Origin of the sequence: Desulfovibrio inopinatus DSM 10711 (assembly GCF_000429305.1) — a bacterium.
Classification (GTDB): Bacteria; Desulfobacterota; Desulfovibrionia; order Desulfovibrionales; family Desulfovibrionaceae; genus Alteridesulfovibrio; species Alteridesulfovibrio inopinatus.
The window spans coordinates 57,672-173,014 of the sequence record NZ_AUBP01000006.1; the positions used below are offsets into that span (position 1 = coordinate 57,672).

Annotated in this window: 109 protein-coding genes, 1 other RNA gene and 2 pseudogenes (1 of these 112 only partly in view); 53 read left to right on the plus strand and 59 right to left on the minus strand. The window is 49.1% G+C overall.

The window, feature by feature from the left end; genetic code table 11:
- On the plus strand, positions 1 to 592 hold the 3' portion of the coding sequence (locus G451_RS0106490; RefSeq protein ID WP_027183601.1) for a MerR family transcriptional regulator. The gene continues 5 nt to the left of window position 1, outside the view; 592 of the gene's 597 nt are visible here — the last part of the coding sequence; the start codon falls outside the window, past its left edge; its stop codon occupies positions 590 to 592.
- 165 nt (positions 593 to 757) lie between these two features.
- On the opposite strand, the gene G451_RS0106495 is transcribed toward G451_RS0106490, so the two are convergent.
- Positions 758 to 1,111, minus strand: a complete 354-nt coding sequence (locus tag G451_RS0106495; RefSeq protein WP_027183602.1) for a DsrE family protein — start codon at positions 1,109 to 1,111, stop codon at positions 758 to 760.
- A gap of 219 nt (positions 1,112 to 1,330) precedes the next feature.
- Here G451_RS0106495 and G451_RS0106500 point away from each other — a divergent pair, with 219 nt between their 5' ends.
- From G451_RS0106500 to G451_RS0106530, 7 genes are all read left to right on the plus strand, one after another.
- Entirely contained in the window at positions 1,331 to 2,302 is a 972-nt protein-coding gene (locus tag G451_RS0106500; protein ID WP_034641152.1) for a chemotaxis protein, read from the plus strand.
- Between the two features lie 149 nt (positions 2,303 to 2,451).
- Positions 2,452 to 2,658 carry a hypothetical protein gene (locus G451_RS0106505; protein ID WP_027183604.1) on the plus strand — a complete coding sequence of 69 codons (207 nt, stop codon included), beginning with the start codon at positions 2,452 to 2,454 and terminating at the stop codon, positions 2,656 to 2,658.
- Between the two features lie 65 nt (positions 2,659 to 2,723).
- On the plus strand, positions 2,724 to 3,956 hold the full coding sequence (locus tag G451_RS0106510; RefSeq protein WP_027183605.1) for an ABC transporter permease: 1,233 nt from the start codon (positions 2,724 to 2,726) through the stop codon (positions 3,954 to 3,956).
- Between the two features lie 74 nt (positions 3,957 to 4,030).
- A complete protein-coding gene (locus G451_RS0106515) occupies positions 4,031 to 4,240 on the plus strand; it encodes an SHOCT domain-containing protein (RefSeq protein ID WP_027183606.1) in 210 nt (69 codons plus the stop codon).
- A gap of 405 nt (positions 4,241 to 4,645) precedes the next feature.
- Entirely contained in the window at positions 4,646 to 5,215 is a 570-nt protein-coding gene (locus G451_RS0106520) for a UbiX family flavin prenyltransferase (protein ID WP_027183607.1), read from the plus strand.
- Between the two features lie 172 nt (positions 5,216 to 5,387).
- Positions 5,388 to 6,557 (plus strand): alcohol dehydrogenase-like regulatory protein ErcA, encoded by a 1,170-nt coding sequence (gene ercA, locus G451_RS0106525; RefSeq protein WP_027183608.1) that lies wholly within the window; start codon positions 5,388 to 5,390, stop codon positions 6,555 to 6,557.
- A gap of 26 nt (positions 6,558 to 6,583) precedes the next feature.
- Positions 6,584 to 7,060, plus strand: a complete 477-nt coding sequence (locus G451_RS0106530) for an EVE domain-containing protein (RefSeq protein ID WP_034641156.1) — start codon at positions 6,584 to 6,586, stop codon at positions 7,058 to 7,060.
- Here G451_RS0106530 and G451_RS0106535 read toward each other — a convergent pair.
- Positions 7,057 to 7,692 carry a LysE family transporter gene (locus G451_RS0106535; RefSeq protein ID WP_156921540.1) on the minus strand — a complete coding sequence of 212 codons (636 nt, stop codon included), beginning with the start codon at positions 7,690 to 7,692 and terminating at the stop codon, positions 7,057 to 7,059. The genes G451_RS0106530 and G451_RS0106535 overlap by 4 nt on opposite strands.
- 119 nt (positions 7,693 to 7,811) lie before the next feature.
- On the opposite strand from G451_RS0106535, the gene G451_RS28065 reads away from it, so the two are divergent.
- The 8 genes from G451_RS28065 to G451_RS0106575 all read left to right on the plus strand — a co-directional run bounded on the left by G451_RS28065 (position 7,812) and on the right by G451_RS0106575 (position 14,810).
- Positions 7,812 to 9,206, plus strand: coding sequence for a mechanosensitive ion channel family protein (locus tag G451_RS28065; RefSeq protein ID WP_051261237.1), 1,395 nt, complete (start codon positions 7,812 to 7,814; stop codon positions 9,204 to 9,206).
- Between the two features lie 11 nt (positions 9,207 to 9,217).
- Positions 9,218 to 10,333 carry a FapA family protein gene (locus G451_RS28070; protein WP_051261238.1) on the plus strand — a complete coding sequence of 372 codons (1,116 nt, stop codon included), beginning with the start codon at positions 9,218 to 9,220 and terminating at the stop codon, positions 10,331 to 10,333.
- Positions 10,334 to 10,511: 178 nt separating this feature from the next.
- Positions 10,512 to 11,267: a motility protein A gene (locus G451_RS0106550; RefSeq protein WP_027183611.1), complete on the plus strand. Its 756-nt coding sequence runs from the start codon at positions 10,512 to 10,514 to the stop codon at positions 11,265 to 11,267.
- 21 nt (positions 11,268 to 11,288) lie between these two features.
- Positions 11,289 to 12,017, plus strand: a complete 729-nt coding sequence (locus tag G451_RS0106555) for an OmpA/MotB family protein (protein WP_027183612.1) — start codon at positions 11,289 to 11,291, stop codon at positions 12,015 to 12,017.
- Between the two features lie 7 nt (positions 12,018 to 12,024).
- Positions 12,025 to 12,798 (plus strand): OmpA/MotB family protein, encoded by a 774-nt coding sequence (locus tag G451_RS0106560; protein WP_027183613.1) that lies wholly within the window; start codon positions 12,025 to 12,027, stop codon positions 12,796 to 12,798.
- Positions 12,799 to 12,963: 165 nt separating this feature from the next.
- Positions 12,964 to 13,497 (plus strand): CBS domain-containing protein, encoded by a 534-nt coding sequence (locus tag G451_RS28075; protein ID WP_051261239.1) that lies wholly within the window; start codon positions 12,964 to 12,966, stop codon positions 13,495 to 13,497.
- Between the two features lie 6 nt (positions 13,498 to 13,503).
- Positions 13,504 to 13,935, plus strand: coding sequence for a C-GCAxxG-C-C family protein (locus tag G451_RS0106570; RefSeq protein ID WP_027183614.1), 432 nt, complete (start codon positions 13,504 to 13,506; stop codon positions 13,933 to 13,935).
- Positions 13,936 to 14,033: 98 nt separating this feature from the next.
- A complete protein-coding gene (locus tag G451_RS0106575; RefSeq protein ID WP_027183615.1) occupies positions 14,034 to 14,810 on the plus strand; it encodes a hypothetical protein in 777 nt (258 codons plus the stop codon).
- Positions 14,811 to 14,988: 178 nt separating this feature from the next.
- Here the strand turns inward: G451_RS0106575 and G451_RS0106580 are convergent, their stop codons facing one another.
- Both G451_RS0106580 and G451_RS0106585 read right to left on the minus strand, forming a co-directional pair.
- Positions 14,989 to 15,207, minus strand: coding sequence for a hypothetical protein (locus tag G451_RS0106580; RefSeq protein ID WP_027183616.1), 219 nt, complete (start codon positions 15,205 to 15,207; stop codon positions 14,989 to 14,991).
- A 46-nt stretch (positions 15,208 to 15,253) separates the two neighbouring features.
- Positions 15,254 to 15,931 carry an NAD(P)-binding domain-containing protein gene (locus G451_RS0106585; RefSeq protein ID WP_027183617.1) on the minus strand — a complete coding sequence of 226 codons (678 nt, stop codon included), beginning with the start codon at positions 15,929 to 15,931 and terminating at the stop codon, positions 15,254 to 15,256.
- 1,148 nt (positions 15,932 to 17,079) lie between these two features.
- On the opposite strand from G451_RS0106585, the gene G451_RS28080 reads away from it, so the two are divergent.
- From G451_RS28080 to G451_RS28085, 6 genes are all read left to right on the plus strand, one after another.
- Positions 17,080 to 18,726: an ABC transporter substrate-binding protein gene (locus tag G451_RS28080; protein ID WP_169727834.1), complete on the plus strand. Its 1,647-nt coding sequence runs from the start codon at positions 17,080 to 17,082 to the stop codon at positions 18,724 to 18,726.
- 134 nt (positions 18,727 to 18,860) lie between these two features.
- Complete coding sequence (locus tag G451_RS0106600) at positions 18,861 to 20,594, plus strand: ATP-binding protein (protein ID WP_051261268.1); 1,734 nt, start codon at positions 18,861 to 18,863, stop codon at positions 20,592 to 20,594.
- Between the two features lie 224 nt (positions 20,595 to 20,818).
- Positions 20,819 to 21,106 carry a DUF2325 domain-containing protein gene (locus tag G451_RS0106605; protein WP_027183619.1) on the plus strand — a complete coding sequence of 96 codons (288 nt, stop codon included), beginning with the start codon at positions 20,819 to 20,821 and terminating at the stop codon, positions 21,104 to 21,106.
- Between the two features lie 300 nt (positions 21,107 to 21,406).
- Positions 21,407 to 21,658: a FeoA family protein gene (locus G451_RS0106610; RefSeq protein ID WP_027183620.1), complete on the plus strand. Its 252-nt coding sequence runs from the start codon at positions 21,407 to 21,409 to the stop codon at positions 21,656 to 21,658.
- The gene (feoB, locus tag G451_RS0106615) at positions 21,658 to 23,826 is read left to right on the plus strand and encodes a ferrous iron transport protein B (RefSeq protein ID WP_027183621.1); all 2,169 of its coding nucleotides are present in this window, start codon (positions 21,658 to 21,660) and stop codon (positions 23,824 to 23,826) included. The genes G451_RS0106610 and feoB overlap by 1 nt, the downstream gene beginning before the upstream one ends.
- Positions 23,827 to 23,969: 143 nt before the next feature.
- Entirely contained in the window at positions 23,970 to 24,761 is a 792-nt protein-coding gene (locus G451_RS28085; protein ID WP_051261241.1) for a substrate-binding periplasmic protein, read from the plus strand.
- Between the two features lie 23 nt (positions 24,762 to 24,784).
- Here the strand turns inward: G451_RS28085 and G451_RS0106625 are convergent, their stop codons facing one another.
- The 7 genes from G451_RS0106625 to G451_RS0106655 all read right to left on the minus strand — a co-directional run bounded on the left by G451_RS0106625 (position 24,785) and on the right by G451_RS0106655 (position 31,298).
- Positions 24,785 to 25,147: a metal-sensitive transcriptional regulator gene (locus tag G451_RS0106625; protein WP_245587782.1), complete on the minus strand. Its 363-nt coding sequence runs from the start codon at positions 25,145 to 25,147 to the stop codon at positions 24,785 to 24,787.
- Positions 25,148 to 25,310: 163 nt separating this feature from the next.
- Complete coding sequence (locus G451_RS0106630; protein ID WP_271121202.1) at positions 25,311 to 25,802, minus strand: rhodanese-like domain-containing protein; 492 nt, start codon at positions 25,800 to 25,802, stop codon at positions 25,311 to 25,313.
- A gap of 62 nt (positions 25,803 to 25,864) precedes the next feature.
- The gene (locus G451_RS0106635; RefSeq protein ID WP_027183624.1) at positions 25,865 to 26,989 is read right to left on the minus strand and encodes a rhodanese-like domain-containing protein; all 1,125 of its coding nucleotides are present in this window, start codon (positions 26,987 to 26,989) and stop codon (positions 25,865 to 25,867) included.
- 215 nt (positions 26,990 to 27,204) lie between these two features.
- A complete protein-coding gene (locus tag G451_RS0106640; protein ID WP_027183625.1) occupies positions 27,205 to 27,912 on the minus strand; it encodes a formate dehydrogenase subunit gamma in 708 nt (235 codons plus the stop codon).
- Positions 27,905 to 28,651, minus strand: a complete 747-nt coding sequence (locus G451_RS0106645) for a 4Fe-4S dicluster domain-containing protein (protein ID WP_027183626.1) — start codon at positions 28,649 to 28,651, stop codon at positions 27,905 to 27,907. Before G451_RS0106645 ends, G451_RS0106640 begins: the two co-directional genes overlap by 8 nt.
- Complete coding sequence (locus tag G451_RS0106650; protein WP_027183627.1) at positions 28,648 to 30,858, minus strand: molybdopterin-containing oxidoreductase family protein; 2,211 nt, start codon at positions 30,856 to 30,858, stop codon at positions 28,648 to 28,650. The genes G451_RS0106645 and G451_RS0106650 overlap by 4 nt, the downstream gene beginning before the upstream one ends.
- A 104-nt stretch (positions 30,859 to 30,962) precedes the next feature.
- Positions 30,963 to 31,298, minus strand: coding sequence for a c-type cytochrome (locus tag G451_RS0106655; RefSeq protein ID WP_027183628.1), 336 nt, complete (start codon positions 31,296 to 31,298; stop codon positions 30,963 to 30,965).
- Positions 31,299 to 31,844: 546 nt separating this feature from the next.
- Here G451_RS0106655 and G451_RS28090 point away from each other — a divergent pair.
- Positions 31,845 to 33,293, plus strand: a complete 1,449-nt coding sequence (locus G451_RS28090) for an NAD(P)/FAD-dependent oxidoreductase (protein WP_051261242.1) — start codon at positions 31,845 to 31,847, stop codon at positions 33,291 to 33,293.
- A 28-nt stretch (positions 33,294 to 33,321) separates the two neighbouring features.
- On the opposite strand, the gene G451_RS0106665 is transcribed toward G451_RS28090, so the two are convergent.
- A complete protein-coding gene (locus G451_RS0106665; protein ID WP_027183629.1) occupies positions 33,322 to 34,623 on the minus strand; it encodes a glycoside hydrolase 5 family protein in 1,302 nt (433 codons plus the stop codon).
- A 687-nt stretch (positions 34,624 to 35,310) separates the two neighbouring features.
- Here G451_RS0106665 and G451_RS0106670 point away from each other — a divergent pair.
- Positions 35,311 to 37,779, plus strand: coding sequence for a M6 family metalloprotease domain-containing protein (locus G451_RS0106670; protein ID WP_027183630.1), 2,469 nt, complete (start codon positions 35,311 to 35,313; stop codon positions 37,777 to 37,779).
- 65 nt (positions 37,780 to 37,844) lie between these two features.
- Here the strand turns inward: G451_RS0106670 and G451_RS0106675 are convergent, their stop codons facing one another.
- Positions 37,845 to 38,414, minus strand: a complete 570-nt coding sequence (locus G451_RS0106675; protein ID WP_156921541.1) for a hypothetical protein — start codon at positions 38,412 to 38,414, stop codon at positions 37,845 to 37,847.
- Here G451_RS0106675 and G451_RS0106680 point away from each other — a divergent pair.
- The gene (locus G451_RS0106680) at positions 38,406 to 38,654 is read left to right on the plus strand and encodes a hypothetical protein (RefSeq protein ID WP_027183632.1); all 249 of its coding nucleotides are present in this window, start codon (positions 38,406 to 38,408) and stop codon (positions 38,652 to 38,654) included. The genes G451_RS0106675 and G451_RS0106680 overlap by 9 nt on opposite strands.
- A gap of 62 nt (positions 38,655 to 38,716) precedes the next feature.
- Here the strand turns inward: G451_RS0106680 and G451_RS28095 are convergent, their stop codons facing one another.
- Complete coding sequence (locus tag G451_RS28095) at positions 38,717 to 39,370, minus strand: tetratricopeptide repeat protein (protein ID WP_051261243.1); 654 nt, start codon at positions 39,368 to 39,370, stop codon at positions 38,717 to 38,719.
- Positions 39,371 to 39,683: 313 nt separating this feature from the next.
- Entirely contained in the window at positions 39,684 to 40,190 is a 507-nt protein-coding gene (locus tag G451_RS0106690; RefSeq protein WP_034641163.1) for a hypothetical protein, read from the minus strand.
- Positions 40,191 to 40,518: 328 nt separating this feature from the next.
- On the opposite strand from G451_RS0106690, the gene G451_RS0106700 reads away from it, so the two are divergent.
- Positions 40,519 to 40,884, plus strand: coding sequence for an Hpt domain-containing protein (locus G451_RS0106700; RefSeq protein WP_027183634.1), 366 nt, complete (start codon positions 40,519 to 40,521; stop codon positions 40,882 to 40,884).
- Positions 40,885 to 40,928: 44 nt separating this feature from the next.
- Here G451_RS0106700 and G451_RS0106705 read toward each other — a convergent pair whose 3' ends face one another.
- Together G451_RS0106705 and G451_RS34055 are read right to left on the minus strand one after the other, a co-directional pair.
- A complete protein-coding gene (locus G451_RS0106705; protein ID WP_027183635.1) occupies positions 40,929 to 42,500 on the minus strand; it encodes a hypothetical protein in 1,572 nt (523 codons plus the stop codon).
- A 181-nt stretch (positions 42,501 to 42,681) separates the two neighbouring features.
- Positions 42,682 to 42,852, minus strand: a complete 171-nt coding sequence (locus G451_RS34055; RefSeq protein ID WP_156921542.1) for a hypothetical protein — start codon at positions 42,850 to 42,852, stop codon at positions 42,682 to 42,684.
- Between the two features lie 170 nt (positions 42,853 to 43,022).
- Here G451_RS34055 and G451_RS0106720 point away from each other — a divergent pair, with 170 nt between their 5' ends.
- Positions 43,023 to 43,880: a YitT family protein gene (locus tag G451_RS0106720; protein WP_027183636.1), complete on the plus strand. Its 858-nt coding sequence runs from the start codon at positions 43,023 to 43,025 to the stop codon at positions 43,878 to 43,880.
- Here G451_RS0106720 and G451_RS0106725 read toward each other — a convergent pair.
- From G451_RS0106725 to G451_RS0106740, 4 genes are all read right to left on the minus strand, one after another.
- The gene (locus G451_RS0106725; protein ID WP_027183637.1) at positions 43,877 to 45,031 is read right to left on the minus strand and encodes a sensor histidine kinase; all 1,155 of its coding nucleotides are present in this window, start codon (positions 45,029 to 45,031) and stop codon (positions 43,877 to 43,879) included. The genes G451_RS0106720 and G451_RS0106725 overlap by 4 nt on opposite strands.
- Positions 45,032 to 45,096: 65 nt before the next feature.
- Complete coding sequence (locus G451_RS0106730) at positions 45,097 to 47,298, minus strand: hypothetical protein (RefSeq protein ID WP_027183638.1); 2,202 nt, start codon at positions 47,296 to 47,298, stop codon at positions 45,097 to 45,099.
- A gap of 10 nt (positions 47,299 to 47,308) precedes the next feature.
- Positions 47,309 to 48,109 (minus strand): class I SAM-dependent methyltransferase, encoded by an 801-nt coding sequence (locus G451_RS0106735; protein ID WP_211236339.1) that lies wholly within the window; start codon positions 48,107 to 48,109, stop codon positions 47,309 to 47,311.
- Positions 48,110 to 48,140: 31 nt separating this feature from the next.
- Positions 48,141 to 49,583: a glycosyltransferase gene (locus G451_RS0106740; RefSeq protein ID WP_027183640.1), complete on the minus strand. Its 1,443-nt coding sequence runs from the start codon at positions 49,581 to 49,583 to the stop codon at positions 48,141 to 48,143.
- 210 nt (positions 49,584 to 49,793) lie between these two features.
- Here G451_RS0106740 and G451_RS0106745 point away from each other — a divergent pair, with 210 nt between their 5' ends.
- The 5 genes from G451_RS0106745 to G451_RS0106765 all read left to right on the plus strand — a co-directional run bounded on the left by G451_RS0106745 (position 49,794) and on the right by G451_RS0106765 (position 52,790).
- On the plus strand, positions 49,794 to 50,117 hold the full coding sequence (locus G451_RS0106745) for a MerR family transcriptional regulator (RefSeq protein ID WP_027183641.1): 324 nt from the start codon (positions 49,794 to 49,796) through the stop codon (positions 50,115 to 50,117).
- Positions 50,118 to 50,588: 471 nt separating this feature from the next.
- A complete protein-coding gene (locus tag G451_RS28100; RefSeq protein ID WP_034641166.1) occupies positions 50,589 to 51,341 on the plus strand; it encodes a tetratricopeptide repeat protein in 753 nt (250 codons plus the stop codon).
- A 20-nt stretch (positions 51,342 to 51,361) separates the two neighbouring features.
- Positions 51,362 to 52,033: a flagellar brake domain-containing protein gene (locus G451_RS32395; RefSeq protein WP_051261244.1), complete on the plus strand. Its 672-nt coding sequence runs from the start codon at positions 51,362 to 51,364 to the stop codon at positions 52,031 to 52,033.
- A gap of 101 nt (positions 52,034 to 52,134) precedes the next feature.
- Positions 52,135 to 52,392, plus strand: a complete 258-nt coding sequence (locus G451_RS0106760) for a hypothetical protein (protein WP_027183642.1) — start codon at positions 52,135 to 52,137, stop codon at positions 52,390 to 52,392.
- A gap of 65 nt (positions 52,393 to 52,457) precedes the next feature.
- Entirely contained in the window at positions 52,458 to 52,790 is a 333-nt protein-coding gene (locus tag G451_RS0106765) for a hypothetical protein (protein WP_027183643.1), read from the plus strand.
- A 23-nt stretch (positions 52,791 to 52,813) separates the two neighbouring features.
- Here the strand turns inward: G451_RS0106765 and G451_RS0106770 are convergent, their stop codons facing one another.
- The 25 genes from G451_RS0106770 to G451_RS0106890 form a co-directional block, all read right to left on the minus strand.
- Complete coding sequence (locus G451_RS0106770; RefSeq protein WP_027183644.1) at positions 52,814 to 53,944, minus strand: sensor histidine kinase; 1,131 nt, start codon at positions 53,942 to 53,944, stop codon at positions 52,814 to 52,816.
- An 81-nt stretch (positions 53,945 to 54,025) separates the two neighbouring features.
- Positions 54,026 to 54,439 (minus strand): rhodanese-like domain-containing protein, encoded by a 414-nt coding sequence (locus G451_RS0106775; RefSeq protein WP_034641169.1) that lies wholly within the window; start codon positions 54,437 to 54,439, stop codon positions 54,026 to 54,028.
- A 2-nt stretch (positions 54,440 to 54,441) separates the two neighbouring features.
- Entirely contained in the window at positions 54,442 to 55,296 is an 855-nt protein-coding gene (locus G451_RS0106780; protein ID WP_027183646.1) for a 4-hydroxybenzoate octaprenyltransferase, read from the minus strand.
- Positions 55,297 to 55,608: 312 nt separating this feature from the next.
- Positions 55,609 to 56,886, minus strand: coding sequence for a tyrosine--tRNA ligase (tyrS, locus tag G451_RS0106785; RefSeq protein WP_027183647.1), 1,278 nt, complete (start codon positions 56,884 to 56,886; stop codon positions 55,609 to 55,611).
- 235 nt (positions 56,887 to 57,121) lie between these two features.
- Positions 57,122 to 57,898, minus strand: a complete 777-nt coding sequence (locus tag G451_RS0106790) for a TIGR00282 family metallophosphoesterase (protein WP_027183648.1) — start codon at positions 57,896 to 57,898, stop codon at positions 57,122 to 57,124.
- Between the two features lie 96 nt (positions 57,899 to 57,994).
- Positions 57,995 to 59,554 (minus strand): ribonuclease Y, encoded by a 1,560-nt coding sequence (gene rny / locus G451_RS0106795; protein ID WP_027183649.1) that lies wholly within the window; start codon positions 59,552 to 59,554, stop codon positions 57,995 to 57,997.
- A gap of 189 nt (positions 59,555 to 59,743) precedes the next feature.
- A non-coding RNA gene (gene ssrS / locus G451_RS33580) (6S RNA) lies at positions 59,744 to 59,925 on the minus strand.
- Positions 59,926 to 59,955: 30 nt separating this feature from the next.
- On the minus strand, positions 59,956 to 60,222 hold the full coding sequence (locus G451_RS0106805) for a cell division protein ZapA (RefSeq protein WP_027183650.1): 267 nt from the start codon (positions 60,220 to 60,222) through the stop codon (positions 59,956 to 59,958).
- Between the two features lie 9 nt (positions 60,223 to 60,231).
- A complete protein-coding gene (locus tag G451_RS34535) occupies positions 60,232 to 60,408 on the minus strand; it encodes a hypothetical protein (RefSeq protein WP_169727835.1) in 177 nt (58 codons plus the stop codon).
- Positions 60,409 to 60,439: 31 nt separating this feature from the next.
- Positions 60,440 to 61,834 (minus strand): bifunctional UDP-N-acetylglucosamine diphosphorylase/glucosamine-1-phosphate N-acetyltransferase GlmU, encoded by a 1,395-nt coding sequence (gene glmU, locus G451_RS0106815; RefSeq protein WP_027183651.1) that lies wholly within the window; start codon positions 61,832 to 61,834, stop codon positions 60,440 to 60,442.
- Positions 61,835 to 61,985: 151 nt separating this feature from the next.
- Positions 61,986 to 62,312 (minus strand): nucleotidyltransferase family protein, encoded by a 327-nt coding sequence (locus G451_RS0106820; RefSeq protein ID WP_027183652.1) that lies wholly within the window; start codon positions 62,310 to 62,312, stop codon positions 61,986 to 61,988.
- Positions 62,312 to 62,737 (minus strand): nucleotidyltransferase substrate binding protein, encoded by a 426-nt coding sequence (locus tag G451_RS0106825; RefSeq protein ID WP_027183653.1) that lies wholly within the window; start codon positions 62,735 to 62,737, stop codon positions 62,312 to 62,314. Before G451_RS0106825 ends, G451_RS0106820 begins: the two co-directional genes overlap by 1 nt.
- A 228-nt stretch (positions 62,738 to 62,965) precedes the next feature.
- Positions 62,966 to 63,394, minus strand: coding sequence for a F0F1 ATP synthase subunit epsilon (locus G451_RS0106830; RefSeq protein ID WP_027183654.1), 429 nt, complete (start codon positions 63,392 to 63,394; stop codon positions 62,966 to 62,968).
- A 5-nt stretch (positions 63,395 to 63,399) separates the two neighbouring features.
- The gene (atpD, locus tag G451_RS0106835) at positions 63,400 to 64,803 is read right to left on the minus strand and encodes a F0F1 ATP synthase subunit beta (protein WP_027183655.1); all 1,404 of its coding nucleotides are present in this window, start codon (positions 64,801 to 64,803) and stop codon (positions 63,400 to 63,402) included.
- Between the two features lie 18 nt (positions 64,804 to 64,821).
- Positions 64,822 to 65,715, minus strand: a complete 894-nt coding sequence (locus G451_RS0106840; protein WP_027183656.1) for a F0F1 ATP synthase subunit gamma — start codon at positions 65,713 to 65,715, stop codon at positions 64,822 to 64,824.
- A gap of 17 nt (positions 65,716 to 65,732) precedes the next feature.
- Positions 65,733 to 67,241 (minus strand): F0F1 ATP synthase subunit alpha, encoded by a 1,509-nt coding sequence (gene atpA / locus G451_RS0106845; RefSeq protein ID WP_027183657.1) that lies wholly within the window; start codon positions 67,239 to 67,241, stop codon positions 65,733 to 65,735.
- Positions 67,242 to 67,245: 4 nt separating this feature from the next.
- Positions 67,246 to 67,842, minus strand: coding sequence for an ATP synthase F1 subunit delta (gene atpH, locus G451_RS0106850; protein WP_027183658.1), 597 nt, complete (start codon positions 67,840 to 67,842; stop codon positions 67,246 to 67,248).
- Positions 67,839 to 68,396: a F0F1 ATP synthase subunit B gene (locus G451_RS0106855; RefSeq protein WP_156921547.1), complete on the minus strand. Its 558-nt coding sequence runs from the start codon at positions 68,394 to 68,396 to the stop codon at positions 67,839 to 67,841. The genes atpH and G451_RS0106855 overlap by 4 nt, the downstream gene beginning before the upstream one ends.
- A 48-nt stretch (positions 68,397 to 68,444) precedes the next feature.
- Positions 68,445 to 68,870, minus strand: coding sequence for a F0F1 ATP synthase subunit B (locus G451_RS0106860; protein ID WP_027183660.1), 426 nt, complete (start codon positions 68,868 to 68,870; stop codon positions 68,445 to 68,447).
- A gap of 155 nt (positions 68,871 to 69,025) precedes the next feature.
- Complete coding sequence (locus tag G451_RS0106865; RefSeq protein WP_027183661.1) at positions 69,026 to 69,388, minus strand: bactofilin family protein; 363 nt, start codon at positions 69,386 to 69,388, stop codon at positions 69,026 to 69,028.
- A gap of 98 nt (positions 69,389 to 69,486) precedes the next feature.
- Positions 69,487 to 70,599: a rod shape-determining protein RodA gene (gene rodA, locus G451_RS0106870; protein WP_027183662.1), complete on the minus strand. Its 1,113-nt coding sequence runs from the start codon at positions 70,597 to 70,599 to the stop codon at positions 69,487 to 69,489.
- Positions 70,600 to 70,706: 107 nt separating this feature from the next.
- Positions 70,707 to 72,521 carry a penicillin-binding protein 2 gene (gene mrdA, locus G451_RS28110; protein WP_034641264.1) on the minus strand — a complete coding sequence of 605 codons (1,815 nt, stop codon included), beginning with the start codon at positions 72,519 to 72,521 and terminating at the stop codon, positions 70,707 to 70,709.
- Entirely contained in the window at positions 72,505 to 72,969 is a 465-nt protein-coding gene (locus G451_RS0106880; protein WP_027183663.1) for a hypothetical protein, read from the minus strand. The genes mrdA and G451_RS0106880 overlap by 17 nt, the downstream gene beginning before the upstream one ends.
- On the minus strand, positions 72,969 to 73,799 hold the full coding sequence (gene mreC, locus G451_RS0106885; protein WP_245587783.1) for a rod shape-determining protein MreC: 831 nt from the start codon (positions 73,797 to 73,799) through the stop codon (positions 72,969 to 72,971). The genes G451_RS0106880 and mreC overlap by 1 nt, the downstream gene beginning before the upstream one ends.
- A 97-nt stretch (positions 73,800 to 73,896) precedes the next feature.
- Positions 73,897 to 74,937: a rod shape-determining protein gene (locus tag G451_RS0106890; protein ID WP_027183665.1), complete on the minus strand. Its 1,041-nt coding sequence runs from the start codon at positions 74,935 to 74,937 to the stop codon at positions 73,897 to 73,899.
- A 199-nt stretch (positions 74,938 to 75,136) separates the two neighbouring features.
- Here G451_RS0106890 and mnmL point away from each other — a divergent pair, with 199 nt between their 5' ends.
- The 5 genes from mnmL (at position 75,137) to G451_RS34060 (ending at position 79,342) form a co-directional block, all read left to right on the plus strand.
- Positions 75,137 to 76,015, plus strand: coding sequence for a tRNA modification radical SAM protein MnmL/YtqA (gene mnmL, locus G451_RS28115; protein ID WP_034641267.1), 879 nt, complete (start codon positions 75,137 to 75,139; stop codon positions 76,013 to 76,015).
- 161 nt (positions 76,016 to 76,176) lie between these two features.
- Positions 76,177 to 76,647, plus strand: coding sequence for a methylated-DNA--[protein]-cysteine S-methyltransferase (locus G451_RS0106900; protein ID WP_027183666.1), 471 nt, complete (start codon positions 76,177 to 76,179; stop codon positions 76,645 to 76,647).
- Between the two features lie 126 nt (positions 76,648 to 76,773).
- On the plus strand, positions 76,774 to 77,307 hold the full coding sequence (locus G451_RS0106905; RefSeq protein ID WP_027183667.1) for a CvpA family protein: 534 nt from the start codon (positions 76,774 to 76,776) through the stop codon (positions 77,305 to 77,307).
- 70 nt (positions 77,308 to 77,377) lie between these two features.
- Positions 77,378 to 78,169: a nucleoside triphosphate pyrophosphohydrolase gene (gene mazG, locus G451_RS0106910; protein WP_027183668.1), complete on the plus strand. Its 792-nt coding sequence runs from the start codon at positions 77,378 to 77,380 to the stop codon at positions 78,167 to 78,169.
- Between the two features lie 270 nt (positions 78,170 to 78,439).
- Positions 78,440 to 79,342, plus strand: a complete 903-nt coding sequence (locus G451_RS34060; RefSeq protein ID WP_156921543.1) for a hypothetical protein — start codon at positions 78,440 to 78,442, stop codon at positions 79,340 to 79,342.
- Positions 79,343 to 79,427: 85 nt separating this feature from the next.
- On the opposite strand, the gene G451_RS0106925 is transcribed toward G451_RS34060, so the two are convergent.
- The 5 genes from G451_RS0106925 to G451_RS0106945 are packed head-to-tail and all read right to left on the minus strand — an operon-like array spanning position 79,428 to position 84,764.
- Positions 79,428 to 81,641, minus strand: a complete 2,214-nt coding sequence (locus tag G451_RS0106925; protein WP_245587784.1) for a chemotaxis protein CheA — start codon at positions 81,639 to 81,641, stop codon at positions 79,428 to 79,430.
- 14 nt (positions 81,642 to 81,655) lie between these two features.
- A complete protein-coding gene (locus G451_RS28120; RefSeq protein WP_034641172.1) occupies positions 81,656 to 82,792 on the minus strand; it encodes an Hpt domain-containing protein in 1,137 nt (378 codons plus the stop codon).
- A 56-nt stretch (positions 82,793 to 82,848) separates the two neighbouring features.
- Complete coding sequence (locus G451_RS0106935) at positions 82,849 to 83,142, minus strand: STAS domain-containing protein (protein ID WP_027183672.1); 294 nt, start codon at positions 83,140 to 83,142, stop codon at positions 82,849 to 82,851.
- Complete coding sequence (locus G451_RS0106940) at positions 83,139 to 83,567, minus strand: ATP-binding protein (protein WP_027183673.1); 429 nt, start codon at positions 83,565 to 83,567, stop codon at positions 83,139 to 83,141. The genes G451_RS0106935 and G451_RS0106940 overlap by 4 nt, the downstream gene beginning before the upstream one ends.
- A gap of 45 nt (positions 83,568 to 83,612) precedes the next feature.
- Positions 83,613 to 84,764: a PP2C family protein-serine/threonine phosphatase gene (locus tag G451_RS0106945; protein WP_245587785.1), complete on the minus strand. Its 1,152-nt coding sequence runs from the start codon at positions 84,762 to 84,764 to the stop codon at positions 83,613 to 83,615.
- A gap of 249 nt (positions 84,765 to 85,013) precedes the next feature.
- Between G451_RS0106945 and G451_RS0106950 the strand changes: the two genes are divergently transcribed.
- Positions 85,014 to 85,403, plus strand: coding sequence for a NifB/NifX family molybdenum-iron cluster-binding protein (locus tag G451_RS0106950; RefSeq protein WP_027183675.1), 390 nt, complete (start codon positions 85,014 to 85,016; stop codon positions 85,401 to 85,403).
- Positions 85,404 to 85,483: 80 nt separating this feature from the next.
- A complete protein-coding gene (locus G451_RS0106955) occupies positions 85,484 to 86,347 on the plus strand; it encodes a LytR/AlgR family response regulator transcription factor (RefSeq protein ID WP_027183676.1) in 864 nt (287 codons plus the stop codon).
- Between the two features lie 80 nt (positions 86,348 to 86,427).
- Here G451_RS0106955 and G451_RS0106960 read toward each other — a convergent pair whose 3' ends face one another.
- The 4 genes from G451_RS0106960 to G451_RS28125 are packed head-to-tail and all read right to left on the minus strand — an operon-like array spanning position 86,428 to position 92,734.
- Positions 86,428 to 87,480: a diguanylate cyclase gene (locus G451_RS0106960; RefSeq protein WP_027183677.1), complete on the minus strand. Its 1,053-nt coding sequence runs from the start codon at positions 87,478 to 87,480 to the stop codon at positions 86,428 to 86,430.
- Positions 87,477 to 88,049 (minus strand): chemotaxis protein CheB, encoded by a 573-nt coding sequence (locus G451_RS0106965; protein WP_051261246.1) that lies wholly within the window; start codon positions 88,047 to 88,049, stop codon positions 87,477 to 87,479. Before G451_RS0106965 ends, G451_RS0106960 begins: the two co-directional genes overlap by 4 nt.
- Positions 88,050 to 88,051: 2 nt before the next feature.
- On the minus strand, positions 88,052 to 88,888 hold the full coding sequence (locus tag G451_RS0106970; RefSeq protein WP_027183679.1) for a CheR family methyltransferase: 837 nt from the start codon (positions 88,886 to 88,888) through the stop codon (positions 88,052 to 88,054).
- A gap of 18 nt (positions 88,889 to 88,906) precedes the next feature.
- Positions 88,907 to 92,734: a response regulator gene (locus tag G451_RS28125; RefSeq protein ID WP_051261248.1), complete on the minus strand. Its 3,828-nt coding sequence runs from the start codon at positions 92,732 to 92,734 to the stop codon at positions 88,907 to 88,909.
- 155 nt (positions 92,735 to 92,889) lie between these two features.
- Between G451_RS28125 and G451_RS0106980 the strand changes: the two genes are divergently transcribed.
- Complete coding sequence (locus G451_RS0106980; RefSeq protein ID WP_027183680.1) at positions 92,890 to 93,669, plus strand: hypothetical protein; 780 nt, start codon at positions 92,890 to 92,892, stop codon at positions 93,667 to 93,669.
- 163 nt (positions 93,670 to 93,832) lie between these two features.
- Here G451_RS0106980 and G451_RS0106985 read toward each other — a convergent pair whose 3' ends face one another.
- On the minus strand, positions 93,833 to 94,726 hold the full coding sequence (locus tag G451_RS0106985; RefSeq protein ID WP_027183681.1) for a hypothetical protein: 894 nt from the start codon (positions 94,724 to 94,726) through the stop codon (positions 93,833 to 93,835).
- Positions 94,727 to 95,153: 427 nt separating this feature from the next.
- Here G451_RS0106985 and G451_RS34540 point away from each other — a divergent pair, with 427 nt between their 5' ends.
- From G451_RS34540 to rpmA, 5 genes and pseudogenes are all read left to right on the plus strand, one after another.
- Positions 95,154 to 95,612, plus strand: coding sequence for a ComF family protein (locus G451_RS34540; RefSeq protein ID WP_051261250.1), 459 nt, complete (start codon positions 95,154 to 95,156; stop codon positions 95,610 to 95,612).
- Positions 95,613 to 95,776: 164 nt separating this feature from the next.
- A complete protein-coding gene (locus G451_RS34980) occupies positions 95,777 to 95,974 on the plus strand; it encodes a hypothetical protein (RefSeq protein ID WP_051261251.1) in 198 nt (65 codons plus the stop codon).
- Between the two features lie 12 nt (positions 95,975 to 95,986).
- A pseudogene (locus G451_RS28130) lies at positions 95,987 to 96,883 on the plus strand (SO_0444 family Cu/Zn efflux transporter); the annotation flags it as partial.
- Positions 96,884 to 96,949: 66 nt separating this feature from the next.
- A complete protein-coding gene (gene rplU / locus G451_RS0107000) occupies positions 96,950 to 97,267 on the plus strand; it encodes a 50S ribosomal protein L21 (protein ID WP_027183683.1) in 318 nt (105 codons plus the stop codon).
- A gap of 12 nt (positions 97,268 to 97,279) precedes the next feature.
- Positions 97,280 to 97,549 (plus strand): 50S ribosomal protein L27, encoded by a 270-nt coding sequence (gene rpmA / locus G451_RS0107005; protein ID WP_027183684.1) that lies wholly within the window; start codon positions 97,280 to 97,282, stop codon positions 97,547 to 97,549.
- 289 nt (positions 97,550 to 97,838) lie between these two features.
- Here rpmA and G451_RS32415 read toward each other — a convergent pair whose 3' ends face one another.
- From G451_RS32415 to G451_RS0107025, 3 genes are all read right to left on the minus strand, one after another.
- Positions 97,839 to 99,041: a tetratricopeptide repeat protein gene (locus G451_RS32415; RefSeq protein WP_084448424.1), complete on the minus strand. Its 1,203-nt coding sequence runs from the start codon at positions 99,039 to 99,041 to the stop codon at positions 97,839 to 97,841.
- A 684-nt stretch (positions 99,042 to 99,725) separates the two neighbouring features.
- Positions 99,726 to 100,775 carry an iron-containing alcohol dehydrogenase family protein gene (locus G451_RS0107020; RefSeq protein ID WP_027183685.1) on the minus strand — a complete coding sequence of 350 codons (1,050 nt, stop codon included), beginning with the start codon at positions 100,773 to 100,775 and terminating at the stop codon, positions 99,726 to 99,728.
- Complete coding sequence (locus G451_RS0107025) at positions 100,772 to 101,434, minus strand: HAD-IB family phosphatase (protein WP_027183686.1); 663 nt, start codon at positions 101,432 to 101,434, stop codon at positions 100,772 to 100,774. Before G451_RS0107025 ends, G451_RS0107020 begins: the two co-directional genes overlap by 4 nt.
- 1,306 nt (positions 101,435 to 102,740) lie before the next feature.
- Between G451_RS0107025 and G451_RS34545 the strand changes: the two are divergent.
- The 8 genes and pseudogenes from G451_RS34545 to G451_RS0107085 form a co-directional block, all read left to right on the plus strand.
- Positions 102,741 to 103,395, plus strand: a pseudogene (locus tag G451_RS34545) (transposase family protein); the annotation flags it as partial.
- A 414-nt stretch (positions 103,396 to 103,809) separates the two neighbouring features.
- The gene (locus G451_RS0107040; protein ID WP_027183688.1) at positions 103,810 to 104,805 is read left to right on the plus strand and encodes a radical SAM protein; all 996 of its coding nucleotides are present in this window, start codon (positions 103,810 to 103,812) and stop codon (positions 104,803 to 104,805) included.
- 861 nt (positions 104,806 to 105,666) lie between these two features.
- Complete coding sequence (locus G451_RS0107055; protein ID WP_027183690.1) at positions 105,667 to 106,827, plus strand: MFS transporter; 1,161 nt, start codon at positions 105,667 to 105,669, stop codon at positions 106,825 to 106,827.
- A gap of 189 nt (positions 106,828 to 107,016) precedes the next feature.
- Complete coding sequence (locus tag G451_RS32420) at positions 107,017 to 108,024, plus strand: AraC family transcriptional regulator (protein ID WP_051261254.1); 1,008 nt, start codon at positions 107,017 to 107,019, stop codon at positions 108,022 to 108,024.
- Between the two features lie 187 nt (positions 108,025 to 108,211).
- Positions 108,212 to 109,006 carry a hypothetical protein gene (locus G451_RS0107065; RefSeq protein WP_027183691.1) on the plus strand — a complete coding sequence of 265 codons (795 nt, stop codon included), beginning with the start codon at positions 108,212 to 108,214 and terminating at the stop codon, positions 109,004 to 109,006.
- A 187-nt stretch (positions 109,007 to 109,193) separates the two neighbouring features.
- The gene (locus G451_RS0107075) at positions 109,194 to 110,444 is read left to right on the plus strand and encodes a hypothetical protein (RefSeq protein WP_027183692.1); all 1,251 of its coding nucleotides are present in this window, start codon (positions 109,194 to 109,196) and stop codon (positions 110,442 to 110,444) included.
- A gap of 35 nt (positions 110,445 to 110,479) precedes the next feature.
- The gene (locus G451_RS0107080; RefSeq protein WP_027183693.1) at positions 110,480 to 112,975 is read left to right on the plus strand and encodes an arylsulfatase; all 2,496 of its coding nucleotides are present in this window, start codon (positions 110,480 to 110,482) and stop codon (positions 112,973 to 112,975) included.
- A gap of 156 nt (positions 112,976 to 113,131) precedes the next feature.
- Complete coding sequence (locus G451_RS0107085; protein ID WP_027183694.1) at positions 113,132 to 115,324, plus strand: tetratricopeptide repeat protein; 2,193 nt, start codon at positions 113,132 to 113,134, stop codon at positions 115,322 to 115,324.
- Positions 115,325 to 115,343: the final 19 nt, after the last annotated feature.

Below are 115,343 nucleotides of genomic sequence, written 5' to 3' on the forward strand. Positions count from 1 at the left end.
CGATGCCAAACTCTACTCTATCGCAGCCATAGCCAGAAAGCTTGATGCCCCAGAATCCACGCTCCACGCCTGGAAAAACCGTTTTGATGAATTCCTTCCCTGCGTCGGTTCCGGCCGCAATCGCCGTTTCCGTGCCGACGCTATCCCGGTCTTCATTGCCATACAAAACCTGCTTGGTGCAGGCTTGTCGACCAACGATATCAAATCGGAATTATCGAAATCATTTCCACGTACCATCGAAACAGATCAATCACCAGCGTCTCAGGTCTCCGTTATGTCACAATCAAGTGTCGATGCTCCAGGAGTCGATAGCCACCTCACGGCCGCTATCGGGGCAGAAATTGCTCGAGCCATAGGCGAAAATTTATCTCGATATTTTTCACAACCTGCCCCATTGCCAGATGAAACCGTCCAACACCTCAAAGCTCAAGCCGAAGAACAACAGCACACGTTGTGCAGTCTCCAAGATGAAAACAAAGCGCTTGTCGACAAGCTCCATGCCCTGGAGAACGAACTTGTACGCCTGCGTAAAGATCGACGAGAAATGGAAAAGTACCTTCTCGGCAAAATCAATACGGCTCAAAAAAAATAATCTTCATTTTGCCAGAGGCATGGGCAGGCTTTCTGGAGCAGAAGCATTGTGAAACGTCTCGCAGTGAAATACGTTATATGAGGTTGCAGAGACCACAGCAGACACGCTTGCCTGCTGTGTCCTCTCCGTTCTTCCCGGAATAGTCCGGACATAGACGTGTTATCTCTAAAATGACATGGTCTTTGACTCTGCAGCCAGATCGATCAGCGTTAATCCAGTCTCAATAACAAATCCTTCAGGCAAATCGTCCTCACCAAGCATACGACTGTGTGCGCATGGTTTGCAGACCATAATACGACCTTTTGCCTGCACAGCTTTAATATAGGGAAGCAATTCATCGCCAGTGGGTGCTTTTATACGCTCACTCAAACCAAGGTTGGCCAGATATACGGCATCGTCCACAAGAAAGACCGTCACGTCATGCCCTTTTTCCACAGCAATCTTGGCAAACTGAAAACACCGAACGACGCGTGTCGGATCTTCCGGACCACGCGATAACACAAATAAAAATTGGCTCATATCACGTCCTTAAAGTTGCATTGTTTGAACAAAATAGAGTCCAAATAAAAAATCGTTCTTGCATATCACGGTTATTAATAGAAAAAAACGAACCGATCTGGTTCTGTCTGTAACGTGCGCAGGACTGTCTTTTTTTGCATTGCAGGAAAGCGATATTCGTTACTATAGAACGGACAAGCGATGTACAGAACGGCTGCCCGCAATCACAAGGAGATCATCATGGCGACACGCAATGAAGAGATATTACTTGAAGCAGGGACAAATGAATTAGAAGTCATTGAATTTTTAATACATGGCAAGGAAGACGGTTGTTTGGTTTCATCGTTCGGTGTGAATGTCGCAAAAGTTCTCGAAATTATGGAAGCCCCTCCGGGACTCCATCCTTCACCGGGTGCCACTCACCCCAGCTTCCTGGGTACCATACCTCTTCGTGAACACATCCTTCCCATTATCGACCTGAGTGTCTGGCTGGAAATAGACAGAACTCCGGCCAAACATGAACTCATTATCGTAACAGAATTCAACCAAACTGTGACAGGATTTCTTGTCTCCGATGTCACGCAAATCTACCGCGTTGCTTGGACGGACGTGTATCCTCCAAGCCAGATTGTTTCCAGCCAACCGACAAATTGCATTACCGGAACCATCCATTTTGATGATCATACCGTGCTCATGATCGACTTTGAGAAAATTATCAGTGAACTCGACAAAACGTTCGAGGGGCCACAAACATTTTCTCAACAGCAAGCATCACAACGATATCACGCAATGATTGTCGATGACTCTGGAACTATTCGAAATGTTATCGAAGACCGCTTTGCGCAAGCTAATTTTGCGGTGACAACCTTTAAAAACGGACGCGATGCATTGAACGCGCTGCTCGATATCAAAGAGGCGAGCTACAGCGGTGGAGTCGCCGTAACAGATGCCGTGAATATTATTATAGCAGATATTGAAATGCCGAGCATGGATGGATATACTTTGACAAAAAACATCAAAACCGACGAAGATTTACAACACATTCCCGTCATCCTTTTTTCTTCGCTTATCAGCGTTGCCAACCGCCGCAAAGGCGAAAGCGTCATGGCCGATGACCAAATCACCAAGCCCGAATTTCCAACTTTAGTTGAACGATCTCTAGCGCTTATCGAAAAATTCAAACAAAAAAGAGAACACCCGTTATCGGCATGATATGAAAGAGGAACACGAACAATTTCCTTGCGAATACATTGACGGAAGGATTTCTTGCTTTATCTGGAAAGCATGGTAGATAATAACAACACACTGATTTTTAGGGACGCCAGACTGGCATCATGACCGCGAACAAGGGTTGGAGCATTATGAAACCTCTCGCTTCGTTATCTAATGGACCGATTGAACCGGTCTCGGGCAGGTTTGTCGAAACGCAACGCATGATCAGCGAATATGTAATGGCGCGTAACAAACAGCGCAACGCAGAAATGCAGCGCATTGTGAACAGCGATAATATTCCAGATATTTTGTTTAAAGAAACGCTCAAGGGCTCCCTCGTTCGTACGACATCCTGATTGATTAGGATCTCGATAACGGCGTGTTGCCTTTTTCACGTCGTTATCGATAATGTCAATCCTGTATGTTCCAGCGATTTTTTACCGGGCTCGTCCTTGCCCGATCCTCATTAGTCACACATAAGCTGCGCACGGTTTTGGCCATGCTCGGTGTCTTCCTTGGAGCTTTTGCTCTCATTGGAGTCCAGCATATTTCTCTCGCCATGATGGCCAAAGCCGAACAGGAAACCGCCAAGCTCGGTGTGAATCTTATGGGGGCTGTCGCCGGCCAAATTCGATTTCGACGCAATGGGAGTGCAACGGGTTCCGGTCGGGATAAAACCTTTACCCTTGCCGATGCTACGGCGCTGAGCAATGGCCTGCCACAAGTGAGCGCGGCCGCTCCGTTTTTCAACAAAACAACCTCGGTTCGATTTGCCGGCATCAAAGTTTCCTGCCTGCTTATTGGGACCAACGCGCAATATCCTGAAGTACGAAATGCCCAGCCGGAATTCGGCCGCTTCTTCAGCCCCATGGAATACAATAGAAAATCCATGGTCTGTGTGCTGGGACGTACCATCGCCAACAAACTCTTTGGATCGCCCCGTGCCGCTTTGGGACAACGCATTTTTCTCTATCGCGCCGGACTCCGTGTTATCGGAGTTATGGAAGAAAAGGGATCGGATTTTACAGGTTCGGATCAAGATGAACAGATTTTCGTCCCTCTGACGACCTATATGCGCCGCTTGGCCAACGTCGACTTCATCACCGGGGTCTACCTTCAACTTCGAGATAGCGCGTCGTTTGCTCAAGCAAAACAAGATGCTGAAAAAATTTTACGCGTACGGCACCAAATCCCTCTCAACGGAAAGGATGACTTTTCGGTCTTGACGGCCCAAGACGCCATCCGTGTTCAAACGGAAGCGCTCGGCTTGGTAGAGACTCTCGGCGTCATCAGCTCAAGCCTCTCATTTGCCGTTGGAGGCCTCGGAATTCTCTCCATCATGATCCTCCTTGTGCGCAGCCGACGTCTTGAAATCGGTGTTCGCCGGGCCGTTGGAGCCAGGCGCCGCGACATAATACGACAATTTCTGCTCGAATCCGGCATCATGGCTGTTTTCGGCGGAGCGGCGGGTGTATTGGCCGCTTTGGTTTTACTTTCTATCGTCTATCCCTTGGCTGGATTTCCTCCAGTATATCAAATAGATCAAATTCTTGGTGCTCTCGTCGGCTCTGCCGCTTTGGGCCTGGTTGCCGGCGCGTACCCAGCATGGGTGGCTGCTCGTGTCGAAATTCTCGATGTTCTCCGTAACGGATAAGGCTTTTTCTTGCCTCCGTGCAGGATTTACGGCATCACCATCACACATGAGATTGAGACCTATAAGGAGCGACGATGCAAAAGATACTGGCAGTCCTTATTCCGGCTTTGGTACTGACCTCCATGCTCACCGCCTGCGGTGGAGGAGGAGCAAAAAGCAGACAAGAAGTTCGTACAACCACGGTTGGTCGCGAACTCATGGACCTTGAACAAGCTAAAAATCAAGGCGCCATCACACAAGACGAATATGAGAAGCTGAAGAAAAAAATTATCAAAGGTAATTAAGGCACGCTTCTGTATTGAGTCTGCTTCTCTGTAGGCATTGACGACGCCATACCAAGCTCGGAAATGCAAACTTTGGACCCTATACTGTTATGAGACCGACGATGCACGTTGTCTCTGCCTCTCGATATCCAAGCCTTTCGTCGGGAGACATTTTCATTGTGCGCTGAAATACTATCGGTATGCAATACACATTGAGTTATCGAATGCTCAAGAGATCCTTCGGACAAAATTTAACGTTCATACCGTAACACAGCTCTTTGCCGAAGAGTATTCCTTCAGGAACATGTGTGCGCCGCATTCCGCAGTGAAAAATCTTCAGACCATGCAGATAGTATACCGCCGTATCCTCTCGTTTAGAGTGGCCTTTATCTCAACAACTCGGTGTCACACAATCGGGAGTCCCTCATGAACCGTCTCATTATTGGTATTTCCGGAGCAAGCGGCGTTATTTATGGCGTCCGTATCCTCGAAGTATTGCGCCATATCCCCACCGTGGAAACACACCTCGTTATCAGCCACGGAGCAGCCGTGACGTTGAGCCTTGAGACCGATCGTAATATTGAGGATGTGCAAGCCCTGGCCGATGTCGTCTACGACAACGCCAATTTGGCCGCCGCTATTTCAAGCGGATCATTTCGCATGCTCGGCATGACCGTCATGCCCTGTTCCATGAAAAGTCTGGCGCAGATTGCGTTGTCACTCAATGACAACCTCTTGACCAGAGCGGCTGATGTGACACTGAAAGAAAGGCGTAAACTTGTCCTTGTTCCCCGTGAAACACCGTTACATCTTGGCCACTTACGCCATATGACTGCCGTCACAGAAATGGGAGCGGTCATTTTGCCACCTGTTCCTTCCTTTTACCATGGGCCACAAACACTCATGGACGTCGTGGACCAGACCGTCGGGAAAGTGCTCGATCAATTCGGTATCGAACATAATCTTTTTCAACGTTGGGGTGGGCCGAGCGCGTAATGCCCCATATTTTTTATACTCCCTCTGGACAGGCTTTGCCAACCATGTGATTATGGTTCGGTGTACTCATTTCTTCTTCTCAGTCACACGCACGGGACAACGATGCCGAATCGAAATGGGGAACAGATGCCTCCCAGTATCGAAGCCCCTCAAACGCATTGTGGGTGAAGCGATGAATCAGCCATTAGTCCTTGAATTACGACGTTTTATGGCTCCAGAATTTATTTTTGGCGCTGGCGCTTTGGATCTGGCAGGACGTCATGCCGCCCGGTTGGGAGCACAACGTGTCTTTGTCGTGACAGATCCAGGCGTGATCTCCTCGGGATGGGCCGGCCGTGTGGTCACAAGTCTTGAAGATGAAGGTCTTGAATCAGTCATTTTCGACAACGTCAGTCCCAACCCCCGTGACGAGCAAGTTATGGAGGCGGTCGCTGAATATAAGGAAGCCGAATGCGATGCCATTGTCGCCGTGGGGGGCGGATCTCCCATGGATTTGGGGAAAGGTGTCGGCGTCGTTATTGCTGGAGGAAAACACATCCTCACGTATGAGGGAGTCGACAAAATTACTTCCTCAGGCCCCCCCCTGATATGTATTCCAACCACGGCTGGCACATCGGCTGATGTCTCCCAGTTCACAATCATCACCGATACAAGCCGTAATCTCAAAGTCGCAATCGTCAGCAAAACTTTGATACCTAACGTGGCGCTCATCGATCCCGTTCCGACGACGAGCCTGCCGCAGCACCTCACCGCGCATACCGGGCTTGATGCCTTAACCCACGCCATTGAAGCATATGTATCCACAGCGCATTCCCCGACGACCGATCTATTTGCCATTGAGTCCATAAAATATATCAAAGCCAACCTCATTTCGGCGATGACACATCCCATGGATCTCGACCTGCGTGGGGGAATGGTCCTCGGCAGTCTGTATGCCGGTCTCGCTTTTTCCAACGCAATTTTGGGCGCGGTGCACGCCATGGCACATAGTCTGGGGGGACTGCTCGACCTTCCCCATGGTCAGTGCAATGCCATTTTACTTGATCATGTCATCCGCAACAACTTTGAAGCCTGCCCGAGTCGCTACATAGATATCGCGCGCGCTTTGGGAACCGAAATTCCGAGCGACCTCTCCCTCAATGAACAAAAAACACGTGTCGTCGATCTTGTCCGTGAGTTCAAATATGCGGCTGGGGTCAAAGACCACTTAGGGAATCTCGGTGTCACCGAAAACGAATTGCCCGCCTTGGCAAAAAGCGCACTGCGCGACCCATGCATGGCCACGAACCCTCGTCCTCTGACTGAGGACGACATCGTTACCATATTTAGACAGGCGCTCTAGACGACATATCACGAGCAAGGAGCATCATGACGAGGTATTGGCTCATAAAAACGGAACCGGGCTGTTATTCCATACAAGATTTTGCCCGTGACCGAATAACATCATGGGATGGTGTGCGGAATTACCAAGCTCGAAACTTCATGAAGGATGACATGCGCCACGGCGACATGGTGCTTTTTTATCACAGCGTTACCAACCCCTCTGTTGTCGGATTAGCGCGTGTGGTGAAAGAAGCCTACCCAGATCATACAGCGTTTGACCCAGAAGACCGACACTTCGATCCTCGTTCGACACCGGAAAAACCACGCTGGTTCATGGTGGATATCGAATTCGTCTCCCAATTCCCCCGTCCAATTCCTCTCAAGGAACTCCGTCGGACACCGGGCTTAGAGGACATGGAACTCTTGCGCAAAGGCTCACGTCTATCCGTCATGCCGGTCAGTGAAGAAGCATTTTCCATCATCATTGAACTGGCCAAGGAAAACGACAACGCCAAAGATTAAAAATCGACACCGAAAGCTTTGAGGCCGTCCCGCGCAAAAAGAAAGGCAAACACGAACAAGGATACACCAAGTACCCGCATCACAAGGAGATATCCCGAACTTCTCAATACATGCTTGAAACGAGCGGCAATACACGCCAGACCGGATTTTGCAAGGACAATGCACGTGTAGAAAGCCACGAGAAAGGCAATAGGCCCGGCGAATCCGTGTTCTGCACTTTTGACAAGCATGGGGGCACCGACCAGTGCCCAAAACATATAGGGATGCGGATTTAATAGATTGACGATAATAGCTTTTTTTAATGAACCGGGCGTAGCCTGCGGCGTTTCGGCATCAACGCCAGCAAAACGAAGACAGTCAAGACCATAATGGACAAGCATGGCTGCACCAGCAAGACTGATGGCTCCAAGCAGCGTGGGATGCTCCGCAATCGCCGTCATAAAACAAAGGCTCAACACAATAATCGGGCCATCAGTTAAAAGCGGTGCCACTGCGACTTTAAGACCTTCACGCAGATTATGCGCCAATGTCTGCGCCAAGACGAGAGAAAACATCGGACCAGGCGCAATCCCTGCGGACAGCCCCAGGGCTGCACCGGCGACAACGGCCGTAGAGACGATCGAAAACATCATAATATTTGCGTGGGCTGGAGTTTTGTAAAGCAAACACAGTGCCTTATTGCTGGATTGCATAAAAACATCTATAGTTACACCGTATTCCGTGCCAATATTCCAGGATAGGATAAAAAACAATGGCGAACCCCAGCTATCGGGAGACGATTGTTATCTATGCGACACAGGTCAAAGCGTTTTTGGCCAATTCCGTTTTGACCGATGCGCTCACCGAACAAATCGTTATTGGTGCGATCGCTCTTGGCATTGGTTGGGGGATTGGTCATCTCGTTCGCCTACGTCTCCAACGCATTCACAAGACTCATACCAGCGAAGCATTCCGCGCGATTGCCAAGGTCGGTACAACGGCCATCTGTCCTGTTTTTGCAGCGCTCACACTCCAAATCGTAACACATATAGCCAGAACCAAAGGACTTGATGTCCTCTTCTTAGAAGGGTTGAAGAGTCTATGCTGGGCGTTCGTACTTGTACGAACGGTCGGAGCAATTTTTTGGGCAGAGCCGTGGGTACGACAACTCGCATTGGTGGCCTGGTTTATTGCGGCATTGCATATTGGCGGCTTGCTTCACCCCATGCTGGCTGTCCTCGACAGCATTGCTTTGCCCTTTAATAACATGCGTATCTCACTGCTCGAGGTCATCAAGACCGGCCTTCTGCTTGTGTTCCTTATTCCACTTTCGAATATTCTCTCTCAATTTTTTTCAAAAAAAATTGATCGGATGACGGAATTTTCCCCGTCTATGCGTGTGCTTTTCGGCAAACTGTTCCATGTGAGTCTTTATACGGTCTCCATTCTGCTCGCCCTCAACATGGTAGGGCTCAATATGCGCTTGTTGACCATGTTTGGAGGAGCTCTCGGTCTTGGAGTCGGTTTCGGTCTGCAACGTGTAGTGTCCAACTTGGTGAGCGGCTTGATTCTTCTCCTCGACAACTCCATCAAACCCGGCGATGTCATTGAGGTCGAAGGGGTCTACGGCTGGATAGAATCGCTGAATGCCCGCTACGCCTCGGTAGTGACCCGAGACGGAACGTCTTATCTCATCCCGAACGATGAACTCATCACGAACAAGGTGATTAACTGGACGTACAGCGGAGCCGGTTTACGTATCAAAATCCCGCTTGGTGTCGCCTATGAAGCCGATGTCCCGAAAGCGATGGCACTTATGGAAGAATGTGCTCTGAAATATGATCGCGTTCTCAAGACCCCACGGCCGGCAACTCGGCTCAAGGCGTTCGGGACGAGTGCGGTGGAATTGGAACTGCGAATGTGGATTCGGGATCCACAAAACGGAATCGCTAACATTAAAAGCACGGTCCAACTCGCCATTTGGGATGCTTTTCATGAAAACAATATCACGCTTCCCTTCGCGCAACGTGATGTTCACATCAAAAACGGCTCAGAATTGTCGGTCAGGGTTGTTGCAGAAAATGCACAAAAAGGCCAAGAAAAAGAGCACCCGGAAACAATACAGACACAATCCAATGCTATTTTTGACACAGCCAACCAGACATGAAGCGAAGCAACATGCCCTACTATCTTAAACATTTCTTTGAACCGAACGCTGGCGGGGGCCATATCAAACCAAAAGAACTCGCCAATGGTAGAGTGGATTTGTTTGATTTAGGATATGTTCAAAATGTTATCGTAGATCAACTGCTTATTGAGATACAGCCATTGGAAAAGGTCGATAAAGCGACCGTCGATAAACGCTTCATAACCCCCAAAAAAGCCTTTCCCCCTCATGTGAATTGCAAGGTCAATCCTCAAAATCCGAACCAACTTCTCGCGGCCATTAATGGTCACATTTATTACGATGACAAAACTTTGACTGTTAAGGATGGCGTTCACGTCAAGGGTGACGTGGATTTTCATGTCGGAAATATCCTTTTTGTTGGTGATGTTGTCATTGATGGGAATGTTCTCAGCGGATTTACGGTCAAAGCACGCAATATCCGCGTCAAAGGCTGCATTTCCGGGGCGACGATTTCGGCCATGGGCTACATTGTTACGGATTGCGGGATAAAAGGAGCCGGGAACGGAGAGCTTGAAGCACACGGTAATATTCGCGCTCCATATGCTGAAAACGTTCTCCTTTCTGCCGGAGAAAATATCCTGCTTGATGGATCCAGTATGCATTCGGATCTGTACGCTGGCAAAAAAATTGCAATAAAAGGTCGTTTAGTAGGAGGGGACATTTACTGCAAGGATTCGGTTTATATCGGAGAGCGCCTCGGAGGAGGCATCGGCACAACGACGACCATCATTTTAGGCTATGATCCCCTGTTGTTGCGCAAGGCGATGACTCTTCAATATAAAATCGATTCTTTACGTGAACGGTACGAATATTTTTTCAAGCAAACACAAAAGAATGAAGAAGCAGCCGTTGACTTCGAGAACAAATTGTCGGGTATGAAGCGAAAATTGCGTGCATTGCAAGGTCAACAGGAAAAACTTTGGAAACAAATTGTTCCCTCTAGTGACCTTTCTTCATGTCGATTAATTATTCACGGCACACTGCACCCCGGTGTCGAAGTGAGTATTGGGTCCGCATACATGAAAGTGGATGACTTTTTCGAAAATGTTGTCCTTCGCCTTGCCGGGAAGGATATCGTCATAGAACCGCACCAAAGTGCCAAATGAGCAGTTTTCAAGAGCGCGGCATTCATGTAGGAGCATGAAGTCATGCATTGAGGGCTGTATTTTAACCCAATTTGTCAAACGGAAGCTGGCTGTGTCACACTGCCAGCAAGAATTTTCAACACTGCGGACTCTTACAACATGGTTGTGTATCCGCAGAAAAGGGGTCTGCGAGTAACGTATGGATATCGGAACCGTAATCGGTATCGTCCTGGCTATGGGCCTCATTATCGGGGCCATCATGCTTGGCGGCTCGATAGGCGCCTTCATCGACATCCCTTCCATTCTCATCGTTGTCGGTGGCGTTTTTGCCTGTGCCTTCATCATGTTTCCTATAAAGGCCGTTATCGGGTCCATCAAAGTCCTTATGAAGACTATCTTCGCCAAAAGCCCCGACCCGAGTGAACAAATACGTAAAGTCGTGCAGCTCGCTGATATCGCACGCAGACAAGGCCTCGTCGAACTCGAAAAAGCTCCGGTTGATGATGCGTTTCTCAAAAAAGGCGTTATGCTTGTCTCCGGGGGCACCGAAGAACGTTTGGTCCACTCCATTCTCGATAATGAAATCAGCTATATGCGCCAGCGCCACCTCAAAAACCAGGGTGTTTTCAAGAAAATGGGTGAAATGGCTCCGGCGTTCGGGATGATCGGCACACTTATCGGTCTCGTTCAGATGTTGCAGAACCTCAACGACCCTTCGGCCATTGGCCCTGCTATGGCCGTTGCTTTGTTGACGACATTTTACGGATCAGTCCTGGCCAACGTTATTTTTCTTCCTCTTGCCAAAAAACTTGAAGAACGGTCCGAAGAAGAAATTTTGTATCTTGAAATTCTCATGGAAGGCGTTCTTTCCATACTCAACGGCGACCACCCGACCATCATCAAGGAAAAGCTTGAAGCTTTCCTGGCCCCTATGATGCGTGAGAACCAAGAATAACGTCAGCGAGGCGAAGACGTTATGGGAAAGAAAAAAGATGCACCCGCAGAAGAAGGGTTACCCCTGTGGATGGCCACATTTGCCGATATGGTCACCCTCCTGCTCACTTTTTTTGTTCTGCTGTTGTCTTTTGCCAACCAGGACATTGTCATGTTCAAAGATATTATGGGGTCCATTCAAAATGCGCTGGGTGTGCGCGTTGAGCGCCAACAAGCGGAATACCTTTTAGAATCGCCTTCATACACGCCACAGGAAGGAAAAAAGACGATTGTTCAAGAACAGCGTATGTTGAAAGCCATGGCTGTTCGCATCAAAGATTCTCTTCAGGAAGACAGCAAACTACGCCGTTCGACGGGTGTTGTGGCCGATCGAAATGGAGTCCTTGTCCAAATAGACAGCAACGCGGTGTTCGATCCCAACTCAACGGAATTGACCTCGACCGGCAAAGTTTTTCTCGATAAAATGTATGCTGTATTTCGGGAATACAACTACAACCTTGTTGTACGCGGCCATACAGACAACTCCCAATCAAAATCCTCGGTCTATCCCTCCAATTGGGAACTCTCTGCTGCCCGTGCCTCAGCCGCTGTACGTTTTCTTCTCGACAAAGGCGGCATCAGTCCTTCACGAGTGAAAGCCGTCGGATATGCCGATACCCGCCCTATTGCTCCTAATGACTCTCCCCAAAATAGAGCGAAAAACAACCGCGTAGAATTTTACATGTATCGGCCAACGGAAAAAGCCTGGTAGCAAACGTATGGCAGCGAAAAAAAATAAAGAAGAAGACAAAGAACCCGTCGTTATCGTTAAAGAGAAAGCGGGACCGCCCCCTGCTGAAGGCCTTCCTCTGTGGATGGCAACGTACTCGGATATGGTCACACTCCTGTTGACCTTTTTTGTTTTGCTCTTGACTTTTGCCAACATGGATGCGGAGAAATTCAAGGCGTCAATGGGGTCAATCCAAAAAGCGCTCGGCATCCAAACCAAAGATGTCATGGCGTTGGAAGTCCCATACTCATCCGTTAAATATGAACGGAAAGACATTGAGCTGACGAAAAAAGAACGGAAAATTCTCGATCTCATGCTTGGTGTCAAAGCGCTTATTGAGGAAGAACTGGAGAATGACCAAAGTACGACCGTCTCGCATGATCCCGACGGCGTGATGCAACGTGTGGATGGCGAGGCGATGTTTGCTCCAGGCTCGGCAACCCTCAAACCGCAGTCCAAACGCTTGCTTGATGTCGTCGCGAAAGTCATGAAAAAGACGAACGTCAACCTGATTATCAGCGGGCATACCGATGATCGCCCTCTGAAATCCGCAAAATTTCCTTCCAATTGGGAATTGTCTGCCGCTCGAGCTGCGGCGGCGCTTCGCTATCTCACCGAAGTACAGCACATCGATCCAGGAAGAATGAAGGCCGTCGGCTATGCCGGGACACGCCCTCTCGTGCCTAACGATTCCGAACAGAACCGCGAACGGAATAACCGCGTCGACTTCCATTATCAGCGTCCTGACCTCGGCAACTGGTAATCGTATTTACAAATCCCGCCAAGAGGATTTAGTAAAGAGGCCAAGACGGTTTTGCCCGAATGGTCGTGGCTTCGCAGGCCCACGGCAGTGTCCTCTGCTGTGCTGGCTTGCCCGTCGCCTGTTGCTCAATGTCATGAAGACGCTCTCCGCGCCCTGGAGTCTCTAATGAAAGCGAAAGTAATGATGACCACCGTGGTTGCCGTGGTAGATCCTGATGAAAACTTGGAACACATTCTGTGCCGCTGCTCTCATCTCCATCCCAGTGAACTGTATGTCCTCGACAATGAGCAACGACTGTTGGGTGTCATCTCTCCATTCGATATTTTGAAAACAATGGCTCCATTTTATCTTAATAGCCATTTGTCCCAAGCTTTGCCCGACGATATTACCGCCGTCAAACACCGCTTCGAAAATGTCAAAGGCCAATGCGCCCGTGATATCATGACCACAGATGTTGCCACATGTCATCCCGACGACCACGGTTTTACCGTTTATCTTAAACTCGTCGAAGAACGTGTACACGTCATCCCTGTCGTACGGCGCAACGGTGTTATGGTTGGAAAAATCAGCCGACTGAATCTCATCGAATACTTATCCAAAACCGTGAACTGTAGCTGCCCTTTTTCACACGCTCGCATCGACCTGAAAACACTCGGCCAAGACAACGACACACTGCCTCCTCCCCAAAACGGAGCTTGATAGGACATGGACAGAACTGCCCAGGCCATTGCATGTTACAAAGACGGATTTCATTGTTCCCAAGCCGTCTTATCAGCGTTTGCCGATGTTGTCGGCCTTGACGACAAAACAGCACTCAAACTGTCGGCTGGATTTGCCGGAGGATGCGGTCGAGCAGAAATGTGCGGCGCGGTTGCGGCCGCCTTAATCGTCATCAGTCTCAAGTACGGAAAGGATACACCGAAAGATCGCCTTGCCGATCGCAGAACTTTTGAGCGGGTGCGCGCATTTTCCGAAAAGTTTGAAGCAAAAAACGGCACCCTCAAATGTAAAAACCTTCTCGGATTCGATATTTCAACACGAGAAGGTCGTAAAGAAGCAGCCAAAGGAAAGGTCTTCTCCACACGATGTCCCGGTTTTGTTGCCGATGCCGTGGAGATCCTGCAAGAAATTCTTTAAGAGACAACCTGAAGGGCAAAATCACGTCGACATCGAAAAGCCGGTGTCGACGTTTTTCTCAGTCAACGGGTATGCACCGACAAAAAGGAGATACCTTCATGTCTAAAGCCTGGATTCGTGAAAAGCGTCCTCAATTCGTCCGCGATATGCTCCGCGACTTTTGCTTATCCGTGGAAATCCTGGAAGGTCAGTTCGAACGTTTCGACAATGAAGGCGTCGTCCAATTCGATGTGTTGCGACAACTTCTCGGCGTCGGCATGAACAAAGGCCTGCTATGGAGACTCAAAGACACCTGTCACCACCTCTTTCAGGAAGATCCGGATGGTACTACAGTAGGCCGCTTCCTTGACTGGTGTATTGGTTACATATTCCATGAAAGTATGAAGCTGAAGGAAGATGCCTATCAACAACAGAATTACGGCCCTCGTCTCCGCAAACTCATGGCCACCGCGCCGGATACCAACCACATTGAACATATCATCAGCATGGAATTGTTCGAAGTGCTTGATCAAACCAAAGAAAGCATCAGCCGTGAAATTCGACGTATTCGATTCATGATTGCCGAATGCCGTAAGATGTTACCGCTGTTTCTAGAAGGGCACGAGTCCAACATCCTTCTCGCCCGTTTTCTCTTCGATCAAAATACCCTCGTTCATAAGATTCTTGGAGATGCGTATCACGAGGTCATCCGAGCGGTTTATAAAGAAACCCCGGAAATGCTCTATGTGCGCGCATCGCAAAGCCTGCGCACAGGCGGATGGATGGAACATGCCGCCGAGGCCGTGGATGAAGCCTACAATCTGGCGCCGAATAATCCCTTGGTGACACGAGAAAAACATATTCTCGATATCTGGATAAGCCGACTCAATACATAATCGACCAGCATTTGTTCGTCCCTTTAAACGAAAAGTGTATGAGAAAGGAAGCTCCGCTTTTATCTGTGTTTTGCACATAAAAAAAGAGAGGCACACGAGTACCTCTCTCTCGAATTTGCCTAGGAGAAACGAACATATCCTCTCAACACGTTCTGGAGAAACATCATTCCATTTCTGTCTAGACAAGTAATTCTTCGGGAACGCCTTTGTTCAAAAAAGCCCGTCGTAATGTATTGGATTTACTTTTCCCGCTGATGAATCGCGACACCATGGACGGGGTAATATTCAGATCCTGTGCGATCTTCTTTTTTTCAATTCCATGATATACCATCCAGCACTGCAGTGCCGTATTGCGATCCACCTTATCGAGATCAAGCTCCATAAGTTTGGGGGCCATGAATATCTTCTCCCTTATCTCCCTTAAATAGCCAGCTAGTACAAAACTAATAAACACCAGCAAACTGCGATGTAGACGAATGCGGACCGGCCAACGTATCAAAATACGCGGAAAAAATGCCAAGTAAATTGTCTGCATCGACAGTCTCAGCAAAAGGGGATGCTGAAATTTTTTCTTTTCCTTCAAGATACGTTTGTCGAACCCTGGTCTCCAAGAACTCGCATATCTGAACAGCAAAATGGGAAGAGCCAACCGGTCCCAAGTGCAGCACCGGACAAAATCGACGTAGGCAGAGGAAAAAACTTTTCAGTCTACTCATGGCATTCTCGCTTCCTCCAACGAGATACACGCTATGTGAAGCGTTGGTGCCGATGTCGAAATAATCAGTCCCAACAGACTCAACATCACGAGCCCGCCGCTGACTTTGGGCCGGTTCCGAGTGGCTGCTATCAAGCACGACATCCCCGACCCGAAGAATTGGTTTAAGAAATGGCAAATACACGTCCACAATACGGCTCTGTGGCAACATAAACCAGAAGACACGCGGTTCATCTTCCTCCATCTCATCAAGCTGAGACGGAGAAATAACCGTTGCATCAGTCAGGTTTGTCGCTACGTCGCCGTATGCCGACACATCACAAATAACGACATCCACCTCAGCTTGGGCAAGCCGCTTCCAGGTCAACAGGTCGTGTCGGGTATTGGCAAACAAAATGATTTTCATGAAAGAACCGCTTTTCTTGGGTTGAGGGAAGAGAAAACAACCGCAGGCTCACATGACCATATGGGTTGTGTGGAAGCCGGTCGAAAATCATATCGACGAAAAGCAAAATCAGTGCCTGAGGGCACTATTCTGGGCACTGAACGTGTGGGTGGGCATCCATGAAATCACTTGATGAGATATTTTTTTAAAAAAAATGAAATAAATATATTGAGTTGACGTTGTGACATTCCAATCCCTCCTCACCTACAAACATCACGATAACCGCTCCAGATACTCGTTATTTTCTCTCAAAAAAACGCTTAGCCGTTTTTCCCGCACACGATCATGTGCGACCGCATCAATCTGTGGTCACCCCACATAACACTCTGTTTTTATATTTTTTTTTAACAAGCCACCAAGATTCTGCACATACCTTTGTGCAGAGTCTTAATTATTACAGTCTTCCGTCCTCCTGACGCTCACTGTGAACATCGATAGATCGATTTTCGCATTCAGATCATCCGTCAATAACTCCAATGAAAGCATGCACACACCTCAGTGCATTGGCACACGTATCAGTGCAACTCCTCAACTCTGTGTCTTTATTGAATAAGGAGACATATCTAAGCAAGCATAAGCACATGTACATGTGCCTATACAATCTTCATTATTACGCACTGACTTCATATAAAACAATCATATCATTAAATAACAACACCTTACAGACAAACAAAACAAATACAAATTCATGGCATAACCGTTGCTATACCCTGAAATAACGACAGAGATAAATCATTATCTCTATAATACAACCTTCAGGAGATAGTTAACATGAAAAAAGTTAAGACTGCTCTGTTTCTCGCTGGAATGTTTGTTATGTGTTACGTCCTTCCTGTTCTTGCCAATGAAGGTGGCGGACCGTAGTAAATCAAGCTAAAGCGATTCACTGGAGATATTCTCCACATATCTCCAGTGAAACAAACTTAGTTTGTCATTATTAAAATCGTTATTTATCCGTTATAAAAAAAATTCAACAGCGCACGACTTTATAAAATCAAACAATAATACCGACACACCATCCAGCATCAACAAAATCAAACAATTGTCAGCTTGATTTTTTCTTTAAAAACACTCATCCTTGAGCACCTATGCCAAGGAGAATGTTTGTCGTGCTGTATTCCCGCTCCCTCTCGATCTTCCTGATCAATCTGTTCTTTGCCGTTATCATTCTTTGCGCTGGCTGTTCGGCCCCCCCGGAAGAAACAGGTGATCATGCGGATACAAACGCCACCCCCATCGCAGGGGGAACATACACCGCTCCCCTCCCACAAGACCAAGCGACACTTGACCCTGCGAGGGTCACCGAGCACCATGGTGTCGGTGTGGTCAACCAGCTCTTCGACGGCCTTGTCCTCCTCAACGCCAATATGCTTGTCCACCCGGCACTGGCCACTTCCTGGACCGTATCGGAAGAGGGTACGGTATATACGTTCCAACTTTCTCCCCATGCAATTTTTCATGATGGAGCTCCAGTTCGGGCTTCCGATGTCGTCTTCACGTTAGAACGCTTACTCCGCCTTGATCCTCCCACAATCATTCAGCCGCTGTTGTTGCTCCTCCAGGGAGCCGAAGCCTATCGTGACGGCGAAACGGAACACGTCGCCGGCCTCATTGCCAAAGACGACACCACAGTGCTGATGAAACTCACTCGACCGGATGCTCGGTTTCTTGTCGCTCTCAGTATGTACCAGGCGAAAATTGTTCCCGAGCATGTCGTACGTGGCAATGAGGCTGCTTTCGGCAAAGCCCCCATAGGTACAGGACCATTTTATCTTGATTCATGGCTGCCCGATAAATCCATTACATTAAAGCGCTTTGATGGATACTATAGTCGCCCGGCCTGGCTGGATGAGGTTGTTTATCGAATCTACCCCGGCGGAAACAATGCACAAATGCTGGCAGACTTTACTGCTGGTCTCCTTGATGAAATGCCGGTCTATGGGGATGCCAAGACCACTCTGGCCGAGATTCCAAATCTGAACTGGGTCCGGCGAACATCATTGAGTGTCCTGTTTTATGGTATTCGTACCGATCACCCGGGACTACGAGATGTCCGCGTCCGCCATGCATTATCTCTTGCGATCAATCGAGAAAAGCTCATCCAGGATATCTACGGGGGAAAATTCCAACCTGCTTTCAGCATCATTCCACCCGGCATGCCCGGACACCTGCCTGTCAAACGGGATTTCGCTCAAGATATGCAGACAGCGAAAGCTCTCATCAATCAAGCAACGCATGGAAATCCAACATCCATCGGCCCGATTGAACTTGTCAGTTCCGTCCAGTCGCAATTTTCCACCAAAGAACTGGCATTCATTCAATCGAGCTGGGAAGCACTCGGTGTGAAAGTACGCATTAAATATATCACATCAGGCTGGAACGACTTTAAAGCGTATCTCAAAACGGATCAGACGGCAGTCCACCGACGTGTTTTATTTGCTGACCTTCCAGATCCCGACAGCTTTCTCACGCCTCTGATCGCCTCGGATGGATTGTTTAACGAGTTTCATTATGTCAACCCACAAGTTGACCGGCTTTTAGCCGAAGCCGGCCAAACACAAGACCCGCGCGAGCGCGCCAGTCGTTACCAGGATATCGAAAAACTTCTCGCTCAGGATATACCACTTATCCCACTTTTTTATCTGAGCGTGGAGCGTGTATACAAACCACGAGTCCGTGGAATCAATGTAAACGCTCTTGACCAGGCGTATGTTCTTCTGGCCGATTTTTGGTTGTCTTCTCCAACAGCCAACTAATTTTCTTGCCAATGATGACATTCTGCGCTTTTGCCCATCAAGCCGAAAAGGGTCGGTTCTTTCCCCTTTGGTTACGTTTTTTTGTCACAAGCTCCATACTTCTGGCTCTTGTTCTCGGCGCATTAGCAACAGCTATGACTATTCAGCAGTCACGCTTTTTTGAAGAAGAAGCCCGACAACGCGGCTTGGCCATTGCCAAAAGCCTGGAAGCCGCTTGTCTGGAAGATCTTCTCACCTACAACCACACTGCACTGGAACAAAAAGCAAACCAAGCCGCTGCCGACGATGGACTTGCCTACATTATTATTCACAATAAAGAGGGGGTGATCGCTGGATACTCGAACCGCCCCGATCTGAGTCACAAGACGCTTAGCGATGCGATAAGTCAGCGTGCTTTAACGTCGGCAGTTCCACTTTTTCAGCAAACCGAAACTCGGAATCAGCCTGTGCTCGATGTGTCTGAGCCCGTTCGGTTGCCAGATTCTCCCGAACGCTGGGGAACCATACGCGTCGGGGTTTCTCTTTCGGCGATGCATGCACAGATTTTCAACACACGAATGACCATTGCCGGTCTTGGGTTCGCTGCGTTGGGACTTGGAGCGTTGGCTTCCATTATTTTAGCCAGACGTGTCACACGCCCTCTCTCAAGTCTTGTTGAAGCTACTGCCAACGCTGCGAAGGGAAAACTCGACACCAACCGCATTGTTGCTTCCCACGATGAAATAGGCCAACTCGCGTCCCGTTTTCTCGCCACTGTCAATGAGATTGTTGCCAAAAAAGAAGCCTTGGCCGAAAGCCTTGAAGAAATAAAAACACTGGAACGCTATAGAGAAAACCTCCTGCGCGTCATGAGTGAAGGCCTCGTGTCTGTGTCAACAACCGGAGAAATTGTTCACCTGAATCCTGCGGCCCAAGATCTTTTCTCAAAATCCGGCCACCCCCTTGAACCCGGGATGAAGATCGGGCGCCCCACATCCTCCAATGCCCTCATTGCACACATTGCCGGCCTCATCGCCGGAAAAAACGTGGTCGGGCCTCGAGAAGTCATCATGACTCATGCAACAGGCGACATGCATATTCTTGTCAGCTATGCCGTACTTCTTGACGAAGCCTTTGCATTGCCTCGAGAATTCATTGTCAGCTTAAGTGACATCACGGCATTACGTCGACTTGAGGCAGATATTCGCCAAGCAAAGCGTCTCTCCGAACTCGGTACAATCGCCGCAAGTATTGTTCATGAAATCCGCAATCCACTCACGGTCATTGATTCATTTGTACAACTTTTACCCAACAAAATTGATAAACCCAAATTCCGCGAAAAGCTCTTCACGATACTCCCACAACATATCAAGCGTATTGTTGGATTAATGGAAGACCTTCTCCAACTCTCACGCCCTGTTGTCCTTACACCTTCACCGATTGCCCCAGGTAAGTTTGTCACAGCGCAGCTGAATGAAATACAACCCTATTTCGAGAAACACCATATAACCCAACAACTCAGCACCGACAGCATAGATGAGCTTCCTGAAGTTTTTATCGACAGTGACCACCTGAGCCGCGCTCTGGTGAATATTTTCAAAAATGCTGCCGAGGCCATGCCCACAGGAGGCCATCTCGACATCGTGGTTCAAAACAGGCCTGAAGACCAGAACGTTCGTATTGTTATACGGGACAATGGCCCAGGCATTCCGGAAAACATTCTTCCCGAGATTTTTACCCCATTCAAAACCGGAAAAGCCACAGGAACCGGACTGGGTCTTGCTTTGACACACAAAATCATCACCGAGCACCGCGGGACAATAAAAGCTGAAAATATCCCTAACCATGGTGCGCAATTTACCATCTCACTGCCTGTCGTGGTGGGATAAACTCCTCTTTCACTTTTTTTCTTTCTTATTTCGGGCGCAATCTCATGGGGATGAATATCACCCCAACAAGAGCTTAGTCTCTTCCTCGCTCAACAAGCTAATACCATTAGAGAAACATATTAAATACCGTTCATTCAAAACAGATTGCCACTTATTAATTGACATTGATTATCAATATCATTAGACATGAACTGAATCAGACACGTCGAAGCCAAGGAGAAACTATGAGTGCAATCCTTATTGGCGGTTTAGATCGCCTGAAACGTAAATACGAAGCTGAAGCAGCCAAACGCGGCGTTAATCTCAAAGTATTCACCGGAAAGGAAAATGCCGTTGCCAAACATCTTGGAAAAACCGACATGGTCATTTTATTCACAGATAAAGTCTCGCACAAGGCTCGCAGGCAGGCTGCAAGTCTGGCGAAATCTCGAAACATCCCTCTGGCACAAACCCACAGCAGCTCCGTGTCTTCTCTCGGACGAGTTCTTGCCGACTGCAGGATTTCCCCCTAGTTGTTCTCTCACTCCAGCGATCGGCAAGGACTAACCTTCCCCCAAGACCTTGCCGGTCACCTTGCTTTCCTCAATGAGATGACAACTTAATTCATCATGCTTTCTTAGATAAGAATTCTTAATAATCATTTTATTACAAATTATACTTGACCTCTCCAGTTGAAAATGACACTCAATCCCAACGACATGATAATGAGAATCAAATCCATCAGTCGGTCACGACGATATCAAAAGACTCCACGTCCAAATTACTCGTCAATCGACAGAAGATATCCATTCGAGACACAAGGAGATGTTTCAATGACAACCAGGCCGCTTCGTACCCTGAATGTAGGTGACAGTGTGACGATCGATACCATTACAGCCACCGGTGAACTTGGTCGTCGAATTCGCGATATGGGACTTATCCCCGGTTGCCCTCTGACCGTCGTCGGAAGAGCCCCTTTACGAGATCCGGTTGCACTTCGCCTGCGTGACACAACGTTAGCTCTTCGAAACCAAGAAGCCGACTATATCACGGTCCGAGAAATCATGGTTGGTAAGGAGATATAATGAATACACACTCGTTAACGTTCGCACTGGCAGGCAACCCTAACTGTGGCAAAACAACAATGTTCAATGCGCTGACAGGCTCGCGGCAGCATGTCGGCAACTTCCCTGGTGTCACCGTAGAAAAAAAAGTCGGTGTTGTTCGCCACAATGGTGAAAGTGTTTCCGTTGTCGACTTACCCGGGGCATATTCTCTGACCGCCTACAGCCAGGAAGAGGTTGTAGCACGCAATTATCTCGTCAATGAAAAGCCTGATGTCGTGGTCGATGTTATGGATGCATCTGCATTGGAACGCAGTCTGTATCTTGCAGTCCAGTTTATGGAGCTTGGTGTGCCGCTTGTTTTGGCACTCAACATGATGGACGAAGTCAAAAAATCTGGTCGTACAATCAACACCAGCCTGTTGGCGCAACGCCTTGGCGTACCGGTTGTCGAAACCGTTGCCAGAGCCGGTCAGGGTAAGGGAGAACTTCTCCGTGAAGCCATTACGTTGGCAGCATCTACCCAACCCCCCAAGCCATTGGTTCTGAGTTATGGGCAAGACCTTGATGAAGCTATTTTAAAAATGGTCAACATCATTGAACAGGCAGATTTCCTCACACAGATTTATCCACCGCGATGGCTCGCTGTAAAATATCTTGAAGGCGACGAAGAAGTCATACGTCAAGGTCGTCAATCCGGCCCTGTACATAAAGAGCTTGAAGCTATTGCCGAAAAAACAAGCGCCCACTGCCGGACAACACTGAATGTCTACCCTGAAGCTCTTGTGGCTGATGCTCGATACGGCTTCATCAATTCTCTGCTGCGCAATGGCGTGGTGAAACGAAACGATAACACGGCCCGACGCCGCGCCAGTGAAAGCATTGATGCGATTGCGACCAACACATTTGCTGGTCCCCTTATCATGCTGGGTATACTCTATCTCGTCTATGAAATCACGTTTCAGCTCGGAGAAACCCCAATGGGGTGGGTTGAGGCGTTATTCGGCTGGATGTCTGCCACGGCTGAAGCCAGTTTACCGGAAGGATTTTTCCGATCCCTTATTGTTTCCGGGGTCATTGATGGAGTCGGCGGCGTCATGGGATTTGTTCCCCTCATCGCCATCATGTTTATCATGATTTCCATCCTTGAAGACTCGGGATACATGGCGCGCATGGCCTACATGCTCGACCGCGTTTTCCGTATCTTTGGCCTGCATGGCTCCTCGGTTATGCCGTTTATCGTTTCCGGTGGCATTGCAGGCGGTTGCGCCGTGCCTGGTGTCATGGCGGCCCGTACATTACGCAGTGAGAAAGAGCGCCTTGCGACCATTCTGACAGCTCCATTTATGAATTGCGGTGCGAAAATTCCCGTCTTTCTCTTGTTAACTGCTGCTTTTTTTCCCAAGTCGGGAACAAATGTCATGTTTCTCATCACGCTGGCCGCATGGGGTGTGGCGCTTCTGGCTGCCCGTATCTTACGGAGTACGGTAATCCGCGGGGACTCCACACCGTTTCTCATGGAATTGCCACCATATCGCTTGCCGACCGTTCGTGGAGTTTTACTCCACTCCTTGGAACGTACCTGGATGTATATCAAAAAAGCAGGAACCATTATTCTGGCTATTTCCATTCTGTTGTGGGCTGCCATGACATTTCCGGGACTTCCTGAACATCAGGCAGAACAATTTGAATTGCATCGTCAAGCCGTCGCCGCTCAAATCGAAGCCGGTAGCCTGACAGAAGACCAAGCCGAAGCTGAATTGTTCACCGTTGACAACGCCGAAGCACAAGCCGGATTGCGATACTCCCTGGCAGGGCGCGTTGGTACATTCTTAGAAACCATCACACGAGCAGCCGGATTCGATTGGCGTGTCAACATCGCCTTACTCGGTGGTGTTGCGGCAAAAGAAGTTATTGTTTCCACGTTGGGCACGGCCTATTCCATGGGAGACGTCGACCCTGAAGATACGAGTAGCCTGTCTGAACGATTGGCCTCAGACCCTATATGGACGACGCCGGCAGCATTGGCATTAATTGTCTTCGTCATGCTGTACGCCCCCTGCTTTGTAACCGTCGTCGCCATAGCCCGTGAAGTCGGTTGGGGCTGGGCGGCCTTCTCTGTCGGGTTCAACACCGTGCTCGCCATGGCCGCGGCGATCGGTGTCTACCAAATAGGAACGCTGCTGTAGTTCCTACCCCTCCTTTCTCATCAAGAAAAAAGGCGTCAATGACGCCTTTTTTCTTGATGAGTACAGCCCTCGACAAAATCATACTTGACTTGCATGGACAATAACGAAAGAGAATAGTGTACTCTCAGAGAGGTTCTTCCCCCATGCAACGTATCAATTCGTTTGTCCTTCCCCGTACACATCTTTTGCAATACTCCAGAACGATTGGCGTTTTATTCCTATTGCTCTGCTTTCTTCCGCAAACAGGATTGGCCTTACGCCTCTATGCCGAAGACTCTCCTCCAGGGAGTTTCATAAAGAATGGAAAGGTGACCGGAATAAGTACTGAAATTGTACGTGCCATTCAAAAAAGCATCGGCGATCAGTCGCCGATTTCCATTGTACCCTGGGCACGAGGCTATAAATATTTGCTCAATGAGCCTGATGTCGGTCTGTTTTCCACAACGTATACTATTGAGCGCGCACCTTTATTCCATTGGATTGGCCCGCTTCTCCGCGTCAAATGGTGCTTATATGCCCGAAAAAATGCAAAAATAGTCATCAACAAGCTTGAAGACGCTAAAAAAGTCAATCGAATCGGAACCTATAAACATGATGCTCGAGAGCATTTCCTCATGAAGCACGGATTTACAAACCTCGAACGAAGTAACAGTAATATGCTCAATTTCAAGAAACTCGACCGAGGCCATGTTGACTTGGTTCTCGGTACCAATCTTGGGATGCGTGGTATTATGGAGAGTGGAGAATTCAAAGATAATGCGTTCAAAGAAATTTTGACGATCAAACAGGTCGATCTCTATCTCGCTTTGTCCTTCGATACGGACCCCGATGTAGTGAAAGCTTGGCAAAACGGCTTTGAAAGAATTGTTCAACAGGGTGAATTCGATGCCATTTATTCACTCTGGCTTCCAGGTCAAACTCCACCGGTACAATAATTTCCCAATGGGTTTCGTTGCATTCATCCTTCTATGAAATGGGTCAGCACCTTTACCGTTTCTTCCAATTGCTTATATGCCATTTCGGAATCAGCCGATTCCATGGCTTTGGTGTGACACACTTTCAGGTAGCGCTTGAGAATTTGGCGAGAAGTGGATTTCAGCGCTGAACTGACCGCTTTGACCTGAATTAAAATATCTTCACATTCCTTGCCTTGTAGCACCATTCCTTGAATGCCTCGTATCTGGCCTTCAATGCGCCGTAATCTGGCAAGAACATTTTTTTGTAGGTCATCGAGTTGTTCCTGACCTGACGAGGTCGCGTCCTTGGTCTTACGACGGGCCTTACCCTGCATCTCTTGGGAATCGCCTGACAGAGAATTCATTTCCGCGTACCTCTTGTGCTTGTTGTTTTGTGGCATGAACTTCAATGCCACATGGGGAAAGAAATGTTCAGAGCCGAGTTCTCGACCAATTCGGTCGGGACGTGCTCTCTACACTGTTTTCCCCTGTTCTTCAAAATGTTATCTACTCCCGTATCTCCTCATATCATCTCGTAGCCTTCGCTTTATTATCCGACGTTTCCACAGGGAGCCCAGCATCACGCCACCCGAAAAAGCCCTCTGGATACCGGAACACGTTGCTATAGCCAATGCGTGCTGACCAGCGCGCTGCCATAGGGCCGCGCAGTCAACGAACATCCCGGCAGTAAATAATGACGAGCCGCTCGGTATCTTCCCCAAACAACGCCTTGAGAGCCTTTTTCTTTTGTGCCGAAAGCCGTTGTTGATCGCCAAGATCAAACTCCAAGTTCAATGCTCCCGGAATGTGACCTTGCCGAAACTCATAATCCGGACGGGCATCAAGAACAACGGCATCATGTTGCGATTCAAGCAATGCCTGGAGCTGTGCAGTCTCAACGATTTGATAGCCATTATGATTTGCCTCACGCACCGCCGATTCCAGCCATACCGGAGCAGCGGTTGCTATTCCCGTCAACACCGTCAGCCAGACGATTCCCATTACAACGATGCGTCGCATAGATCTCTCCCCCGAAACAATCAGGCCGAAGAGGTGCACCTCTTCGGCCTGATGCGATGCTCTTATTTATTCGGTGTAATCTTTGCGGTTCCGTCCTTGTGAAAGTCTACCGTAGCTTCCAAGTAATAGACATCCTTGAGGTCCGGGCGCTTGTCGAGAAACATATAAAATGCTTCACCGCTTCGTGCGCCTGTTGAGCAAACAAAGATAATGGGCTTGTCCGCTGTGAATTCAGCAATTTTCTTTTCCACTTCGTCAACAGGCATATTGATTGCCGTCGGGAAATGACCGGCCTTGAATTCATCGGCATCCCGCACATCCACAAGCATAATGCTGTCGGGATTGTCTTTGAGGATGGCTTCAAACTTGGTCACATCAATGGCGCCGTCCTTGACATCGGCAGAAATGGACGCAGCCTGGCTGCCTCCGAATTTTTCTTTCCATCCAGGATAGCCGGATTCGTTCACGACGACGTTGGTGTATCCCAGCTTCTTCGCTTTGTCCGCCGACTTGTGCGAAAGCTTACACTTGAAACCACCACAATAGTACACAAGCTGGGTGCTTTTGTCGCTGGGCAGAACGCCTTTGAACTCATCAAATTTGCTATCCGGAATGCTGACGGAACCGGGAATTGCCCCCTCCAAGAACTTATTTAAAGGCCGAGCGTCGATAAGCAGATATGGTTTCTTTCCTTCAGCCAGCAAATTCTTCACATATTCCGACTCAACAGCCACGTCATACCCATGTCGTTTCCAATCCGGAAACCCAGCGGCATAGACCTTTATATTCTTATAGCCCAATTTCTCAGCAACCTTCGCTGCCTTGTGGGATAATTTACAGTGGTATCCACCGCAATAAAAAATAAGCAATGCATCCTTATTCTTGGGCAACAGCGAGGCCATTTCATCGTTCTTCGTCTGCGGAATATTGACCGCCGTCGGGATGTAGCCCAGAGCGTACTTCGTCATATATGGCCGCGCATCAATGATCATGACATCGTCAGTGCGGGGAATGGTGATGTGCTCTTTCACAAAGTCCGCATCAACCAAATCTTTATAAAACCATTCCGGTTTGACCTTGGGCGGTTCATTGGAATGCTCTTCTTCGGCTGCCATTGCCAATCCAGCCGTAAACATAAGCGCCAAGAGCATCGCCAACACGCTGATCATGGTTTGAGTTCGCTTCATCTCGTAATCCTCCGTAAGAATGTAAAAAAATGAGTTCCTTCGGCGATACTGCACACACTTTTTTCACAACTCCTCAAAAAGTACGCACAGAATATCTTTAAAATACCTAACAGTTTCAACACGATCAGGTTTGACGCCCACCTCCGCACTGTCTCTCATACTCCAGCCGCTAAAAAGGTATGGGGAAGAGAGGAGAGAGGGAGGGCGGCCCCCAGCTACTTGCCCGAGACCTCCTCATACCAGAGCTTGTGATGGTGTTTCGCGTAGTCTTCAGGAACGCTGCCTGTGAACATAGACATGAATGCCGGGCGCTCTTCCGGAGCTATGGCGGCCATATAGATATGAACCAATAATCCGGCGAACACGACCAGGGCACACACATAATGAATGAGGATCGACCACTGTGTCAGTGGTAAGGCTGCCATACCGGACGACGTTTGCGACAAAATCATCACAAGACCGGTGGCAATGAGTCCAATGCTGCCGAGCACTGCGGCAATGGCAAAGGCTTTTTGCCCCATGTTATAGAAGCCTTGAGGCGGTAAGCCCGGCGTCATGCCGAAACGCTTGAGGCCTTCGTCGCCCATGGTCATATGAATGGGCTTCTTCATCATCCAGACGATGTCCCGTTTGAGATCGATGAGAAACGTCTGTGAGAGGAAAAAGATCGCTCCTTTTCCGTTGACGAGAAGATACAGACAAAATCCGAAAACCCAGAGAATCCCGACGATTTCATGGGCAAGCAAAAGACCGCCCGTCCCGAAGATGGTACGCAGAAGGTCCGGCCACCACGCGCCCACAAGATTGATCTGATCGTTTTTGACAAGGCCGAGACCTGTCGCAAACAGGAATATCCAACAAAAGAAATTGAACCAGTGAATCCCGATATCCCATCGGTTATGCCGCACAAATTGCCTAGTCATGACCGCCCTCCTTCCCATTTTCCGGCTTTTTGCGATCAATGAGATATTGCTTGATACCGAGACCAATAACCCCGATGCCAGCTGCGGCGACAGCTGCCTTAAGCAACGGCGCTATGCCTATCATAGCTCGCATGGGAGCTGGCGCTTCGGCTTTGACGGGCCATGCCTTGGGGCCGGGATTCCCCAAATAGTACATATTGGGTTTGGTGTCGGTTTCCGCATTGACGAGTCGGACGACACGACTCTTGTCTTCGGCAAGAAGCACATGCGCCTCGGATTCAGGATCGTTGATATCGCCAAATACACGGGCTTTTGTCGGACAAGTGTCGACACAGGCCGGTAACAAGCCAGCAGCTCGACGTTCCGGACAGTAATTGCACTTATCGGCAACATGCGTGACAGGATTGCGGAATCGAGCCCCATACGGACAAGCGGGAATACAATTTCCGCATCCAATGCACAGGGATGCATCAATCTTGACGGTCCCATCGGTCTTGTCTTTGAACGTTGCTCCCGTAGGGCAGGCGGACACGCACGTTGGATTGTCGCAATGCATGCATGCGCCGGGTTGAAAGGCAAATCCTGCGCGCGGTCCCGGCGTAAAGTCGGGAGCTGACGGCTTAATCCAATTCCGCCAATACCCGTCAGGAACATGATTGGCGATTTTACACGCAGCCATACAGGCCTTGCAGTCGATACACTTGGTGGCATCAATCACCATGGCGAGTTGAGTGCTCATGCTGCCTCCTTCCTCGTGACGGAGACAAATGTCGTATGCATAGCCGCATTGCCGCTTATGGTGTCGTATTGACTTTCCACAAGTTCGGACAGGCTCGCGCCATTATCGTGAACAAGTGAAAGCCCTGCGGACAATGCACCAAAACCGGTGAGCGTATAGACCGTGTCCGGACGAATGGCTGGCGTTACAGTAAGCGATAACTCCGCTTTCCCAACCGGACTGGAGACAACGACCATTTCACCATCATTCAAGCCAAGCCGCTTGGCTGATTCGGGATGCATCCACAATGTATTCGTCGAGATGAATTGGTGAAGAACCGGATTGTCCTGGGTACTCGAATGCGTGTAGACAGCACTCCGCCCGATTACCATGCGGAAACGATCCGCAGACGGTTCGGAAGGCGAAGCATAGACAGGTAACGGGTCCAGCCCCATATCCTTATAGCGTATGTTGTACAGTTCGATTTTTTTGGACAGCGTCTTGTAGATTTTGCCCTCGTAGATGCCATAGACCTTGCTCGGATTATAATACACTCCGTCACGTTCAAGGGCATGAGCCGCATCGGGCAATCCAGCGAGTTGCGCCTTGCGATATTCCTCAATGGTAAAGTCGAAGTGTTCCCCAATATCCAGCCGATTGGCGATCTCCTTGCATATCTCAAAGACGGGCTTTGTGTCATACAGTGGAGGAATAACAGGATCACGTTGCACAACACAGGCACAAGCACTCGACCCCTGTAACGCCGAAGCCGGGTCTTGCCGTTCAAGATAGGTCGGAGCAGGCAGGACAAGATCCGCCATCAGCGCGGTGTCACTCATGAGGATGTCGGTAACGACGACAAATTCCATGGCTTCCATCATCGCTTTCGTCTTTTTGCGATCGGGAGCGGTCCCCATGGGATTGGTTTTATACACAAACCACCCTTTGATCGGGTACGGCTTCTCGGACAAGACCGCATCGCGCATGAGGACAAACGATCCTTCTTCCACAAACATCATCGGAGCAATACCGGCATCAGCGCGTTCGTCCGGGTTGTCGTCATACCATGGAGCTTCCGATGGAATCCCCTTTTGCAGACCGACCTGTCGTGCTCCGAGTAGGCCGCCGGGGGTATCCCAGTTGCCGAGCAACGCATTGACAATGGCGAAACTCCGACGAATCTGTGTAGAATTCTCATAGTCGGAGCTGCGGCGCCCTGGATAGATCATGGCCTGCGGCGCAGCTTCGGCGATTTCGTGAGCAATACGCCGGATAACCGCGGCATCGATACCGGTCTCTTTCGCTGCCCACTCCGGAGTAAGCTGACGCACATGGTCGCGCAATTCGTCCAGACCAGACAGTTTTTCCTCAACCCACCTTGGATCGTACAACTTGTCGAAAATAATGACGTGAGCAAGCGCCAACATGAACGCCATGTCGGTTCCCGGCTTGATGGGATACCATTCATTCGCAAGTGCTGCGGTTTTGGTATATCGCGGATCGAGCACAACAAGCTTGCAACCGTTTTGCATGGCCGTCACCATATCCATGGAATCTGGGGTCACGAGCGCTTCAAATCGGTTGGCGCCGGCCATGATGACGTATTTTGAGTTGATGACGTCGGCAAACGGGACTTCACCGAACGTGTCGAGATATGCGCGGTTGTTACTAACGAGGCACAAGGATTCATGACTGGTGACATTATATGAGCCATAGGCTTCAGCGAGACGATGGACAAATGTCGACTGCATATCCGAACCGGCTGTAAATAATGTTCCGCATCGGGTATACTTCTCGCCCAACTCCTTCAGCTTGCTTGCAGCCAGGTCAAACGCTTCCTTCCAGGAAATAGCTTCCCACTTCCCTTCACCTCTGGCTCCAACCCTCTTCAACGGTGTCTTAAGACGATCAGGATTGTACAACTGTGCTAAACCGGCATTCCCGCGAGCGCACAACATACCACGTGATTTGAGAAATTTTGGATTGGGATCAAGTTTCACCACACGGCCATCCTTGACCCGAGCGATCAACCCACACTTGTTGAAACACATATCACATACGCTAAAGCGTGATTCCCAGCCAGGATCATCAACTGTTTCTGCCTGTGCTGCGTGTGTGGCACGCACACCACCCGCTACAGCACCGCCGGCAGCAACCGAAACCACACTGGCACCGGCAGCCTTGAGAAATCCACGCCGCGACAGCGACTTCTTCCGATTCTCTTCCATATCCGTCTCCGTTTCCAGAAGGGACCAGGCAGCGCTTCAGCCACCCCAAAGCCGCCTATCCCAGGAAGGAAAGCATACTTCCCGGGATACCGCGGGCGTTCACACTAACTGCACTTCGCAGGACTTGGAGAATCCTTTGCAAAATCATGCATATAGGTGAAAATATCGAGCTGATCTGACTCGGACAATCCCTTCCAATCGGCATGACACGGTATCGCGCTCGCATCCTTGAACAGGGCTGTCCATTCCGCTTGTGTTTTGTCTGCTGGACTCAGATCTTTGGCCGCAGCCCCCTCGGCATGGCAGGAACGACAGTTCTTTCGAAAAAGGTATTTACCCTTACGAAAGTTGCCACCAGGTGATTCCGCAGCAAGAGCAACGGCTACAAGCGAAACAACAAACACACTCAGGGACAACAGCGCGAACAGCTTACGTGACATGGGTATTCCTCCTCTGTGTTGAACACGTCGGGCATCGCCCGAACGCATAGTGAACAAACTGACAACAGCGTTTTTCACACACGCCTCAACACTCAAATACCCATGCGGGGTATGGGTGTCAAGAGTATGATATTGATCTCTCCATCAACATGAAGACTATTGTGTTTCAATTTTTAATAATACATTGAAAAAACAGGATGCTACGAAACAACAAAACATACAGCGTGTTCCATTCAATCTTTGCGCATTCTTCAAATCTTTTTTCATCATGCTATACCCCGGTATATCATGGGTATAGCGATGACGAGTTCATAACGCATGATAGTGTCCTATCTTTGCCCAAGGCGTCGCGTTCCAACCTTGAATCCTCCGTTCTCACAGTCATGAAACCCCATCTTATTAACATCACGGTTGCGCACAGTTTTTCGCGGAGAATATACCCTCCCCCCGCATAAGAAGTCGTCGTTTATAGCTTGCTCTCCCTCTTTTGATGTGATTATACTAAAAGTTCCGGTCTTGTGCCCGAGATTGCTTTCGGAGGTTGCTATGAATACCCCAACTCCAGACTCATGCGATGTCATCATCATTGGCGGTGGTCCTGCCGGTTTGTTTGCCGCATACCAGCTTGTCGAAACATCCAATTTACGTGTTTTGCTCATCGACAAAGGCAAAGGACCGCTTAAGCGGACTTGTCCGATTAGCAAGCGAGAATACACAGACTGTATCAAATGCAAGCCGTGTCATATTCTGGCAGGAATTGGCGGTGCGGGACTTTTTTCCGACGGTAAGCTCAATTTTATTCATATCTTAGGGAAAACCGACCTCACGCAGTTTCTTCCCAAAACAGAAGCAATGGCGCTTATTGACGAGACTGAAACGGTTTTTAACCGCTTTGGCATGGATGGGCCGATCTATCCCACCAACATGGAACAAGCCCGCGAAATTCGAAAACAATCCAAAAAACATGGTATTGACCTGCTTCTTATCAAGCAGAAACACCTAGGGTCCGACCATCTCCCCGGCCACATTGCTTCCATGTATGACTATCTGCGCGAAAAAGGTGTCACCATCCATACGTCGGAAGAAGTTCATGACATCCTGGTCGAAGATGGACACATTGTCGGGGTTGCGACCAACCGAAAGACATACGCTTGTCAATATGTCGTACTTGCTCCGGGACGGGTTGGCGCCGATTGGGTTGGGAAAATCGCAGGAACACACAACCTGGGTCTCTCTCAGCGTGGCATTGAAGTCGGCGTACGCGTTGAGGTCCATAATGACATCATGGATGATCTTACCGATATTATTTACGACCCGACGTTCTTCATCCAGACGCGAAAATACGATGATCAGACCCGAACGTTCTGTACGAACAAGGGTGGCTTCGTCTCATTGGAAAACTATCAAAACTTCGTCTGCGTCAATGGTCACGCCTACCGGGACAACAAGTCGGAAAACACCAACTTTGCATTCCTCTCCAAGGTGGTGCTCAATGATCCAGTGACGGACAATCAGTCGTATGGTGAGTCTATTGGCAAATTGGCCAGCCTCATCGGAGGGGGAAAACCGATTCTGCAACGGTTCGGAGACCTCATTCGCGGACGTCGGTCCACCTGGTCTCGCATCAAAAAAGGCTACATCGAACCGACATTAACCGATGTTGTCTGCGGAGACCTCGCTATGGCTTTGCCGGAACGCATTCTGACGAACCTTGTCGAAGGCTTAACCAAGCTCAACAATGTTGTCCCAGGTGTCACCAATAACGAAACGCTACTCTATGCTCCGGAAATCAAATTTTTTGCGACACAAATAGACACCGGGCCAAATCTTGAAACAGCTATTCACGGCATGTTTGTCGCAGGAGATGGCCCTGGAGTGGCGGGAAACATTGTTTCAGCCGCCGCAACAGGTATCCTTGCCGCCAAAGGCATCATGAAAAAAGAACATGATGAGAGCGTGGAAAAACGCGAACTGAACACTCCATCACGAGATTAGCCGTTGTTCAACAGAAGACAACTCTGCATCACTCATTCAAAAGAAGCAGAGTTGTCGCTATATTAAGTGTCGGGACAAAAGAAAGACTCTTCACGGTAAAATCTCCGAACAATACGATAGGCGAGTCGCTTACAGGCACTTGGATTCGCGATTTGAGACGCCGAGAAGCAATATCATGCCCATAAATGTCGGTTATACAGCCCACATCTCCGTCCAGATCGATCTCAACCGTGCCAGACATAACCCCGCGAAATCGCCACAGCGTCAAAACAGTCTGTTCGTTTTGCGTCCATACATAAGCACGCCCATTTTCACCGAAATCAGGAGCGTATGCAAACATGGCGTTCTCAAGGGCTTCTGCGAGATACGACAGCGCGTCAAAGGCAGATCGTGGAGTCTGACTGGTTTCCAAAATGAGCCCAAATGTGGAATTATTCTCCAAATCTGTATATAAATCATACCAATAAACGGCGTTCACTCCCAAGGCAAAAAGTCCTAAATAGGCTCGGGCCAGCATGACAGCCTGCCTATCTTCAGAGACCCCATTGTCTGCAGGATAAACCGGCCAACCGATTTCCGTTGCCCAGATACGAGGTGACACACCAAGGTCATCCAACCATTTATACAGATTTTTTATCTCAAATTCCTCAATACTATTCTCAAAAATTTTTGAAATCTCATATGGATATGGATGAATACTCAGTATATCAAGAAAAGCGACACCACCTGCTGCTAAGAACGCTTGTAAATATACATCGTCAACTCCAGCACAAGTCGGCCCAACAACCAAAGTCTGAGGAGCAACGGCCTTCATGGCGTAATAGCTGGCAGCGAGCAGCGCGGTGTAATCATACGCATTCGGTTTGGGTTTCCAATATTCACTACTGTTCGGTTCATTCCAGATTTCCCAGGCATCGACCTGCCCCTGGTAGCGTGCGGCCAAGAAGGCAGCGAAATCGGCAAACCGTTTCCGCTCGTCGTCTGTAGCGGGAGCCGCATTGACTGCATTCCAATCATCACTGGGTACAATTAACCCAAGTACATGGTTATTACGCTCTTGAGCTCCCGATACAACCCGGTCCATGTACGCCAATGCTTCCTCATTATATACTCCAGGCTCAAGTTCGAGGAGATCCCAAGTAAACTCTTCCCGAACCCAACTCACCTTCGCTTTCTCAACCCAATTCTCTGCGGTAGGTAAATCCTGTGGTGTCCAATAGAATCGGTTGAGTACACTCACCAATCCCCACGAAACTTCAGCCGACGTCGCCGTCATGGGAGAACAAACAAGAGTCATCAGAGAAAGACAGAGAAAATATATGTGGATCATTGGCTTTCTCCTTGCAACATAGCGATGTTTATCAAATGCACATAGAAACATTGTAACGATAATATTTGGACTACAAAAGTGATGCCAACAATCGACGTCTTCATAAGGAGCATTCTCAGTATCGTGCCTTACCGGCTCTCACCAGAGCAACATCGCATTGTCCACGTTCAAAATGCCATTCTCGCGCCATGTGGTGATACCAACCTCCATCGCAAAACGACATTATAAGAGATATTTGTTGCCTGAAAAACCAAAAGAGAGCTGAAAACATCGCCCCATCCAATAGGCATCTTTATTGCAAAGAACACTAAGAAGAATAACGACACCCAGAATTTATACAGCTGTTTTTAAAGAATATTTTCGAAAAACATGCACCACCTGCAATAAATGACGTCAAATAACAATGGATTGAAGCCGCCTCCCCATCTTTGACGAATGAATGGTAGCGAGCTGAGCATCATATATTCTGTAAACGGTATTACGATATTTCATGAAAAAACCATTGTTCTCATTTTTGTTCCTTATTGGTACAAGAGCAAATCCAAGGCAGGATGAATACCATATACGCATACACTCCTGTCTAAGACCTTTTCTGTTGTTTCGACCACGTTCCTCAAAACGGGAATTGCAAACCCTGTATTTGGTCTTACTTTTATCGAAACGGAATAGATGCATAAGGAGTCTGCTGTGCCGCATGAGGTTTACTGTACGACGCGACGGCAACGTTGTTTTCTTTTCAACATTCCAGCCCTCACGCTGTGGATAGTATGTCTCGCCTTGATAAGCGGGAGCAACGCATTTGCCGTACCGGCAAGCCCCAAGCTTTTCACATTGACCCAACCTGACGGCGAGACATTCACGGCCCGATTGCGAGGAGATGAACACAACCGCTGGACCGAAACCCGCAAGGGCTATTCCGTCATTCAGGATAAGTCCACGGGGATTTGGGAATACGCCCAAAAGGCTCAAGGACGACTCACCCTCTCCGGACATCGTGTGATGCCTGGCAAAGCGGTTCCACAAGGCATGCTCAAACATCTCCGACCGGACATCAGAAAGAATGTTTCCGCAACGCCGATATTGTCTTCTCGGGCCTCGTCGCTGGATGTCGCAATCACCAACACATGGACCGCGACACCTGTTTCCGGTTCAAAAGGCCTGCTCATTCTTTTAGTCCAATTCACCAACAAATCACTCTCAACGACCAGCTCAGAGTGGTACAATGTCATCTTCAATACATCGAACTCCAAATCAGCCGCATCGTATTATCGCGACAATTCTTTGGGGAAAATGTATCTTACCGCCATTCCACATTCCGTGCCTTCTGCTCCCACAGGAGTCATAGGAGTAACGGTCAACGTGTCGCATCCCAATGACGGCCTTTCGTCGTCTTCCAATTACGACTTGGAGAAAACATGGCTTCAGGCGGTGCTGATTGCCGTGAACCCCTATGTCAATTTCGATGCATACGACGACGACCACGATGGCAAACTTGAACCGGAAGAAATGGTTATTCATTGCATTCTTGCCGGATACGAAGCATCAGGCAGTTACAAAACACCAAGCGTTTGGGCGCATGCGTGGAACAGTACGGAAAACAACCCTGTATTGGCAGGCTCAAAAGTCTTAACGAGCTGGTCTGTCAGTGGCGAACTCGACGATTCGAGTCAACGCCATCCTATCGGCGTCATCGTTCATGAACTCGGACATTCCATGTGTGGTTTACCGGACCTGTACGACACAAGCGGCACCAATCAAGGCATGGGGATTTTCTCCTTGATGGCTTCCGGCTCGTGGGGCGCAAATAGCGGCGAAAGCGAGGGAACAACTCCGGTAATGCTCGATGCGTGGTCGCGGCAATATCTCGGATGGGTGACACCGCAAACGCCAACCGGCGGAGAAACATTATCGTTTCCGACCCCGTTGACGACGGCCTCTTCCGTGGCAAAATTACGCAACACGCAGGGCTCGACAACTGAATATTTTCTTGCCGAAAATCGCTATCCAACATCATGGGATCTCGGCATGCGGAAGAAGCTTGGATCAAGCTGGTCCGGCGGCCTGCTTATTCAACATATCGATGACACTGTAGGTTCACTCGACAACAATGATATCAATATGTACCGTTCGACAGGCCACCAAGGTGTTGTTCCGGAGCAAGCGAGTACACAGAGCTGCGACATGCTCCGTTATGGCTCCTCCTGTGAAGGTTCTGTCGGAACATTATTCTACACGGGCAACAATAATCTTTTCACCAACGACACCTCCCCGTCATCCGCTAATTATAACGGCACGGATTCAGGCATCAAACTGAAACAGATTTCGTCCCCGAGTTCTTCTATGTCGGCCTCACTCGGGCCGATCGGAAGCTGCTCCTATACGCTTACACCGACAGCATCGGAAATCTCGGCGGAGAGCCGTGTTCACGGCCTTTCGCTCTATACCAGCGGCGGTTGCGAATGGACCGCGCGAAGCAATGCGCCTTGGATGACTATTACAAGCGCTTCCTCCGGCACCGGGACCGCCACAATCCTCTTCTATGTGGACGAAAATACAAGCACCACCCCTCGTTCCGGAACGTTGACGATTGCGGACATGACCTACACATTGACCCAGCAGGGCGTCTCCTGTGAGTACACGATATCACCAACCGCATCTGAAATTTCAGCGGAATACCGTGTGCAGGGTCTTTCCCTCTACACCAATGACGCCTGTTCTTGGACCGCACAAAGCAATGACTCCTGGATGACCATCACAAGTGCTACATCCGGGACTGGGACCAGCACCATTCTCTTCCATGTCGATCAAAACACGAGCCCCGATCCGCGGTCCGGCACATTGACGATCCAGGGAATACAATACACGCTGACCCAGGAAGGTGCTCCGACATATACCATCACCGCGTCGGCTGGCTCCGGCGGCTCCATCAGCCCGAACGGGAAGGTGGCAGTCATTCAGAGCACCGACCAAACCTTCACCATCACACCGGACAACGGTATGCTCATCCGGGATGTGCTTGTTGATTCCCAGTCCGTTGGTGACCTTTCCAGCTATACGTTCACCGGTGTCACTGCCGACCACAGCATTGAAGCTCTTTTTGAACAGGAGCTTAATGTCGGGGTACTCATATCGATTCTTGATCTCGTCATACAATAAAAAACGCTTATGCCGGCCGCTCCCCAACGGGAGCGGCCGGCATTTTCATTTTTCCCACCACCGACTCATTTTATGACGGCACCACTCGTATCGAGAACATGAAATGAATTCATAATACGCTCAGCCACCATGAGATCCTGGGCCAGCACTTTGACAACATACAGATCCAAGCCAACAGGTTTGGTTTTCAGGACCAGCATGGCCGGAAACCCAAGATGATTCACGGCCACAGCCATTTCAAGTCCGAGACCTCCTTCCGCGGCCGGAGCGCGCTGATACGACACCTGCGGAGCAGACCCACCCAACGCCGAGGTTTCCCTGGCCAGCTCCTCGTGATAACGATGCAAGGCGTCGTATGTAGGTGCTTCGGCAAATCGATACCGCCGAACAACCACAATCACTTCGGTATCGTCGCTTTCTCCTTCGACTTTATCGACAACGGCACCCATGCCGGCGAGTGTGGTCTGTTTTGTTGAGAATTCAACACGTTCTTCGGGAAATCGCATGGCAAAGCCAAGATCTCGAAACGTGTGCGATGTCAATGTCGGACCTTGAGCCATGCCCCAAGTGGGAACAAGCCAACACGCAATGCCGATCAAACACACTGACCACATATGGAGCACGTTATGACGCATGTCCAATCTCTCCTTGGTATTCTCTTTGTGCCCATCATCCTCATTGGTCTCGCTGGCTGCGGTGATGTGACATTGACCAACGATGTGGCCGGAGATGAACAAGCCCGAAGTGATTATGCCGAATGTCAATACTTGGCCACCATAGCCGCGGCCAGACTCGGTCCGGATGAAGATGGTATAAAAGGAAAGGAACGCCTTGTGGATGAATGCATGCAAAAGAAGGGATATATCGTCAAGTAGAAGTACAAAACGGACTCCATGGTGGAGTCCGTTTTGTTAAGGAAGGGACAGGGTATGAGGAACTATTGGAGAGAAGCGTATTCGTTGGCCCACCAAGTCGATGCTGCCGTTTCGGCGTTCTTGATACCAGCAGACGACACATGCGGAGCCAATTCTTCCAATACTTGATAACACGCGGTCAGATGTTCGAACGAAACATCCTTGGCTGCCGAAGCCAAACTAACCCAGTAATACGCCTTTTCATAATCTTGCGGAACGCCCTGGCCGATGGCGTATAACAGGCCAAGGTTGAACTGCGCATCGACAACACCGGCGTCGGCAGCTGCTCTGTACCACTTTGCAGCTTCTGCGAAATCTTGTTCTACGCCGTATCCCTCGTCATACATGGCACCCAGATTGAATGCGGCACCAGGCACGCCGTTTTCAGCGGCTTGTTGATACCATTTGGCCGCCTCGAGAGCGTTTTGTTCAACACCGAGTCCTTCATCGTATAATACACCAAGATTATGTTGAGCCCGAGAATTCCCGGCTTGTGCCGCCACACGCCATTCGGCTGCAGCATCAGCATACCGTTGTTCTTCAAAAGCACGAAGTCCTGTCTCAAAGTCAGCGGAAGCGATCGAAGATAAACAAAAAATGGCAGCCGCTGTCAGAGCGGTTACGGTCATCGTCTTCCAAAAAAGATGTTCTCTTGTAGTCAGTGTCAAAGTCTTCATGATGATGCTCCATTTGCCGTCATCAGCTAACCGTCGTTTGTAAAAGGAAATGTGTAACGCCTCTCTAGCATAGTGTGTGCCAACAAAAGGGTAAACGGTTTCACTTTTTCTTTTAAACAACGCATTCCGCGAACACGGCCTTTTTGAGTCTTGTTTTTAAAATACATCATATGCAAAGCGATGCAATATTTTTTTGAAAAAAAATAAAATTCACGACATTTCACCATACATATTCAGCATACCAAACGAAAAAAGCCCGGCCGTCGCTCATGGCGCCGGCCGGGCTTTTCAATGGACGACAACAAAAACCGGATTATTCAAAGATAAACATGGCATTGGCCACGAAATCTCGGAATCCTTCCATACGCTCAATAATCGTATCCATATTTTTATGCTCGTCGGGCGTCATGCCTTGCTTATCAAAAACACCTTCGGAATCCTTCATATTCATGATTATTTTATCCAACGAATTTAAAATAGTATTGATGCGGCGAGTGATATAGCGCCGCTCATCCACGGTGAAACAATATTCTGCTTTTTCATATATATAAAAAAGATCGTGCAGATTCAGCGCGATATATACAGTTTTCTCAAGCTGCCCAGACAAAAAGTCCAAGTAATGAAACATCATAGACTCGGGTTGAAACTCATGAATACGTTCTTGAGCTTTACCGAATTGAACCAATGATTCGTTCGCGTAAACAATAAACTCAGCTAAACTTTCCTTTATTCCCGGTCGGGAAGTTTGGGCAACAGCAGACTGTCCAGCCATGACCAGAAAAACGAACATCATCGTACATCCGAACACCTTGCGCATCATATCCCATGTCCTCTTCGCATCATTGCCCATATACGTCTCGCGGAAAACCTATTTTGACGCCCATGCGCCTCCTCCTCAATTTGCCGAAATTCCATGATCGATAATTTTACCCGGCCTTTCGTAGACAAGACATACCTGTCCGCGTATCTTTCTTGAGAAATGCACAAGGAACATTCTCCAAGGAAAAAGCACTTGGCATGAATGCATCGTTCAACCGCCCTCTCCTGAACGGTCAGATTGTTTTCGTGGGACACCTCTCGGTTTCCGAGGGAACATCAATACATCATACCGCGTATTATATTCCGTTTCAATACAACTGGAATCCAAAATGAAGACAACTTTGCTTGATACGAAAACAGCCCTTCAGTATTTGGGAAACGATGCAAACATTCTCCGTCAAGTCCGTTTAGTCTTCCAAAACGCTCTTCCCGCTCAGTTTAAAAAGCTTCAACAAGCCTGTGTAAACAACGACGTATACCAGGTGGAAGGGATTGCTCACTCCATAAAAAGCGCTGCGGCATCGTGTGGAGCACAGGCCATTAGGGAATTGGCTCTACGCATTGAGCACACTGCCGGGGAGGGAGCCCTCCAAGAATTGCCGCATATGATTGAAGCTCTTGCGACGTCCATGACGGAAACATTTCAGGCCATGCAGCGGGAAAACCATCTTCTCGAAAATATTGATGGAGAGTAGCCTTTCTCCCCACGTATCGCTTCTTTGTCTCCAATACGATAATGCTATCCTGTCTGCGGACGGACACCGTACGCATTCATGATTTCAGCGAGGCGTTTGGGCAGGTTTGTCGTACCGCGCGCAACAAGTGGAACATTGATGACAACAAGAATTTCAACTTTGAAATCAGCCTGTTCCCACGCTTTGATCATTAACACCTGCAGCGGTCTCTCGATTTGAAGGAGCTGCAACTGCTCCTTAAATTCCTGAGGAGTCTGCTGTTTAAAAAGGATTATTGTCTCACTTTCCTTTTCAAAAAAACGATGGCTTCTGATGCGATTGAGCCCATTTTGAGCCAGTCCATCGAGCATCGCACTCGAAATACAACGTGAACGCATCGCGCGCACCTGGATTTTCGGCCCCTCCTCGCGTCCTTTCTCGCGTAATATCTCGGTAAAGCTGAACTCAAGCATTTGTCGCAACGCACGTCCCAAGCCTTCCCGACGGAAAGAACCAATCAATTTCAAAATAACCTGACGTTCTTTCCTCTCAAAATTCGCTAATGCCTTATCACAATCCTTATGAGCCAAGGCTAAGACAATCCCCGCACCTGCAGCAGATGCAATGACCTGTTCACGCAAAAAAGATCGTTGCGCTTCACGTGTTTGTTCGTCCTCTTCTTCAGAAACAGCGCTTTCTGGCGAAGACGCGGTCTCCTCTGTATTCGCATCCGTTCGTGCAGTCCCTTCCGTTTCATCGAGACCCAAAGCATTCAATAATTCCCGACTGGCAGGATCAATACTCGCCATACGAACAATAAAATCAGTTTCCGTCTCCGAAAAATGTCCGAAATCAATGGCTGCATCGCCTTCAAACAAATTATGGTAAATAAAATTCTTGATCCTCTTGGATTCGGTATCGGTGGCTGTATCGTCAAACGCTTGTTGAATGCGGGTTGCTTCAATCTTTTTCTCCGTTCCCTGAAGCTTGGCCAACACTTCTTCAAAAGGAAAATGGAGAAGCAGATAATTCCCCCGTTTTGACACCTGGATTTTACTGTTGGCGACAATATCTTCGTATGCTCGGCTCACCAAGGTAAAAACGAAAAAATCAAAATATACATTCCAATATGAAGCATCAAATGTAACACTTTCAGTGAATTCATCGATTTTGGAAAGAGCTCCCTCACCATAATGCCGTATAATAACATCATTAAAATTATCTTTAATAAGAGCAGAAGTATATACCGCAGCTTGGATACATTTCAGGAGTATTGTTTCAAGATTAAAAATTTGAGTGCGTTGAATCTTTTGTTCGACTTCATCATCACTCATAACGGCAGAACGGTATTTGCTCAGATTGAGCATAAACCGTGTGACCCAGTCGCGGAGCTGCTCTATGCCTGCAGCTTCTTCCATTCGCGAACACACCATGGACAGGATACTCTGCTGTTCAACGGCTAGCATAGGAAACTCGTCGATGCGCTCCTTGTTTGCCATAATGAACTCCATCAGAATATCACGTTCTGCGAGTTCCTTGATCGTATTCGTCTCTTTGAGCTGGTTAAGTCGTTTCAGATAGGCGTTGAGGCGCTGTTCACTTTTTTCATTGCGTGCCGTTGCAATCTCATCCGTCATATTGTGCTCCAAGACAAAAATTCGCCAATGAATCGAGGGAGACCAAACCAGCCTTACTCAATAATCGTAACGACCACCGATTGCAATAAAACGCAAGTGGCAAAAGACGAAAAGCCATAGAAAGTGCAATGCAGCAGAGAATGACAACACTGAAGACAGACGAGATCGGGAAAGAGTGTCTTTACTGGACAATATTATGGTAATGACCGCTTCTTTGAATTTCCTGTGTTTTGTACTGGTCAAAATCGACATTGTTGACTCGGAGTTCGCGCTGGCGTGACTGACCCAGCAGAATAAAAACCCCGACAAGCGCAAAGACGCCTATAAGGATGGCTCCCCCAATAAGATACATGCAGTTCTCCTTTGGTCAAAAGGTCGGGAAACTCCGAACCGATGTCCAATCCGTTTCAGAGGTATTGCACAAACTCGTCCTTGTCAAAGTGTAGGGTTTCTGCTTGACCAGAGCGATGCAGAAGAGTAGGAGCCCGTTTTTTTTAAAACAGAAAGCGGGAAGGAAAGGACATGTCGAGATTTCAGTTCACCGACTCGATTATCTATAATATCACCATGATCACGGCGGGAGCGTTCTTGTTCGCCCTCGGCGTCAAAGCCATCGCATCACATCATCAGTTTATCGTTGGTGGCCTCTTTGGAACAGCATTGCTCATCAAATATGCCACGAACACGCTCAACCCTGGTGTATGGTTCTTTATTCTCAATATTCCGATATTTCTGCTGGCGCGTTTTTTTGTCAGTGGCCGTTTTTTTTGGTTGAGCCTCTATGCTATGATCATTTCATCACTCGCATATGAGCTGGTCAATGTCGACTTCGGCATTACCAACCAACTCTATGCGGCGATTGCTGCTGGCGTCATTTGTGGAGCAGGATCAGGATTGATTCTGCGAACCTTTGGCTCTGGGGGAGGGCTCGACGTTATCGCCATCATCTTGTTTCAGCGGTATAATATCGGTGTTGGACGATTCTATCTCATCTTCAATGCGGTGCTCTTTATTTTCGGATCACTGAAGCTCGGACCAGACCTTCTCATCGCATCGCTCATCATGGTCTTTACGTCTTCCGATGTGATGGACAAAGTCATGACACTCTACAGCCAACGCAAAATGGCCTTCATCATCTCACCACATGTGGAACAGATTTGTACACGCATTCAGTCCCAGCTCAAACAAGGTTCGACCTATCTCATGGGCGAAGGTGCCTACAATCGGACACCCACCAAGGTTCTCATGACCGTGACCAACAACATTCAGCTCAAAAAGCTTGAAGAAATTGTCTTTACGACAGACGAACGCGCCCTTTTCATTGTGGAAAACACGCAAAATGTCATCGGGTCTTCCTTCTCCAAACGAAAACTGTATTAATCCGCCAGTTCCGCGGGATCACGATAACGCTTCGGCAAACGAATATAAAACGTGGTCCCGCCAGCCTCTTCAGACGACGTGAACCATACCTCTCCACCGAGATAACGTTCCCCAAGCAGCTTAATGCTGTATGTCCCCAAGCCGCGGCCAGCTCCCTTTGTTGAAAAAGACCGTTTGAACACCTGCAAACGAACATCTTCCGACATAACAAGCCGGTTTCGAACCCAGAAGACAATATTATCATCTTCTGCGAAACAGCCCAACGTCACCGTATCTTCGGGCACTGAGGCTTCCAATGCATTTTTCACCATATTGCCTAAAATACGCCGAATCAGTGTATAGTCCGTCACCAATTCCAAATCGCACGACGCTTCGTCCACAGAAATCCGCTTGTCCTCAGCGACAAAATACCCGGCGTATGTCGCTGCAACCAATCGAACCACTTCAAGAGAACGTAACGTCATCGGATCAACGCTAAGTTCCCGGCTTTCTGCGGCAAGGAGCTCTTTTTGCGAAACAATTTCATCAACAAGCTGACTCAATGTCGCATGAACGAGCTCGGTATCGTCACGTAATTCATCGGGTACCTGATCCCTCAGAAAGTCGATCAGCCCTCGAGCTCCACCAGCTGTATTGAGGATGTCGTGAAAAAAAATACGCTCCAGAGCTCGGCGTCGTTTTTCATGGCTGATGTCGGTAATCGTGAAGATGACATAATTCTCCCCCTCCACAATAAACGGAGAAGAACTCACAAGCAATTCCAAAGCGTCAGCATCGTGGTCCCGCAACATGCTACATTCCTGCACCGAAGCGATACCGCCCAAGGCGGAAAGAATGGAGCGCACCGCACCGCACTTGCGGCAAAATTCCGTGGTTCCACAACCACCATCGTTTTGTTGCGCATACACACAACCGAACACTTCGCCCGGACGTTTTCCTAAAAATGGTTTGATGTCCGTAGCTCCAAGCAGCTTCAGAAACGCATCGTTCGCAAAGACAAGCTGACGCTGTGCATTGAGTACTAAAACGACCATGGGAATGGCGTTCATAGAGGCAAGACACGCATCGGCCTGAAGCTTTTCATTCTCTTGCTGTATGGCCGGTGCTCCGGCTCGCTCTGCAGGTGCAAATTTAGTAGGTAGTGTGGCCAAATCTCAAAACCTCCATACGTCCCGAAAGAGATACCGCATTGGGGAACCGTGTTTGCGCTACAACACTAGTGCGGCATCTGACGCTCAAAGACCCACGAATAAAAGTTTGGCGTCTGCGCCTTTTCAGTAACAAGAAAAAAAACGTCTTGATGAAGTAACGCTACCGGAATCTCTGTATACGCCTGAACACATCGACTTGTATACTCGACTTGCCCAGTTCCCGTTCGAACAGTCATACTCGGCCCAGCTTCACTCGACAAGCCGGACATCTCGTCGAAATCATGAATTCTGTCCATTCTCGATAGCAAATATACTCGCCTGTCCGGACGTGGCACAACAACAACCGAGACAGGGTCTCCCTTCTGACGGGCATGCTGTTGATAAAAAGCCCATCCTTCAAAAGCAAACTGAAAACGAAAGCGAGGCCCACCATGAACAGGGAGTCCTGTTGGATCGAAAATTAATGCTCCGGTCAATTCCGATGAAAGCGTGTCGATACGAACAGTCGGGTCATTGTACGCAAGACGACCGCCTGGAACCGCGATACCCAAGCGCTCCGGTGAAACCGACAAGGTAGGGAATAAAAAGCGCACGTCCTTCCAATCCCGGGCCACCGTCGCCGCACGTTCAACGACAGGAACAGTATCGGCAGCAAGATATCGCTCTCTCATGATACGCTCGAATTGCTTGTGATTTCCATCGTAGCCACGCCGAAAAAAACGTTCTAACCGAAAGCCGTAATCGCTTTGCTCAGCATAGACGCGCTCTACCATATTGCGTCCGGAAAAAAGATTAACGGCAATCACTGCACAGAAAGCCAGAGCCCCAAGCCATCGACCAGCAGATGATGAGCTTGCTATGCCTCGAGCACCAAAATACACAAGAAGCAGCAGGAAACCGGTCTCGGCCCAGATATAATCGCGTAACATGAGATCACCACGAAGACTACGCACAGCAAGCATAGCGGAAACAAAAAACACCCCTCCAATACAGGCTGACACGACCAGGCCCCGCCACGTCCGCCCGCCTCCCGGGCGACGAGAAAGGCTCCAGGCAACAAGGATCGCCGCACTACCGTAAGCAAAGGGTATGGCAGACACCTTAAATTTCTCGGCAAAAGTAAACAAAAACAACGCTTCAAATTGCGAACGATGGACAAACAACGTTGAAAAATCGGCAAGAAGATAGGCCCACGCTGTCGCCGGATTTGTATAGAGGAAAAAATGCAATCCAAAAGCGGCAGTAAAGCCTGCAGGAAGAAGCACCAATGCCGCGACGCACCGTTTATCCAAAAGAAAGGCAAACGTTCCTTCAGTGGAAAAAAACACTCGTTCGAGAAATGGACTTCGTCGAACGAGCCAATGTACCGCACCCGAAGCAAGAAGAAGTCCAGAAATCGTAATGAAGATGAAAAGCAAAAACGGAGGCGTCACCAGGGCTGGTGCGGCAAAATTGACGACATTCTCAGGCATTTGGGTCATCGCCCCAATACCCCACAACGTCACGAACACGATAAGATGAATCAGCCCACAAACAAACAGACCGGGTGAAAAATCAGATGGTTCGGCACGGTCGGTGCGCTCGACGTCATCGGACATACCGTCACAAAACAATGCATAAAACAATATCATCGAGAGAATATAAAACAAACACTGAATCTTCGTCAGATAGGCGAGGCCGGCACATCCTCCCGCCCCCAAAAGCCATACATAACGCCATCGACGATGACAAACCGCTGCCTGCGCAAGGGCCAAGAAACCGGCAGCAAACCAGAGCAACGCAAAAAGCTCTGAGCGTAGCATCGAAGCCTGAACAACCAATCCGGGCATCGTTCCGATACAGACACTTGCCAGCGCCAACACACCAGGACCGGCTCTCGCTCCGATACTCAGGCCACTTGCAAGCAATATAACGACCATCGTTGCAAGAAAGGGCAACAACGAACGCCAAAAATCGACCGTCACCAAGACGACAACAATCGGATCTAAAGCCTGCGCCACCACATGCATTGTTGGACGAACAATATCACAGATATATGCCCAGACAGTTGTTGATCCGTAGAGGCCGAGATTCAGCCCAAATCCGGGGTGGACAAGGTGATCGGGAAGTTGACCATCAAAAATAAGCGCCATGTCCTGAAAGACATAGTTGTCCATATCCCAAGTGAAATATGCGGGAAATTGACGATTCACCCCTTCAAAACGCGCCAACAGCACCATGGCGACAACACATGCGGCAAGACAGGCCAAGATGCCTGATTTTTTCATGAACGGAGCCTCACTCTCGTAGGCTTGTCCCGAATTCAGTACGGGTGATCACGATATGTGCAAACATGGCAAAACGCTCCATATATGGCGTTAGAAACCGTTCAAGCCAGACAAAGGGTTGATAGGCGAGATTGGGTGCGAGACTACGCAAAGAAACGCCACCGGAAAAAAGATATCGAAATGGCATGAATGGTTCTACTCGCTCAATACACCATTCGGGGAAATCGGTTTCAAAACTGGAGCGATCGCGCTCGAATATGATCCACGGTAAAGCGCCATTGGCTCCGGACAATGGCCCACAGGAAGGAAACTCCCAGTCGACGGCATCAGGACGAAACGGCTCGTGGTGCAGCCGGCCGTAGACATAACGCGACCATGCCGAGACCCACGGCTCGATCATGATGATACGGCCTCCCGGTGCGACACATCGACTCGCTTCCGCTAAAAAATCACGCACCGCACAGATGTGATGCAGAACATCAACCATAACAAGTGCCCGCAAACTGGCAGACTGAAACGGCAACGCCGTTGCATCGAGTACAGCGCGAACCGAGGGCAGAAAAAAAATCTCGGACGTCACCGTCTCGGGCTTTATCTGATCGAAAAAGCCCCCTCCGGAACCAATCTCAACAAGGGCTCCAGACGGTCCAGAGGCGTCAGGCAAACTGGTGACGACACGAGTATACCAATCCTCATACACCCGCTTTAAAAACGGTTTACTGAGGATGATCTCTCGCCGTCGTGCAGTTGTTTTCGGGTCATTAATATCCAATCCCTGCGTCAGGGGATGTGCCAAAAGCCTTTTCAACACGAAGGTATTCCCCCATCATATTCACAGGTATCTAAATAAACTTAATCCGCTTGGCAGCAAACATCACCATGCGAAGGAGTATCATGCCATGCTTCCATCGGCTGATATTGGTGTCACCATATGTGCGTTCCATATATCGAATGGGAAGGTCGACGATCTTCAAATTTTGCTTGGCTGCCCCGAAGAGAAGGTCAAAATCGCCAAAAGGATCGAAGTCACCGAAATACGCCCTATTCGCGGCAATCAACATGTAGTCTTCACGCCATAATACTTTGGTGCCACACAAACTATCTTTGATGGGCTGATTCAGTAACCATGAAAATGCCATACTGAAAAACTTGTTCCCGAGCAAATTAAAGAAGCGCATAGCCCGTTTTTCCATCGGATACACCAGGCGCACGCCATTGACGAATTCCCCTTTACCCGACGTAAGCACCTCGACAAAACGAGGCAGCATTTCTGGCGGAACGGTGAGGTCTGCATCGAGGATCATGAGGATATCACCCGTCGCTTTTGCATATCCAAGCCTGACGGCATCGCCTTTCCCTTTCCCCGTCTGTTGATACACAGAGGCATCCACGTCCGGGTATCGAGGAAGAGCCTGCTGTATCGCTTCGTACGTATTGTCTTGCGATCCTCCTTCGACGAAAATAACTTCCGTGTGTGCGCCCATTGCAGGGATATCCGAAAAGATACGGTCGACATTCCCTTCTTCATTACGAGCGGGAACAATAACCGACACCCGAGGCGAAGGCCGAAGACCACTTGCGCGTGTCGAACGAGCCATCATGAAATTTGACAGCGCCCCATGTAAAAACGGCCATATTTTAACAAGATATCGATTGCAGAACGACTCAACCCCAGGCACAGGCAACGGCATCAATATTTCTTGCCAATGCTTGAAAACCTCGAACCCCGCCAACTGAAACAAACTGCTCACGTCGCTTGGTGTAAGCCAGTTTTGCGGCAACACCGGTCTCTTCCACCCCAAACGTTGTGCGGCACGAAGCGGTGTTTGCCAAAGAAAGCTGTAATAATTCACCACAACCCGAGTTCGGTCGTGACAGAAGCGATGCAGGTTCGCGAAGGCATCTTGCACATCGAACAGATCGTTTATCAGATCGGAAAGGATAATGATGTCAAATTGGCCTGAAAAATCAGTCTGATCCAAATCATGGATATCCGCGGAGACAAATGTCATTTCAGGATGACGCTTCGATGCCAATTGTACCATAGAGTTTGAGAAATCTATCCCCACTTTTTCCTGTCCAGGTACAGCTGCCAACAAATCTCCTGGACCACACCCAATCTCCAATACGCGGCTTTGAGGTGGCATTATTGATGCGTACACAGCTTCTAAGCGTTTGTGGTAGGCGTTCCCCGTAGAGTTAAACGTATCCCAACGTGATGCGAGATCGTCCCAATGAGCTTGGCGCTCTTTTGTATACCGGTCTTTTTTTTCTTGAAATTTCAAAGCCTACTCCTGGTGTATATCCTTATGCAGAGAGTTTTTCTCGTCATTAAAATTCGATCACATTATAACGTAGGCTTGGGTTTCTACTGGTCTCAAACAGGAAAATCAACTCCATCCCTCATTCTTGACTTGATTTCCCGCCATGGTGGTGTTGTATTCAACCAATACAATGTATTAATGGATATATGATCCGCAGCCATTTCGACGTATATGACGCAAAGCACTTCATCTCAACGCACATACAAAATTGGTCAGGTCGCTAAGCAGACCGGACTCAAGACATTCGTTCTTCGCTTCTGGGAAACCGAATTTCCACAACTCGTTCCCATCCGCACAAAAAAAGGCCAACGACTCTATTCCGACGACCATATCCAACTCATAGAGCGCATCAAAGACCTTTTATACAATCAAGGGATGACCATTGAAGGAGCCCGTAAAAGACTCGGAGAAAACGCAAACCAGGCACACCATGAACGTGTTCTGCGAGAAATTGAAGCTGAACTCATCGCTATACGCAAACTCTTGTCACCCTAACATCATCACGCCACGATACGGTTCACCGTCTTTTCTATTGAGCGCGACACGAGCTGTACTGTTTCAGATGTACATAGAGCTCTCTATTTGAGGATATGTTGGGTGGAGTCGGCAGCTCTCTTCATCGAATCTGCCATAATCTTCCTGAAGACATTACACTGTTCAATGCATGCGACACAAAATACATTCATCCTAGTTAATTTATTAACTTATTCCCATCTGATATCGACTTTAATGCTAAACATGATACACTCGTGCCTGTGGCTCTCTTCCTTTCATTACAAGTGATGAACGATTTGCAAAACAACATATTTTTTTTACAAATTCAGATGATTCCTGACACAAAACCCAGGATTTCTCCTATTTCACCTTCTTACGAAGTGCTGTATGCAACTATGAAAGGATTCGTTGAACAATCCCCCCAAAGCCCAGCACACTGTTCTCTTAACATGCCAAGGAGATAATGACGTTATGTTCGTACTTGGGGTATACTCCAAAAAGACCTCCAGCACGGCCGGAACGGGAGAATCCTTTTCACGCTACGCTCAAAAGACCTATTGGTTCATTCGGCGACGGAAAGATGATGAATACGAAGTGCAACCACTCAATGATCATGCACTACCTTCTGGCATTGTTACTGTTATCAGTAAGGGACAATTCATCAAACAATTTGCGCCAGAGCCTGAATACTTCGAAAGAAAAACCGGCCCACTTTTAAAACGTCTACAAAAAAAACTGGACTTGGGAGAAAAGTATTTCACCAAAGAAAATTTCGACCAAGCAGAACAAGAGTTTCTCAAGGCCATATCCCTTGACGATACCAATGCTAAAGCCAACCTCCGGCTCGGGTCCATTTACTGTCGCAAAGGTCAGCATGAACATGTCAGAGCGACCATCAAAAGAATTTTGAGCAATGATGCTGCATTCCGTGAAGATGAACGCCATCTTTTCAACGAATTCGGTATCGATCTTCGCAAGGCAAAACATTATAAAGAATCCGTTGCATATTATAATAAAGCAATTGCGCTCAACAACAAGGACGAGCATCTCCATTTCAATATCGCCCGAGCGTTTTTCGAATCCGGACAATTAGAGGCTTGCGAAGAGCATTTAAAAAAAGCCTTAGACCTCAATGCCGCATTCAATGAAGCCGCCCGTTTTCTCCAGTACATTGACCAAAAAACCAATGGTGACCGGCAAAACACACCTGAAAACCAGAGCTAGATCTCTTGTGAGCACGCGCCATGACCCCCAATCCACATCCAAAACTTCATGTTGAAGTCGGTACGACACTCAATCTCCAAATCCACGGTCTCGACTTTAAATTGAAAACACCGCTTGTTGGTCATTTGCGACCTAAGTTTTTTCTCACGACGATTCCATCTTCCCCCGAAATTGAGCGTGCACTCCTTGTACGCCATCTCTATGTCGGGAATCCGGTTATCATCAGATTTCTTCAATCCGGTTCCATCATGGGGTTCAAAACACAGATCCTCAACGTGAGTTACTCCCCTTATCCTTTGCTTTTTCTCGATTATCCAACAAAAACCGAAACGTTCAGTCTTCGCAAACATCGACGCATTGATTGCTTGTTTCCTGTCGCTGTCGCAATGGGGAAAAGAACATGTACGGGGATGCTGACGAATCTGAGTGCAGGGGGATGCTGTCTGAAATTCCAACGGCAAGACTACCCAAGCCTGACAACGGAAATCGATGAAATCATCACCATTGAATGTCAATCACTGTTCGGTTCCTGGAAGAAACCGGTTCGCTGCAAGGTCATGCGTGTCAAAGATGTCAACGGGGCACTCGAAGTTGGAGTTGCTTTCTACAAAGCCGATCCCTACATTAGTCAATGTATAGAGAATTATTTAAAACATGCCGCTTGTTTTCTCGAAGAAAATGAACTCAGTTGACTTGTGGCGCGCTCTTCTGAAGACGTCGTATGCGGGTTCTTGCCCACTGCTCCGCTTTAGTATAGGCTCCGTCGCCCAACAGACGAAAAGGAGCATTTCCCATGAAAGACCAGCGCGGCCATTATTATTACCCCGCCCCGCAAAACCGGAAAGTGAAGATGTACGTCAGACGTCAGTTCGATCAGATTGAATTCCGGTTGCACAATGACGATTATCCTGAAGTATGGGAGAAGCACAATTGGGTGCCCTACGATGAGATCAAATCAGCCGCTGAAAAATATAAAGAGCGCGGTCGCAACGCCGACCCTCTCCAACTTTACGACCTTGACGTTGCCAGCCGCTTGCTGAACGATGCGTAACAAACGGTAGCATTGGCATTTCTGTCATTGACTCCGCGACCACACTATGAGCCCCGCCTGAAATTATGCGTTACGATTCTCATTGCCGCATTTATGGCCAATTTTTCGGTGTCACCCCCGAGCAGTTCAAAGCGCACGGGACACCGTTGCCGTATGATTGTGTTGCCTTTCTTGGTGGAGCGACGGACATTGAGCACGAAGGTCATCTCATTGATGTGACACCACTCGTTGAAGCTGCCGTTGCATTGCTTCCCGAAAACCGTGAAGGCCATCTTGATGTCATCGACCACCGTGCGTGGAGTATCACGCGATATTTCATCAAGAATAAAACGGTGAAAGAAGAGACGTTTGATCTTGACAATATCCTGGAACATACGAAAAACGACGGCAACTGGTAGATTCGCCGAGGTATCGATAGGTTCTACGCCTCTACAGGGCGGCGAGGTTCTTCATCACCTCGTTTACTCTGGCGTTGGGGAAGATATAAACATACCCGCGTCCAGTTATGCGGTTCGCTCTCTACGGCAATCTCCCCTTGATTTTCCGTCAGGGCACGCTTCGCCCGTGTCAACCCCATCCCTACGCCTTGCGGTTTGGTTGAGAAGAAAGGATCAAAAACATAGGGCATGTCCGTCGGTAAAATCCCTTGTCCGGCATCAATAAACGAGAGAGACCACCCGGCACTATCGGGACAAACTTCAAGACGCAAGTCTACGTGCTCAGCGGTGGCAAAGTCCACAGCGTTTTGGATAACCTCGTCAACAGCGGCCATAATCAATGCAGGCTCTCCCCAAAATCCCGCTTCCTTCCCCTTTGACATCACCTGAAATGTCGAAGAGATCCCAGCCACCCTCGCCTTTTCACGCACCAAGAGTTCGGATTGCGAAACAATATGCTCTGTCGAAATATGCTCACGGATACCGTGTTGGAGCGAAGCATATCCGGACATGGCGCGTACAATGGTTTCAAGTCTTGCCGATTCTTCAAAAATGGCTCGTAACCGTTCCCGGTCCTTATCACTTATCTGCTTATTCTCCATCAAAAGACGCGAAAATCCGGCAATCGCCATGATCGGATTGCGGACTTGATGCGATACGGATCGTGCAAGCTGAATAAGGGATTCCGAACGTTCTTTTTGCAAACGATGCATTGAACTCAATATCGCCCGTTCACGATCATGCTGACGATAAAACTCCGTGATATCTTCAGCTGTAAAAATGATGAACGTGCTTTCGAAAGAATAGAACTCAACAGAATTGAAGAGGATATAATTCTTTTCGTCAAACTGCGAACCGCTCAGAGGATCAGGTTGATGCATGTAGATAAACGATCGGCTCCGATCAGTGCTAACAGCAATGCTGACAATAATATTCCACAGATCGGGGACGCGCTCCTGAAGCTCGCCTGACAAAGCTTGTTTTGCCGCCATATGAAGGCCGAGACGCTTTGCCATAGCATCATTGATAGTGTGTACACCGCCATCCGTACACATGACGATAATGCCGATGGGAATTTTATCGAAAACGGTATGAATCAGCGTATCGTAGGTCATAGGGGCAACCGTAGCTCAGGTTATTCACTTTGCCTTCAGTTTACCCACAATACCAATCTGGTCAAAGAAAAAAAAACGTTGTTAACCTTCCACGTCTTGTCCTTTCACAACAGGCCCCCGTGCACGCAACCAATTGAGCATTCCCCATTTCAGGTGTGAGACTTTGGTAAAACCGAGGCTTTGCAATTTTTTGGCTACAATGGGGGATCGGTGCCCGGTCATGCAAATGACGACAATATCACGGTCTCTGGGCAAGTCGGCTTTATCGGCATCGAACAACAGATCGGGCTTATGCAGTGCCCCCGGAATGTGAAACCAGCCATATTCTATCCGTGTGCGAATATCGACAAGCAAGGGAGGTATTCCATCTTTCCCGAGGAGCCGCGGCATCAATTCCTTTGGACGAATCGACGGCACTCCCAAAGTGCGCCACAATCCATCCCAAAAGAGCAATACAATCGCAATCGCAATAAGAAGTAAGAATGGTCGCGGCATAATTACCTCCACATGACATCAAGAGCCACGCCAACAAACAACAACATGGCAATGATGCCGTTCAATGTGAAAAAGGCCAGATTGACCCGGCTCATATCATCTTCAGACAACAATCGATGTTCCCAATACAAAACGGCCGACACGACGGCCCAGGCAACATAATATATCCCCCCAAGGCCAGCGGACCAACCAGCAAGTGCAAAAAACAACGATGCATTGACGTGTGATGCTGACGACAACAACAACGCCCCGCCTACTCCGTATCGTGCCGGACAGGAGCAGAGCCCCAGTCCTCGATCGAAGTCAGCGTCTTGGCAAGCATAGAGCAGATCAAAACCAGCAACCCAAAACAGCACTCCCAAGCCCATCAATACCGGCCCCATCGTAAATTGGGGAGTAACAGCAAGATATCCGGCCACCGGAGCCAATCCGAGCACCGACCCCAAAAAGAAATGGCACATCCAGGTAAATCGCTTTGTATAGCTATAAAACCCGGCCCAAACCAAAACAATGGGAGAAAGCGCCAAGCACAGAGTATTGAGGGCTGCGCACGCCGCAACGAAAACGAACGCGCAAACGCCCAGGAATATCCAGACTTCACATGCTGTCACCTCGCCCGTCACGAGTTCTCGCATCTGCGTCCGTGGGTTTTGCCGATCAAACTTGACATCGACCAAACGATTGACAGCCATGGCAAACGACCGAATAGCCACCATTGCAACGGTCAAGCCTAAAAATGCTCTCCACCCGGCAAAGCCCTGCCCTGCCAGCACAAAACCCATGTACGCAAACGGCAAAGCAAAAATGGAATGCTCAACCTTGACCAACCGCGCCATTTTGGAAAGATATTTTGTCATATGGACAAATGCCTCCGGCAATTCTGCACTGACGTTGTAAAAAGGCCTATCGGTACGTGCACGCAGAGAATCTTCAAAAAGTATCACCACTTCAAGCCAAATACATCTTCAACTAGCGCAATATTCTTTTACTTAAACACCATATGCATCACCCTCTTCATGAGCCTCTTCTGTATGACCCATTAAGAAGGTTCAAGGAAGGGAGTGATGAGGGGAGGGAAAGAGGGCCCGTGGAGAGGGAAGGCACAAAGGAGAAAAGCCCATTCCTCTCCTCCCTCTCCACTTGCCGCCGAAGGCAAACAATGGTGTTTATTATTCACCTAAAAAGACAACGCCGTAGTTCTTCTTCCCTTTGCGCACGAGCAGAATGCGTTCTCCGATGAAGTCGGTGATTGCAGGAGTATACGTCTCATCTTGAAGACGTTCATTATTGATATAAATGCCCCCTGCCTTAATATCTTTCCGGGCCTGAGACTTAGACGAGCAGAGTTCGAGATCAACCAACAGCCCTGGCAAATCAGGCAGCGCACCAAGCGTCGCGTAGCCTTTTCCCGGAGCCGATTCCAGCGCTTGCCCCAAGGTTTTGGCATTAACGGCTTTGATGTCCCCTTTCCCGAAGAGGGCTTCGGTCACGGCCTGCACGTTTTCGAGCTCAGCCTTTCCGTGAATCATGGTTGTTGTCTCTGCGGCAAGACGTCGCTGGGCAGCTCGTTCGTGAGGACGCTCGGCAAGCTCGGTCTCCAGGGCGGCAATTTCACTCTGGTCAAGGAGCGTAAAATATCGCAAATAATTGATGACATCACGGTCGTCGGCATTCATCCAATACTGATAAAACGCATACGGCGAGGTCATTTCCGGATCAAGATAGATAGCGCCTTTCTCCGACTTTCCAAATTTAGCCCCTGTAGCCGTCGTGATGAGCGGAAAAGTGAGCGCAAAACACTCTTTTCCAGACTTTTTGCGAATCAGCTCCAGACCGGCGGTGATGTTGCCGAATTGGTCGGAACCGCCAATCTGCAAGGTAAGGTCATGATGCTCGGATAAATAATAATAGTCATACGACTGGAGAATCATGTAGCTGAACTCGGTGAAGGATATGCCTGTATCTTCGCGACCAATCCGGTTCTTTACGGAATCTTTGGCCATCATATAGTTGACCGTAAAATATTTTCCCACGTCGCGCAGAAACTCAATTGTAGACAGAGAATTGGTCCAATCATAGTTGTTGACGACACGAAGATTTTCGACACAATCAAGATTGGTGAAAAGCGACTCCACTTGCTTTCTGATATTATCTGCAGACGCAAACAGCGTTTCCTTGTCGATCATTTGTCGTTCTTTATCTTTACCCGACGGGTCACCGATAAGACCGGTCGCACCACCCATCAAGGCATAGGCAACATGGCCAGCTCGAGCAAAACGCGCAAGGGCCAACAAGGGAACAAGATTGCCAATATGCAGACTTCTGGCCGTAGGGTCGAACCCGCAATACATTTTGCGGCCCGGTGTCTTGAGGTGAAACCGAAGGTTTTCATCATCCGAGGTCTGGTTGATGAGACCGCGCCAGAAGAATTCATCAAATACGTTCATGTGCTATCCTTTATCCGGAACAGACGTCCCATGGTGATCGTTATGCGGGGAGAGGCTGTGGTATGGTTTTTTTGCGGCACACGTCAATAGTCGACAGCGGGTTGTCTCGCCCTCGTATTAACACGTACCTGTCAACAATACAGCGGTCTTACAGAATTGATGAATCTTTGGGCAACCGGCGAGAGTCGCATAGAGAGACGAGCCTTATGAGTTCTCCACCAGAAGAGCCAAGACATCACGCAACAAAAGCTTCGATGGATCTTGCAAAACCACTGGCATCATCCACATCAAGGCTGCATCCCTCAAGTCGGGCCGGATTGCGGGCCACAACAAACCGATGTGGCCGACCCGTAAGAAATCGCTGAACAATAGGATCGACGGACATACCGAGAATAGAATCCTTTGGGCCACACATGCCCAAGTCCGTCATATAGGCCGTTCCCTGAGGAAGAATCTGGGCGTCGTTTGTCTGAACATGGGTGTGGGTGCCGAGAACGGCCGTCACGCGACCATCAAGTACAAATCCCATTGCCCGTTTTTCCGATGTGGCTTCGGCATGAAAGTCGACCAATCGAACAAGAACATCTCCGGGCACCGTGGCAAGCAAGCTCATCGCGGATTGAAATGGACAATCGACAGCGTCCATATAGGTACGCCCGAGAAGGTTGATAATCGCATAAGGCATGCCGGACTCGGTTTGATAAATGCCGAGACCGGCTCCTGGAGCGCCTTCGGGATAGTTTGCGGGACGGAGGACGCGATCGTTCTCCTGAAAGAAAGAGATGAGATCTTTGTGTTTCCAGATGTGATTTCCACTCGTTAGGACATCGAGCCCTGCAGCTGCAAGAAGTTGGCGTGCCGATTTCGAGGTAAGCCCAAGCCCACCCGACGCATTTTCAGCATTGGCCAAAACGAGATCAAAGGCGTGCTCACGGCGCAACCGTGAAGTCCGTTCAATAATAGCGGTACGTCCAGGACGTCCAACGATGTCACCAAAGAAACAAATCCGCAACGGTGGCTCTCCCTGAGCTCAGGTCGGAACACTCGTGTAAAAACGTGTTCAACACAGGCAAATGCGATGCATCGTATTTGCCTGTGATAAATCCTACTATTTCGCATACCCTACGGCGCGTCGCTCACGGATGACCGTGACGCGAATTTGCCCCGGATAGGTCAGATTCTCTTCGATCTTGTGAGCAATGTCTTTACACAAAACAAACGTCTTATCATCATCGATATTGTCGGAATCGACCATGACGCGGATCTCACGACCGGCCTGAATGGCATAGGCTTTAGAGACGCCTTCGAACTCGGTAGCCAGACATTCCAACTCTTCAAGCCGTTTCACGTAGCTTTCGAGCAGTTCTTTCCGGGCGCCGGGGCGAGCACCGGACAAGCTGTCCGCAGCTTGAACAAGCGTAGCGAGAATGGTCTTCGGCGGAACATCTTCGTGGTGCGCCTGAATGGCGTGCATGATTTCTTTGGATTCACCGTATTTCTTGGCGAGATCGTAACCAATGACGGCATGCGGACCTTCGATTTCATGGTCCACGGCTTTCCCAATGTCGTGCAGTAAACCGGCGCGTTTGGCTTTCTTAACATCATGCCCAAGTTCGGCAGCCATAATCCCGCACAAAGATGCCACTTCGAGCGAATGTCGAAGTACATTCTGCGAGTAACTTGTCCGGTATTGCAAATGACCAAGCAAACGAACGAGTTCTGGATGAATACCATGAACGCCGACATCGAATGTCGCTTGTTCGCCGAGTTCACGTAATTTGATTTCAAACTCCTGCTCGACTTTTTTGACAATATCTTCAATCCGAGCGGGGTGAATGCGTCCATCGGTAATAAGTCGTTCCAAAGCAAGCTTGGCAACTTGTCGACGAATCGGAGAAAAAGCAGAGAGAATAACCGTCTCGGGAGTGTCATCAATAATAAGGTCAACACCGGTAGCCGCTTCCAAGGCACGAATATTACGTCCCTCACGGCCAATAATTCGCCCCTTCATCTCTTCACTAGGCAAGGTCACGGCTGTCACGCTTTCTTCAGCGACAAAATCACCGGCATAGCGTTGTACGGCCAACGAAAGGATTTCTTTCGCTTTTTTGTCAGCAGTTTCCTTCGCTTCCATCTCAATTTGACGAATCATCTTAGCTGTTTCATGACGCGTCCGACTCTCAATCTCCTGAATAAGCCGTTCTTTCGCTTCTTCGACAGTCAGCCCGGAGATTTCCTGCAATTTGATTTGATGTTCGTCGGAAATTCGCTCCAGTTGTTCTTCTTTGGTTGCTAAAGCGCGTTCCTGTGCAGTTAACCGCTTTTCCGTTGCCAGGATATCGGATTCTTTCTGCGTCAGCTTTTCCTGTTTCGCTTCAAGCCGCTCCTGCTTCTCGACGATCCGGGACTCTTTATGCTTCAACGTGACTTCGCGTTCTTTGAAATCATGCTCCATTTCGCGCTTTTGATTATAAAGATCGTCTTGCGCCTGCAAAACAACTTCTTTCTTATGCGCTTGCGCTTCTTTGCGAGCCTCATCGAGAATACGCTGAGCCAGAGATTTGGACTCGTTGAGGGTTTTATCGGATATCCATTTATTGAAGAAGTACCCGCCGACAGAACCGCCGACGAGACCGAGAAGAATTGTAAAAACGTAACCGAAATCCATGGTCTCTCCTTATGGGGTCATATAGGTCGTCCTGAGAGGGCGGGACGACGACGCCCATGCGCTGCGGGCGTATATTCAAGGGAGAAACCGATCGTGTTGCCTTGTGGCTGATGAGAAAAGAGCTTGTTCACATTCGGCGGAATGCCGAACGGAGAAAGATCTGTTTAGAGTTTTGGCGTGGATATAATATGCGTCCCCGGAGGTGCCGTGTCGACTAATCCTTTTGAACCTTGCTTGACAAGGTGGGCGCCGCTGTCAGACCTTCAGGCTCCCCGATTGCTCGGGTATGCTCACCAGCCCTCATGAGTGGCTCCCTATTTTTGAGTATCGGCTCAAAAATAGACCAGCAATCACAAACACTCCAGGGAATCGCAAATTTTGGAGTTCACAGATGAACACCCCTATTCATCCGTCGAATTTATTTTCATCAGGAGACGGTCGAGTTTCTCTCGCAACTCGTCGAGTTCCTGCTTTGATTCGAGCAAATCGTCCGCCAAACCCAAGGCAACAAACGACAGCAGTTTCTCCTTACTGAGATTTCTTCCGCTCGGTACAAGCCCGTTATAGCGCTCTTCAACCAATTCTAGCGCATTCTCAACGCGGTCCGCTTCCGCGTCCGTCTTAAAGGACAATTCCAGTCCCACGAGGGACAGGTTATAGCTAGGCATTGGGATATTTTAGTTAAACTCTTCTTGAATTTTTTTCAAGAGTTGGTCTATGCGGGACGTGACCTCATCTTTACTGCCGCGTTCATTGGCAAGCTGTTCGCGCAAAGCCGCGTTCTCCTGTTCCAGGTGACGTAGCCGGCCAAGTATGCCGTCAATCCGTTCTTCCAGCTTGTCGATGATTTCCATATAACGCTTCTAGCCGGTTCCACCGGCGAAATCAAGACGGGCCCGACTCGTCATTGCATTTTCTGCGCTTCAAATTCACTTGACGACTGCGACCCACCGCTAAAGCATGTGCATCAACATCCTTAGTAATCACGCTTCCCGCACCGACAAGAGTCTGATCACCAATTTTTACAGGAGCAACAAATGCTGTATTACTGCCAATAAAAGCTTCTTTACCAATTATTGTTTTATGCTTGTTCTTCCCGTCGTAATTGCATGTAATCGTTCCTGCACCGATATTGGTGTTTTCACCAATATCAGCATCTCCCAAATATGTAAGATGTCCCGCTTTAACGCCTTTTGCAAGAACCGATTTCTTCACTTCAACAAAATTACCGACGCGGACATTCTCTTTGAGCACTGCACCAGGTCGCAAACGTGCAAATGGACCGGCAACAGCAGATTCTCCAAGAACAGCTTTCTCCAAATGAGAAAAAGAACGAACATGACTGCGCTTATCCAAAAGACTGTCAAGAATAACAACATTCGACTCAACAATGGCACCTTGTCGAATTTCTGTCGTTCCATAAATTTCACAAGGACCTGTGATGTCTACACCTGGTGCAACAATAACATCGGGACCGATACGTACCTGGCCAGGGTTACGGAGAATAACCCCTTTATCGACCAACGTTTCATTGATGAATTGCTGAAGCACCAACTCCGCTTCAAGCAACTCGCGGGGGCTGTTCACTCCGAGCAAGAACTCATCGCTCCCACAAGCGATACCGTCCACACGTAAACCGTGTTTGACGCCAAGACCGATCAAGTCCGTGATATAGTATTCACCACTTTTGTTTTCATTCGACAATTCTTTCAACAAAGGCGCAACAGCATCAAGGCGCAGCAGATAGATGCCGGAATTAATCTCTCCTGTCTCGGGCCCGTGAACGTGAACATCGTAGTCTTTCAGCTCGATAATTGCCTGAACACTATCGTTCTTCCCACGAATAACACGACCATACGCTCCCGGATCGTCTAAGGTTAGACTGAGAAATGCAATATCGGCCTGACTTGCCATTGTGTCATCAAGAAAATCTTCCAGGGTCTCAGTGAGAGCAAGCGGAGTATCCCCATTCATGACAAGGCAGTATTCAGCTCCAGTAGCCTTAAGTGCGTCGAACGAGCAGGAAAACGCATGCCCTGTACCAAGCTGCTTTTCCTGCATGACAAAACGATCGATTTTCTCAGGAAACGCTTTCTCCATACGTTCACGACCAAATCCGACAACCGTAAGGATGTCTTCTCCAAAAATAGGCTCCAAAGCCCGGTAGACATAATACAGCATGGGATGCCCCAACAAAGGGCGCAAGACTTTCGGGTCTTCCGAGTACATCCGGGTTCCCTTTCCAGCTGCTAGAATAAGACACGCTATGTTCTCAAACATGGGAGATCCTCTGTTTGTATCATGATGATTGCGGAAACGTACTTTCGTCCCGCCCTGTGTAAGAGGATTATGCTCACGATGCAAGATGAGAATGCGGTAAGGCCACTTCTACGAAACCATTGGAAATTTCAGCGTACGATTTTGAATTCTTCTAACGCGCCCCTAAAGGTGTGCCTAATCGTTGATACAATACGATGCCGACACGTTCTATAAGCTCTCGCAATGCAGCATGGGAAAGGGAATCAAACACTGCGATATCAATAATATAAGGCAAATCAAGTTCATCAAGATCAATAGCGATAAGATTTTTTTCCATCGTTGTAATATTCTTGCCGTAAAGGCAGATATCAATGTCCGACCCTGGTTTAAAACATCCCTTCGCTCGTGATCCATAGAGGACAACTCTCTCGATATGGGGATATTTTTTAAATACAGCAACCATATCATGAAGAATGGATTCACGCAGTCCATAACGCATCAATCGGTCTCGAATCCTTCATCAATTGCACGAAATGTTTTTTCCATCTTCAAAAAAGCAGGATAATGCAGATACAAAATTCTTTCGACAATTTCTTCAGCTAACTCTACGTTATACGTATGAGAGGAATGATTTCTGTCTTGAATCATCAGCATCCATGTTTCTCCGTCTTCAATAAGACCATTTCTAAATGCTTCGCGCACGGCACCACGAGAACCAACCACCCCTTTAATACCTTGATACTCAAGGTAATCCTTCAAAACATTCCAAGCAAGTTCATGTGTAAATTCAAAAGATTGAATGACCCCCTGCTCTTCCAGATCGGACAGTGTACGCTGCTCGGCCAAATCAACCGCCTCCGTAAGCGTTTGAAGTGCCCTTAAATAATTAGAAAATCGTTGCCGCCAACGAACATCGTCCAACATCACGCAACCTCCTTGAAAAAATAGCCCCAAAATACTTACTTCGGAATCACTGTTGTGCAGAGCAGACTAGACCGTTACTCCCTTCAGCTACTTTGAGGTGGTATAATACACGCTTTCTTCGATCAATATCATTTCTACAGCGCACCAAATACAATTTTCTTCAAAGAAAAACGGGTGACCCTCTGAAAGAGAGCCACCCGTGTTTGAAGTCGGTATATTTCGAGAAAGCTACAAGGAGCAGGTACCAGCGCTGCTCGCCGTAGAGCGACAGGTCATGCGCTGCATGGCCCGTTGCAAAGCGGCTTGAGCGCGAGCTTGCGCAATGTTGTCTTCGGCCTTCTGCATACGTTCACGAGCGCGCTGTTCAGCGCGACGAGCACGTTCAAGGTCGATATCTTCGGCTTTCTCGGCGATCTCAGCCAAGATCGTGACTTTATTACTCGACACTTCGGCGAATCCGCCAGCAACGAAGACATAGTAGTACTTTCCATCAAGCTTGTAATACAAGCTCCCCACGCCAAGCGCGGACAGGAAAGGTATGTGATTCGGCATGATACCGAATTCACCTTCGATGCCGGGCGCGCCAACGTATTCCACTTCCTGAGACAGGACGAGGCGGTCGGGCGTCACGACTTCCAATCGAAGATCTTTAGCCATAAGGACTAACCTCTCTTGGCGTTTTCAAGAGCCTCTTCAATGTCGCCGACCATATAGAAAGCACCTTCAGCGATATCGTCGTGCTGTCCGTCGATAATGGCCTTGAAGCCTTTGATCGTGTCTTCCAGCTTGACGTAGCGGCCTTCTTTACCGGTGAACTGCGCGGCAACGAAGAACGGCTGCGACAAGAAACGCTGGATTTTACGAGCACGAGCAACGGTCAATTTGTCTTCATCAGACAGTTCGTCCATACCCAGAATGGCGATGATGTCCTGAAGGTCTTTGTACTTCTGGAGGATCATCTGGACTTCACGGGCAACACCGTAGTGTTCGTCACCCAGAACGTTGGGGTCGAGGATGCGCGACGTGGAGTCGAGCGGGTCAACCGCGGGGTAGATGCCGAGCTCGGCGATCTGACGCGAAAGAACGAGCGTGCCGTCCAAGTGCGAGAACGTCGTAGCAGGTGCGGGGTCAGTCAAGTCGTCAGCAGGGACGTAAACGGCCTGAACCGACGTAATCGAACCCTTGGTGGTGGAGGTAATGCGTTCTTGCAGAGCACCGAGGTCAGTACCCAGAGTAGGCTGGTAACCAACCGCCGAAGGCATACGACCGAGAAGAGCGGACACTTCGGAACCGGCCTGCGTGAAGCGGAAGATGTTGTCAACGAAGAGAAGCACGTCCTGGCCTTCTTCATCACGGAAGTATTCAGCCATGGTCAGAGCGGTCAGAGCAACACGGGCACGGGCTCCCGGAGGCTCGTTCATCTGACCGTACACAAGAGCGGCTTTCTCGAGAACGCCAGCGTCTTTCATTTCATGGTACAAGTCGTTGCCTTCACGGGTACGTTCACCGACGCCCGCGAAGACCGAAATACCGCCGTGCTGTTTGGCGATATTGTTGATCATTTCCATGAGAATAACGGTCTTACCAACACCGGCGCCGCCGAACAGGCCCATTTTCCCACCCTTGGGGAAGGGGATGAGCAAGTCAACAACCTTGATGCCGGTTTCGAGCAGTTCGACCTTGGTCGACTGTTCTACGAAGGACGGAGCTTCGCGGTGGATGGGGAGGTATTTGTCCGTATCGATGGGGCCGAGTTCGTCCACGGGACGACCAACGACGTTGACGATGCGGCCAAGAGAGCCTTTCCCAACCGGAGCAGTAATAGCCGTACCGGTATCGGTGCCTTCCATACCGCGGACGAGACCATCGGTCGCGTCCATAGCGATACAGCGGACAACGTTGTTACCAAGATGCTGGGCGACTTCGACGACGAGGTCGGGGGCGTCCTGGTTATTTTCGTTTTTGATCTCGATAGCGTTCAAGATCGCGGGCAGTTGCCCTTCGGGGAATTCCATGTCAACGACAGCGCCGATGACCTGAACGATTTTACCGACAGAATTGCTCATTGTATTAAGCTCCCTTGATTAACCTTTGAGTGCCTCGCTACCGCCGACAATGTCCATCAGCTCAGTGGTGATGGCGGCCTGACGAGCCTTGTTGTAAACAAGCGTCAGGGAACCGACCATCTCGTCGCAGTTCTTGGTCGCATTGTCCATGGAGCGCATGCGGGCAGCATGTTCGCTGGCAGACGTATCGAGCAAACCGCGGTAGATCTGAACATTAACGAAACGGGGCAAGAGTTCGGCCAGCAGGCCTTCAACCGAAGGCTCGTAGATGTACTCCATCTTCGTGGTCGAGGCGGCTTCAGTTTCTTCGCCTTCGGCAGCTTCAGAAGCGGCCGACATGGGCAGGAGGGTCAAATTGACCGATTCCTGCCTGGCGAGGCTCACAAATTCGCCGTAAACCAGATCGATTTGATCGTACATTCCCGAGATGTAGCCGTCGATGACTTCAGCTCCGAGCTTGGCGCCCAGGGTGAAATCAAAGGAGTTCATTTCGTCAACATATGCATTGACGATTTCGCGCTCGGCACGGCGAATGACATCGCGTCCTCTTTTACCGACGGTGATGAATTTGACGGCTTTGCCTTCAGCCTCGTATTTCAGAGCCATTTTTTGAGCCCTGTTCACGAGCGAAGCGTTGAAACTGCCACACAGTCCACGGTCGGAAGTCACCAAAACGATCAGAACCGTTTTGATTTCTTCGCGTTTCTCAAGAAGCGGGTGAACCGAAGAATCGGCGCCCTGCGACAAATCTGCGAGCATGTCGTAAAATTTGTCGGCATAGGGCCGAAAGCGTTCGATCCGGGCCTGCGCATTACGAAGCTTTGCCGAAGCGACCATGTTCATGGCCTTGGTGATCTGCTTCGTCTTCTTGACCGCGGAGATCTTGACTTGTACGTCCTTTAACGAAGGCATCGGTTATCCTCCTAGCCTTACGCCTGAAAGCCTTTTTTGAATTCCTCAATGGCGGCCGTCAACTTGGATGTGAGATCGTCGTCCAGCGCTTTCTTTTCCTTGATGCCGTTCAGAATTTCAGGCTTGGAATTCCGCAGGAAGTCGAGCATTTCGCTTTCGAACTTACGGATAGCGTCAACAGGAACGTCGTCCATGAAGCCGCGAGTACCGGCAAACAGAGAAGCAACTTGCTCTTCCATGGAGAACGGCTGGTACTGGGGCTGCTTGAGCAGTTCAACCATGCGCATACCACGATTGAGTTTGGCCTGGGTGGCTTTGTCGAGGTCGGAGCCGAACTGAGCAAAAGCGGCCAATTCGCGGTACTGAGCGAGGTCAAGACGCATGGTACCGGCAACCTGCTTCATAGCTTTGGTCTGGGCAGCACCACCGACGCGGGAGACCGACAGACCGACGTTAATGGCGGGACGGATACCAGCGTTGAACAGGTTAGGTTCGAGGTAAACCTGGCCGTCTGTAATGGAGATAACGTTCGTCGGAATGTAGGCGGAAACGTCACCGGCCTGGGTTTCAATGATGGGCAGAGCCGTCAAGGAACCAGCACCGAGGCTATCGTTCACTTTCGCAGAGCGTTCGAGCAAGCGCGAGTGGAGGTAGAAAACGTCGCCGGGGAAAGCTTCACGTCCTGGGGGGCGGCGAAGAAGCAGAGACATCTGGCGATAGGAGACAGCCTGCTTGGAAAGGTCATCGTAAATGATCAGAGCGTGTTTGCCCGAATCGCGGTAGTATTCCGCCATGGTGCAACCAACGTAGGCAGCGATGAACTGGAGCGAAGCCGGTTCAGAAGCGGTGGCCGAAATAATGGTGGTGTACTTCATGGCGCCGTGCTTTTCGAGCGTGTCGGCAACCAGGGCAACCGTGGATTTCTTCTGACCGATGGCGACGTAGAAGCAGTAGACGTCCGTGTCGCGCTGAGCAAGAATGGCGTCAAGGCAAACAGCTGTTTTCCCAACCTGACGGTCACCGATGATGAGTTCGCGCTGTCCACGACCGATCGGGGTCATGGCGTCGACGGCTTTGAGGCCAGTCATCATGGGTTCGTGAACCGACTTACGGGCGATGATACCGGGGGCCTTGATTTCAACGACACGGGAAATATCGGTGTCGACAGGTCCCTTTCCGTCGATGGGCTCACCCAGAGCGTTCAAGACGCGGCCGGCAACAGCTTCACCAGCAGGCACCGAGAAGATCTGTCCGGTACGTTTAACGGTGTCGCCTTCTTTAATGTGGGTGTCTTCGCCGAGAAGGGCCACACCAACGTTGTCTTCTTCCAAGTTCAGAACGAGGCCTTTAACGCCACCGGGGAACTCCAGGAGCTCCATGGCCATGGCGTTTTCAACGCCATGAACGCGGGCGATCTGGTCACCCACCGACAGAACGGTGCCGGTCTCGCTCATTTCGACCCGAGACTCGTAGTTCTGGATCTGCGATTCAATGATTTGGCTAATCTCTTCCGCTTTGATTTGCATGGCCCTACTCACCCCTCTTTATTTTTTCTTTCAGCATTTGCAGCTGTGCGCGAAGGCTCGCATCCAAAACTTTGTCACCGACTTTGAGCACAACGCCACCGAGGATATCCTCGTTCACGTCGAAATCGAGCATCAGCGTTTTGGCAAGCTGCTTTTCGAGTTTTTTCTTGATGGCCGTCTGTTTGGCCTTGGAAAGCGCCAGCGCCGTCACCAATTCGCCACGAACAATTCCTTTATCCGCGTCGAGGAGCACGCCGTAGTAGGCGGCGATTTCCGGAAGATAGACGAGACGACCTTTGTCAGCGAGCAATCCGACGAAATTAACAATCATCGGGTGCGGCGACAGCTTTTCCATCACCTTGCCAAGCACCGCTCTCTTTTCCTCCGCAGAGAAGATGGGGTTGGCCATGACTCTGAGCAACTCGGGCGACGCTTCAAGCGTCTCGGCCAGAGTATTCAGGTCAGTGCCAAACTTCTCGCGAGGCGGCTCTTCAGGTGCCTTTTTCTTGCCGCGAGCCTTTCCTTTCGGCTCTCCGTCAATTTTGGCCCCCAAGGAGAAAAGCGCCTTGGCGTACCTGCGGGCTATGATGTTCTCGGTCAATTGAGCACCACCTTTGCTAAGTATTCATCCACTAACTTTTCGTGGTCCTTCTCCGACAGCTTATCCTTGATCGATTTCTCGGCAGCGGCCGTCACAAGGTCGGCCAGCTCGGCGCGCATTTCAACAACCGCCTGCTTCATTTCATTCTCGGCGGTACGGGAGGCCTGCTCCTTGATCTGCACGGCGGCCTGCTCGGCGGCTTCGATAATGGCAGCCTTGAGCTTTTCGCCTTGAGCCTTGTAATCGGCAAGGATGCTCTGTTTTTCTTCTTCCAGGTTGGAGATGCTGGCTTCGATTTCTTTCAGGCGTTTTTCAGCGTCGACCTTACGGGTATCGAGATCTGCCAGTTCATTTTCGATCTGGATGCTGCGGCCCTTGAAAAACTGTTTCATCTTTCCGCCAGCCAACCAGATGATGACTCCGGCAACCAACCCGAAGTTGATCAGCCTGTAGATGAAATCCATCCAGTTAAGACCGTGTTCGCCACCATGCTCGGATGCGAACGCCACGGCGCTGACCGCAAGCAGGAGCGTTGTTGCCCCGGCGACTTTCATCACGCGCTTCAAAATGTTCCCTCCTTTCCCTGTCGTGACCCCATCACGTTAACCGGCCTGACCGAGAACCTTCTCGACCGCTTTGCCGGCCATAACGTCTACCTTGACCTTCAGATCGTCCATGGCCTTCGCGGCCTGGGCCCCAATTTCGGACCGGGCTTCCGCCAATTTGGCAGAAACTTCGGCGCCGGCTTTTTCCATAATGTCTTTCTCAACAGCGGCACCTTCGTCACGAAGCGCGTTCCGGATGTCAGTAGCGCCTTTGCGAGCCGTGGCGAGCGTCTCTTCATAATTTTTCAATTTACTGTCAGCTGTGTCCGTAAATGCCTGAATGGCATCAGCCTGGGACGCCATGTATTCACGGCGTTTTTCCAGGACGGATCGGATCGGCCTGATCAGCACAACATTGAGTGCGATCAGGATGACGACGAAGTTGACGAGTTGAATAAAAAAAGTGCTGTCTAAATCAATCATCGCGGCCCCCGTTGAGGTTGTGAATTTTTTTTCAAAGTCGGTCCGCCATTAGCCGATTTCAACACTTGTGTAAAGCCTTTTTCGGCATGAAAAAGGGCTCCGAAGAGCCCTAAAGCCTTGTCTGGCGGTGCTTGTTACCTTTTTCACGCTTTCTTTCAATCTTCGACTTCAGCCGGCAAAGAAGCCTGTGATGTGAAGTCCATTGTCACTTTTCCTTCAAGCACAGCTCCATCTTCAACGACCAGCGCAGGGGTCACAAGATTGCCGTAAAACACGGCGGTCTTGTGCATGGTTACCTTCTTTTGTGCCGTGACATCCCCTTCAAGCCGACCGCTCAATACGAGTTGTCCCACCTTGACTTGACCGATGATCGTAGCGTCTTTCCCAACAACAAGGGTTCCCGAAGATTCGACTTCTCCCTGAAAATTGCCATCGATCCGGACCGACCCTTCGAAGTCAAGACGCCCCTGATAGGTCGTCCCGGCCCCGAGAAAGGCATTGATTTCGTCTCTGGCCACAGTAGCGCTCCTTTTCCCGAATAAACCCATAATAGCTGCAACGCGTCGCTACCGGCGCGATTTTTGTTGAATTGCTTGGACGCGAGGCTGGTATTTCATCATTTTTTGAACATGAACCGGCGCATGGAGACATTGAGCACCAGGCCGATCAGACAAAAATTTACAATGGTGGCCGATCCACCATAACTGACAAAAGGCAGCGGGATGCCGACAACCGGCATAATGCCGACGACCATCCCCATATTGATCAGTATTTGCCAAAAGAAGTAAAAAAAGACACCGGCAGCAAGAAAACTCCCGAAGCGGTCTTTTGCTCCTCGTGCCGTGACGAATATCAAGTAGAGGAAGACACAAAAAAGCGCAACTAATGCAATGGAGCCTACAAACCCCCATTCCTCGGCAAATACGGCTACGGCAAAATCGGTATGTTTTTCCGGCAAAAAACGCAACTGACTTTGTGTCCCTTCAAGAAACCCTTTTCCCCACAGTTGCCCAGAACCAATAGCAATGCGGGATTGTATGATGTGATACCCTGTCCCAAGTGGGTCTTTACTCGGATCGATCAACGTCAAAATACGTTGTTTCTGGTACGGCTTGAGAAAAAACCAGCCCATTGGAACCGTCAGCGGTAACGCAATCAATAACGTTTTCAGAACACCGCCGGTCAGTCCTTGATAGAGAATTAATCCTCCAAGAAGCAACAACACGTTGAGACCGCTCCCCAAATCGGGTTCAACAACGATGAGGCCGGCCGGAACCAATCCGACAAGTAACACTTGGAACAAACCAAGCCATCCGAGTCGAGTCTGCTTTTTGGATAAAAGGAGCGCTCCCAATATGAGCACGGAAAACTTTGCAAGTTCGCTTGGTTGGAAATTGAACCCCCCAAAGGTCAACCAGCGTTGGGCTCCATATACCGTCTTCCCAACGACAAGAACCAACGCAAGAAGAACCACTGTGGCAAACATCAGTGGCCAGGCAATATGGGCAAGATACCGATAATCAAACAGCATGAAGGCCACAAGGCACCCCATACCAACGAGTCCCCAAATGAACTGCTTGTGATAATATGGCATAAGCGACACTTCATCGCCCATACGATATCCACTTGCTGAATACAGGTTCAGTACCCCAAGCCCGAAAAGCAGGAAGGTAAAACCGAGCAGGGGCCAGTTGAGATGAAGAAGTAATCGTCTGTCAATGGGAGACATGAAACCGGTCCGTCAGGTTGGAGTGTTCCGATTTGCTGGCTGAAACCGATGCAACGGGGACATAGTAGGATATATTGCGGTTCATTCCAGCGTCTACTGATTGGTCTTTACGGCGAGGCGGCAGCCACTTTTTTCTTACCGCTCTCCGGTGGAAAAAGCTTTTCATAAACGGCGCGCACCATCGGCCCACCCGTGCTGCCTCCATGCCCGCCATGCTCGACCATGCAAACGACAACATAGGACTTACCATCTCTCTGGCCAAATGAAGCCAACCAGGCATGGTCACGGTATTGATACGGCATTTCATGCGTCTTTCGTCGTCTTGACGCATTAAGCAGTTTAACGACTTGTGCCGTCCCGGTTTTGCCGCCAATACGGGCATCAGACCGTTTCAAACTTCGAGCCGTTCCTCGGTTAACCGTTTCCACCATGGCATTGAGAATAAATTCTCTATCCTGGTCCGACAATGGTATCTCACTTTGGACAACAGGCGGATCCGTGGCCACCAAAGAGGGTTTCATGAGTTTCCCCCCATTGACAAGGGAGGAGATAAACCGCGCAATTTGCATAGGCGAGGCAAGAACCTGGCCCTGACCAATGGAGACGTTGAGAGTCTCCCCTTTGGTCCAGGCTTCTCCACGTCGTTTGCGCTTCCATTCTCTGCTCGGCACAAGGCCGGCGCGCTCATGCGGCAAATCAATGCCGGTTTTCGATCCAAACCCAAATTCCGTAGCACACTGGTGGATACGGTCAATTCCCATTCGTTCACCGAGCTGATAAAAATATACGTCGCACGAACTGACTAATGCCTGTTTGAGATCAATTGTTCCGTGGCCACTGTGCTTCCAGCAGTGAAAAACACGTTGGCCAAGTCGATATCCACCGGAGCAATAGGCCGTATCGGAATACTTAAGAAACCCCTTGGAGAGGCCGCAGGCCGTCATAAAAAGCTTAAAAACCGACCCTGGAGGATACACACTTTGCGTCGTTCTGTTCTGAATAGGATGTCGTGGATCGTCGCGGAGTTCTTTCCAGATAGAATGGGGCACGCCCAGGACGAATAAATTGTTATCATAGCTCGGCTGACTCACCAGAGCGAGGATCTGACCGGAAAACGGTTCCATGACAACGATGGTTCCGGCTTGCCCTTCAAGTTGTTTGGCAACGTGGGCTTGCAGGTCGAGATCAATGGTCAGCTTGATGTTGTTGCCAGCGTGCGGATCAAGCAATACTTGCTGATTGTGTTCACGCCCCAATGCGTCGACTTCAATTTGCTTCAGACCTTTCTTGCCTCGAAGCGTTTGTTCGAGAACATATTCCAGGCCCTGCTTCCCGACGGAATCACCCAGCGCCAAACCATCGTCTTTTTCGAGCTCTTCTTCGTTGGCTTCGGCAACATAACCAAGGACATGCGAGACAAGTTCACCATACGGATAAAATCGCTTGTGACGAACGACGATTTTGAGTCCGGGATAAAAAACGGCATTGGCCTCAATTTTCGCCAAAACCTCAAAAGTCAAATCCGTAGCGAGGATTAACGGTTCAAACGATTTAACGCGTTTTTTCCCTCGTTTGTATGCTTCCTGCAATTGTTCGATAGGGACATTGGTCCATTCGGAGACTTTATCCAACGTCGCGTCGACATCTTCACAGTCTTCTCGAATGAGCCCTAACGCAAAGGATGGTTCATTGACAGCGAGTTGTTTCCCATTGCGATCCCAAATAACACCACGCGCTGAAGGGATAGAGGCCTGGCGTAATTGATTTTCCCGAGCTTGCTCAGCAAAATACTCACCCTTATGGACCTGCAGATACCAAAAGCGCACGGTAAAAAGGCAAAACAACCCGAAAATAAGGACTTGAAGAAGTATCAAGCCATGTCGTGGTGCGTGTGAAGCATCCGAATCAAATTTGGTATTCATGGCGTGGCACGTGGTGATATAAAACATAGACAAGCCCCCATTCCATCGGGAAGAGGGTAGCCTGCAACAGACTTTCAACCACAATTCTGTCGGATACGATCAGCCAATCCTGTAAAACAGCCATCGTATGGGTCAAAACGAAATGCATCATCCCGAGGCACACCCCGAGGATAATCATAAAAATAAAATTTTTCGCTTCAAAAAACCAATGTCCCAGATAAAAGACGGCCGCCAAAAAGCCGTACCATAAAATCCCTGTTCCAAAGGCCAGACTGCCCGATCCTTCTTGAACGAACAACCATGCCAATGCAAGCCAGATGGAAACCGTAGGCTTTTCTTCCTGCAGACTCAAAATAAACCCCGCAGCAAAAAAGTCTACTCCGGGGAGCAACGTTTGTAGCCAGACAGCCCCAATTGTAAACCCTATCCACCATACAATCTGCCACATTATTTATCTCCACCCGAATGTTTCTTTGCATCGTCTTCAAGGCGAGATTCGTTCTTGTCGAGTTTGGGGATACGGGCGGCCATTCCAGTGCCGGCTTCAATTTCCACTTCTTCATCAAATGGAATCAAGAGGCCAACCTCTTCCAGTCCATCTTTTTGAAACAGCGGGGCTGCATGGACGTTTTGAAACAGTCTTGAGCCGGTGGGCTCAACACGAGTGACACGCGCAACGGGCAATCCTTTGGGAAAAAAAGCTTCCACGCCCGAAGTCACCAGGAGTTCCCCCGGTTGAATTTCTGCCTGTTGCGAGACATATTCAACACTCATTTCTTCATGCGGCCCACGGCCGATAAGAATCCCTTGAGCACGAGATGTCTGCCCGACAACCGGAATACGGCTATTCGGATCTGTCACCAAAAGCACTGTGGATGCATTCGGGCTGATGCGAAGAATGCGACCAACAACACCATCAGGGCTTACCACCGGAACATTGATGGAAAGACCGTGATGAAGCCCTTTGTCGAGTAAGATAGTTTCCAAAGCAGCATTGGGACCAAGCCGATGCGCAAGTATTCGAGCCCCCTCCATGCGCCGCCCAATAGGCGGAACCATGTCGAGGAGAGCCCGCAATCGCTTGACTTCAGCGCGCTGTTCACGCAGCTCAGCCAGCTCGGCTTCGGCCGCACCAAGCCGCTCCTTGAGCTGTTCGTTCTCTTCTCGCACGCCGACAAAATAGACGTAACGATCCCAGAACCCGCCGACCCGTTCAGATACCCACTTGCCGGGGGAAAGCACCCACCGTACAAACTCGAGACCGGTGTAGCTGGACAAGGCATCAACATAACCGGTACGGATATTCCAGGTAAACAGGCCCAGATACAAAAACAGTAGGAGTAGCAGGCCGAAAGTGATCTTTTGGGGAGTGGGCTTAATCTATCGTGACCTCCTTGAGCACGTGGAGATTGTCCAGAGCCTTGCCCGAACCAAGAACTACGGTGGACAACGGATCGTCGACCACAGTGATGGGCAGCGAGGTCTCCTCTCGCAGAAGTTGATCAAGCCCGCGCAGCAACGCGCCCCCACCTGTCAAAACAATACCCCGGTCGACAATATCGGCTGCCAACTCTGGCGGCGTCTGCTCCAAGGCAATACGAACAGCCTGGACAATGCTTTCCACCTGTTCGGCAATGGCTTTTTGTACTTCCTCGGAAGTAATGACAATATTCTGCGGAATGCCCGTGACAAGGTCACGGCCTTTGACCTCCATCTCTCCTGTACTCGTGGAGGGGTGAGCCGATGCAATCTGAATTTTGATTTGTTCAGCTGTCGATTCACCAATAAGCATATTATATTTGCGCTTAACGTATTGCATGATGGCTTCGTCCATCTTGTCACCGCCCACGCGCACCGATTTCGAATACACAATGCCGGACAAAGAAATAACGGCAACTTCGGTCGTGCCCCCACCGATATCGACAACCATGTTGGAAGTCGGCTCGGTAATGGGAAGATTCGCACCGATAGCCGCGGCCATGGGCTCTTCGATCAAATAGACTTCGCGTGCACCGGCACTTTGCGCCGATTCTTTCACCGCCCTCTTTTCCACCTGCGTAATTCCAGTGGGCACACAAATGATGATGCGCGGACGTACCAACCGCCGCGAGTTGTGCACCTTGGAAATAAAATGACGCAGCATGGCTTCCGTCACTTCGAAGTCGGCGATAACCCCGTCCTTCATGGGCCGAATAGCGACAATATTGCCCGGTGTCCGACCGAGCATTTTTTTGGCTTCGGCACCAACGGACAAAACTTTGTTCACGCCTCGCGAATCTTTTTTTACGGCAACAACCGACGGTTCGTTCAGCACAATACCTTTGCCCTTGACGTAAACACAGGTGTTTGCCGTCCCCAGATCGATCGCCAGGTCGTTGGAAAATACGCCCAGGGCGAAATCCAGTGCTTTTTTCATAGTTCCTCGCTTGACTCCCCTTCTTTCGGGACCGATAATAACCGCAACCGGTTGCGCGTTCCCAAAACGCCATGACGTGCCTGAAGGCGTGTTCAGTCGGCGTGATGTTCGATTCGAGCCCACTTGTCAATGTTTTTCCCCGAACTCCGTCAAAAACGGCTTCGGGTCAATATGCACCGCCAATCCCCAATAGCCCCACATGCATGAACTTCCCTACTTAAGCCTGTCAGCCTACCTCAGGCAACGATTCGGAAAGCGAGTTCAAAAGATTCCACTCGATGCCGGCATGACATGCCCCAATCGAGACGGAACCATTTCACGACACGGCTGCGCGTTTTGCAACCCCAAAGGCTCGGGCACCGGGCTGTACCATACGGGAGAACCCCTTGCTGTGCAATGGTCCCACTGGAAAGAACGGCTCGGCAAAAAATACAAAACAGACCTTTTTCTTGGATACCTTCAATCCTACACGAACACCTATGGTCCGCTCGAACGTATACAAGCCCTCCTTGACGAAATCGTGCCGCTTCCCGGACTGGTCGGAATCTGTCTCGGTACACGCCCCGACTGCATTGATCCGGACAAGGCCGCGTTGCTTGCCAATGCACCGGTCGAGGAATTCTGGGTTGACCTCGGTCTCCAGTCTTCAAACAACGCCACGCTGGAGCGTATCGGACGTGGCCATAGCGCGGCGTGCTTCGCGCAAGCCTGTCGCCTTTTGGCCGACAACGGCCTTCTCGTCTGCGCTCATGTCATGGCCGGTTTGCCCGGAGAAACCGATGCGGATTTCCTTGAGACTGTTCGCTTTGCGGCAGCTCAACCTATTGCCGGTATAAAGTTTCACAATCTCTATGTCGCACAAGATACTCGTATTGCGACCTGGTATCACCATGGTCTCTATACACCGTTAACTCGTGAAGCGTATATTGATATGCTTGTCAAGGCTCTTTGTCTTCTTCCAGCTCATATTGTCGTGCATCGCCTTACTGGCGATCCGGCCCCGGGAGAACTCGTGGCTCCTGAATGGGCTCGTCAGAAACAGGGCCTCCTTGACGAAATACGTTTTCGCCTGCTTTAACAGGGGAAACAATTCACAATGGGATGCAGGGCCTCTAAACAAACGCCCCATAAACAAAAAAAAACGTATAGTTACGAGGTCAGGTATTGGTCAGGGCGTTCTTCGCCCTTTGTATAATCAGTTTTAAGATGTCTTTGAAGTCATCGGACAGGGAGGGATGTATGAGAGATAGCGAAACCATAACGGCTGCACCGCTTGGATTGACCATCGAGTGGCATAAAGACAAAATCGTTCATATCGAGTTGCACTACGACGATTTGCCACCGGAAAAATATTCAACAGCCGAAGCGTACGCCCTTCGCAAAGCCTTGATCGCCTATGTAGAAGGAAAACTTGATCAATGGCCCGATCTTCCTTTTGACTTCAGCATTGTTCCTCCTTTTCAGACGAAAGCACTCAAGCAACTCTGTAAAGTCAAACCCGGTACAACCGTGACCTATGGCGAACTGGCTTCCATGTGTGGAAAACCCAAAGGTGCACGCGCTGTTGGGCGTGCTATGGCGACCAATCCATTTCCTTTAGTCTACCCATGCCATCGCGTCGTTGGAGCCAATGATGATCTTGTCGGCTTCGGTGGCGGTATTAATTTAAAAAAATATCTTTTGGATCATGAGGGGGCATTGGAATCGTAACATCCTCGTCCAGCAAGCATACTGCCCACGCCTTCCAGGCTCGGTCCGCTTTTCATTTCTGAGACACTTTGATAGGGCAAGTAACGCTCTCTTTGGGCGCGTACTTCATTACGAGGATGGAACATCATGTCTGTAACTGACATTGTTGTCATCGTTATTTGGCTTTTTTTTGCCATTCGAGGTTTTCTACGAGGATTAGTCAGTGAAGCAGCCATGATTGTATCGCTTCTCGCCGGCTTCTATGGTGCCAATTCCATTTACCACTTGCTCATTCCGTACACTTCGAAAGCACTGGACTCGGCCGGCTCGGGAATGACCACGTATACAGGCGTCATTTCATACGCTCTGGCATTTCTGGGAATTTTACTTGTCGCGCTTATCATTACAGCGGCTATTTCCAGAGTCATCCATCTGTCCATTTTCCACATGGCTGATTCCGTGCTCGGTGCTCTGGCTGGACTCATCAAAGGAGCAATCCTCACCTCGGTATTGTTTATACTGGTCACAACCCTTCTTCCCGACAACCCGTTGTTGACATCGTCGCGACTGTTGTCGTTTCAACAACCGATAACACAACTTATTCAACAGGCTATCCCACAGAATATGCTCGATCACCTTCATTCACTGCTTCCGAAGTCTGAAGCTGCGCAAACCCCATAATTCTACGCGATGCTTACGACGCTCTTCTTTTCCTGACTCGAGCTCTATTTTTTGCAATAAGGAACACAAAATGAGTGCAAAAGACGCCCACGCCCTCGAACACCTCTCGCAAGTGCTTGATACCTTGCTCAGCCCGGAAGGTTGTCCCTGGGATAAAGCACAAACCCCCAAAAGTCTCTGCGATTATATAATCGAAGAGTCCTTCGAACTTGTCGACGCCATTCGTAGCGAAGACGATGCCGCTGCGCTCGAAGAAGTCGGCGATGTATTGTTTCTTCTGCTCTTCGTGACAAAACTCTATCAACGTGACGGCAAATTCACTCTGGCACAATCCATTGATGCAGAGTCAGCAAAAATGATCCGCCGCCACCCCCATGTTTTCGATGATCTTGAAATCGCGAATAGGGAAGAACTCATGCGCAACTGGGAGCGTATCAAGCGCATGGAGAAAAAAGAAGGCACCAGCATTTTCGATAGCCTTCCTTCGGGGCTGCCCCCTCTGCTCAAAGCCTACCGCATCCATTCGAAAGCCGCCCGTGTTGGCTTCACATGGGAAAACGATACCGATGTCAAAAACGCTCTCGATGCAGAGTGGGAAGAACTTGCCAAAGCGCAGGAATCCGGCAACCTCCAAGCTATTCAAGAGGAATTCGGCGACTATCTCTTTACGCTCACGGAATACGGCCGACGCTTAGGGGTTAAAGCCAACACATGCCTTGATCATGCGAATAAAAAATTCCTCGACCGATTTGCCAAACTCGAAGTACTGGCCAAACGTGACGGGAAAGATATTGCCGACATGACGCTTGCTGAACTCGATGCTCTCTGGGACAAAGTCAAACTGGATCCAGAGAATGATTAGCAGGTAACGATTTCACGACGGGAGAAGGAGCGACATACTCATATGACGCTCCTTCTCCTCGATTATCCCAGTTCCTCCCGCGTCGCTCCCGCGACCGGTTCTCTTTCCATCTCCCAGACCGCAATCACTGCGTCTGTTTCTCTCAAGAGTTCTTGTCCCAAGCCGTACTCTGTATTATTATATATATTGAATTCCACGGTCCGGCATTGTCCGTTTTCATCCCTCTGATACCGCAATCGGCATGCTGGGCATACTACGCGGGGGTGTATCATGCGCCGTATTTTATTGTCCCTCGTTGTGTCTCTGCTTACCATTTTCACAGCGATTTCAGCCACAGCACAACCATGGTCGGCTGCGCAAATACTTTACGCCAATTACAGCCGGGCTGTCTGGACGAATTATTACCAAACACTCTGGGACCCGGGCCGTCCTGGACACGGCTATATCGGATGGTCCAATCCATATTTTTACAACAGACCATTCTATTCCTCGCCGTTTGTCTATTCTCCCTATGCTCCATATTGGTATTCAAACGGATTCTATAATGGATACTGGACCGGATTTCTGCGGCCGAACAGGCCACCGTTCCCGCCTCCCGGCTACTACGGCAACACGAGCTCCAATATATATCGAGCAGCGGCCTCTCCGCGTCCGTATGCTCCGCCCGTTACCGCAACGAATACAGTCCATCGACCTGTCACAAATCCTCCTGTGTACAACCGATATCGAGCTGCAACGCATACCCAAAACACCAGGGCCGCTGTTGCCTCGAACCCGGCGTGGCGGCAACGCACGCGATCGATATCGCCTTCGGGGTATACGAGCCCACGTGACACGTCTGCCGCGCTCGTCAATACGCCTCGCGCTGCTCCAGCCTCTGCAGCATACAATCGATATCGTGCAGTGACTCAAGTCAACGCAAGACGAGCAACGATCTCTCCAAGTGCCTATGGACAACGATTCCGACAGGCGCCGTCTTCAGCGTTTCGTACTTCGCATTCCGTTTCCGGAACACGGCCCAGCTTCACGCCTCCTCGGTCGTCCGGTCGTATCGTCCCTCGTGCATTCCAAGCACCGTCCCGAAACTTCTCCCGAACAGGATTTCAAGCGGGTCCCCGAAGTCGTAGCGGTTTTCGTTCCAGACCTATGAGGCCAATAGGCATACGCCGTTAACAACAGTAACGCCAAAAAACGCGGGAGAGGAGTCACACCTCGTCTCCCGCGGCCTTTCCATACGTTCTTTTATCGGCCTCTCGACCTAGCGTGTTGACGCAATTAATGTCTGAATATCGAGAATGAGAGACATGGAGCCGTCGCCGTTGACCGTTGCCCCGGATATACCCTCAACATTACCAATTGCTCGACCGAGGCTTTTGATGACGGTTTGTTGTTGTCCTAGAACTTCATCAACGGCAATACCAACCCGTTTTTGCCCGTTCCATGTAATAACAATCTGCTCAAGAGGAGGAGGTGGTCCGGCAAGGGCAAAGGTTTCGCGCAGACGTAGATAGGGAACAAGCTCACCACGCAGATGCAATGTTCGATTCCGCACATTGCTATCTCTTTCCGCTGCAGACAGTTCAACACACTCTTCAACTGCGGCAAGAGGGATGATATACATTTCATTCGACGCACGAACCTGCAAACCGTCAATAATCGCCAACGTCAGCGGAAGTTTGATAGTCAGCGTGGTCCCCACGCCGTATTCACTTTGAATATCAATTTTACCGCGCAGAGCGTCCATACTTCGTTTGACCACATCCATGCCGACACCACGGCCCGAAACACTCGTCACTCGCTCGGCCGTGGAAAAGCCAGGTTGAAAAATCAAAGCAAATGTTTCGGTATCACTCAAGCGGACATCGGGGCTGAGCAACCCCTTTTCTATGGCTTTGTCCCGAATGACTTTCGGATCAATCCCCTTCCCGTCATCGACAATACGGACAACAACTTCACCACCAACATGTTCAGCAGAAAGAACGATACGTCCCTGAGGCGGCTTCCCAACTGCTACGCGCTGTTCGGGAGGCTCGATACCGTGATCAATACTGTTACGTAAAAGATGCACTAACGGGTCATTGAGTTGCTCAATAACGGTTTTATCCAGCTCTGTTTCTCCCCCCTCGGTCACCAGTTCGATTTCTTTATGCAACTCTGCCGAAAGATCACGAACCAAGCGCCGAAAACGACTGAATGTCGTCCCAATAGGGAGCATACGCACACTTAACGTATTATCACGCAAGTCATTACTCAAATGCTCGATTTCTTCCGCCACACTCGTCAGTTCAAGATGCCCAATTGATGCCGCAATCTGCGTCAGTCGAGCTTGAGCAATAACAAGTTCCCCGACAAGATTGACCAGGTTGTCCAACTTGACGGCTTCAACACGAATACTTTGCGCTGATTGTGGCCGGGGGGTTGATGCAGATGTTGAAGGAGAGCTGGGTGTCGCCACGCTGTCCGTCGAGGCTGATTTGCGAGGCTCTTCTGTCGCTTGCACGGGCTTGAAATCCGCCGGTGCAACAGGAGATGGCTCTGATACGAAGGGTATCGTCTCGGACTCTGGAGGAAAAGATAAAATGATCGGTGTTGGTTCAGCCTCCAACAAGGCTGCATAGTCTTCCTCTGACACCCTCCCGTGTTCCATGCATGCAGCAAGCACGTTGCTGTATTGAGACTCCTCAGGCAACCGGCCTTGTGTATCGATACATTGTATGGTCGATTGATTCTCATTCACAAAAAAGAGAACATCTTCAATTAAATCTTGCTTTTTCGGTGTGGAGATAAAAACATGCCATACAAGATGCCCGTCATGAATATCCAAATCATCCAGGAGAGGCAGCTTGGAATCGTCACACATGACAACAACGTCTCCTAGGTTCCGCAATTCATCAAGAATGCTCTGAGGGTCCGTTTGCTCAAGCACACCCGGCCCGACAAGATTGAGCCGAACATGATACGTACACAGTGTATCATTCGATGTCGCTGACACGGGAGAGGGTGTTGTATCAAGGGGCTCGTTGGATGCATGATTTTCTTCGCCAGAGGTTTCAGTGCTGTCGTCCTCTGTCGTTTCGGCATGAACTGCCATAACGGGAGCCTCTCCGGTATCCAGTAGCGCTTGAACTCCAGTCAACAGTTCCAGCGTTTTTTCTTCGTCCACATCGCCATCTTGCTTTTCCAACATCACGGCCATTTGATCTTGAACGGCAAAGGTCAGATCGATAAGCTCTTTTGTGACATGGAGCTCCCCTTTGCGGACTTTGTCATAAACGGTTTCCACATCATGGGCCAAAGAGACAACGCCTTCCACGCCGAACATGCTGCAGGCCCCTTTTATGGTATGGATAGCGCGAAAAATGCGATCAACTCGTGATTTGTCGCCGTGATCGGCGTCCAACTCAAACAGAGCGGCTCCAAGCTCTTGAAGTTGCTCACGAACTTCTTCGAGAAACAGCGACTGCATATCCATATTTGACCTTTCCATTAAGCAAAAAAAGTTTCGGTGCGTACGCCGGCTCGTTTTGCCAGATCAGCCAACACCTGTGGAAGACCATCTTTATACGTAAAATGCATGTTGCGCCCTCGAAACGTCTTTCCTGCCGACATCAGAAGTTGCAGGCACATCGAATCACATTCTGCCACCTGTGTCAGGTCACAATGTGCATCCAGATTCTTTTCCAAAATAAACAGCAAAGCCTGTTGCATGGTCGCCGCTCCAGCCCTCGTCAATGCGCCGTGTGCCGTCAACAGACAAATTCGATCATAACAGTTCACATGAACGTCCCCAAAACATACATGCTCCTGTATCGGAGAATTCAATAAATCTGCATCGGGCTGCCCATAATCTATTGGAGTCGAAGCAGGGAGTCTCCCCGGATCGATACGCGTGATATGATCATTCCCAACAGAAAACAGGTGCCCAATTAAATCCGGCTCAATGATCGTTGCGAACAGAACAATAAAGGGGATGGAATTCACGATTTCATCACAGAGCACACCCACAGCGTCAAAATCAATCTTGCAGTCGAGGATAAGACCGGCTGATTCCATTCCCGATATGATTTCAAGAGGTGTTTTCCCTTTTGCCTGGACATCATGAATTAAATCATATTCAACAATGTATAAATATTTTCCACCCTTCAATGCTTGATTCAAATCAAGTTCAGTCACCTGAAAGACAAAGGGAGATCCAGGAGAACCGACATTTTTACAGGTATCCATGCCCACACGTTCGGATTCCGGCAACAGTTGCAAAGTAAGCTTCTTCAAAACATCCAATGCATCCTGAATATCTTCCTCGTCACTCGCCTCGACATGTTCACACAACGATACCAATCGATCGAAGCCACCAAGCAGCGCTGTAATGATTTGATTGTTCGGCACAAGCTCCCGGTTGCGGATCATATGAAGGATGCTTTCCAATTTGTGCGAGAGTTCACGGATATTGCGCAGGTTCAAAAAGCCAGCTCCACCTTTAATGGAATGCGCTGCGCGAAACACCTTGTTCACAATCTCTTCATCAATGCTGACTCCAGCCTGCTCCATGTCCATGAGATTCGACTCAATATTGGCAAGATGCTCTTTCGTGTCCTCAACGAACATGTGCAGGATTTCATCCATGTTATCCTCCGGAATAAATAACTGTAGCTGATAGGGTGATCGCGAAGTATGCGTATTTACATAGTGAAGTGACGGTCTAAACGCATAATGTTAAAAAGTCTCATAATATCTGATGAAACATTCTTCAACGCAAGATTTCCATCATTCTTTTTCAAAGTATTATGCGTTGCAACCAACAATCCAATACCTATTGAATCGATGGAGGTAACATGAACCATATCTATGGTCAGCGATGAATCGTCTTGCACTAAAAGTTCTTCAATACATTTTCTCAACGCATCAACATGAGAGGCGATAATATCAAAATCTGGAATAAAAACTGACTTTTCTCCTTCACTACGTTGCGTCATGGCGCCTTCACTCCAGTTATATGTTTCACAATATCAAGTGTTTTACTTGACTCATCGTATGTCAATACATCAGCATAATGCTTCATAATTGTAATGCCTCGTCCACTCGTCCCGACAACATCGACAGACTTTTCATACTGCGACTGCAGATCAAAACCGCGCCCCTGATCTGTTATACGAAGGGCAATACGGTCCGGGAAAAGACGAAATTGAAGATTAACACTTTTCTCTTGTCTTTGTTGATTCCCATGGATGATAGCATTAAGAAGTGCCTCCCGCAAAAGTAAAAGTAAATCAAAAATGAGAGACTGCAGTTCATTCTGTTTTAAGAACTCTTCAACGTACGATGCGACTTCGTCAACACTACACAATGCCGATGAAAGACTTATATCAAAACCATCAGGGCATGTTTTTACATGCAACATAACCCCTCCATCGCTTCACAACAATACAAACTTCACTATCCCAAATTAGATTTCGATACCTAACAACACAACGTCATCGTCTGGAGATGTGTTCTCCGGAAACATGTGCATCATGATATGGTCCAAGGCCTTTTCCAAAGTCATTGACGACACCTCTTCTGCCAAGGCCATCAGTTTGACATCTCCCTGTGTACGCCCCCTGTCCGGACCAGTCTGTCGTTCTACCAAGCCATCGGTATATAAATACAAGCGATCACCGGAATTGACCCGTAATGTCAGAGTATCAAACTGAACACTTTCAAAGACACCGAGAATATCCCCTTTCGCCTCAAGCATGATCGGCGTTTCCCCACGAGGCACATATACCGGTGGCGGGTGCCCGGCTCCAGCCAACGTGAGTTGGGACATATTTCTGTTGAGGCAGACATAGCACCCCGTAAGATGCTTCCCATCTCGTAAAAGATGAAGCAGCACCGCATTCATCGTCCTGAGCGTTTCTTCAACGGAAAAAAGTGGCCCGGTGTTTTGATGAATCAACGCTTTGAGCGATGACGTCACAAAGGAGGCACCAAGATCATGCCCAGAAATATCCGCCACAAAATATCCAGTAATATGCTCACTCACCGGAAAAACATCATAATAATCCCCACCCGCTTCAAGGATGGGAAGATACCGAATAGCGAATTGCGCCTCGGGCATATCCTCAGGCCGAACCAGGATAGCCTGTTGTGCATCACGAATCTGTGCAAGCTTGGCCGCCTGTTCCTGAATGGCTGCACGATAGGCCTGCCGTAATTTAATATGAATTTTGACTCGAGCAAGTACTTCGAGCTTGGCAAACGGCTTCGTGATATAATCGACCGCACCCATACTCAATCCCCGAACCTTGAAATCGACCTCCTGCAATCCGGAGATGAAAATAATTGGGATTTCCGTTGTTCGAGGATCGCTTTTGAGCGCTTCACACGTCTCAAAACCGGATTCTCCAGGCATCATAACGTCGAGAAGAATAAGATCTGGCTGAAATTCGTTAGCAAGATACCGGCCACGCTTGCCGTCACGAGCCAAATGAACACGAAACCCGGAACCTTCAAGGATGCGTTGAAGTGCTTTCAGATTGATGATCTCGTCATCGATGACAAGAATAGTGGGAATTTTTTCCATGGCTCCGACCGCTTTCATCACGATGCCATTCACTGCATTGTCCCAAGAATACAACGATACAAAAATACGATGATCATAAGGCTACAGCCTTCGCATAATATAATGCCCTCCTGAAATCCAGCACATCATATGGTCGATGTATCCTCTCCTTGAAATTGGGAATGGATTGAAGAAAAAACACTTCCACAAACACAGCCTTGCGTGCTATAAAAAAAAGACCATCTTTTTTTCAATAAAACAGAGTGGCAAGAACTGACTACTCACATATGAGGGGAGGAGAGAATGTTTATTGCAATCAGCGTCAATGGGGAGACGTTTGACAGCACTGTAGCCGACTGGCCGCAGACAGCTCCGGGATTTGTCGTGATCGATGAAGCAAGCCATCATTATGGCTACATCGACAATGATCCTGCAACAACACATCTTGTTGATGCGCTTCTTGAAATGAAAACAGCGGTACTCATTACAGGTCGCATTGCAAAAGCAACCGCCAATGCAGTACAATCGGCTGGCATTGATATCTTTCTAGCTGCGGGTATGACCTTGCTTGAAGCTCTGAATGCATATAAGTCGAGAAGACTTGAAGAACTTTCCGACATGATGCCGACAGAGTCCCTGTCGCAAACGATAACAGGGCCAGCTCCTGAACCATTCCCTCTGGCTGTCACCTAGACAAAAATCCCCTTGTCTCACATCCAATGGCGAGATACGAAACGAATGCGGGAGAGGACGATACCACCTACTGATATATCATGTCTCATATAACAACCTTGCTGCTTCACTCAGACCCGAATGCGAGAGCCTCGTTGCGAAAATTATTGCACGAGGTTGATTTCATTCGGGTTGTCGGCGAGGCTGTGAGCGCAGCCGAGGCATTAGAACTCCTTGAAGGTATCTCATACGGGCTTTTTTTTGTTGGTGTCGAACTTGATGGCGGCGTGAGCGGGATTGAACTTGCGCAAATGCTCGCCGGCCGCAAAAAACGTCCCGGCCTTGTTTTCTTGGCAGAAAATGAATCCTTGGCCTTCACGGCTTTTGAACTTGGCGCTGTGGATTACCTGTTGTTGCCCATTGCCTCTGAACGCTTCCACCAAACAGTGGAACGCCTTTCCAGAATGCGTTCCGCGTTCAAGGACATTCCGACTCCATCATGGCGTGATGATGACGGAGAAGAAGACAGGGAACAGACGGTTCAACTTCCTTTAGGTGAGGAAGAGGAAGGACAATTCATTTCAGCCTTACGGCAGGCATGGGATCCCAAAAGCTTGGCCCGTCCTCTGGACATTGAAAAGCTTCCCATCTCCATGGATGGGAGAACTATTTTACTCCCGTATGACCAGATCATTTTCGTGGAAGCCTACGAAGACTATTCGTTTGTCCACACTGCCTCGAAAAAAATTCTGACTTCATTTCGTCTGAAGAATCTCGAAGAACGCCTCAAACCCTTCCGCTTTTTTCGCGTTCATCGAAAATATCTTGTCAATCTCGATATGGTGACCGAAATCGCTTCATTGCCTGGAGGCAACTTTATGCTTCGGACGATGGGAAAAACCCGGATCGAACTCCCTATCAGTCGCCGACGCATTCCCGAACTCAAGCAGATCTTAGGCTTGTAATGCGCCCCTCTCGCGCAATGAAGGAAATGGCGCCACGCAAAAGGTACTTCGTCGGCACATCATCAGTCGGCACAACACGTCTACACCTCTTCCATTCGACTATCTAAGATGACCACGCGGTTGCGTCCATTTTCTTTTGCCTGATACAATGCCGAATCCGCAGTTGCCACAAAGCGAGCAGGAGCTTGTCCCACATAGGTTGCATCCGCACTGGCGATGGAAAGGGATTGTGGCCTAATCGTTGTCAATCCGATACTGACCGTGACAACATCGGCGATAAGCGACATGCGATGGACCAACCCCATATCTTCCACTTGGAAACGTAACGCTTCACCAATGGCACGTGCGCCTTCTCGATCCGTCAATGGCATGATGGCGACAAATTCTTCTCCACCATATCGGGCAAGCAAATCCGTACTTCGTTTAAGCGCATTTTCAAGTGCGCGTGCTACCCGACGCAGGCAGACATCGCCTTGTTGATGCCCATACGCATCATTATAAAGCTTAAAATAGTCAATATCGATCATCGCCAAGCTCAATTCGGAGCCATCACGAATGGCACGTGTCCACTCACCGGATAACACCTGATCAAAACGGCGACGATTGGCCAACCCCGTCAACCCATCACGCAATGCCATATCTGCAAGCTGCCTATTGGCAACGCGCAATGCATCTCGTGTCTCGGTTAATTCACCAACAATTTTGTCCAGTTCACGATTCTTTGCGGCAAGCTGCCGATTTTTCTCTGCCAACTGAAGAAAAACATTTGCTTTGGAACGAACAATGATTGGTTCAAGTGGTTTGAAAAGATAATCGACCGCCCCGGTTTCATAGCCACGAAAAACATATTTTTGCTCGGTATTAAGAGCAGTCACAAAAATAATCGGAATATCGCGGGTTTTCATACTCCCACGCATCAGTTCGGCGACTTCAAAACCATCCATCTCCGGCATCTGAACATCAAGAAAAACCAAAGCGTATTCCGCACGCAACAGCTTGGCTAACGCTTCAGGTCCAGAGCGTGCTGTATCGACTTCTACTTGAAGAGGCTTGAGGATCCCTGCCAACGATGTAAGGTTCGCGGTCTGATCATCGACCAATAAAATTCGAGCTGTTGTCGTTTCGATATTCATCGCTCACCCCACCTTCTCAAGTACGAAACCATATCCTGCGGCGAAAGCACAGCATCGGCTCCAGCGCGCGACAGTGCAGCTGCGGGCATATATGGAAATGCTGCCATATCCGGCTTCTGAACAATGCCCACACCACCCCGTCTCCGTATAGCTTGCAGTCCGGCTGCACCATCATCATTCGCGCCTGTTAATATCATCCCAAGAACATTTTCACCAAACGCATCGGCAGCCGATTCGAACAAAACATCAATCGAAGGCCGAGCATGGGAAACAGCCGGCTCCTTCGTCAAGGTAAAACTCCCTTCCGACTCGATAAGAACATGGTACCCAGCTGGAGCAAAATAAATACACCCCGTTTTGATCATTTCATGTGGACCAGCTTGAGTCACTTTGAGACGACATCGTTTCTCCAATGCATCGACAAGAAAATCCACGGTCTCAGTGTCCCCATGTTGTACGACCACCACAGGGACATGGAAATCAACGGGAAGTTCCGGAAGAATCCGTAAAAGCATATCAATTCCTCCGGCTGATGCTCCCATGACAACAAGTCGAGAAGTACCTTCCATGGTCAATGTGCTTTTCGATAAATACGCTGTCCGGCATCAACGACATCAAATCGCCTGTCCAATGTCGTTCCTTGGAGTCCTTCTTTGGGGCCGAGACAGAAAAAACCTCCAGGAACAAGACTTTTATCAAACATTTCCAAAGTCTTTTCCTTTCTCGATTTTTTAAAATAAATCATCACATTGCGGCAAGCGATACAATGCATTTCCCCAAAAAGGGTATCCGTTATAAGATTATGCTCGGCAAAAACAATTCGCTTCCGCAATACCGGGTTCATCACCATGGCTCCCTGCGTGATGTGATAATAATCCACAGCGTCATGCTGTCCGCCACCGAGTAGGTAATTTTTTGAAAAGACACGTGCATCTTTGACATCATACCATCCCAAACGCGCTTTCGCCAGCGCATTGCTATCAAAGTCCGTCGCATAAATTCGACAACGGTCAATCAACCCTTCTTCAGTCAAAACGATCGCCATGGAGTATGCCTCTTCACCAGTTGCGCATCCTGCCAACCATACCTTGAGGTACGCATAGGAACGTAACCAAGGCACAACCTTATTCCTGAAAACCGCGTAAAACATGGGATCACGGAACAACTCTGTTACGTTGACCGAAAAACGAGCAAGAAAAGAACGAAAAAGGTTCGCGTCATCAAGCAACCGCGCCAACATGCTTGCACCAGAGTTGAAATCGGTTTCGGAGAGGAAAAACCGCAATCGGCGACGCACATGAGCCCGGCTATATTCTCGCAAATCATACTCGTAAACACGAGCAATTGCAGCAAGTGCACCGTCGAGTTCCTCATCGGACAAACCAATATCAACCTCATTCTTCTCCATGTTCACACGTGTGCTCCTTTACTTGGCAGAAATCCAGACACGCATGAGACTGAGTAATTTTTCGCTCTCAATTGGTTTCGATAAGTAGTCGCTTGCACCGACCTCAAGACATTTCGCTTTATCATCTTTCATGGCTTTCGCCGTGAGCGCAATAATCGGTACGCTTTTGTATGCCTCCTGTTTCCGAATAGCCTCAATGGTCTCATATCCATCCATCTCCGGCATCATGATATCCATGAGTATAATGTCAACATCAGAGGTCTCATGAAGTCGATTTATCGCTTCGTGACCATTTGATGCGTTGACCACCCGCATACCGCGACTTTCAAGGATTTGAGTCAAAGCAAAAATATTCCGCACGTCATCATCGACAATGAGTACTGTATGCCCGTTCAGGGACGAAAAACCTCCAACTCCATTATTATCGTCGCGCGAAACCTCAACATCTAAGCACGTGATTTCATTTTCGGTTTTCTCAACTTTAGAAAGGAACAACGCCATCTCCTGTAACAACCGTTCAGATGATTGTTCACTGGAAACAATTATGCTTTTGCAATATGGAGACATCGCTTCGGCCATACGTGGATCAATACCGCTTTCTGCAAAGGCAATAATCGGAATTCCCCCCGCTTCATCAATATCATGGAGCTGGCGCAATCCATCAAAGGTTTCTTGTTCAGACGTACCAAAAACAACGAGCACAAAATCACATGATCGTTCTTTGAGACGAGCAATGCCAGCTTCTATTGAGGACAACGTTTCTACATTGAATCCTTTCTCTTCCAAAAAAGTCCCCACAGCTCCCGGAGCAATAGAGTCGATTTCCAGGATAACAACATCGGAAATCGAAGACGGCTTATCCAAAGCCATTTCGCCAACAACTTCATCGAGTCGATTGATGTCCACAGGCTTTGATAAATAGCCAGAGGCTCCACGACCAAGCGATGCAACGATATCTTCTCGTCCAGATATGACATGAACTGGAATAGATGCGGTCACGGGATCGGCTTTGAGTTGTTCGAGAACGGCCCACCCATCCATGTCCGGCAGACTCAAATCGAGAACAATACCATGGGGGAGAAGTGTACGCGCCTGCTCCAATCCAGACTTTCCATGCGGAACCACAACAGCTTTCAAACCTTGATCTTTGATGAAGCGACTGACCAAGCTGGAAAACGCGATATCATCTTCAATAACAAGGACGGTTTTGGCACCATTGTCTTCATTGGGGGCTTCATCCCCAGCCTCTGAAGACGATTCAACCGTACGCGGCATACGCAACGGAAGATACAATGTAAAAACACTCCCTTCTCCTGCCTTGCTTTCGACTGTAATGGAGCCGTGCAAGAGTCTGGCTAACTCCATGGATATGGATAATCCAAGTCCCGTGCCTCCGTATTTGCGACTGATTGCACCATCGGCCTGAGTAAAGGCCTGAAAAATTTGATCGTACTTCTCGTCGGGAATACCGATTCCTGTATCGCGTACCGAAAATGCAAGCACTGACTCGTGATGCCCTCCGGGTATGTCACATTCGTCTGGATTAACCGGGCGTATGAGGAGTTCTACATGCCCGTGTTCCGTAAACTTTATGGCATTGGACAACAGATTACTCAAAATTTGCCGTAATCTCTGCTCATCCGTGTATATGGTTTCGGGCGTATCTGGAGCGACTTCCACTCTTAGGCCAAGGCGTTTGCTTTCGGCGTGCTGTTCAAATACGGACTTCATTGTTTCCGCGACAAAAGCAACAGACACTTCTTCATATTGCGCTTCCATATGTCCGGCTTCAATTTTGGATAGATCGAGAATGTCACTAATCAGTGTCAATAAATCCGTTCCGGAATCATGTATGGTTCGCGTGAACTCCAACTGTTGTTCATTGAGATTTCCATCCATATTCTCTGTCAACAACTGGGATAAAATGAGGATACTATTGAGTGGAGTTCTCAATTCATGCGACATATTCGCCAAAAATTCGGATTTATATCGACTGGCCTGCTCGACCTCAGCCTTCACCTGAAGTACTTCAGCATTGGTTTTGCGCAAGTCGTCCCGTTGTTTTTCCATGGCTTCGGCACGTTCTTCCAACTCTTCATTGACCGCACGAAGCTCTTCTCGTTGCTCTTCCAGTGTACGTTGCGTATGGCGTAACGCTTCGGCCTGTTCCACAAGCTCTTCGTTTGTCGCCCGTAATTCTTCTCGTTGTTCTTGCAATTGAATCGCCGACTGTTGCGCTTCCACCAAGAGCGTTTCTACGCGAAAACGAGAAGACAATTCGGCCAATACCGGCCCCAAGCTCCCAACCGCCACTTCTATAAAATCACGCTCGTGTGGCTCAAAGGGCGACAAGGAACCCAAAAGCATAACGGCGACAACGCGATCTTCTTTCAGAAGTGGCACAACAATAACTGCATTGACGTGTCGTTCATCAATACCGGTATGAAAAACTGGCGCGTGTTCAAGAAGTGGGCCCTGAAAAACAATCGTCTCTTTCTCAAGGGCGCATTGCCCAACGAGTCCTTCACCAAGAGCTATTTCATTAAAATTGCCTTTTCGGTCCGAAAACGCATGACTGACCGTCAAACGTAGATTTTCGTTATTTCGTTCAAAATAGGCGCCGAGAACTGCTGGTGTACGCTTGATCAGAAGTTCCAAAACATAGCGCACGGTCTCTTCTTTAGCCTGGACAAGACGCAACACAGCATCAAGTTCGTTTTGTCCATCCTTAATCCACATGGAAATCCGAAGTTTGTCGGCCATGGCATTAAGCGCCTGACCAAGAATTGCAAACTCGTCTTTATTCCCCTTTGCCACATCCAGGCGACTCGTCAAGCGCCCATCGGCAATATCATTGGCAAAAGCAACATAGGCAAAGATAGGACGTACAATGCGAGGAAACAAGACAAACAAAGCAACAAGACCAATCACAAATGAAAATGTCCCCACGACCAGAAGTATAGCAAGTGTCCTTGTATTTTGTGCCTGCAATACAGGACCAAGATAATCTTGTTCTTTTTTCATTTCTTTAGCAATTGAATCAAAATGGCTTGTTACTTCTGTCTCGAGACGCGTCATTTTGTCAAAAACAAGTGAATCACGTTGCAATATATCATCAGAAATTGATCGAAATGCGTCGGAGTAGTTATCAACCATCGTCATTGCTGAGCGCTGTAGAATCAACACTTTCCGGCTATTATCAATTTGTTCAAGTGCATGAAGATGCGTCTTTAATTGATTAATAAAATCTCTACATTGCGCAGCTTTGCTTCGTGACGGTGATCGCATGAATTCAACTACGCATAAACGACTTTTCATTAACGAAGTAAATGACTGCTCAATTCTCCATGAAACTTGATCCTGTGCAGCAGAATCTTCGAGAAATTCTTCAAACATCGTCTCAAGAAGCGAACCTTGGTGATGCAATACATTGTCGAATTGCTCTGTTACAATGCCATCAAGTCGGACAACGCGTTCAAACGTCATATTAAATTCTGAAAGAGCTGCATATCCTTTCTCTATCTCTTCCAAACGAGACTTGTCTTCAAAATGCTCTCTCGTATATGAAATATCTTCGTTGACCCGCTTCCAGAGCGTTGAGTACAGTTCAACATCTTTTTTCCCTCTATCTGCAAGGTACGCATTTGCATAAGAGCGTAAGCGGAGAATATCTGAGCGCACGGTCGATGATGCATTTGCATCCAGTGCCCATTGCCTGTATTGTTCGAATCCCTGAGAAGATGCACTCAGCGCAATGAAAGAAAGGACGAACATAATAGCCAACAAAACAAGGAGAAGCCCAAAAATAAAAGATAATTTCATTCGAATACCAAGAGAGGACAACATATTGACTCCCTGCTATTGTTTGGGACAAAATCATTCTTCACTTTGAAGTCGATTTTTATTTTCTTGTTCGCTCTTTACGTTTATATGAAAAAAGAAATGGTTTCTATCAAGAAATAGCAAAATTGTATAACACATCAAAAAACAAAGGAGCCTGCATGCGTATACGCACCGTTGCTTGCTTTGCGTTGTGCCTGACTACTATGCTGGTCGGCTGTCAGACTTCATCCCGTAAAGCCAACGAAATTGCTGACCAACAAATGGTACAACGAGTTTCGTACTCGTCTACCCCTGGTCCGACAGTGGTCGTTATCCCCGGAGAAATCAAAAGTGCAAACGCAACGTATGCGCAAAAAATTTCATCAAACAATATTGCTGATTTTGCCGAAATCGAATTGGGGAGAGCGAACTTTAAAGTGCTCGACCGTGCCGACCTCGGAGCCATCCAGCAGGAATTCGCCACAGCCGCAACCATGGGAGATCCCAGGGCTCTTTCCAAACTCAAGCGAGGCAAGTTCAAAACAACAAATGAAATTATCCGATTCGACATTCTCAAAGCTGAACCTGTCGCCAACGTCAAAACCGAATTCGATGGAACGTGGCTCGGCATTGGAACCGGCGCTCTGGTTGGTGGTCTGACGGGCAGTGTCGCGGCAGGAATCGGCTCCGGTGCCGTTGTCGGATCAGCCCAAGCCCATGACGAAACAGGAATTTGGATCGTGGGATTGCGGTATAAAGTTATCGACGCCAACACCGGTGAGCAGGTCGCTTCAGACTACTTTGAAGACAAAATGGAAATCAACTCTTCCGGTGGTGGATTTCTTGGCGTTTCGCAATCCGAAAGTTCCGGAACCAGCCTTGATTCAATGACCCAGCGGCTTATTCAACGTGCAGTACAAGACCTCGACAAACGTTTGAAACCAGCTTTCCCCAACTAACATCAATTGACGCCAACCATTTCAAGAGGAGGAGCTGATTCCCGTTCAGGCATTCAAAGCAACCAAGTCTCTCCAAGAGAGGGTTGCAACCTGAGTGCCTCAGTGGAACCAGCATCCTCCCTTATGAAAGGCCCCATAGGTTTCCCACGTCATATTCCCTTTTTCAATTTCTCTCTTTCCCAGGTTCTGCACCTTCTTGAGATCGCGCCCAAAGTCGATACGCTTGTTGTCGCATCCACTTGATCCACCCTCCAGCAAATGCCTCCAAGGCCTGGCATTCACTGGCGCTGATATCTCTCCCCCGATCAAGTCCAACATCCTTTCGTTCGTGGGAAAGCGGCGTTGTAACAACAAGCACGAGTCGACGATCCGGCGCAAGAGGCAGATACGCTCCAACGCCCCCAACGAGTACGCTCTCACGCACAGCATAAAAAACAGTCCAACGCGGTTCCGGAGTATCTTCCGAGACGAAAGCCCAAAGAACTCGAGTCAATTCTGGTGTTACAAAGACGACATCGAACCGATCTTCCCATGGATCATTTGGCTCTCGTGCCTCTGTATACCGCCAAAATCCAGAGGGAACCGGAAAATTCTCCGAACCGAACTCGGCAAGAGGGTTTTGCTGCCAGACGACTGCCAACACCGTATCATGCGGCCCGCCATATACATGCGACGACATGACCCCCAACCCATTGGCAATATCCGGCTCTGTATCGAGTTCGTTAAAGCCCGGCGGGATATCAAGCCGGGGAAATAACGGAACTCTTGACGCACGGTCGCCAGGCTTCGTCCGGTCAGAACCCGACAATGGAGTCTCCTCAACTGTCCAGCCCTTGGCACTCATGCATTCCATCAAGGCCGCATCTTCTACGCGAACAATGGGACGACGACCAAACTGAGAAGCATCCAAGCCAGCTGTTTCCGCGACATGTCGACAGTCGGCCAGAGCAGTATCCAAACCGGCTCGACTTCCGTCAAAACGAACAAATTGCGGAGGATGCGATGCACATGCTGTAAGGCCAAGCAGAAGAGCGCTAAGCCAACGTCTCCAGTACATCCCCCTCTCCCGTGCTGCATGATATTGACGCTTCATCATGATTCCATCACAATGAATAGGAAAGACTTTATCAAGAACACACTTCATCGAAAAGACGATGCCTCACAACATTTTCACCCCATCTCCTCCTGTTTCCTCCGTCTGGAAAACGCGTATTAGGCATTTGGCACGCCATATTTTTCAATCACGTTGCCACAGTTGTGGCATCCCCATGGAACACGATGCTACGCACATTCCTTTCTCTTCAAAACTCCAGTTGTGCCCAGCCTGCCACAAACGCCTTGCTCCTCGTCGAAATGGATTTTGCCCAATTTGTGGCCACATGGAGCCGGACGAAATACCCTCACCTGCCACCTTTTGTACCGCCTGCCGGGAACACCGTCCCGCCTGCGCCAACGTGGTGTTTTATGGGTGTTACGAGGATTTGATGCGAGATCATATTCTTCGTTTCAAATTTGCAGGCGATTTCGCTTCCGGACGGCTCTTGGCACACTGCATGATAAACGCTTGGCTAACCCGTAAACTGCCCGAAAAACCGAACGTACTGGTTCCGATTCCGCTCCATCCAACCCGATTACGACAACGCGGCTTCAACCAAAGCTTGGAACTTTGCCGCCACCTGCGCTCAGCACTTCAACTGCCTATCAGCTCATCCGCTATTCGTCGTATCCGTCAAACCACACCACAATCGCAACTCTCCGCATCGCAACGCCATACAAATCTTATCAATGCCTTTCAAACAAATCCCAATCGTGTTGTTCGGAAAATCGTTTTACTCATCGACGACGTTGCAACAACCAACTCGACCTTGGAGGAAGCAGCTCAAGCTCTTCTCCGCGCTGGTGCGACTCGGGTTTTGGCGTTAGTTGCAGCCAAAGCACAATAGTAAAATGACTGGACTTTCCTTTTTGCAATGATTATGAAATTCAAAATCATGTTTTTCATACCAAAAAACGATAAAATCAAGCTCCCCTTTCTTTCCGCGTATCGCATTGCCTTCAAGCTACTGAAGACGTATGATTGGGAGCCCTCATGGAAGGAGTTGCCCCAATGGAATTGTTTCTTTCGTTTTTGAGTGCATCTTGGAGTATCCTTACGGAATCGGCCTTCTATATATTTTTGGGTTGTTTCGCCGCAGGGATGCTCAAAGCATTTTTACCACGTGATTTCGTGTCCTCGCACCTTGGAAAGCCCGGCCCGGCATCGGTAATCAAAGCAGCCATTCTTGGCGTGCCGTTACCGCTCTGAAGCTGTGGCGTTGTCCCGGCGGCTGCCGGGATTCGAGATCAAGGTGCCGGTAAAGGCGCCGTCGCGTCATTTCTCGTCGCCACACCGGAAACCGGTGTGGACTCGATCGCTGTGACCTATGCACTACTGGACCCGCTCATGACGATTCTCCGACCCATTACAGCGGTTATCACAGCCATTGTAGCCGGTCTGGGCGTCGAAGCATTGGATAAACACGCGACGAACACATCATCGCCCACACCAACACCTCCCCCTCTGGGAGGACTTCATGCCTCTCAGGATTTATTGAGTCCATTCGATCCATCGCAAGCAGCTCGCCTCGATGAACTCCCTCCTCCACCGACAAAACCGACAATTGTACAGCGCCTCCATACCGCAATGGACTATGGATTCGTTGAACTCCTCGGTGATATCGGTTCCTGGTTTCTCATTGGCGTCGCATTGGCCGGTGCGGTCTCGGCATTTATGCCTGACGACCTTATCGCATCGGTGCTCGGACGAGGCTTTATGCCCATGTTGGCGACTTTAGCATTGTCATTGCCGCTATACATCTGCGCAACGGCCTCGACACCGGTTGCTGCGGCACTGGCAGCTAAAGGTCTCACACCAGGAGCAGCGATGGTTTTCCTTGTGGCCGGACCGGCAACAAACATCGCGGCCCTGACTGTCACGGGGAAGCTGTTGGGGAAAAAGGCTTTGGCAGTATACCTTGCCGCCATTGTCATCTGTACGTTGCTCATGGGAAGCCTTGTCAATTTCATCTATGATCTTCTCGGCATCGACATCACCACCTGGCTTGCCGGAAACGAAGCTCACGGCCCGAGCCTCCTGGAGCATATCGCGGCCGTTGCACTTCTCGGATTGATCGCCTACGGTGGGTATCGCGAGCGCAGAAAAAAAGCTGCCTAGCCTCTTGACGGATTGCAATTTCATCATGTACAAGTCCTTTCCCCATTTTGCGGAGGTAATATACAAATGTACGCGATTATCGAAACGGGCGGAAAACAGTTTCGGGTTGAAGAAGGCCTGAAAATTGATGTGGAAAAGCTCGCTGCTGAGCCCGGCGGCGAAATCGTTCTGGATAAGGTCCTGTTCCTCGACAAAGACGGTGGCCCGCTGGTTGGCGAACCGTATCTCGAAGGCGCCAAGGTGACCTGTGAAGTTGTCGAGCACGGTCGTGGTAAGAAGATCATCGTCTTCCACAAACGCCGCCGTCAGGATTCCCATAAAAAGCAAGGCCATCGTCAGGATTACACCACGCTGCTGGTGAAATCCATCGAGGCCAACGCCTAAAGGAGATTCGTCATGGCTCATAAAAAAGCAGGCGGGAGTTCTCGCAACGGACGCGACAGCGCCGGACAACGGCGGGGAGTCAAACGCTTCGGCGGCCAGCAGGTTCTCGCTGGTAACATCCTCGTTCGTCAGCTCGGCACCAAATTTCATCCTGGTGAAAACGTCGGCATGGGTCGGGATTACACCCTGTTCGCTATGGCCGACGGTGTCGTTAAATTCGAAAAATATACCCGCAAGAAAAAAGTCAAGACGCGCATCAGCATCGTTCCGGCCAACGCCTAACGAGCATTCCGTCTGTTTCTTTTTTTTCTTCTTCGGGGAGAAGGTCTCTGAACCTTCTCCCCTTTTCCTGTTTCTTCAGAAAACTGGAAGAAAAGCGTAAAAAATGGGACAAGCGAATTCTGTCGTAGACATGCTTCGTCATTTCCCGTCTGGGGTATTGTATGGGAAACAGCCTCACTCCCCAGTTTGTCAGACTTCAGAAACGGCGATAGGCAAGCGATGAGGTTCGACGCGCGTGAACACCACGATATATGTTAGCTGCTGTTCAGTTAAAGCCGCGGTATCGTTGTTACATCTTCGGCTTCCACTGTGTCACCATGGCTTGCGCCTGTGCTATTTGTTCTGGAGTCATCTTCGATGTCACAAGCTTGAGAAACTTTATCGATTGTTCATCCCCTGAAGACGCCGCAAGATTTAAATATGCATGTGCCATGATATAGTTTTGCGTCACGCCATTTTGACCAAAAAAATAGGAACCTCCCAAAACATACTGGGCAGGAACATATCCAGCATTGGCTGACAACTGGAGAAAACGTAGGCCACTCTTTAAATCTTTAGCAACCCCCTCTCCATTGCAAAGCATTCTTCCTACAAAAAACTGCGTCATCGCATCGTCTTGAGCGGCTGCTTGCAAGGACCAATAGAATGCTTTTTCTAAATTTTTATGTACACCCAAGCCATCATGAAGCATCACTCCGACAAGAAGTTGGGCGTGTGCATCTCCTTGTTTGGCAACTTTTTGCCCCCAGAAGAAAGCCTTTTCATAATCCTGAACGACGCCGTCCCCCAAATAGTATTTTTCTGTGATTATCGATTGAGCCACTGCCTCTCCATTCTCCGCTCTCCCAAGCAAATCTTGAAATGCGGCATTTCCCTGATGAGATTCAAGAGGCTCCTTTTGCGTTTGGGTTTGATTCGTGGAGTTGCCAAGCCTTTGAGGAGTCTGCTTCTTCTCTTCTTTGTCCTCAATCTTGTATTTTGCCCTCATTGAATTGCGCAAGAAGGTAGCGTCAAAAGCCCGTGGCACTACGTTTTTGTCATTGAATGCAACGATCGTGAGGACAGCTTTAGGCTTGTCTATATTGTTCACAATCGTTGGCGTTGTATAGGTGTTCAGGCTGCCAGTCGTCTTTGCTGTGATCTTGTTGCTTGATGTAACACGAGCTGTTGTTGTCCCAGAATACGAGCCGTACGTCTGGCCAGGAACAACAATCGTGCTGTGTTTGGAATATGAGTTGTCTTCGTCGATGGCGAAATACTTAAACCCATGGTCCAAGCAAACCTCAGCGCAGCGCAATAAGGCATAGTCTTTTGCCCGTTCCCGTGATGTGAAACCATTTCCTTGAAATGTGACCTTAAAAACATTTGGAGCAAGAACAGTTTCATCAAACCCGCCAATAACAGACTCTTTCTGATATGGCGTTGCACATCCCCACAAGATAAAAATCACTGCCATAACCAAGAATATTCTTTTCATTTCCACACTCTCCATTACAAAATATTCTCATTACTATGCCACAGAAAGATGGATTAATCCATTTAAGTCAATCGTTTGCCATATCTCCCATTACGGAGCCGATAGAATCGGCACTCGCCTTGGCTCAAAAGAAATCACCGTTTCATGAACAAACATCATACTCAGTCTTCCAGCCCTGCTACTTGGAAAAACGCGTTCAGATGAATTCAAGTTTGGTTGCGGTCGAAGTATACAACCTCGCGCTCTCGTCGTACCTGCCAGATACGCCAAACGAAATTCCGGCTTAGCCTGATGGCGATTGATCCGTGCTGTCGGCGTCGAGCTCTAGAGATGTGCGCGGAAGAGACCATGCGATCAGGTTGCAAGCACTGACCTGCAGCCAAAGGTGCCGGTCTATCCACGCTAAGTCGTCCTGCTACTGTAGGCTGGAATGGACGCAGCAGACATTGAGTTCGTTAAATATCCAAAAATGATATAATTTATATTACCCACCGAAACTTTTCCCAAAAGAATACAGTACTTCAATGTATCTATGGGAAGCCTCCTCTGCGTCTGTGCAGCGTATCTCCTTTTCGATTTATTCCACACAGCAATGTAAAACATCTGGCGATGCGCTTCGCTTCTCCCAAGTATATATTTTTAAATAGCGTCACAAAAAAATACCACAAAGAGAAAGAGACAGGAGAAGAATGGATTTTATTACCTGAAGCACCCTTGCAACACAGGATCGGTGTCGATGAGGACACGTACTTCGGGTAGACAATCGCGCAAAGAAAGAACCGTAAAGAAATCCTCTTTCATGCTTGGCGCGAGACGAACGGCCTCAAGCCATTCTTCTCGCGAAAAGGGGTCAGCTCGGATTGCATCCCAAAAGCCGGTTTCTTTGAAAAGATGATCTACCGTGTACGGGTCCTGTCCTTGAAGCCGATTCATAAGATAGGTTGCTACACCCACCTGCAAACCATGAAGACGCGGCCGAGCCGACATAGAGTCAAGGGCATGGGAAATCAGGTGTTCGCTCCCACTCGCCGGTCGTGATGAGCCGCAGATTTCCATAGCTATACCATTCAGCATCAGCGCCGTACCCAGCAGGCTCATTCCCTGGGCATTGAATTGGGGGCGGGCGAGAAACTGCAGAACCGTTGCATCGGATAAAAGAGCCGACAGATCGTTGACGTGTTCACCGGTATTGTGGAAGGCGAGTTTCCAGTCGTATACGGCTGACAATTTCGAGACAAGATCTCCCACCCCAGACAGCCAGAGAATACGCGGCGCTGCAAGGCAAATGTCGATATCAATCACCACTCCACACGGTAGAGTTGAGCGAAGAGAGCGTCGTTTTCCTTGAATCGTCAGACTCGACTGTGGACTACAAAAGCCGTCATTCGATAGGGATGTGGGGACGGCGATGTACGGAAGTTGGGCCAAAAACGCCATGTATTTAGCCATATCCAATGCTTTGCCTCCACCAAGCCCGACAATAGCATCAAGCTTCTTGGGGAGTTGCGCAAATCCGGTGACCGCTTCCTCAAATGCATTCTCAGTGATGTCATTCCAAGAGACGATGTCAATATGTTCCTGATCCAGACCTGATTGTGCAGTCTTCACAATGGATTCCGGGAGTCCCTGGCTTGCGAGTACCAGCACGTGATGGTGACCACCGCGGTGTAAATAGATTCCCAGGCGAGCAAGTGCTCCGGCTTTGATGCGAACCAACCCCGGTACGGAAATATACGTTGCGTCGTTCATGGATATTCTCCTTCTGTGAGTATGCCTTCGGCAACATCGCTCCACACTGTAAAAGGACGGTACGATTCCCCTTGTTTTTCCAGGGCCTCAACAAGCGCATTTCGCGCAAACCGCATTGATTCCGGCACCTCCAATGCTGCTGGCAAATCAGGGTATCCGTCTCCGGCAAACGCCACAGTCGCCCCTTGCTCACGATAGAAGCGAACGAGAGCAGCCTTATCCACGCCAGTTTCAGCACACGTAAAGGGAGAGTCTGGAGGCATTCTCATACGTAACGACCCATTGGACGGATCATACACGCCGGGATTTGAGTAGACTTTCAATGTAACTCCAATCATTTTCAGAATACGCCGAATATACCAATCGCATCCAGCCGATGCGACGACGACCTCCCAGCCCGCCCGATGAAGCCGTTGCAACGCGTCAGCCAAGCCAGGATCGGGTTGCATATCACGCGCTAAGGCTTCAAGTTCTTCTTCTGAAGTTCGAATACGGCCAAAAATACGCTGGAGTGCCGTAAAATGAGTTATTTTTCCAGCCCGATAGTCTTCCCACGGGGTCAGTGCATCTGCTGGCAATACCCGTTCGGCAACGAGAAGATAAAACTCATTGGCGGTCATGGTACCATCGAAATCGCTAACCAAAACATTTTGTGACATATAACCCCCTCATTCCCTTCTCCACAAATCATTCGCTGTGATTTTCCGCCATGCAATGCAAGAAAAGAATATGGCGGCTCGATTGGTTCCGCTGGATATGATAAATAGAAATGGCCGGTCAGCCGTAAACTGCAGTAAATCGACATCTCATGGCTCGCTTATGCCAAATCTAACATATATCGTCCAGACGCAATTCTCTCTTCTACTCGAGAAATACTTCTCGGACTTGACCTGTCTATATCTTCACAGTGCATCATTATCCAACCAGGTCGTAGCCCACCTTCCTCAACAGGTTTGATGAGGTGGAATTCTTGAAACGTCGAAGCGGTGAACGCCAACAGGCGTTCTGCTCATTACAGCCACAAGATGAACCAGAACACTCTCTCCAAGGAGCAAACGATGAAAAGGCAGACACAGCGTATCACCAAAGTTTACACTGACAACATGACACTCCCGTTTTCAGCCGAGTCAATTTTTTCTTTATTCGTCCGTCTCATGGGTTGAAACCCTACTATTTCTATTGGTTATCGGCCATGTTGCAATTGCTGTCTCTCAAGGAACTTTTCCGGTCATAGCGGCAAAACAGAAAGAGCTCTTTCAATTGAGCTATCTTCAGGTCGGCCTCATAATGGCGGCCTTCATTATTACTTCTTTCGTCATTCAACCGGCTTTCGGGCATATAGCCGATCGATTTCGAATCCTGGAACGGCTAGGGACTGTAGACCAAAGCCTTAGACATACCCCCACTCTTGGCAACGATGCGCATGATTTTCCCGCCGCAAAAGCCAAGAAGCAATCTTGATGTTGAAGATGGAAACAGACAATCGCTCGTTGTCAGGCGTAGTGACACCACGCCATTCTTTTGAGCTGGTGTTAAACCCACGTTATCTTTCTCACATCCTCGGTTCCACTGCCTCACCATGGTTTGGGCCTGAGCTATTTGCTCAGGAGTTATCTTCAATCTAACGAGCTTGAGAAACCTTATCGATTGTCCCCCCTGAAGAAGTCACAAGATTTAAATATACGCACTCCATGACCGGGGCTTAGGCCACACGTATTTTACCCATCAAATTTCCTAGTGAATACGGCATGATTTCATAATCTCAATCTACAAATACATATAATAATCATGAATTTTAAATATATAAGCTACCATTTGACATCACATAATAATAAAACTACAAATAAGGACAGCTACAGAAACAAACATATTATAAATACAAAAAATCAGTAAATTAAATTAAAAATTTGCAATAATAGCTAAGGAAGCACTGATACAAGTTTAATTAAAAAATTAACGTATCTTATACTTCACTTAACAAGCAAAACGAACGAGGTCGCCACGCTAACGCCAGACAGACGATACGATATCCATGACCAAGTTTGGGAGAAACTCGACCCCATTCGCCAGGGAAAAATGGGCATGAGGTAGCATAGCAGAAGACAATCGGCAATTTATCAATGCTGTATCTGGGGTCATCCGCACTGGAGTTCCTTCGCGAGATATTCCACCGGATTTGAGTGACCTATGTTTGATGCAAACCACTGAAGGGTTCATCCGCATGCAGCAGGAACCAAAGAAATAACCAAGACATAAAACGCACGAAGGGGGCAACACAAAATTACATTTGGACTTGGACGCGAACGGTATGCCGGTCCGGGCTATTACTGCACCAGTAGATTGTAAAAAAGCAATCGCGCTGACTGTTGGCCTCAGCACACAATCTCATGTGCCTGACCGAGCATATGATACTGACGCTATTATTGAATAGTTCCAAAAACAGGGAACGGAACGAGGTATTCCCTCAAAGAAAAGCAGAAAAGGATCTCGAAAATGTGCCAAAGATTTATATAAATCCAGGCACATGGTGAAACAGGCATTTCTCCATCTCAAACGTTAGCGGTGTATAGCAACCCGATATACCAAGAATACAGCGTCACCTCTTGCAGTAATTTACATCCTGCGTATTGGCTTTTTGGTTAAAACCTCATCGCGACATCATCTAGCTATTGAAGAAAATACAGAAATAATTCGTCGTTATCATATCTGTATTGACTTTCAGCATTCGCGCCTTGCTACAGACACAAGCATGGCCGTGTGTACGAAAAAGTTTATATTCACAGCCTTAAATACCATATTCACCAACCTAACAGAGGATGAATTGATGATTATGGAACAGCGTACACGACTCGACGCTGGGTTGTAGAAAAGAAAATTTGCTTGGTTAAAGGGATTTGAGGATGTGCGCCCCAGGGATTGCAGTCGGTAGAGCAAGACCTCTGAACTTATAAAATTGGCATGCGTAATTATCATTATTTCCAGAGAAACCAAAAAGCAACTTACGTGCTGAACCAGCTCTAAAACGGAGGAAACAATGAAAGACAAAGCATTTCACGAATATTTCAACATCGACAAAATTAGGGATCTTGCAAAACACAACCAAATCGCAACATACGAAAATCGACCTGAAGATTTAAAATTCCACCAAGTTTCTATAGAGCTAGAAAGGAAATGTAACCTTGCCTGCCAAGGGTGCTTTGCACACATGGACAGAGATAATACGTACCAAAAACTTGATTTTGACGAGATTATTCAAACGATTGATTTCGCTAAAAACAGGGGGGCAACTCTACTCGTTCTTGCTGGTGCAGGAGAGCCTACTCTCGACAACAATTTCAAAGAAATTGTCCAATATACATACAATAAATCAATGTCGACTATTCTGTTCACCAACGGAACGACATTAGACGAAAGTCTTGCACATTTTATTTTTGACCATGATGTAAGTGTCGTCGTTAAAAAATACGCTGTTGACGACAAAAAGCATGACTTTCTTATTGGAAAAGAAGGCCTAAGTATTAAGATGCAACAAGGATTTGACACATTACTCAATGTAAAACAAGAAAGAAAACAGATTGGAGAAAAAGTTTCAGGTGTAGCAATCGATTGTTACATATCAAAAAACAACATAGACGATGTAAAAGAAGTTCTAAGATTTTCAAGAATTAACAAAGTAGACCCTCATATTGATGCATTTATAACATCAAATAACGACGACTTATCATCATTATCTCTAAATCAGAATGAGCTGAATGACCTACTTGAAGAACTCAAAGAAATCGACTCTTTGGAATATGGTATAGATACGACATTGCATCCTGGATCAAGAGTATACGGAGTGCATCCGTGTATGAAGAACAAAGTCAACTTTTCAGTCCTCACCAATGGCGATGTCCGTGATTGCGTATGTGGCGACCATTTACTCGGGAATATACGAGAGAATAGCCTCGATGAAATATTCAACACAGTAAACGCTGAACTCCACAACACGACATGTTGTTGTTCACTAAATTACCAGCCCAATATATAGAGTTATGCTCCAAAGTGATGTTTGAAGAGCGGACGAACCCTGTCGGGGGAGAATCCGCTATGAAAACCGACAAACAGGAAGTACGCCTCCCATGAACCAAGGTAATATTCTGAAACTTGAGTGTCTCCCTCACCACCCGACAAGTCTGACAAATAATCATGGAGTACTTGAGAAAGAAGTTCTAACTCATACAGGTGGGGAGGGGGACAATGAGAATATCGAAAGGAAACGTCTCTCATGTCGCCAAAGCCACTGAAATCGACATGTCGGCTCGTGAAACAGACTTGCGAAAAACGCGAATTGAGGAATTGGCACATTGAGCTACAAGTACGTTAATTACACGCTCTGTGAATATTATGTTGGCAGTAGATCGTTTTTAGGGAATGGCAGCACTTATCGAGTGGTGCCAGGAGGGCGGTTGAGGATATCGCATTCGTTTAAATGACAACAACATTCTTCACTATGAAGGCGGCCTGATCACGACGGAAGCAGCGCGAGATGGAAGAACAAACCTTCAGAATGCACGCTTCAACGAAAAAAATAATGTCACAACACATATTGGTATTTTGCACGAAGAAGGACACAAAGATCTATTGAGCGTCTCACTTTAGCCATGATATCCGGGTTCCACTGGGCGGTTTCAGCAAGTATACAATCTTCTGCTGCGCTTCGCATTCCCCCAAACGAAACCCGAAGTTTGATGTCTCGTTTCAAGTACGGATTATTTTTCCTTCTCAATGCTACCTTACCCTTTAATTCGATTCTTTTCTTATGGGCATATTTTGAATTTGGTGGATGATGAACTTCATGTCTTTGATCCATTGACTCCACAGAACCCTCAGATACTTTTCAAGATTTGTTATGAATAAAACACTACTATTTCTATTGTTTATCGGGCATGTTGCAATTGATGTCTCTCAAGGAGCTTTTCCGGTCATAGCGGCAAAACAGAAAGAGCTCTTTCAATTGAGCTATTTTCAGGTTGGCCTCATGATGACGGCTCTCAATATCACCTCTTCTGTCATTCAACCGGCTTTCGGGCATATAGCCGATCGATTTCGAACGCAGTGGTTCATTCCCGGAGGAATCTTATGGACAATGGTGGCCATGGGACTCCTTGGATGGGCTCCGAATTATATTTCGGCAATACTCTTGGTTGGATTCGCAGGACTCGGGTCTGCCGCGTTTCACCCCACCGCCATGATGGCTGCATTTCTGGCAAGTGGCGCAAAACGAGGATTCGGAGCTGCCCTGTTTTCCACAGCAGGCAGCCTGGGATACGCGTTAGGCCCCATGCTGGGGAGCTTTCTCGTCCTGGGGTTCGGGCTCCATGCCACATCAGGCCTTATCCCGATTGGTGTTGTGCTGTTTATCGCCCTGGTCTTTTACCAGTATCATGCTGCACGAAACGATCGGCCGAAAAAGAGTCATCCATCTCATACCCCACAGCAATCAACAGCAGCTATTCCGTGGTTCTCGGTCAGTTGCGTATGTTGTATCGTGATATTACGATCATGGGTCTATGTGAGCGTCATTACCTACTTACCCCTCCTGCTCCAAACACAAAATATTCAACTCGAAATCGGAAGTATTATATTAACGATATTTCTAACCAGCGGCGTCGTCGCCAGCCTCTATGGCGGATACCTCTCTGATAGAATAGGACGTCCGAAAGTCATCATCTGTTCTTTGCTTCTCTTTACAGTCTTTTCATCCCTGATGCTGATGTCTAAGGGGCCATGGCTTTGGATTTTAGCCGGTGCATCTGGAGGTGCTCTTTTTGCATCTTTATCCGTTACCATTGTCCTAACCCAAGAATTGCTCCCCAATAACCTTGGACTGGCGTCCGGCCTGGTTCTGGGATTGAGCTTCGGAATTGGCGCATCAGGAACGGCCATTACCGGATTTCTTGCCGATCATTTCGGATTGTCCACCACGTTCTGGATACTCGCGTTTGCACCAATCCTTGCCGCAGGCCTAGTGGCCTTCGTCAAAGTACCAGCAAAGCACCGCGCAAAATAGAACAGAATTTTATTTTTACTCCTTATGTACTGTCATCAAATTACTTAAAACGATGACAAATAATTTCTACGATCATGAGAATAATTTCCCCATTAATTTGAATCACACCTGTACAAACAATATTCACCATGATACTTACAATAAAGCTAAATTTTAAAATAAATTATCAAATTACAACGTTGGAAAGCAATGAACACGGCAGAAAACTTTCTCAATCTTGATCGTATTTATATACCACTTTCCAGGCATGCATACTTTAATACAAACAGCCCTGACGACGTCAATGCTGCTCTCTATAATAATTTTCACAATGGGCATATTGATGTTTTCAACAAGAATAAGTTCAAAATGGTTTATAATTTCATAAATATTGGAAACATATCGCTTAATGCTGCCGCATCATCATCTGGATTTCATATCCATGCCGATAGCGATATAAACAGTTTTGTTCTGATCATTGTATCACATGGAGAACTGCAAGTACGAGCAAAAAACACATCGTTATATAGTGTCCCCAACGAGCGAGCCTGTCTCCTCGACTTCGAACAGCCTTGCGTTATTGCAGTCAATACTTTTTACAACAATATGACCGTGCGCTTTAACCGCCTCGCCACCGAACATATGCTGGAAAAACTCACCGGCAAGCCATTGCGCACACGACTCCGTTTCACCAATCAAATTGATTTGTCACAACCCGGCCCCAAACGGCTTTTAACTCTCATCAACCAGATAACAACGTTCTTTGAGCAAGATGAAGAACTCATCCAGGAGCATTTGCTCGTTGCTCAATACGAACAGCTCCTTTTCACCGCCTTCTTGACCTGCCTGGAACATAATGCACACAGTTCTCTCTACGCGGCGCAGCCATCAGCCCCACCCAAAGTGGTCGGTCTGGTCGAAAACTTCATTGAAGCCAACGCCGACAAACCGCTCAATCTTGGCGACCTGGCCGACCTCACAGGAATGAGTGCCCGTTCTATCCAGTTAGCTTTCAAAAAGCATCGTGGCTACTCTCCCTCACAATTTCTCCGACAATGTCGCTTGACTCGGGCTCGGGATATGTTGCGCAACGCCACACCAGGTACAACGGTACTCTCCGTGTCCCTCGCCTGCGGCTTCGGCTCACAAAGTTTTTTTTGTCGCCTTTACCGAGAACGTTTTGGAGAAAAACCATCTGAAACCGCCGCCAAATCCTAACTCCCTCAACGAATTTTTCCCATCTCATCCCCCTCGAATGAGCACCGTTTCGTTTTCCTATCAAGTTTTGCGCTATCGCGTCAGACAGTAACGCCCTGAGCTGCTATGTACAGCAAATGGCAAGATCCGTTCGTCGACGTAGCATCACGAAAATGGTTCCTTGCCAGGTACTATTTTGGAGCAAGCCATGCACTACAAGACCATATCTATTGTCTGTGTTGTTCTCATATGTATTTTGATCAACCCAGTTTTTTCTCTGGCGCAAACGCCTGACTCGGAGACACAAGATACATTCCACTGGTCCGTGGTCCCGTATGCGTGGCTGACCGGCTTAAACGGAACTATTGGGGCACGAGGCTACAATACCTCCATCTCTGCTCCTTTTGTCGATCTCGCCAATTACTTGAAATTTGGTGCCATGATACATCTCGAAGGCAACTATGCGGACCGCATAGGGGTGTTTACCGACTTCAATTACTCCCTCCTCGGTGACGAAGCATCAGGCAAACGCATCTCGCTGGACGGTAAAACAAGTCTCCTTCTCACCGATATTGCTGCCTTTTACAGGCTCGGGTCGTTTCCTTTGAGCCAAGCGAACAAGGCTTCCGTATCCTTCGATGTACTTGCCGGGGTGCGTATTTGGAGCCTGTCCCTCCTCCTCGACGGAGATCGGGCCAGAGGCGGACGTGATATTTTCGAAAATCGTAGCTGGGTCGATCCTCTCATCGGGGCCAGAGCCGAATTTCACTTCGCGAAGGATTGGCTCCTGAACATGCGTGGTGGAGTGGGCGGGTTCTCCATCAGTTCAGCACTCACCTGGGATGCCATGGCCACCATTGGCTACACCTTTTGGGAACACGGCACATTGCTCCTCGGCTACCGAGCCGTCGGAGTCAACCATACCGAAGGGAGTGGACAAAGCGCTTTCACGTTCGATGTCACTTTAAGCGGTCCGATACTGGGGTTGGCTTTCACATTCTAACCACTGAATTGTTCACCGCGATTCGCATCGAACGAGCGGTTCGCACCATTTGGAGTCGTCTTGAGCACGAAACCCTCATGACTCCATGGACAATACAGACCAATCAGTAATTCCCAAATACTTTTGAGGGGGGCCGTCCTTAGAATCAGTGACTTCATAGGACATTCCTCCCGATCGGAGACCCAATATGAAGAATTGCTTGCTGTTCCTCTGTATGCTGACTCTCTCGCTGCTTGTTGTCGGGCGGAGTTCTGTTACCCTCGCCGCAGAACCCTTCGAAAAACCATCGGCTCCTCCCGCGGCATCGATCCTGCCACAACAGATGTTGTCTGGCCCGGACTTCACCGTGGAACCGTCCGTGTCTACCGATGGCTACTTGTACATTTACACCCTCCATACGCGATTTGGCGATTTGCGTGTGGCATCCACAGCATTACTCGCTAAACGCATCGCTGAAACTGCTGCCCTTGCTAAAATGGAGCAGGTGAATGCTCTTGCGGAATTTGGAGGTGGCATTGTCGATAAGGGTAAATCCACCCTGCAAGGCGCGGCAAACCTCATCACAAACCCTGTGGGGACGATAACCGGTGCGGTCACGGGAGTCGGCCAAATGTTCGCAAACCTCAGCCAAGACATCGCCTCCGGCAATATCGGCCATGGTGACGGTGCGGCAAAGATCCTCGGCGTCTCCACCTTGGAACGGCAATACGCTGCCCAATTCGGTGTCGATCCGTATACGACCAACCCACTGGTGAAAAAACGCTTACAGGCGTTGGCCTCAGCCGGTGCGGCCGGCAACATCACGGCCTCGGCGTTGACCTCGCTTATTCCAGGCGGAGCCGGCATCACTGTATCCGCCGTCGGGGCTTCGGCCACGCTCAACAATGTGGACCTCACCGCATCCCCCGAGGTCCTCGCCCGACATAACCTCACCACACTGGCGGAAATGGGTGTACCTTCGGAAACATCCGCTTTTTTTGTGGGTGACCAGACCTTCACTCCCACCCAACAATGTCACATCGTCAGCTCGCTCGCTTCCATGCCCTCAGTAGGGAAAAAGACGGAGCTGATAAAATTCCTGGCCGATACAAATGATCCGGATGTTGCCCGTTTCCGTGAGCGCATGACCGCCATGTATGCTGGCTACAATGCCAATGTGGCACCGATCAAAGAATTCATCTCCATCGGCCGACACATCGCCGCTTTGAATGCATCCGGCAGGCTGATTCTGGTTTTTCCGTCGGACTGCTTCTTCTGGACCGAGACCAATGCAGTTATCGCCCGAGCGTTTCGCGACTTCGCTCGCGACGTTCCGGCAACCGGTATTGAAATATGGGTCGGCGGCAAGACCAGTCATCGTTTTGCTCAAGAAATACGCGCCATGGGCTGGGAGCTTCACGACCAGAGTGCACGCCGTTTGCTCGGCGAGCCGTATTAGCGCCGCGTCATACACACCAAATCGAGGAGGCAGTAATGAAACGCTTTTTCATCATGATTGTGGCGGCCTTTAGCTTAGCCGCCCTTGGGGTCTCCCCTGTGAGAGCCCAGAAGAGTGAACATCCGGGCTCGCCGAACGCCACCATCTCCATACAAGGCGAAGAGCTCCCAGCCCCACCCCAGAAATTCGGCGGCGTTATCAAAGATACCGCACCGCAATCCAAGCCCTACTGGCCGGCACGCATCGTGCCACCCAAGGGAGCGCCCAACGTCCTGCTGATTATGACTGACGACTCTGGTTACGGCGTGCCAAGTACTTTTGGCGGTGTCATTCCAACTCCTGCTTTGGATCGTATCGCCCAAAACGGACTACGCTACACCAACTTCAACTCAACCGCCTTATGCTCACCCACTCGAGCCGCGCTTATCACCGGGCGCAATCATCACTCCGTCGGCTTCGGCGTCATTGCCGAACAGGCCACCGGCTATCCTGGCTATGATAGTTTCATCACGAAAGATAACGCCACCATCGGCCGGATTTTAAAAGACCACGGCTACCGTACGTCCTGGTTCGGCAAAGACCACAACACCCCGGCTTTCCAGGCCAGCCAAAACGGTCCTTTCGACCAGTGGCCCATCGGCATGGGATTTGAGTACTTCTATGGATTCGTCGGCGGCGACGCCAACCAATGGGAACCCAATCTCTTTCGCAATACCACGCAGATATACCCATTCGAGGGCAAAGAGGGCTGGAACCTGACCACAGCTATGGCCGAGGACGCCATAGACTATATAAACCGCATCAACGCTCTTGATCCGGAGCAGCCCTTCTTTGTCTACTATGTTCCCGGTGGGACTCATGCACCGCACCATCCAACCCCGGAATGGATCGAAAAAATCAGTAAGATGCACCTGTTCGACAAGGGCTGGAACACATTACGCAAACAAATTTTTGAAAATCAGAAAAAACTCGGCGTCATTCCGGCCGACGCCAAGCTCACACCGTGGCCCGATGACTTGCTCAAGAAGTGGGATACGCTCACCGACGATGAAAAGAAGATGTTCATCCGTCAGGCTGATGTTTTCGCCGCGTATGTAGCCTACACCGACCACGAAATCGGTCGGGTCATTCAAGCAGTGGAGGACCTGGGCAAACTCGACAATACGCTCATCATTTATATCAATGGTGACAACGGAACGAGTTCAGAAGGTACGCTCGTCGGAACTCCCAACGAAGTGGCCATGTTCAATGGCGTGACCGTACCCGTTGAGGATCAACTCAAGCTATTTTACGATGCTTGGGGCTCGGAAGAAACCTATCCCCACATGGCTGTCCCCTGGGCGTGGGCTTTCGACACGCCATTCCCTTGGACCAAGCAGATTGCCTCGCACATCGGCGGCGTGCGTCAAGGCATGACTATTTCCTGGCCCAAAACCATCAAGGATAAGGGTGGTATCCGTAACCAATTTCACCACGTCATCGACATCGTGCCCACAATTCTCGAAGCGACAGGCATCGAGAGTCCCCAAACCGTGGACGGCATCCCGCAAAGTCCCATTGAAGGCGTGAGCATGACCTATACCTTCGATGCCAAGAACGCCAACGCTCCTTCGGCGCACAAGACCCAATATTTCGAGATGTTCGGCGATCGGGCTATCTATCATGACGGATGGTTGGCCAGCACCAAGGTCATGCGGCCGCCATGGGATATCGCCGCTCCGGCAAAAGATCCCATGAGCTTCCCTTGGGAACTCTACGACCTCTCGAAAGACTGGACCCAATTCAAGGACGTGGCCGCGGAACATCCGGAAAAAGTCAAGCAGATGCAGGCGCTCTTCATGGAGGAAGCCCACAAGTATCAGGTTCTTCCCCTCGACACGTCGATTACACCCCGTCTCATCGCACCACGTCCAAGCCTGACCGCTGGTCGTAATGTCTTCACCTGGACCCGGCCGCTTACCGGAACGCCAAACGGTGATGCTCCATCATTGTTAAACGCCTCCTACACCTTCAAAGCTGAAGTCGAAATTCCCAACGACGGCGGCGAAGGTATGCTTATCACTCAAGGAGGTCGTTTCGGCGGCTACGGCTTCTATGTGCTCAAAGGGAAGCCCGTGTTTCTGTGGAACCTCGTCGACCTCAAACGCGTGCGTTGGGAAGGGCCGCAGCTTGCCCCCGGTAAGCACGTGCTGGAATTCGATTTCAAATACGATGGAATGGGCGCAGGAACGTTGGCCTTCAACAACTTCTCAGGCGTTGGCCGTGGAGGTACGGGCGTTCTCAAGGTCGATGGGAAGGCTGTGGATACGCAAACGATGGAACACTCTCTGCCATTTATCCTGCAATGGGATGAATCGCTCGATATTGGTTCGGATACACTGACCGGCGTCAATGACGCAGATTATCAGGGACTGTTTCCCTTTACCGGAAAGATTGAAAAAATCACGCTCAGTATCGACCGTCCCAAACTCTCCCCTGAAGAGGAGAAAAAATTGGCGAACGCTCAGCATGCGAAAAGCAGCAGTGATTAAGGACAAAATGCCGAGGGGGAGCCGCTTCCCCCTCGGCCCTCTTTTCAACACATCTCCATGAAAATACGTTGTTCACCTCTTCCTGGAAGGAACCTTAGCTTCTCCTGATTCGATGAATGGGCCACGTTGCTCGCAGAAGACGAGGATACTGTTTCAATGACCAACACCATAAAGCTGCAAATACTTCTGGTTTGCCTTGCAACGTTCGTTTCCCTCGGGACAGGACGTCCATCTCTGGCTGAACCGACTCTTCAGTCCTCTCATCGTCTTGGATACACGAGTTCTGCGGGCTGCCGTCGTTGTCATGAAAAATTCTATCAACTGTGGTCCACGTCTTTTCATGGACAGTCCATGCAGCCGTACAATGACACCCTCGGTGCATCGGTCCTCACTCCACAATCGGAAGCAATCCGTATCCGCGATGCAGCCTATCGAATGCACATCGGAAACGGAGAAGGATTTTTAGAAGAGATCACCGAAGGCACAACCACAACCTACCGCATATCGCAGGTTATCGGCGGAAAAAACGTTTTTTACTTCTTGACGCCCCTGGAAGGGGGACGCTTGCAAACCATGCCCCTTGCTTATGATGTCCGTAAAAAGGAATGGTTCGATATGGCGGGGAGTTCCGTACGCCATTTTATGGGGAGCGAAAGTCAGCCCATCAACTGGAAAGAGTGGCCATACACCTTCAACACGGGATGCTACGGATGCCATGTCAGCCAGCTCTCTACCAACTACAACCCCGAAACCGGAACCTATAGTACCACGTGGACCGAACCCGGTATCAACTGCGAAACCTGCCATGGTCCGGGGGAAGAGCATGTAAAGATCTGCGATGCCGCTCCCAAGGATCAGCCGCCGAAAGATATGAAGCTCATCCGTGGCGGACGTTCTTTCACTCATGCCCAACAAAACGACACCTGTGCCGTGTGTCACGCGAAAACCGTCCCTCTGACGACCTCGTTTACACCCGGAGACCGTTATTTCGATCACTATGACCTCATCGGTTATGAAAGCTCGGACTTCTATCCTGACGGCCGTGATCTCGGAGAAAACTACACACTCACCTCTTGGTCGCGGAGTCCCTGCGTGTTATCCGGTCAGCTCGACTGCATGCATTGCCACACCTCCAGTGGCCGCTACCGATTTGCTGATCCGGCCAAGGCGAACGCAGCCTGCAGTCCCTGCCATGCCGAGCGGGTAGCCGATGCGTCTAGCCATACCCATCACCCTGAGGGGAGCCCTGGGAATCGCTGTATTTCCTGCCATATGCCGATGACCGATTTTGCTCGCATGCGGCGTAGCGACCATTCCATGTTGCCACCGACCCCAGTCACAACAATAGCCTTCGGTTCACCAAACGCGTGCAACATCTGCCACACGGACAAGACCGCGGCCTGGGCAGACAAACAGGTACGTCAGTGGCACAGTAACGGTTACCAAGCTCCGGTTCTCAAACAAGCGCAATGGGTAGATGCCGCAAGGCGTAATGATTGGAGCGACCTTCCAGCCATGCTAACGAGTCTGGAAGACAGTAGAGCGGATGACATATATACCGCTTCGATGATTCGACTTTTGCGGAACTGTCCTGATTCGAGCAAATGGGAATCCATTCTCGTAGCGGCCCAATCTCCTTCGCCGCTGGTGCGGGCGGCAACGGCGGAAGCCCTGTCGGACCTGCCGTCAAAAGAAGCCTTCGCGGTGCTTATTTCGCTCGTAGAAGACGATTACCGTCTTGTTCGGATACAGGCGGCGTCCTCTCTCTCTGGTATCCCTCGTCAAGTTATCGACACGCAACACCTTGCGGCACTGGACCGAGCAACGAAGGAATACGTGGGCTTCCTCAAGACACGACCCGATTTATGGACGTCACAGTACAATTTGGGCAATTATGCTCTCGGACAGGGCGATTCCGAAAAGGCCATTGCCTGTTTTGAAAAGGCACGGCAACTCGACCCGGCCGCAGTGCCTCCATTGGTCAACCTAGCTATTGCCGCAAGTCAAAAAGGAGATACCAGCACGGCCGAAACTGCTCTTCGAGACGCACTCCGCTTGGCACCAGATGATGCCTTGGCACATTTCAACCTGGCTCTGCTTCTGGCGGAACAAAGTGACGCGTCAAATTCGGAAAAACATTTGCGTGCCGCACTGAAAACGGATCCGACCATGGCCGAGGCGAACTACAACCTCGCTATCTTAACTTCCCGGCACAATCTTCAAGAAGCTCTTATCTTGAGTGCCAAGGCGTTGGAATTGAGACCGGGAGACCCTCGTTACGCCTCCCTTCACGCTCATTTTTTATATCAAGCGCAAAATGCCACACAGGAGAAGAAACAAACTCCGTAAGGAGATTCTAATTCTTAGC

What these genes read in the sequence shown, in the direction of transcription:
- G451_RS0106495 (WP_027183602.1), bottom strand. Translation starts at nt 1,111, where the DNA reads ATGAGCCAATTTTTATTTGTGTTATCGCGTGGTCCGGAAGATCCGACA.
- G451_RS0106500 (WP_034641152.1), top strand. Translation starts at nt 1,331, where the DNA reads ATGGCGACACGCAATGAAGAGATATTACTTGAAGCAGGGACAAATGAA.
- G451_RS0106505 (WP_027183604.1), top strand. Translation starts at nt 2,452, where the DNA reads ATGAAACCTCTCGCTTCGTTATCTAATGGACCGATTGAACCGGTCTCG.
- G451_RS0106510 (WP_027183605.1), top strand. Translation starts at nt 2,724, where the DNA reads ATGTTCCAGCGATTTTTTACCGGGCTCGTCCTTGCCCGATCCTCATTA.
- G451_RS0106515 (WP_027183606.1), top strand. Translation starts at nt 4,031, where the DNA reads ATGCAAAAGATACTGGCAGTCCTTATTCCGGCTTTGGTACTGACCTCC.
- G451_RS0106520 (WP_027183607.1), top strand. Translation starts at nt 4,646, where the DNA reads ATGAACCGTCTCATTATTGGTATTTCCGGAGCAAGCGGCGTTATTTAT.
- ercA (WP_027183608.1), top strand. Translation starts at nt 5,388, where the DNA reads ATGAATCAGCCATTAGTCCTTGAATTACGACGTTTTATGGCTCCAGAA.
- G451_RS0106530 (WP_034641156.1), top strand. Translation starts at nt 6,584, where the DNA reads ATGACGAGGTATTGGCTCATAAAAACGGAACCGGGCTGTTATTCCATA.
- G451_RS0106535 (WP_156921540.1), bottom strand. Translation starts at nt 7,692, where the DNA reads ATGATGTTTTCGATCGTCTCTACGGCCGTTGTCGCCGGTGCAGCCCTG.
- G451_RS28065 (WP_051261237.1), top strand. Translation starts at nt 7,812, where the DNA reads ATGGCGAACCCCAGCTATCGGGAGACGATTGTTATCTATGCGACACAG.
- G451_RS28070 (WP_051261238.1), top strand. Translation starts at nt 9,218, where the DNA reads ATGCCCTACTATCTTAAACATTTCTTTGAACCGAACGCTGGCGGGGGC.
- G451_RS0106550 (WP_027183611.1), top strand. Translation starts at nt 10,512, where the DNA reads ATGGATATCGGAACCGTAATCGGTATCGTCCTGGCTATGGGCCTCATT.
- G451_RS0106555 (WP_027183612.1), top strand. Translation starts at nt 11,289, where the DNA reads ATGGGAAAGAAAAAAGATGCACCCGCAGAAGAAGGGTTACCCCTGTGG.
- G451_RS0106560 (WP_027183613.1), top strand. Translation starts at nt 12,025, where the DNA reads ATGGCAGCGAAAAAAAATAAAGAAGAAGACAAAGAACCCGTCGTTATC.
- G451_RS28075 (WP_051261239.1), top strand. Translation starts at nt 12,964, where the DNA reads ATGAAAGCGAAAGTAATGATGACCACCGTGGTTGCCGTGGTAGATCCT.
- G451_RS0106570 (WP_027183614.1), top strand. Translation starts at nt 13,504, where the DNA reads ATGGACAGAACTGCCCAGGCCATTGCATGTTACAAAGACGGATTTCAT.
- G451_RS0106575 (WP_027183615.1), top strand. Translation starts at nt 14,034, where the DNA reads ATGTCTAAAGCCTGGATTCGTGAAAAGCGTCCTCAATTCGTCCGCGAT.
- G451_RS0106580 (WP_027183616.1), bottom strand. Translation starts at nt 15,207, where the DNA reads ATGGCCCCCAAACTTATGGAGCTTGATCTCGATAAGGTGGATCGCAAT.
- G451_RS0106585 (WP_027183617.1), bottom strand. Translation starts at nt 15,931, where the DNA reads ATGAAAATCATTTTGTTTGCCAATACCCGACACGACCTGTTGACCTGG.
- G451_RS0106600 (WP_051261268.1), top strand. Translation starts at nt 18,861, where the DNA reads ATGACTATTCAGCAGTCACGCTTTTTTGAAGAAGAAGCCCGACAACGC.
- G451_RS0106605 (WP_027183619.1), top strand. Translation starts at nt 20,819, where the DNA reads ATGAGTGCAATCCTTATTGGCGGTTTAGATCGCCTGAAACGTAAATAC.
- G451_RS0106610 (WP_027183620.1), top strand. Translation starts at nt 21,407, where the DNA reads ATGACAACCAGGCCGCTTCGTACCCTGAATGTAGGTGACAGTGTGACG.
- feoB (WP_027183621.1), top strand. Translation starts at nt 21,658, where the DNA reads ATGAATACACACTCGTTAACGTTCGCACTGGCAGGCAACCCTAACTGT.
- G451_RS28085 (WP_051261241.1), top strand. Translation starts at nt 23,970, where the DNA reads ATGCAACGTATCAATTCGTTTGTCCTTCCCCGTACACATCTTTTGCAA.
- G451_RS0106625 (WP_245587782.1), bottom strand. Translation starts at nt 25,147, where the DNA reads ATGAATTCTCTGTCAGGCGATTCCCAAGAGATGCAGGGTAAGGCCCGT.
- G451_RS0106635 (WP_027183624.1), bottom strand. Translation starts at nt 26,989, where the DNA reads ATGAAGCGAACTCAAACCATGATCAGCGTGTTGGCGATGCTCTTGGCG.
- G451_RS0106640 (WP_027183625.1), bottom strand. Translation starts at nt 27,912, where the DNA reads ATGACTAGGCAATTTGTGCGGCATAACCGATGGGATATCGGGATTCAC.
- G451_RS0106645 (WP_027183626.1), bottom strand. Translation starts at nt 28,651, where the DNA reads ATGAGCACTCAACTCGCCATGGTGATTGATGCCACCAAGTGTATCGAC.
- G451_RS0106650 (WP_027183627.1), bottom strand. Translation starts at nt 30,858, where the DNA reads ATGGAAGAGAATCGGAAGAAGTCGCTGTCGCGGCGTGGATTTCTCAAG.
- G451_RS0106655 (WP_027183628.1), bottom strand. Translation starts at nt 31,298, where the DNA reads ATGTCACGTAAGCTGTTCGCGCTGTTGTCCCTGAGTGTGTTTGTTGTT.
- G451_RS28090 (WP_051261242.1), top strand. Translation starts at nt 31,845, where the DNA reads ATGAATACCCCAACTCCAGACTCATGCGATGTCATCATCATTGGCGGT.
- G451_RS0106665 (WP_027183629.1), bottom strand. Translation starts at nt 34,623, where the DNA reads ATGATCCACATATATTTTCTCTGTCTTTCTCTGATGACTCTTGTTTGT.
- G451_RS0106680 (WP_027183632.1), top strand. Translation starts at nt 38,406, where the DNA reads ATGACGCATGTCCAATCTCTCCTTGGTATTCTCTTTGTGCCCATCATC.
- G451_RS0106675 (WP_156921541.1), bottom strand. Translation starts at nt 38,414, where the DNA reads ATGCGTCATAACGTGCTCCATATGTGGTCAGTGTGTTTGATCGGCATT.
- G451_RS28095 (WP_051261243.1), bottom strand. Translation starts at nt 39,370, where the DNA reads ATGAAGACTTTGACACTGACTACAAGAGAACATCTTTTTTGGAAGACG.
- G451_RS0106690 (WP_034641163.1), bottom strand. Translation starts at nt 40,190, where the DNA reads ATGATGCGCAAGGTGTTCGGATGTACGATGATGTTCGTTTTTCTGGTC.
- G451_RS0106700 (WP_027183634.1), top strand. Translation starts at nt 40,519, where the DNA reads ATGAAGACAACTTTGCTTGATACGAAAACAGCCCTTCAGTATTTGGGA.
- G451_RS0106705 (WP_027183635.1), bottom strand. Translation starts at nt 42,500, where the DNA reads ATGACGGATGAGATTGCAACGGCACGCAATGAAAAAAGTGAACAGCGC.
- G451_RS34055 (WP_156921542.1), bottom strand. Translation starts at nt 42,852, where the DNA reads ATGTATCTTATTGGGGGAGCCATCCTTATAGGCGTCTTTGCGCTTGTC.
- G451_RS0106720 (WP_027183636.1), top strand. Translation starts at nt 43,023, where the DNA reads ATGTCGAGATTTCAGTTCACCGACTCGATTATCTATAATATCACCATG.
- G451_RS0106730 (WP_027183638.1), bottom strand. Translation starts at nt 47,298, where the DNA reads ATGAAAAAATCAGGCATCTTGGCCTGTCTTGCCGCATGTGTTGTCGCC.
- G451_RS0106745 (WP_027183641.1), top strand. Translation starts at nt 49,794, where the DNA reads ATGACGCAAAGCACTTCATCTCAACGCACATACAAAATTGGTCAGGTC.
- G451_RS28100 (WP_034641166.1), top strand. Translation starts at nt 50,589, where the DNA reads ATGTTCGTACTTGGGGTATACTCCAAAAAGACCTCCAGCACGGCCGGA.
- G451_RS32395 (WP_051261244.1), top strand. Translation starts at nt 51,362, where the DNA reads ATGACCCCCAATCCACATCCAAAACTTCATGTTGAAGTCGGTACGACA.
- G451_RS0106760 (WP_027183642.1), top strand. Translation starts at nt 52,135, where the DNA reads ATGAAAGACCAGCGCGGCCATTATTATTACCCCGCCCCGCAAAACCGG.
- G451_RS0106765 (WP_027183643.1), top strand. Translation starts at nt 52,458, where the DNA reads ATGCGTTACGATTCTCATTGCCGCATTTATGGCCAATTTTTCGGTGTC.
- G451_RS0106770 (WP_027183644.1), bottom strand. Translation starts at nt 53,944, where the DNA reads ATGACCTACGATACGCTGATTCATACCGTTTTCGATAAAATTCCCATC.
- G451_RS0106775 (WP_034641169.1), bottom strand. Translation starts at nt 54,439, where the DNA reads ATGCCGCGACCATTCTTACTTCTTATTGCGATTGCGATTGTATTGCTC.
- G451_RS0106780 (WP_027183646.1), bottom strand. Translation starts at nt 55,296, where the DNA reads ATGACAAAATATCTTTCCAAAATGGCGCGGTTGGTCAAGGTTGAGCAT.
- tyrS (WP_027183647.1), bottom strand. Translation starts at nt 56,886, where the DNA reads ATGAACGTATTTGATGAATTCTTCTGGCGCGGTCTCATCAACCAGACC.
- rny (WP_027183649.1), bottom strand. Translation starts at nt 59,554, where the DNA reads ATGGATTTCGGTTACGTTTTTACAATTCTTCTCGGTCTCGTCGGCGGT.
- G451_RS0106805 (WP_027183650.1), bottom strand. Translation starts at nt 60,222, where the DNA reads ATGCCTAGCTATAACCTGTCCCTCGTGGGACTGGAATTGTCCTTTAAG.
- G451_RS34535 (WP_169727835.1), bottom strand. Translation starts at nt 60,408, where the DNA reads ATGGAAATCATCGACAAGCTGGAAGAACGGATTGACGGCATACTTGGC.
- glmU (WP_027183651.1), bottom strand. Translation starts at nt 61,834, where the DNA reads ATGTTTGAGAACATAGCGTGTCTTATTCTAGCAGCTGGAAAGGGAACC.
- G451_RS0106820 (WP_027183652.1), bottom strand. Translation starts at nt 62,312, where the DNA reads ATGCGTTATGGACTGCGTGAATCCATTCTTCATGATATGGTTGCTGTA.
- G451_RS0106825 (WP_027183653.1), bottom strand. Translation starts at nt 62,737, where the DNA reads ATGTTGGACGATGTTCGTTGGCGGCAACGATTTTCTAATTATTTAAGG.
- G451_RS0106830 (WP_027183654.1), bottom strand. Translation starts at nt 63,394, where the DNA reads ATGGCTAAAGATCTTCGATTGGAAGTCGTGACGCCCGACCGCCTCGTC.
- atpD (WP_027183655.1), bottom strand. Translation starts at nt 64,803, where the DNA reads ATGAGCAATTCTGTCGGTAAAATCGTTCAGGTCATCGGCGCTGTCGTT.
- G451_RS0106840 (WP_027183656.1), bottom strand. Translation starts at nt 65,715, where the DNA reads ATGCCTTCGTTAAAGGACGTACAAGTCAAGATCTCCGCGGTCAAGAAG.
- atpA (WP_027183657.1), bottom strand. Translation starts at nt 67,241, where the DNA reads ATGCAAATCAAAGCGGAAGAGATTAGCCAAATCATTGAATCGCAGATC.
- G451_RS0106855 (WP_156921547.1), bottom strand. Translation starts at nt 68,396, where the DNA reads ATGAAAGTCGCCGGGGCAACAACGCTCCTGCTTGCGGTCAGCGCCGTG.
- G451_RS0106860 (WP_027183660.1), bottom strand. Translation starts at nt 68,870, where the DNA reads ATGATTGATTTAGACAGCACTTTTTTTATTCAACTCGTCAACTTCGTC.
- rodA (WP_027183662.1), bottom strand. Translation starts at nt 70,599, where the DNA reads ATGTCTCCCATTGACAGACGATTACTTCTTCATCTCAACTGGCCCCTG.
- mrdA (WP_034641264.1), bottom strand. Translation starts at nt 72,521, where the DNA reads ATGAATACCAAATTTGATTCGGATGCTTCACACGCACCACGACATGGC.
- G451_RS0106880 (WP_027183663.1), bottom strand. Translation starts at nt 72,969, where the DNA reads ATGTGGCAGATTGTATGGTGGATAGGGTTTACAATTGGGGCTGTCTGG.
- G451_RS0106890 (WP_027183665.1), bottom strand. Translation starts at nt 74,937, where the DNA reads ATGAAAAAAGCACTGGATTTCGCCCTGGGCGTATTTTCCAACGACCTG.
- mnmL (WP_034641267.1), top strand. Translation starts at nt 75,137, where the DNA reads ATGCATGAACTTCCCTACTTAAGCCTGTCAGCCTACCTCAGGCAACGA.
- G451_RS0106900 (WP_027183666.1), top strand. Translation starts at nt 76,177, where the DNA reads ATGAGAGATAGCGAAACCATAACGGCTGCACCGCTTGGATTGACCATC.
- G451_RS0106905 (WP_027183667.1), top strand. Translation starts at nt 76,774, where the DNA reads ATGTCTGTAACTGACATTGTTGTCATCGTTATTTGGCTTTTTTTTGCC.
- mazG (WP_027183668.1), top strand. Translation starts at nt 77,378, where the DNA reads ATGAGTGCAAAAGACGCCCACGCCCTCGAACACCTCTCGCAAGTGCTT.
- G451_RS34060 (WP_156921543.1), top strand. Translation starts at nt 78,440, where the DNA reads ATGCGCCGTATTTTATTGTCCCTCGTTGTGTCTCTGCTTACCATTTTC.
- G451_RS0106925 (WP_245587784.1), bottom strand. Translation starts at nt 81,641, where the DNA reads ATGGATATGCAGTCGCTGTTTCTCGAAGAAGTTCGTGAGCAACTTCAA.
- G451_RS28120 (WP_034641172.1), bottom strand. Translation starts at nt 82,792, where the DNA reads ATGGATGAAATCCTGCACATGTTCGTTGAGGACACGAAAGAGCATCTT.
- G451_RS0106935 (WP_027183672.1), bottom strand. Translation starts at nt 83,142, where the DNA reads ATGACGCAACGTAGTGAAGGAGAAAAGTCAGTTTTTATTCCAGATTTT.
- G451_RS0106940 (WP_027183673.1), bottom strand. Translation starts at nt 83,567, where the DNA reads ATGTTGCATGTAAAAACATGCCCTGATGGTTTTGATATAAGTCTTTCA.
- G451_RS0106950 (WP_027183675.1), top strand. Translation starts at nt 85,014, where the DNA reads ATGTTTATTGCAATCAGCGTCAATGGGGAGACGTTTGACAGCACTGTA.
- G451_RS0106955 (WP_027183676.1), top strand. Translation starts at nt 85,484, where the DNA reads ATGTCTCATATAACAACCTTGCTGCTTCACTCAGACCCGAATGCGAGA.
- G451_RS0106960 (WP_027183677.1), bottom strand. Translation starts at nt 87,480, where the DNA reads ATGAATATCGAAACGACAACAGCTCGAATTTTATTGGTCGATGATCAG.
- G451_RS0106965 (WP_051261246.1), bottom strand. Translation starts at nt 88,049, where the DNA reads ATGGAAGGTACTTCTCGACTTGTTGTCATGGGAGCATCAGCCGGAGGA.
- G451_RS0106970 (WP_027183679.1), bottom strand. Translation starts at nt 88,888, where the DNA reads ATGGAGAAGAATGAGGTTGATATTGGTTTGTCCGATGAGGAACTCGAC.
- G451_RS28125 (WP_051261248.1), bottom strand. Translation starts at nt 92,734, where the DNA reads ATGTTGTCCTCTCTTGGTATTCGAATGAAATTATCTTTTATTTTTGGG.
- G451_RS0106980 (WP_027183680.1), top strand. Translation starts at nt 92,890, where the DNA reads ATGCGTATACGCACCGTTGCTTGCTTTGCGTTGTGCCTGACTACTATG.
- G451_RS0106985 (WP_027183681.1), bottom strand. Translation starts at nt 94,726, where the DNA reads ATGTACTGGAGACGTTGGCTTAGCGCTCTTCTGCTTGGCCTTACAGCA.
- G451_RS34540 (WP_051261250.1), top strand. Translation starts at nt 95,154, where the DNA reads ATGCGAGATCATATTCTTCGTTTCAAATTTGCAGGCGATTTCGCTTCC.
- G451_RS34980 (WP_051261251.1), top strand. Translation starts at nt 95,777, where the DNA reads ATGGAATTGTTTCTTTCGTTTTTGAGTGCATCTTGGAGTATCCTTACG.
- rplU (WP_027183683.1), top strand. Translation starts at nt 96,950, where the DNA reads ATGTACGCGATTATCGAAACGGGCGGAAAACAGTTTCGGGTTGAAGAA.
- rpmA (WP_027183684.1), top strand. Translation starts at nt 97,280, where the DNA reads ATGGCTCATAAAAAAGCAGGCGGGAGTTCTCGCAACGGACGCGACAGC.
- G451_RS32415 (WP_084448424.1), bottom strand. Translation starts at nt 99,041, where the DNA reads ATGGAGAGTGTGGAAATGAAAAGAATATTCTTGGTTATGGCAGTGATT.
- G451_RS0107020 (WP_027183685.1), bottom strand. Translation starts at nt 100,775, where the DNA reads ATGAACGACGCAACGTATATTTCCGTACCGGGGTTGGTTCGCATCAAA.
- G451_RS0107025 (WP_027183686.1), bottom strand. Translation starts at nt 101,434, where the DNA reads ATGTCACAAAATGTTTTGGTTAGCGATTTCGATGGTACCATGACCGCC.
- G451_RS0107040 (WP_027183688.1), top strand. Translation starts at nt 103,810, where the DNA reads ATGAAAGACAAAGCATTTCACGAATATTTCAACATCGACAAAATTAGG.
- G451_RS0107055 (WP_027183690.1), top strand. Translation starts at nt 105,667, where the DNA reads ATGAATAAAACACTACTATTTCTATTGTTTATCGGGCATGTTGCAATT.
- G451_RS32420 (WP_051261254.1), top strand. Translation starts at nt 107,017, where the DNA reads ATGAACACGGCAGAAAACTTTCTCAATCTTGATCGTATTTATATACCA.
- G451_RS0107065 (WP_027183691.1), top strand. Translation starts at nt 108,212, where the DNA reads ATGCACTACAAGACCATATCTATTGTCTGTGTTGTTCTCATATGTATT.
- G451_RS0107075 (WP_027183692.1), top strand. Translation starts at nt 109,194, where the DNA reads ATGAAGAATTGCTTGCTGTTCCTCTGTATGCTGACTCTCTCGCTGCTT.
- G451_RS0107080 (WP_027183693.1), top strand. Translation starts at nt 110,480, where the DNA reads ATGAAACGCTTTTTCATCATGATTGTGGCGGCCTTTAGCTTAGCCGCC.
- G451_RS0107085 (WP_027183694.1), top strand. Translation starts at nt 113,132, where the DNA reads ATGACCAACACCATAAAGCTGCAAATACTTCTGGTTTGCCTTGCAACG.